Here is a 115,343-nt window from a genome sequence, read left to right as displayed (position 1 = left end):
CTCGAGGCGCGCGACCGGGCCGGCTGCCCGGGCGTGCTCGTGGCCGGGTCGATGTCGACCATGCCGGCGAACAACATCCAGGGCGGCTACCCGCCGGCCGCCGAGCAGATGGCGGCCTACCGGGAGCAGTGCGGGCTCCTGGCCGAGGCCGGCGTCGACGTGATCGCACTCGAGATGATGCAGTTCCACGAGCGAGCCCTGGTCGCGTTCCAGGCGGCCAAGGAGACCGGGTTGCCCGTGTGGCTCGGGGTCAGCGCCCGGAAGGACCCGGAAACCGGTGCGATCACGCCCTTCAACTGGCCCGACGAGTCCTTCGAGGAGTTGCTCGACACCCTCATTCCGCTGGGACCCTCGATCGTGCATGTGATGCACAGCGAGATCGCGGCGGTCCCGGAGGCGGTGGCGATGGTGCAGGAGCGCTGGGACGGACCGGTCGGCGTGTACCCGGAGTCCGGCTACTTCACGATGCCGAACTGGAACTTCGTCGACGTGATCGAGCCGGCCGACCTGCTGGAGGAGGCGCGCGGCTGGGTGGCCGCGGGCGTTCAGATCGTCGGCGGCTGCTGCGGTCTGGGACCCGAGCACATCCGGGCCCTGGGAGCGCTTCGCGGATCCGGCTGAGGAGGCCGGAACGATCGTGGCAGCGGGCGGCGAACCGGACCGGGCCCAGACGGCCTTCGAGCCGCCGTTGCTGGTGCTGGTCTCCCTGGTCCTCGGCTTCCTCCTGTCCTGGCTGCTGCCGCTCCGGATTTGGCCGGTCGGGACCAATCGGGCCCTGGTGATTGCCGGGATCGCGATCGTGGTTGCCAGCTTCGCCTGGCTGACCTGGTCGGCCCTGACGATGGTTCGCGGCGGCTCCTCCCTGCCGGTGCATCATCCGACCGCGAACCTGGTGATCAGAGGTCCCTACCGGCGGTCCCGTAATCCCATCTATGCGGGCATGGTTCTGGCGTTCCTCGGCCTCGGACTCGCTCGGAGCAGTTGGTGGTTCGTCGCCCTCGCCGTGGCGGTGGCCCTGCTGCTGCGCTGGGGCGTGATTCTGCGGGAGGAGGCCTACCTGGAGCGGAAGTTCGGCGACGAGTACCGGGACTATGCGAAACGCGTCCGGCGCTGGTTGTAGCGCGGCCCGCCGGGTCCTTGTGCCGGCCTCGATGCTGGCGCTGGCCCTTTCCGCCTGCGGACCCGAGCCGGAGGACGCCGCGCCACCGTCGGTCCGGGCGGACGTGGAGCACCTGCTCAGTGGGGCATCGAGCGGGCAGCCCCCGGTCATCCTGATCACGATCGACACGCTGCGGGCCGACCGGCTGTCGAGCTACGGCTCGGACCGGGTCGCGACGCCGCACCTCGACCGTCTGGCGGAGGAGGGCATCCGCTTCGCCAACGCGTCGTCGACGGTGCCGTTCACGTTGCCTGCGCACAGCTCGATCATGACGGGGCTCTACCCGCCGTCCCATGGGGTGCGCGAGAATGTCGGCTACGTTCTGGCGCCCGAGCTGGTGACCATCGCCGAGCGGTTCCAGGACCGCGGCTACCGGACCGGCGGTTTCGTCAGCGCCTTCGTGCTCGATGCGCGCTGGGGGATCGCCCGCGGCTTCGACACCTACGTCGACGACTTCGACCTGGACGCGATGGCGGGCGCCAACCTGGGGTCGGTCCAGCGGGCTGGTCCGGAGACGATCGCGCACGCGCTGGAGTGGCTCGACGGCGTGGGCGGGGAGGAGCCCTTCTTCCTGTGGCTCCACCTGTTCGATCCCCACGATCCGTACGACCCGCCGGAACCGTTTCGGTCGGAGTACCAGGGACGGCCCTACGACGGCGAGGTCGCCTACACCGATTCCCTGATCGGCGAGTTCCGCACCGCCCTCGAGGAGCGCGGTCTTTTCGATGAGTCCGTTCTCGTGCTGACGTCGGACCACGGCGAAGGACTGGGCGATCACGGCGAGAGCTACCACGGCTTCTTCGTCTACGACTCCACGGTCCACGTTCCGCTCATCGTCCGGCTGCCCGGCGGCACGGAGCGCGGTCGGGTGGTCGGCGACGCGGTGAGCCACGTCGACATCGCGCCGACCCTGATCGAGCTTCTGGACCTCGACGGGGCTGGCGCAGGCCAGGGCCGGAGTCTGCTCCCGGACATGCAGGGACTGCCGAATCCTCTTGCCGAACGGAGCGTGTACGCCGAGTCCTTCTACGCGCTCGACCACTACGGCTGGGCGCCGCTTCGCTCGCTGCGCACGGCGGAGCACAAGTACATCGAAGCGCCGGAACCCGAGCTCTACGCCCTGCTCGAAGACCCGGGCGAGCTCGCGAACGTCCTACTCGAAGAGCGCGACCTGTCGCGCCGGCTGCGGGCGGAGGCTCTCGAACTCTCGGCGGAACTCGATCGGGCGGCCCCGAGTTCCAGCGCGGAACCGGATCTCGACGAGGACACGCTGGCGCAGTTGCGAGCGCTCGGTTACCTCGCCGGCCGCGGTGCCGCAGGCCGCGGGGATTCGGAAAGCCCGCGCGCCGACCCGAAGAACAAGGCGCACCTGCATCGCGCCATCATGCGGGCGCAGAGCGCTTTCGGCGCCGGCGACGAGGATGCGGCCGCGGCCGAGCTGCGGGCGGCGCTGTCCGAAGACGAGGGGCTGCTCGACGCGCACCAGCTTCTGGGCACGATCACGCTTCTCGCGGGCGATCCCGAGCCGGCGGTCGGCCACTTCCAGAGCGCGCTCGCCCTCGATCCCGAGCACCGCCAGTCTCTGCTTGGTCTCGCCAATGCCTACCACGAGCTGGGACGCGTCGACGAGGCGGTCGTCGGCTACCGCCGGCTGCTCGAAGTCGCGGGTCAGGACGCGAAGGCGACGATGGCGCTGGCGCGGATCCACGTCGACCGCGGCGAGTTGAGCGAAGCGGAGCAGGTGCTGGCGGCCGCCGCCGAAGGACGCGAACCGCCCGCGGTCGTCGCGAACAAGCTGGGCGAGGTGATGGCGCTTCTGGGTCGCAGCGGCGACGCGGAGGCGAAGTTCCGGCAGGCCATCTCATCGAACCCGGAACTCGGCGAGGCCTACTTCAACCTGGCCGTTCTGCTGGATGAGTCGGGGAGGATGGGGGACGCGGTCACTGCCTATCGGCAGGCGGAGGAACTGCGCCCGCGCGACCATCGGCCCCGGTTCAATCTCGGCCGCCTCTACGGCCGGCAGGGTCGCGCGGACCTCCAGATCGAGGCTTACCGCGGCGCGGTCGAGGCGTCGCCGGACTTCACCGTTGGGTACTTCCACCTGGCCAAGGCCTTGATGGACCACGGGCGGGACCTAAAGGAAGCGGAGACGTTCGCACGCCGCGGTCTGGAGGGCGAGCCGACCGGTCGGGACGGTGCGCTCGGCTACTTCGTGCTCGCCGACATCCTGAACCGGCTGGGGCGGCCGGCCGAGGAGCGTCTGGCGCTGGCCCGCGGACAGGAACTCCTAGGCGGCGAGCGCTGAGGCCACAAGGACCGCCATCTGCTCCGGATCTTCCAGCGGGCCGAGGTGGCCGAGGCCCTCGACCTGTAGAAAGAGCACGTTCGGCAACTCGCACACGATCGCCTCGGCCCAGTATGCGGGCCCCGGTATGAGCACGGATCCCCGCATCAGGGTAACCGGGCACTCCACCTGGCGGAGCCCGTGCCAGGCGCGGTGGTGGGGTCCCATGAGGTAAAGCTGCGCCTCGACGTCGGGGTGACACTTGATCTCGACCGCGCCGTCCGCCGACGGTGCGAAGCCATGCCGGACGTACACGTCGAGCGCTTCCGGGTCGATCAGGGAGTAGGGCACCTTCTCCGCGTAGTTGGCGACGGCGGCTTCGTACGATGCGAAGCGTCTGCGCCGACGCCGGGTCCGTTCGACCCAGACGCCGAGGCGGGCGTCGTCGTCCGTGACGCCCGGCGGATAGATGACCGGCTCGTAGCAGACGAGGCCGGCGAACAGGCCCGGCCGCTTGGGCGCGATCATCAACAGCGCGGCGGCGCCCATCGAGTGGCCGAAGCCGAACAGCGGTCGTTCGGTGCCGAGTTCCAGCGCGTCGATCACCGCGGCCAGATCCTCCGCACAGCTCTCCCAACTGTAGTCGAGGCCGTCCGGCGCGGTCGCGTCGCCGTGCCCCCGCACGTCGACGCTGATCCGGCGAAAGCCGTCGAGGTGCTCGAGCATCGGGTCGTAGACCCGCCCGTGGAAGCCGGTGGCGTGACCGGCGATCAGGTCGGGGCCATCGCCGCCGAAGTCGTAGACGGCGAGTTCGACGCCGTCGGTGGACTGGACGCGGTGGACGGAAACCGGTTCGAGCACGGGTCGGGTAGTTTGCGGCATGGGCCGGGGAAACTAGCAGCATCCGGCTCAGGCCCTCGTAGCAGAATAGGGCGATGCCCAAGCATGTGACCCGGTTCAGCCGGGGAAGCCGCCGCTCGGCGGAGAGCATCCGGGTGTGGCGGCTGCAGATCGGCTTCCTGCTGCTGCTCGCCATCACGGCTGTGCAGGTCGTCTGGTGGCTGGTCGACCAGTCCAGGCTCGCGGACCGCATCGCCTCCGACCGCGTCGCCGGGGTCGAACTGGACCGGGAGGCGGCCGAGGCGTCGCTGCGAGCCGGTCAGTCGAGTGAGGAACTGCGCGCTCTCTACCCGCACCTGGAGATCGAAGCCGGGGAGGCGAGGATACGGCCGGCGGCCCGCGCGGCGATCGAACGGGATCGACGCAGCCACCTGAACCAGTATCGCTGGGAGGGGGGTTTCTTTCTCGCGGTGATTGCGGGCGGGGTACTGCTTCTGTGGGGCGTGCTGCGCCGGGAGGCGGATCTCCTGTCCCGGCAGCAGAACTTCCTCGCCGCGGTGTCCCACGAGTTACGGAGTCCGCTGGCGAGCCTGCGGCTGACGACGGAGACGTTGCTGCTCCGTGATCTGGCGGCGGCGGATCGTCGCGAGCTGCTTGATCGCAACCTGGAGGATCTGAGACGTCTGGAGCGGATGATTGGCAATCTCCTGGAGACGAACCGCCTGGAGCATGCGAAGGTCGAGCCGCGCCGCGAACCGGTCGACCTGGCGGAGGCGGTGTCCCTCGCCTTCGCCGAGCTCGGGCACCGGCGCGACGGCGGCGAGGGCATCGAGATCGAGGTCAGGGTCGAGGACGGCCTCGATCTCCAGGCGGACCCTGTGGGCCTGGGCACGGTGCTGCGGAACCTGATCGGCAACGCGATCGAGTCCGCCCAGGCGGCCGGAACGAGAGTGGAAGTCGTGGCCAGACGGCTGGACTCGACCGTCGAACTCGAAGTGCTCGACGACGGCGTCGGCTTCGACCCCGCGGACGGCCGTCGTCTGTTCGAGAAGTTCTACCGACCCGGCAGCGAGTTGCGGCGCGACAAGAAGGGCAGCGGTCTGGGGCTCTACCTGGTGCGGAGCTTCGTGACGCTCGAGGGAGGTGAAGTGGAGGCGAGCAGCGAGGGCCCGGGCCGCGGCGCAGTGTTCCGGGTCACATGGCCGATCAGGCGGCAGGCCGCGGGAGCGGCGTCGTGAGACCCGTAGTCGAAGACCAGGTGCGGGTCCTGCTGATCGAGGACGAGGAGAACCTCGCCGCCGGCATCCGCTTCAACCTGGAGGCCGAGGGCCTCGACGTCGACTGGGTTCGCGACGGTGGGCAGGCGCTCGAGCGGGTTCGGGATCCGCGCTACCAGCTCGTGATTCTCGACGTGATGTTGCCGGGCGTGGACGGGTTCACGCTGTGCGAGGAGGCGCGTAGAGCTGGCGTCGATACGCCGGTCCTCTTCCTGACCGCCAAGGCGGAGGTATCCGACCGGATTCGCGGCCTCGAGGCCGGAGGCGACGACTATCTCGCGAAGCCCTTTCACCTGACGGAGCTCTTGCTGCGGGTGCAGGCGATCCTCCGGCGGCGGTCGTGGCGTCCCGGCGACGCACCGGACGCCGTGCGCTTCGGCGGCAACCACTTCGACTTCGCGGCCTTCACCGGCGCTTCCTGGGACGGTCAGGCGCAGCAGTTGACACAGAAGGAGGCGATGATCCTCAAGACCCTGGCGGAGCGGGAGGGCGAAGTCGTCTCGCGCGAGGACATCCTGGACCGCGTCTGGGGTTACGAAGCCTTCCCGTCGTCCCGGACGGTCGACAACTTCATCCTCCGGCTGCGCAAACGCTTCGAACCAGACCCCGAGCGGCCGCGCCACTTCCACACCGTTCGCGGCGTCGGCTACCGGTTCACCGCCGACGCGGACTGAGCCGCGGGCGCTACTCGACTTCGAGGAGCTCGAGTTCGAAGGTGAGGGCGGCAGCGGGCGGGATGGCTGGCGGCGAGCCGTTCGCGCCGTAGGCGAGTTCGGCGGGAATGAAGAGTTCCCACCTGGCGCCCGGCTTCATCAACTGCAACGCTTCTGACCAGCCGGGAATGAAGCCGCTGACGGGGTAGGTGGTCGGCTGGTCGCGGTCGTATGTGCTGTCGAACACGGTGCCGTCGATCAGGGCGCCGCGATAGTGGACGGTGACCGTCTGGTTCGCCGTGGGGCTGTCGCCGCTGCCCGCGCGGAGTTCCCGGTAGAGGAGACCGGAGTCCGTCTTGACGATGCCCTCTTCCCTGGCCTTCTCGGCGAGGAAAGCGGCGCTCTTGGCGGTGTTCTCCATCATGGCCGCTTGCCGGGCGCGGTCCGCGTGTTCCTGCATCTTCTGGTTGAGTTCTCCCAGAACCGCGTCGATCTCGGCCTCCTCGAGCGCCGCCGTGCCTTCCAGGGAGTCCAGGAATCCGCGGAGCAGCAGGTCCTTGTCGAGGTTCAGATCCCCGGCATCCAGGTTGCTGCCGATGTTCAGGCCGATCGCGTAGGAGGCCTTCTCGTCCCATGTCTCGGGGGCCGCCGGCGGATCGTCGGCTGCGGCGGTGGCGGTTTCCTGCGCGCAGGCGGGCGCGGCGAGGATGAGGGCGAGGAGTGGGGCGATGAACTGCCGGGGGCGGCGTGGTGTCGTCATGGCGCGCATGGTATCCGCAAGACGGGCGGGCCTGGTCCCTTCGCTATCCTCGCCGCGTGCAGCCGCTGCAGTTGATCCTCGTGGCACTCGTGCAGGGGCTGACCGAGTACCTGCCGATCAGCTCGACCGCGCACCTCATCCTGCTGCCGCGGCTGTTCGGCTGGCCGGACCAGGGTCTGGCGGTGGACGTGGCGGCGAACACCGGCACACTGGTGGCCGTCGTCGCGTACTTCCGAAAGGACCTCGCGGTCTACGTGCGGGCGCTGTTCCAGGGCGCCGAGGCCGGCGAACCCGCTGCGAGGCGGATGATCCCGTTGCTGGCGCTGGCCTCGCTGCCCGTTCTCGTCGTCGGCATCGTGGCGGGCGAGTGGATCGCCGGCGACGCCCGCAGTCCGGGCGTGATCGCCTGGGCGACGATCGGCTTCGGCCTCGTGCTCGGCGCCGCGGATCGCTGGGGGGCGCAGGAGCGCCGGCTGGAGCAGGTGAACTGGCGGAATGCTCTGGTGTTCGGGCTGGCGCAGGCAGCGGCGCTCGTTCCCGGCGCTTCCCGGGCCGGTGTCGTCATCAGCGCCGGCCGGCTGCTCGGCTTCGACCGTGAGTCGTCGGCTCGCTTCGCCCTCCTGCTGGCGCTGCCGGTCGGCGTCTTCGTCGCCGGCAAGGACAGTCTGGACCTGATGAGCGGCGCGCTGCCGCTGTCCCAACTGCCCTCGCTGCTCCTGGTCGCCGCGCTGTCGGCGGTGGTGGGCTACCTGGTGATCGGCGGTCTGCTCGGATGGCTCAGGCGCCGCAGCCTGCAGGTCTTCGTCGGCTACCGGCTGGCGCTGGGCACCGTGCTGCTCGTGGTCTTCTAGCCGGCTCGTCCACGACCGCGAAAGGCAGCGCAGCGCGCCGCCGCGCCACTACTTGTGTGTGATCGCGAAATCATCGCGAAAGGATCGGAGAAGTTCGCCCAAATGCCACTTTAGGCCGCTAGCCTTCGTGAGAATTCTGGTTCTTGCGGAGGTAACGGGATATGGCGAGTGCGGTTCGTGCCTTGATACCTCCAGGACGAGAGGCCGCAGCCTCGTGAACTCACTCGTTCCCTTCGATCGAATCCTCGCGTTGCTGCATCGGGCCGCCTTCGACGACGTGCACTGGCCCGCCGCCACGGCCCTGATCGAACATGCCTGTGGCGCCACGGGAAACGTGCTGACAGTCTGCCAAAGCACCGGCAACGGGGTGCACGTCCACTTCGCCCGGTTGCTCTACGGCGGCGAGCCTCGACAGGACCTGGTGGACGAGTATTTCGACGTGTACCACGCCCACGACGAAGGGCCGCCCCGCCTCTCGGAGCGGCCCGTCGGCCAACTGGTCAATGTTCCCGACCTGTACACCCAAAGGGAGTTGAGGACGTCGGCGGCGTACAACGAGGGATGGGGCCGCGGCCACGGCCAGAACGGCTTGATTACGCGCCTCGACTGGGTGGACGGCCTGAGTGTGGTCTGGGCTATCGGCAACCCGATCGCAAGCGGCGGCTGGCAGTCGGATCAGCTCCGGTTGATCGAGTCGCTGCTGCCGCATATCCGCCAGTTCGTTCGCGTCCGTCAGGCGCTGGTTGGCGCCGATGCACTGAGCGCCGGTCTGGCCGGCCTGCTGGACAGCAGCCGGATCGGCGTCCTGCACCTGGACCGCAGTGGCCGCGTGCTGGCGGCGAACGCCCCGGCCCAGGGCATTCTGCGCCGCGGCCAAGGCTTGTTCGACCGCGACGGCGCCCTGCACGCTTCGCTGCCGGCGGATGACGGCCGTCTGCAGCGGCTGCTGAGAGGCGCGCTGCCGGTATTCGGGAACGAGACGCCGTCGAGGGGCGGCTCGATCAGGATCCAGCGGCCCTTGCTTCGGTCGCGGCTGGAGCTTCACGTACACGCCATCGACGCCGGGCAGGCGGACTTCGGGGGCCGCCGGGTGGCGGCCCTGGTGCTCGTGGTCGACCCGGAGAGCCGTCCGCGCATCGACCCGGTCCGGCTGTCGGTGTTGCTCGGCCTGTCGCCGTCGGAGGCCCGCGTGTCGGCGTTGTTGGCCGAGGGCCGTCCGGTGCGCGAGATCGCAGCGACCACGGGTTACAAGGAAAGCTACGTCCGCTGGCTTCTGAAACAGGTCTACAAGAGCCAGGGCGTATCCGGGCAGGTTGCCCTGGTGCAGCGAGTTCTGACGGCATACGCCTTCCCGAGGCGCTGACGATCGCGATGGGGGAGGCGCGCCTGGGACTGGTTCTGGCACTCGCGGCACTGGCGCTGCCGCAAGCCGCGGCTCAGGAACCCGGCCGCGGGGACGACCACGGGCCGGGCCGCACCTTCCGCGACGCTCTCGCCTCCGGCGGCGCCGGTCCCGAGATGGTCGTGATTCCGGCGGGCGCCTTCCGGATGGGTTGCGCATCGGGCGTGGACTGCTATCCCGGCCGGGAGGAGCCGGTCCGCGAGGTGACGATTCCGCGCCCGTTAGCGGTGGGCAGGCACGAGGTGACCTTCGCCGACTGGGACGCCTGCGTCGCCGCCGGCGGCTGCGGACACCGTCCGGACGACCGGGGCTGGGGCCGCGGCCGGCGCCCGGTGATCAACGTGTCGTGGCGGGACGCCCGGGAGTACGTGGCCTGGCTGTCGGAAGAGACGGGCGTCGCGTACCGCCTGCCGAGCGAGTCGGAGTGGGAGTACGCGGCCCGCGCCGGTTCGGGCGCGGCCTACAGTTGGGGCGACGAGGTCGCTTCGGGCCGCGCCAATTGCGGCGGTTGCGGCGACGAATGGTCCGGTCACACGGCGCCGGCGGGCTCGTTCCCGCCGAACTCCTGGGGTCTGCACGACCTGCACGGAAACGTGTGGGAGTGGGTGGAGGACTGCTGGCACGAGAGCCACGAGGGCGCGGCGGCCGACGGCGCCACGCGGCGGTCGGACGATTGTTCCCGCCACGCGCTGCGCGGCGGCGCCTGGGACGTCGGGCCGGAACTCGTCCGCTCCGCCTCCCGCTTCGGGCACGGTTCGGACATCCGCACCGGCTACCTCGGTTTTCGCGTCGCCCGGACGCTCGCTCCGTGAAGCCTCGCCTCGCGTCCACGTAGAACGGTCAGGTTCGCTTGACCGACTGCGTGGCTGACGTATACTTCCGCGCATGATGTACGTCACTCTTGGTCATGCACACCAAACTCACGCTGCGGCTTGACGACCGGCTGATCGCGCAGGCGAAGGACTATGCCCGGGATGCCGGCAAGTCACTCTCCCAGATCGTGGCCGAGTACTTCTCCGCGATCACTTCGCGGAACCAGCCGGACCACACCCAGACGCCGGCGGTGGCCGGGCTGCGCGGAGTGCTGAGGGGCGCCGGTCTGGAGGGCTTGAGCGACTACCACGCGCACCTTGAAGACAAGCACCTCTGAGAAGGCGAAGCGCATGAGGGTGCTCTTCGACACCAACGTGCTGATCGACTTCCTGCTCGACCGGGCGCCCTTCGCGGATGCTGCCGCCGATCTTCTCTCGCGGGCCGACCGCGGCCAGATTCAGGGGCTGGCTTGCGCCGACTCGTTCACGACGATCTTCTACCTGATGCAGAAGGCGCTCGGCCGGGAGGCGGCCAGGCAGCACATCTCGTCCCTTCTGTCCGTGCTCGACGTGACACCGGTGAACAGGGCGACTCTGGAGCACGCGGCCGAGAGCCGTCTGCGCGACTTCGAAGACGCGGTCGTCGTCGAGTCCGGAAGTCAAGCCGACGTGGACTGCATCGTCACGCGGAACGAACGGGACTTCGCCGGTTCGACCGTCACCGTGCATTCCCCGCGGGCGCTGTTGGCTCTGCTGGCCGAGTAGGCCAGGGCGGCCGGCCGGCGATCCGCCTCAGAACAGCAGCTCCACCAGCTCGCCGTCGATCGTCCGGATCGTCGCCCGGTCCGACGGCCACGCCGGTTCGGCGAGCGACGCTTCCCAGCGGTCGAGACGGCCGCGAAGGCGCGCCACCCGCCTGGGGAAGCGGCCGGCGAGATTCGCGCTCTCGGCCGGATCGTCCTCGAGGTCGTAGAGCAGCGTGACCTGTCCGTGGGGCGAGCGGACGGAGCCCGCGGCCGGCGCGACCAGGGCGCCGCCCGCGTCCGCGGCCGCCGGGCCGGCCCGGTTGATCTCCAGCAGCTTGAAGCGGCCCATGCGGACCGCCCGGTTGGGGCCCGCCCGCCAGAACAGGGCCTCGTGGGGGCGCCCGCGGGCGCGGCCGGTCAGATGCGGCACGAGGTCGACGCCGTCGAGCGCCATCGCACCGTGCCCCGCAGGCGGGACGCCGGCAAGCGCCGCGAAGGTCGCGAAGAAGTCCAGGCTGATCACCGGCTCGCGGTAGACGGCGCCGCCCGCGAGGCCGTTCGGCCAGCGCATGATGAGCGGCACCCGGATGCCGCCCTCCAGGAAGAAGCGCTTGAAGCCGCTGAACGGCGCGTTGCTGCAGCCCGTGTCGAGGTAGCCGACGCAGCCGTTGTCGCTGGTGAAGACGACCAGCGTGTCGCCGTCGACGCCCTCGCCGGCGAGCCGGTCGAGCACCGCGCCGACGCCGCGGTCCACCGACGACACCATGGCGGCGTAGGTTCGGCGGGCACCGGCCTCGACGTGGGCGACGGTCTCCAGGTCCTCTGTCGTCGCCTGCAGGGGCGTGTGCGGAGCGGTGTAGGAGAGGACGAGGAAGAACGGCCGGCCGGCGGCCGCGTGCCGGCCGATGAAGCCGGCCGCCTCGCGGGTGAAGGCGTCGGTCAGGTAGCCCTCGGCGGCGGCCGCTTCGCGCCCGCGCTGCACCGTGGCCCCGAAGTAGCCGCTGTCGCCGCCGAGCACGCCCATGAACTCGTCGAAGCCGCGCGACAGGGGATGCCGGTCCGGACTCCGGCCGAGATGCCACTTGCCGACGTAGCCGGTCGCGTAGCCCGCGCCGCGCATCAGGTCGCCGAGCGTCCGCTCCTCCGCCGCCAGCCCGAACCCGGCGTCGCGGCCGACCAGGTTGAACTCGTAGCCGTGCCGGTGCGGGTAACGCCCGGTGATCAGGCCGGCCCGCGACGGGCTGCACACCGCGGCCGCCGCGTAGGCGTCGGTGAAGCGAACGCCCCCGGCGGCAAGACGGTCGAGCCGCGGCGTGCGGTTGGCCTGGCTGCCGTAGCTGCCGAGGTCGCCGTAGCCGAGGTCGTCGGCGACGATCAGGACGACGTTCGGCCGCTCCGGCCGCTCGGTCCCGCCGGGGCCCGGCGCCCCGGGCGGCTCGGCCGGCGGGTTGGCGGCGCAGGCGGCGGCCAGGGCGCAGGCGAGGGCGGCGCCCGCCGGCTGCCTGCTAGCAGGCATAGCCGCCCAGCCGGTAGTCCTCCGCGTAGCGCCGGCGGAGCAGGTCCGTGCAGGCGGCGTCCGCCGCCTCGCCGGTCAGCGGTTCCGGCCGGGGGTTGAGCCGGGGCAAAGCCCGGTGCGGCATGCCCGTTCGCTCGCACACCGCCCGCCAGTCCGCGTCGATGCTCTCGAAGCGGCCGAGGAAGTCCGGCAGGCGTCCGCCGTCGTCGCGGATCTGCCGGTGCTGCGACAGCCAGTGCCGGTCGGCGAAGGCGTCCGCGCCGAACGGCGTCGTCAGCCAGCGGCAGAACTCCTCGAAGCTCATGCCGATGCGGAGTCCGTGGTACGGACGGATGAACCAGCGGTAGGCGTCGCGCTCGCTGCGCGCCAGCGTGTGCTTGTCGGCCCAGGCGGACAGGGCGCGGGTGGCCGGGTCGCGCAGGAACGCGAAGCGGAAGTAGCCGCGCGCCTCGGGGCGGCGCGCCAGCACCTCGCCGAGCGTGCGGCGCCGGAACAGCTCGGCGGCCGGGTCCGCCGCCCGCAGCGCCGCGGCCAGGCTCCGCGAGGCCGCCTTCGGGTTGCAGATCCAGAGAAAGCGGTAGCGCCTGGAGACGATCTTCTCGGCCCGCGTGTCCGGCCGGCGCCCGGCCGTCGTCACCAGCGCGCGGGCGGATTCGTGGTCTCCCTCGCGCGCCGCCGCCCGCAGCGCCTTCGCCACCTCGTGGTGTTCCGGCGTGTCCGAGGCCGACAGCGCCGCCGCCAGGCGGCCGTACCAGCGGTCCAGGGCCCGGCCGCCGAGGCCGGCCCCCGCGCATGGCGCCAGCGCCTCGAGCACCCGGCCGCCGCGCCGCGCGACCTCATGCGGATCTCCTCCGGTCACAGGGCGCCGGAGTCTAGCGCGGGCGCTCGCCGGTTTTTCTTGGGTTGCTTTCGCCCCCCCCCCCCCTAAATGGGAGGTCGAACGGTCTCTGAGATAGCAAGAAAAGGAAAGTGATTCGTGTCCGTAGTCCCACCCTGGTGTTGGGAAATGAACCTACAAAATGGGATATGACAAGCGCCTGATCCTTTCTGAAAGATACCGGAGCGATGCGGGCGAACCGGTTGCTCCCCCTGACATCTCGAACACGTCTTGTCGCGTTCCTCTGCGCGCTGATCTGCCTGTCGCTGACGGCGCAGGCGGCGGCGCAAACGGAACTCCACATCGTACGCTCCACCTCCGAGTCGGGAACCTCGAAGGTGGAGGGTTCGAACCTGGTCTTCGACGTGGGCGTGGCTGGTTCCAGTAGCCCTTCCTCGGACCTGACGGTCAACCTCACGGTGGCGGAGGGAACCGGCGAGGATTTCGTGGCGGCCGGGAACGAGGGCCAGAAGACGCTGACTTTCTCCATGGGCACATCCACCACGACCTTCACCGTCGCGACGGTGAACGACTCGACGGTCGAGTCGGACGGAACCGTGACGGTGACGCTGAACTCGGGCACCGGCTACACCGTGGACAGCAACTTCGCCTCGGCCTCCTGGACCGTGACGGACAACGACGTCGGTTTGAGCAGCGTCGCCTTCCACGGAACGCCGGCGGCGGGCCAGGACGACAAGTACAAGATCGGCGACACGGTGACGGCGCGGGCGACCTTCTCCGGTGCGGTCGACGTGACGGGCAGTCCGACCCTGGAATTGCTGCTCGCGACGGGCACGACGAGGACCATGACGGCGAGCGCCGCGACCAACACGACGACCGTCGACTTCACCTACACGGTGGCCGCGGGGGACGTTTCCGCCGGGCTCAGCATCGGGGCGAACAAGTTGAGCGTCCCGACGGGGTCGACGATCGTCCTGACGGGAACCACGAGCAATGCCGTGGTCACCCACTCCGCGGTGGCGGTGGACACGGACCGCAAGATCGACGGCGTCAAGCCGACGTTCACGAGCGCGACGGTGGACGGCACGACGCTGAAGGTGACCTTCAGCGAAGCGCTGCGTTCGGCGTCGAGCAGTTGGTTCACGGTGAGCTGGACGGCGACTTCCACCAAGACGAGCGTTGGGCAGTCGGCGGACGCGTCGATCAGCGACAAGGTGGCGACGGTGACTTTGCAGAAAGAGGTTCCCGCCGGCGTGTCAACGCAGTTGGCCCACGGAAGCCCTGGCACCGGCAACGCCGCCAGGGACAAGGCTGGTAATGCCGCCGACGACTTCAGCGGCAAACCGGTGACCAACCTGCAGGGGTTCACCGCGCCGGCCTTCGACGACGGCGACGACGTGACGTTCGAGATCGCGGAGAACAACGCCGACGCGGCGTCCGTCGGCACGGTGTCGGCGACGGACGGCGACGGCGACACGCCGACGTTCTCGCTGGCGAACAGCGGCGACCACGCCTCGTTCACGATCAACTCCTCCAGCGGCGAGATCAAGGTGGCCTCCGGGACGACGCTCAACTTCGAGGCGAAGGACGAGTACACGATCACGGCGCAGGTGACCGACGGCGAGGACGCCAACGGCAACGCGGAGACGACGGCGACGATCGACGACACGATCACGGTGACGATCGAGGTCACGAACGTGCTGGAGCCGCCGGCCCGGATGGCCGCGCCGACGGTGACTTCGGCATCGCCGACGGCGCTCACCGTGACCTGGACGCCGCCGTCGGAGACGGGGGCCAAGGCGATCACGAGCTACCGCGTGCGCTACTTCCAGGGGGCCGCGGACCCGGACAACAACAGCGAATGGACCAACGCCGGCACGACGTTCACGGCGTCGACGAGGACCACGGACATCGGCGGCCTGACGCCGGGCAAGCTGTACCGCGTCCAGACCCGCGCGCGGGCCGACGGCGGGAGCCCCTGGTCGCCCTCCGGCCTCTTTACGACACCGCTGGGGAGGGTGAGAGCGATCCTGGTGTCGTCAAAGGCGCCGGGAGGGCAGAACTTCGCCTACAAGATCGGCGACACGGTGACTGTAGCGTTGGCGTTCGATTCCTTCGTGACGCTGACGGGCGACCTGGTCGCGAAGCTGCTGCTGGCGTCGGGCGTCGAGAGGAACGCCACGTTCACCGACACCTCCGGCACTGCGCGGAAAACGATGCTGCTCAGCTATACGGTGCAGGCGGGAGACACCTCGTCGGGGCTCGGTTTCGCGGCGAACAAGGTGTCCCTGAGGACGGCGACGTCGACGATCGTCACCACGGGAACCTCGGTGGCGCCGAGCTTGGCCCACCCGGCGGTCGGCGCGAGCACGAGCCAGAAGGTGGACGGCGTGCTGCCGACGGTCCAGAGCGCGACGGTCGAGCAGGACGAGCTCAGGGTGACCTTCGCCGAGGCGATGAAGACGTCGGGCACCAAGCCGGCGAGCAGCATCTTCACGGTCTCGGCGACCAAGGACGGGGCCACCACGACGATCAACGGCGCGTCGTCGGCGGTGACGATCAGCGGTTCGACCGTGACGGCGGCGCTCTCTTCCTCGGTGGACCACCTCGCGACGCTGACGGTTGCCTATGCCGTGCCGACGGCGAACGCGCTGGCGGACGCGGCGGGCAACGAGGCGGCGGCGTTTTCGAACCAGTCCGCGACGAACGACGTCGGGAACACGTCGCCGTCCTTCGACGACGGCGCCACCGCGGCCTTCTCGATCGCGGAGAACAACGCCGACCAGGCGGTCGTGGGCACGGTGTCGGCGACGGACAACGACGGCGACACGCCGACGTACTCGCTGGCGAGCGGCGGCGACAACGACTCGTTCACGATCGACTCCGGCACCGGCCAGATCAAGGTGGCGTCCGGGACGACGCTGGACTTCGAGACGCAGGACGAGTTCACGATCACGGCGCGGGTGACCGACCGCGAGGACGACGACGGCAACACGCAGACGACGCCGACGCAGGACGACACGATCACGGTGACGGTCACCGTGACCAACGTGGAGGAGCCGCCGGGGGTGCCGACGGGCCTGTCGGTGACCGCCGCTTCCACGACGGCCCTGAATGTGACATGGGTCGCGCCGACTTCGACGGGCGCCAGGGCGATCAACGACTACGACGTGCGCTACTTCGCGGGGAGCGCCGATCCCACCGATCCGAACGACTGGATCGAGGAGGGGGAGACCGGCGGCTTCAACCACACGGGCACCGCGGTCAGTGCGGTCGTTGGGAGCCTGACGCCCGACACGACGTACCGGGTGCAGGTACGGGCCGGGGGCGACGGCGAGGGCGCCTGGTCGGCGTCCGGCTCCGCGAAGACGAAGCTGCCGAAGATCACCGGCGTCGCCTTCGTGGGAAGTCCGGCAACGCATCAGGGCAACTGGTACGGGATCGGCAACACGGTGCGGGCGCGGGCGACCTTCGACTACGCGGTGGACGTGACCGGAGATCCGATACTGGAGTTGTGGCTGTTCAGGGACCACCAGAACAGGGACGTCACGAAGAACATGACGTTCGACACGCACGGGGACAGGACGAGCACGACGACGGTGGACTTCATCTACACGGTAGCGGCCCTGGACGTCTCGGGCGGACTCCGCATCGATGCGAACAAGCTGAGCCTCCCGGCGTCGGTGAAGATCACGGCGGCCGGCTTCGCGACGAAGAATGCCGTCATCACCCACGGTGCGGTCGCCGTGGACACGAGCCGCAGGATCGACGGCACCGGGCCGCGACACAACAGCGCGGTCGTCAGGGACAACAAGTTGCAGGTGACCTTCAACGAGGACATCAACGAGAACGTGACGGCGCCGGCGAGCAGCGTGTTCACGGTGAAGGGAACGAACAATGGCACCGCGTTCACGATCAACGGCGGCACCGCGGCGGTGACCGTCAACGGAAGCCTGGTGACGGCGACGCTTGCTTCCTCGGTGGCCGCGACCGCGACCGGGCTGACGGTGGAGTATGCCGTGCCGGCGAGCAACGAGCTGGTGGACAAGGCGGGCAACGCGGCGGCCGCCTTCACGGGCCTGTCAGCGACGAACAACACGCATACCTCGCCAAGCTTCACCGCCGGCGCATCGACCGAGTTCATGATCGCGGAAAACAACGCGGCCCAGGCTGTCGTGGGCTCGGTGTCGGCGTCGGACCTGGACGGGGACACGATGACCTGGTCGCTCGCGAGCGGCAGCGACAGCGCCTCGTTCACGATCAACTCCGCCAACGGCGAGATCAAGGTGGCGTCCGGAACGACGTTCGACTACGAGACGAAGGACGAGTACACGTTCACGGCCCAGGTGACCGACGGCGAGGACTCGAACGGTACGGCGGAGGGGACGCCGACGATCGACGACACGATCGCGGTGACGGTCACGGTGACGAACGTCGAGGAAGTGCCTGGCGCGCCGCACGGGCTGAGGGCGACTCCCACCGCGACGAGCGTCGAGGTGAGCTGGGTCGCGCCCACGACCACGGGGGGCGGGTCGGTGACCGACTACGACCTGCGTTACTCGACGGGGGCCGGGCCGCCGCAGAACGACGACGACTGGATCGAGGAAGGGGAGGCCGGCGGCCACACGCACACGGGCCCGGCGCTCCAGTCGACGGTCGAGAACCTGACGCCGGGCACGAGGTACCACTTCTCGGTGCGGGCGGAGGGCGACGGCGAGGGTCCATGGTCGTCGGCGGTCACCGCGACGACGACGCTGCCGACGGTGAGCAGCGTCGAGTTGACGAGTACGCCGGAGGAGAACCGCAGCTACGACACGGGCGAGTTCGTGCGCGCGCGGGTGACGTTCGACGACGCGGTGGACGTGACGGTCGGTCCGGTGTTGACGCTGCAGCTCGGCGCCGGCGAGACGAGGGAGATGACGTTCGACCCGGCGGGAGGAACGACCGGCACGACGACCGTCGACTTCACCTACTCGGTCGTGGAGGGAGACGTCTCGAGGGCGGGAATCGCCTTCCCCGAGAACGCGCTGGGCGCGGGTACGGGGGCGATCCAGGTGGCCGGATCGACGACGTCCGCCGACCTGACGCACCCGGCGGTGGCCGCGAACTCGGACCACCGGGTGAACTGGACGGCGCCGCCGCCGGCCCCGCCGGGAGGGGGAGGCGGTCCTCCGCCGCCGCTTGCCGAGCCGCCGCTGGCGGAGGACGATCCGCCGCAGGCGAACGGCCCGGAGGTGACCCTGACCTTCGACCGGCCCCTGGACCCGGCATCCGTGCCCGATCCATCGGACTTCACGGTCACGGTGACGCTCGCGGCGTCCTCGGCCGCCTCGGCGGCGACGGACCCCGAGACGGTCGCGGCCGCGCAGGAAGGGGAGTACCGGGTGACCGAAGTGTCGATCAGCGGTTCGACGGTTCGGCTCACGATCTCGCCGCCGATCCCGGCGGGCGCCAGCGTCAGCGTGCAGTACACGAAGGGCGCCAACCCGCTGCGGGTCTCGGACGGACAGCCGACGCCGACCTACCGGGAGGTGCCGGACTTCGAGGAGGAAGTGACCAACGAGACGCCGTCCGGCGGCGGCGAACCCGAGCCCACGAACAGTCCGCCGGTCGCCGACGCCGGTGAGGATCTGGAGGTCGCTCCGGGGGCCCGCGTCGAGCTGGACGGCACGGGGAGTTCGGACCCGGACGGCGACGAACTGACGTTCCTGTGGACGCAGACGGGCGGCGAGGAAGTCACGCTCGAGGGCGCGGACAGGGCGCGTCCTTCGTTTGCCGCGCCGCAGGCAGCCGGCACGCTGACGTTCGCCCTGGTCGTCAACGACGGAAGCGCCGACAGTGAACCGGACACCGTGACGGTATCGGTGAGCAGATCGATGCCGGTCGCCGACGCCGGGGAGGACCTGGAGGTCGATCCGGGCGCGCTCGTCGAGCTGGACGGCACGGGGAGTTCGGACCCGGACGGCGACGAGCTGACGTTCCGGTGGACGCAGACGGGCGGCGACGACGTGACGCTCGAGGGCGCGGACACGGCGCGGCCTTCGTTCACGGTGCCTCAGGCCGCGGTCGCGCTGACGTTCTCGCTCGTCGTGAACGACGGAACGGCCGACAGCGAACCGGACGAGGTGACGGTGTTGGTGCGGGACCTGATGCCGAGCTTCGGCGACGCCGAGATCGGCACCAAGCGGTTCCTTGCGAATCAGCCGGCCAGGCCGCGGGTTCTGCCGGCGGCGAGCGGCGGCAACGGCGCGCTGACCTACACGCTCGAGCCGCTGCCCGCCGGGCTGGAGTTCGACGATTCCTCGCGGCGCCTTCACGGCACGCCGACAGCCGCGGGCCGCTTCACGGTGACCTACAGCGCGACGGACATCGACGGCGATGTCGCGAGTCTCGAGTTCCTGATCCGCGTCTTCGACAACCGGCCACCCACGGCCGACGCCGGCGAGGACCTGGAGACCGACCCGGGCGAGCGCGTCGAGCTGGACGGCACGGGGAGTTCGGACCCTGACGGCGACGAGCTGAGCTACGCCTGGCTTCAGACCGAGGGCGAGACGGTCACGCTCGAGCAGCCGTTGTCGGCGCGGCCGGCGTTCACGGCGCCGGTGCAGCCGGGGATGTTGACCTTCTCGCTCACGGTCAAGGACGGCATGGCGACCAGTGAGCCGGACGAGGTCGCCGTACGCGTTCGCGACCTGGCGCCGACCTTCGGCGGCGCCACGGTTCAGGCGTTGACGCTGGTCCAGGGTCGTGCGATCGACCCGGTCGAGTTGCCGGAGGCGACCGGAGGCAACGGCGCGCTGACCTACAGCCTGACGTCGTCGCCGATGGGCCTTGCCGGTCTCGACTTCGACCTTCCGACCCGGACGTTGTCGGGCACGCCAACGGCGACGGGCGCCTGGACGTTCACGTACCGGGTCGAGGACGCCGACAATCACCGCGGCGACAGCGACGCGGCGCTGATGATCTTCCGGGTCACCTCGGCGCCGCCGACGGCGGAGCGCAGGGCGGTGCTGGAACAGACGCTGGCTTCCGTCGGCAGGACGGCGCTGAACAGCGCCGTCGACGCGATCGGCGCCCGCTTCTCGTCCACCGGGACACCGCGGTCGAACGTGACGATCGCCGGCCGGCAGTTGACCGGCGGCGGTCCGGGCATCGCCGGACGCCAGGGCGGCGGCCTGGGCGGCTACGGCGGCCCGGGCGGACCCCGGGGCTTCGGCCTCGGCTTCGGGCAAGGTCCGGGCCGTGGCTTCGGCCAGGGTTCCGGCCAGGGCTTCGGCGGCCCGGGTGCGCTGCGAACCGACGCCGACAGCCTGCTGCTCGGCAGTTCGTTCGAGTGGTCGTTCGGCGGCGGCGCCGAAGAGGCGGGCGAGGGCGACGAAGAGGCCGGACCGCGGCTCTGGTCGGTCTGGGGCCGCGGCGACCTGAACTCGTTCAACGGCCGTCCCGAGCAGGACTCCCGTTTCGAGGGCGATCTCCGCACCGGCTACGTCGGCGTCGACGTCCAGTCCGGCAGGTGGCTGGCGGGCGTCGCCGTGTCCAGGGGCTCCAGCGAGAGCGACTACAGCTTCGGCGGCGGCGACGCCGACTTCGAGCGCGGCGGCCTCGACACCTCGCTCACCACGGTCCATCCCTACGGTCGCTGGAAGCTCTCCGACACGGACGAGCTCTGGACCGTGCTGGGCCTCGGCTGGGGCGACGCGACGCACGTCACTGGAGACGCCGCGGACCGGCCCGAGAGCAGCGATCTCTCGATGTACATGGCCGCCGGCGGCCTGCGCAAGGCACTGGCCGCATTCCGCGGCGTCGATCTGGCGCTGCGGGCCGACGCCGGCCTCGCCCGGCTGGAGACGGACGGCGGTTCCCGGGCGGTTGACGGCCTGAGCGCCGGGAGCTGGCGCATGCGCGCGGGGGTCGAGGCGTCGCGGAGCTGGATGGTGACGGGGGGCGGCGTGGTGACTCCCTTCGTCGAACTCGCCGGCCGCTATGACGGCGGCGACGGCGCGACGGGACTGGGCGTCGAGGTGGCCGGCGGCGCGCGCTACGGCAATGCCCGCTTCCAGGTCGAGGCCCGCGGCCGCATGCTGGCCCTGCACAACGAGAGCGGCTACGAGGAAAGCGGCGTGAGCGTCAGCGCCCGGATGGCGCCGAAGGCGAACGGCGAGGGCCTGTCGATGGAGCTCGGGCCGCGCTGGGGCGCTCCGGTCGGCGGCGCCGAAACCCTCTGGCAGGAGCAGTTGCCGCGGCACCAGGGCGGCGCCTTCGGCTCCGCCGGCGGACGTGGCGGCCACGGGGTCGACGCGGCTCTCGGCTACGGCTTCCTCTTGCCGGCGTTCCAGGGCGTACTGACGCCCTTCGCCGAGGCCGCCTTCGCGGGCCAGGGAAGACGGTACCGCCTTGGCACCCGCTTCATCGTCGCGCCCATCGAACTCCAACTCGAACTCGCCGGCGAGCAGGTGGAGGCGGCCGGGAACGTGCCGGGTCAACGCCGGTTCGCGTTCAACCTGCGCTTCCGCTTCTGAGGGCGCGAACGCGCGGCGGGACGGCCCGATGATCAAGCTGCCGCCGGTCTCGGTGATCGTTCCCGCGCGCGACGCCGAGGCGACTCTCCCGGCGGCGCTCGAGTCCATCCTCGCCCAGGACTACGAATCGGGCTTCGAGGTCATCGTCGCCGACGGTTCGGAGAGCGACGGCACGCGCCAGTTCGTCGGCGGCGACTTCCCGGGCGTGCGCGTGGTCGCCAACCCCGACGGCTCGATCCCGTCCGGTCTCAACCGGGCCCTCGCGGCGGCGCGCCATCCGGTGATCGCCCGCTGCGACGCGCGAGCGGCCTTGCCGCCGGGCTACCTGACCCGGGCGGTCGCCGCCCTGTTCCGCACCGGCGCCGCCAACGTCGGCGGCCGGGTCCGGCCGACCGGCTCGACGTTCTTCGAGAGGGCCGTGGCGCTGGCCACGAGCGCGCCGATCGGCGCCGGCGACGCCCGCTACCGGGTAGGCGGACCGGAGGGTCCGGTCGACACGGTGTTTCCCGGCGTGTTCCGGCGGTCGGCGCTCGAAGCCGCGGGCGGCTGGGACGAGTCGCTGCTGCGCAACGAGGACTACGAGCTGAACTGGCGGCTGCGCGAGTGCGGCGGCATCGTGTGGTTCGATCCGGGCCTTGCCGTCGCGTACCGGCCGCGCGGCAGCCTGGCGGCGCTGGCGCGGCAGTACTTCGACTACGGGCGCTGGAAGCGTGCCGTTCTCGCGCGCCACCCGCGTTCCTGGCGGTTGCGGCAACTGGCGCCGCCGCTGTTGCTCGTGGCGCTGGCGGCTTCGGCAGCGCTGGCCGCGGCGGCGGGTGTGATCATGGCATTCGCGTCGACGGAGTCGGGGACCGGCACGGCGCTACTCTACGCGGCGGCGGCGTGCCCGCTTGGCTACGCCCTGCTGCTGCTCCTGGGCGCGGCGGCCGTCGGCCTGCGCCGAAGACGTCCGGAGGCGGGTCTCGTGCCGCTCGCGGCGGCGACGGTCCACCTTGCCTGGGCGGCCGGGTTCTTCGCCGGGCCGCCCAGGCGCGCGACAGGCGGATGAAGCAGGGGGTCGGTCTCCAGGCGCTGGAGCGCCCGTTGCGCCTTGCCGTGTTCGCCGGTATCGCGCTGCTGCTCCTGACGCCCTTCGTGGTCACCACGAGCACCATCTTTCCCTTCATCGTCGGCAAGGCGCTGTGGTCCCGCTCGATCATCGAGGTGGTGTTCGCGCTCTGGGCGGTGCTGGCGATCGTGGACTCCCGCTACCGGCCGCCGAGGTCCTGGCTGCTGGGCCTGCTCGGGGCGGGCTTCGCCGTCTCGCTGGTTTCGGCGGCCTTCGGCGTGAGCCCGCTGCGCAGCGTGTGGTCGACCTACGAGCGCATGCAGGGGCTGGTCGACGCGGCGCACTGGCTGGCGCTCGCGGTGGTTCTGGTTTCCGTGCTGCGGACGCGCGCGGCGTGGCGGGCGCTGCTTGCCGGCGTCGCGGGAACGGGCGCAGCGATGGCCCTGGTTGTCGTCGGTCTCGGGCTCGACGTGCATGTTCCTCTCTACGGTGGACTGCCGGAGCTCGATCCCCCGCGCATCGGCGGCCCCCTGGGCAATCCGACCTTTCTCAGCGGCTACCTGGTCGTGAGCCTCATGGTGGCGCTCGGCCTCGCGGTCCACGCCTGGCTCGCCGTCCGGGCCGCCGCGGCCGCTGCCGGCGCCTCGCCGCCCGGCGCCGGGGCGGCGAACCCGGCCACGCCGCGGCATGCGAGCGCGAGGGAGCGGAAAGCGTGGCAGCGCCGCGCGCGCGCCGCCCAGCGCCATGCCCCCGCGGAGCGGCCCGCGTCCTCCGGCTCACCGAGGGCCGCCTTCGCACTTTGGGCGCCGGCGGCGGCCCTGATGCTCTGGGCGATGACGCTCGCGGGCTCGGTCGGCGGGTTCGCCGGCCTGTTCGCGGCCCTGGCTTTCCTGGCCGTCGCCGGCGCGTTCCGGGCGCGCGGGCGCTTGCGGATGTTTGCCGCCGGCGCGCTCGTCGTCCTGCTGGGCGTCGCGGCGGCGGCCGGACTGCGGGCCACGGCCGGGGACCGGAGCGCGGGGTACCTGCCCGACCATCCGGTGGCGCGCTACGTGCTATCGACACACGTCACCCGCCCCGGCGTCCAGAGCCGTCTCGCCGCCTGGAAGGCGGGACTCGGGGGCTTCGCGGAGCGTCCGGCGCTTGGCTATGGTCCGGAGAACTTCATCGACGTCTTCGGCCGGCACGTTTCGGGCTACGGCGCCTTCGCCGAGCCGCACGACCGGGCCCACGGCAAGCTGGTCGAGGTGGCCGCGACGACGGGCGTGGCCGGCGTTGCCGCCTGGCTGGCGATGTGGGGGCTCGCGCTGCTGGCGGTCTGGCGCGCCGCCTGGCGGCTGGAGGCGCCTGAGCGGGCGCTCGTGCTGTTCGCGGGCGCGGGGTTGGTGGGTTACCTGGCACAGGCGCAGTTTCTGTTCGACACGCCAACCGGGTCGCTGCAGGCCGCGCTGCTGCTCGCCTTCGCGGCGGGACTGGAAGGTGTCGCGTTCGGAGATGCCCGGCGGTTCCGGCTTCCCGGGTGGCTGCGGGACCGCTGGCGGGCGCTGCGCGGGCTCAAGGCGGCGCGCGTCGCCCTTGCGGCGGCGGCGCTCGCCGCTACGGTCGCCGGGCTCACGGTCCACCGGTCTGTTCTTGCCGCGGCCGGCGTCGAGCACGTGCCCGACGAGTCCCGCCCGCTCGAGGTTCTGGCGGACGCCATCGACGGCTTCCCGCCGCTGGCGGACGTGCACCGGCGGTTGCTGCTCGAGGGCCTCGCGCTGGAGTGGTCGCGGATTCGCGCGGAGGACGGCGCCCGCGCCCGCCGTCTCCTGGAGCTGGCGGCGCGGGAGGCCGCGGAGGCCGAACGCGCGAGGACGGCGGAGTGGCGGATCCACCACGGCGCGGCGCGGGTGTTCGCTACCGCCGCTTCGACCGATCCTGAGCATCAGGGAGAGGCGGAGCGGTTCCTGGCCAGTTCGCGGGTTCTTGCGCCGAACCGCCCGTTGTTCGTCGCGCCGCTGCGTCCGCCCGATTCGCTCACCGGGGCGCGTCGGGCGGACGGTCGCTACGAACTGCGCTGGCGCTGGCCCGAGTCGGCCGGCTACGTCGCGATCGAGGAGTTCGGCGGCGGCGCTCCCCGGCGGTTCGTTCTCCACGCCTACGATTCCGCGCGGACCTCGTTCGTCCTGCCCAACGGTCGCGAGCCGGGCGTGCGGCGCTACCGCATCAAGGCTTGCTGGTTTCCCGGCCAGTGCAGCGCCACCGCCGAGTGGCCCGCCGCCGGGCAAGGGAGCGACGGATGAGCGGGCGCGAGGCCTGGAAGCGGCCCTTCGATCTCGCCTTCCTGACACTCGCGTCTCTGCTGCTGTTTCCGCTCTGGCTCCTGCTCGGCCTCGCGATCGCCGCCGCCATCCGCCTCGACGACGGCGGGCCGGTGCTGTTCCGCCAGGCGCGGCTGGGCCGCGGCGGCCGGGTCTTCGAGATCCTCAAGTTCCGGACGATGGCCGTCGACGCCGAGGAGCGGTTCGGACCGCAGTGGGCGGCCTGGAACGACCGCCGGGCGACCCGCGTGGGCCGGGTGCTGCGCCGCTTTCATCTCGACGAGCTGCCGCAGGCGGTCAACGTGCTGAGGGGCGAGATGAGCCTGGTCGGTCCGCGTCCCGAGCGTCCCGGCAGGGCCGCGCGGATCACCCGCTCGGTGCCGGGATTCCCGGAGCGTCTGACCGTGCGTCCGGGTATCGCCGGGCTCGCCCAGGCCCGGGGCGGGCACGACATCGAGCCGCGCGACAAGCTGCGCTACGACCGGCTCTACATCGAGGCGATGAGTCCCGGCCTCGACCTGAAGCTCTGCATGACCTGCCTGGCGCGGGCGCTGCGGGCCTCCCCGGCACGAGCCCGTCGCGGCTGGGCTGCCCGCCCGGCGCGGCCCGCCGTACCTTCCGACCACGATTCCGCCGGTGTCCACGGTTCGCGGACCGGGGGCTGAGGCGGCGGTGGGGGGCGCACCGCTGTCCGCCGCCGTGCGCGGCAACGACTGGCGCGCGGTCGAGCTACCGGAGTTGGAGGCGTTCGTCCCGGCGCTGCCGCTGAGCGTCGTCGTCCCCTGTTTCGAAGCTCCCGAGGCGCTGGAATTGACGCTCGCGGGCCTCGAAGCGCAGAGCTACCCGAGGGACCTGTTCGAGGTGATCGTCGTGGACGACGGTTCGTCGCCGCCGCTCGCGGTTCGCGGCCCGGAATCGCTCGAGGTGAGGCTCCTGCGCCGGGAAGAACGCGGCTTCGGGCTCGCGGCCGCGCGCAACGCCGGGGCGCGGGCGGCGGCGCACGGTGTCCTCGTGTTCCTGGACGGCGATGTCATCCCCGAAGCTGGTCTGCTCGCCGCCCACGCCCGGTGGCATCACTGCGTGGTGGACGCGTTGACCCAGGGCTTTTGCGGCTACGTGTCGGCGGCCGGGCTCGACGCGGCCGCGATCCGCGGGCGGACCGGCTCGCTCGCGGGACTGCTGGCCGGCCGGCCCTGGGACCCGCCCTGGTTCGAGCGCCACATGGCCCGGACGGACGACCTGACGTCGGACCACGAGGACCTGTTCCGGGCCGTGACCGGCAACAACTTCGGGATCCGCAAGGCGTTCTTCGAGGAAACGGGCGGCTTCGACGAGTCCTTCGACCGCTACGGCGGCGAGGACACCGAGTTCGGCTACCGGGTCTGGTGCCGGGGCGGCCTGCTGGTTCCGGTTCGCGAGGCGTTCGGCTGGCACCAGGGCCGTTGGGGAGAGGGCCGCGGACGCAAGGAGCGCGACCAGGATCTCCAGGCCGCGAAGCTCGCGGAGTTGATCCCGGATCCGGGCTTTCGCCGGCACGGCCGCGGGCCGGGCTTCGCGGTGCCGCGTCACGTTGCCGTCATCGACGCCGGAGACTCGCCGGCGAAGTGCCTGCGCGAGGTCGCGGAGCGTCTGCTGGCGAACCCCGGGGACGACCTCGCGGTGCGGATCGAGGCGCCCGCCGGCCGCGACGATGGCGACCGCCTTTGGCGGGTTCTGAGCGCGGATCCGCGGATCACCGGCGGGCCGGTGGGGACGGCCCTGGAGCGCTACCCGCACTCGCCGTTCCACATCGCGATCCCGGCCGGCGTCATGCCGCCCCGTGGCCTGACGGGGAAGCTGCGCGCGGCGCTGGGTCGCGGAGCCAGGGCCGAGGTCTTCCTGCCGGACGGCGCGCGGATCGTCATCACCCGAACCTGGGCGCTCCACCGCGCGCGTCGCGCCGGCGGACGCGCCGAGGACTATGGGGAGTCGGCCACCGTTCGCGCCTCCCGCTTCCGTTTTCTCGCAGGCCGTTCCGCCGCCCGGCGCGTTCCCCGCGCGCGCCGGCGGCGGGGCGGTCGGGCCGCGGCCGCGCGAATCCGGGACGAGGTCCGGCAGGTGCGCGGAAGGGCGGGGCTGCGCCGGTTTGTCGCCTGGCTCGCTTCGGCTCTGCGCTGGCGGCTGCGTGAACTGCGCGATCGCGCCGCGAGCGGCGCGGTGGCCGGCCGGAGATCGGGGCGCTGATCTCCCACCGGCACCGGTGTATCTACGTCAAGGTCCCGAAGTGCGCCAGCACGGCGATCCTGGAGTGGTTCGCCGTCCACGGCGGCGGCTGGCACAGCTACCGCCCCGACTGGTACGGAGGCCTGCTGGCTCAGCGCGGCCGGGATCTGGCCCGGCTGATCAACCTCTACCCCGACTATTCCACCTTCTCCTTCGTCCGCAATCCCTACGCCCGCTTCGTGTCCATCTGGCGGCACGCGAGGCGAGTGGCGGCCTCGCGGAAGCGCCTCTCTCCGGATTGGCCCGGTCCGGAGCGCTACGGCAGCCTGGGGGAGTTCGCCGAACTCTGCCGGGAGCTGCGCGCGGACTTCCGGAACCGGTGGGGCCGCGACGCCCGCGCCTTCTTTCGCGGCAACGCCGCGCGGAGGTACGGTCCCGCGGGAATCGAGCTGCGCCACCTGCGCTTCGTCGTCATCCACATGGCGCCGCAGACCGACTTCCTGCCGGACTGCAACCCCGAGAACCTGTTCGGGGTGCGCCGCGTCAACGCCGATCCGCTTTCGTTCATCGGCGCGGTGGAGACGATGGAGGTGGACTTCGCGCGGCTTGCAGCGACGCTGGGGCTGCCGGGCGACCGGCTGCCGGTGCGCAACGCCTCGGGAACGGACGGCGGCGGGTGCTACGCGGAGCAGTACGACGGCGCGGCGCGCCGCCTGGTCGAGGAGATCTACGCGGAAGATCTCGCGTTCACCGGCTGCGCGTTCGACGGAGCGCGTTCCGCGCCGGCCCGGTTGTTGGAGCGTGCCGGCGAGCGCCCTGTCCGGCGCCGTAGCCCGCGCACCCTGCCGGCGCGCGCGTGGCGAAGGCTGGCGGCGCTTGAGATCAAGGCCGAGGAACGCCTCGTCCGCTGGCCGCCCGCGGTACGCCTGTTTCGCCCCTTCAGGGTTCTGCGGGGTTTCGCCCGGTGAGCAGTCCGTGCCGACATCTGCGAGCCGCACGGCGAGACGGCCTGCCTCCAGGACTCTCGCGGACGCTGCTTGCGGCTCCGTCCCTGGTGTTCTGGGCGGCCACGGCATCTGCGCAGCCCGTCATCGAGGCGCCGGCGGTTCCGGGTCTGGCGCCGCTGAGCGACGTGCCCGTGCTGGCAACGCTGCCCATCGACGCCGCGGTGGCGGTCGCCGCGTCCAGCGTGGAGAGTCCGGCGGGGAGCCCGGTCCGGTTCGCCGAGCCCTTCGCGGTGGAGGCGGGAACTGCCAGCCACGGGCGCTGGGAGACCGGCAGCGATGGACGGTACGCGGTTTGGCGGTTGCGGGTGGTTTCGGAAGGGGCGGTGTCGCTCAACCTGGGCTTCGGTCTCTACCGGATGCCGCCGGGCGGCCGACTGCGGATACACACGCCGGACGGCCGCGGGGTCGTCGGTCCGTTCACCGAGGCGGACAACGAGGCGCACGGCGAGCTTTGGACGCCCGTCCTGCCGGGCGACGAGGCGGTGATCGAGGTCGTGGCGCCAGTCGACCGGATCGGGGATCTGGTCCTGCGGCTGGACACGGTCAACCGGGGTTTCCGCGACCTGACGGACGTCTCATTCCCAATCCACGGCTCCTGCCACATCGACGTGACGTGCAGCGAGGGGGACTCCTGGCGCGACCAGATCCGCAGCGTGGGGCACTTCACGACGAGCGGCGTCTATGCCTGCTCGGGGGCGCTGGTGAACAACACGGCGGAGGACGGCAGGATGTTCTTCCTGACGGCGGCCCACTGCTTCACGGACCCGAGCGCGCAGGCGGCGAGCGTGGTCGTGTACTGGAACTACCAGCGGCCGGCCTGCGGGACCGGAACGGCCGACCGCAACGACAGCCAGAGCGGGGCGGCGCTTCGCGTCTTGCGTCGCGATTCCGACATCGCGCTGCTGGAGCTGGACGACGAGCGGGACCCGACGCACGATCTCCATCTGGCGGGCTGGGAGACGCGTTCCTCCGCGCCGGCTTCGGCTGTGACCATTCACCATCCGAACATCCACTTCAAGTCGATCAGCATCGAGAACGATCCTCTGACGCGCACGCGTGAGAACGAGCATTCTCCCACCGGAAACGGCAGGTTCTGGCGAGTGGCGGACTGGGACTCGGGCTCGGTCGCGAACGGGTCGTCGGGCTCGCCGTTGTTCAACGGAAACGGCCGCGTGGTCGGGGCGCTCGCGTCAGGGAGAGCGCGCTGCGGCAACAGCGAGGCGACCTGGGCCGGAGCGCTGTCGGCGGCGTGGACCTCCGCCGACGGTAGCTCCGCGAAGCAGCTCTCGGACTGGCTCGATCCCGGCGGTACGAAGGCGAGTTCGCTCGGCGGCCTGGACGCGAACGCGCCGCGCCGCCTCCGCGCCCTCGATGACAAGGCGCTGAAGACGCCGGCCGTGGGCGAGGCGGGCGAGCCGTTGACCGTCGATCTTGCCCCGTTCTTTCGGAGCTACGGCGCCCTGACCTACCGGGCGTCGTCGTCGGACGAATCGGCGGTGACGGCGTCGGTATCGGGCTCCTCGGTGAGCCTGACGCCGGTGTCCGCGGGCAGTTCGACGATCACGGTGACCGTCGCGAACGCCGACGGCTCGAGCGACGCGGTGACGCGGACGTTCCAGGTCGCCGTCGGGGCGAACCGCTCGCCCGAGACGGCGGGCACGCTCGCGGCGCCGTCGCTGAACGAGGGCGGCACGGCGCAGGTCGCACTGGCGAGCGCGTTCGCCGACGGCGACGGCGACTCGCTCACGTACGCGGCTTCGTCGACGGACACCTCAGCGGCGACGGTGGCCCTGTCGGGTTCGACGGTGACGGTGACCGCGGTGGACGGCCCGGCCAAGGCGACGATCGACGTGACGGCGACGGACGCCTCCGGTTCGAACACGAGGGCGCGACATCGATTCGAAGTGACGGTGCTCAACGAGCCGCCCCGGGCGGTGGGTTCGCTTGCGGACGTCGCGCTCCAGGTCGGCGACGGCAACGAGACAGTGGACGTGGCGGCGGCGTTCAGCGATCCGGAGGGGGAGACCCTGACCTACGACACGAGTTCCTCGGCGCCGGAGGTGGCCCGGGCGGCGATCTCGGGCACGCGGGTCACGCTGACTCCGGTTGCCCGCGGCAACGCGACGATCACGGTGACGGCGACGGACGCCGACGGCTCGGGGGAGTCGGCGGCGCAGACGATCGCCGCGCGGGTGAAAGGCGCGCGGGGCGTGACCGTGTCGACCGACTCGCTGGCCGTGTGGGAGGGGGCGACGGCCACCTACACGGTGGCGCTCGACTCCGAGCCGACGGGAGAGGTGACGATCACGCCGTCGGTCGCGTCGGGCAGCGACATCACGGTGTCTCCGTCGTCGCTGACGTTCGACGCGTCGAACTGGGAGACCGCGGGGACGGTGACGGTCCGGGCGGCGGAGGACGACGACCTGGCGGCGGAGTCGGCGACGGTCCGCCACGCCGTCAGCGGCGCCGACTACGGCTCGGTGAGCGCCTCGTCGCTGAACGTGACGGTCCTGGACGACGAGGCGCCGGTGCTGTCGGTCGCCGCGGCGTCGGCCGGGGAGAGCGCCGGGTCGATGACCTTCGAGGTCACGCTGGACTCCGAAAGCAGCGAGCAGGCGACCGTGGACTGGGCGACGTCCGACGGCAGCGGCGTCGCTGGCGCTCAGGCCGGGGCGGACTACACGGCGGCGAGCGGGACGCTGACGTTTGCGGCGCGAACGACGTCGGGGCGGATCGTGGTCGCGGTCAGGGACGACGGTCACGACGAGGAAGAGGAGGAGACGTTCCTGCTGACGCTGCGGAACGCGCGGAACCTGACGCTGGAGGGCGGCGTCCTGACGCTGGAGGCCGTGGGGACGATCGAGGACGACGACATCCCGGCGGTCGTGGCCTACTGGTCGGGCGCGCGGAACACATCGAACTCCGTCTACGAGAGCGGCATCCTCTCCATCTACGAGGAAGTCCTGCTCGACAGGAAGCCCGAGCGTGACGTGAGGATCCGCTGGAGGCTGGCGGGGCGCGGCGGCGCCGAGCCGGCCGACTACGACGTCGATCCGGCGCCGCCCGCGGTGCTGGCGTATGGCCCGGACGATCAGGATCGATTCGCCTTTGACATGCAGGCGCGGGACGATGAACTCGACGACGACTGCGAGTGGGTCGAGTTCAGCCTGGAGTCGTTGACGCCCGGCGTGACCGTGGGCGGGCCGCTGAGGGTCTGGATCGTCGACGACGACGGCGCGACGGTCGATTGCAGCAACAGGGTCGATCCCCCTGGCGGCGGCGGCCCCTCTCCGCCGCCGGAGCCCGAACCCGAGCCCGAACCCGAGCCGGAGCCCGAGCCTGAGCCCGAGCCTGAGCCCGATGTGCCTCCGACCGCGGCATTCTCCGTGGAGGGCGCGGACTGCGACCAGGAGCTCTGCCGCGCGCTGACCGGCGAGGCACTGCGTTTCACGGACACGAGTTCGGGGACCGTGCGGTTGCGCCGCTGGGATTTCGGCCACGGGACCACCTCGCGGTCCGCTTCGCCGGTCCACGCCTGGTCCTCGCCGGGCTTCCACGAGGTGACTCTGGAGGTGAGCGACGGCACCTCGCCCTCGAAGGCCCGGCGGATGTTCCTGGTCGAGGCCGCCGAGCCGAAGGGAACGTGCGTGGCGGACGCGGAGACACTCTGCCTGGCTGACTCCCGGTACGCGGTGGAAGCGGAGTGGTGGACGGGTGAGGGCCGGTCCGGCGCCGCGAAGGTGGTGCACGCGGGGACGAACGACTCGGGGATGTTTCGGTTCTTCGACCGGGACAACTGGGAGGTGCTGATCAAGGTGCTGGACGGTTGTTCCGTGAACGGCCATGTGTGGGTGTTCGGCGGTTCGACGACGGACCTGGGCCACGTGGTCCGGGTGACCGACACGGCGACCAGAGCGGTGAGGGAGTACCGGAACGAGCCGGGCACGCCGGCTGCCGCGATCACGGACGCCAGGGCATTTCCGGGGGGTTGTCGGCGGTAGCTGAAACCTTCAAAGCGAGAGATCCGCGAGCCCTCATTCCTCGGTAAGCAGGGACTTCGGCGAGGGGGAGTCCGGCGGTAGCGGATACCTCCAAAACGAGAGATGCGCGAGGCCTCATTCTTCGGTAAGTAGGCGGGTGTGCGCTGGTCGTTGCCTGTTGTTTCGGCCGTAATCGCCTTGGGCTTCTGCGCGGCCGCCGCAACGGCGCAGCCCGGCGCCGAGGTGCCGAGCCCGATCCCCGGCCTCGGGCCGCTGAGCGATGTGCTCGTGCTGGGGACGCCGCCGATGGATGCTGCCGTCTCCACTGCCGCCGCCAGCTTCGAGCACCGGATGGTCGGCGGCCCCGTCCGGTTCGCGGAACCGTTCGCGGTGGAGGCGGGGCCGTCGAGTCACGGCCGCTGGGAGATCATGGACGGCGGACAGACCGCGGTGTGGCGGCTGCGGGTGATCTCGACCGGGGCGGTGTCGCTCAACCTGGGGTTCGACCGGTACCGGATGCCGCCGGGCGGCCGTCTGCTGATCCACACGCCGGACGGTGACGAGGTCGTCGGACCGTTCACGAACTCCGACAACGAGGCGCACGGTGAGTTGTGGACGCCCGTCCTGCCGGGCGACGAAGCGGTCATCGAAGTGGCCGTGCCGGCGGACCGGATCGGCGAACTCGACCTGCGACTGGATTCGGTCAACCGCGGCTTCCGCGACCTGACGGGCGTTCCGTCTGCGGCCCATGACTCCTGCAACATCGACGTGGCTTGCAGCGAAGGGGACGACTACCGCGACCAGGTCCGCAGCGTCGGGCAGTACTCCGTGGGCGGCAGCCTGGCGTGCAGCGGAGCGCTCGTGAACAACACGGGTGCGGGCAACAGGATGTTCTTCCTGACCGCGCGGCACTGCTTCGACGACAACCCGCGCAACGAGGCGGCGAGCGTGGTGGTGTACTGGAACTACCAGCGGCCGGCCTGCGGCTCCGGGTCGGCGTACAGGCGCCACAGCCAAAGCGGGGCGGTGCTTCGTGTGCGGCGCGACGACATCGACATCGTGCTGCTGGAGCTCGACGACGAGCCGAATCCCGCGCACAATCTGTATTTTGCGGGCTGGAACGCGGGCGCCTCAGCCCCGACGCCGGCCGTGGGCATTCACCACCCCCAGGGCCACTACAAATCGATCAGCGTCGAGAACGACTCCTTGACGCGGACCCTAAGGAACTGGAGGGTCAACGACTGGGACTCGGGCACGACCGAAGGCGGGTCGTCCGGCTCACCCCTGTTCGACGGCAACAAGCGCATCGTCGGAGCGCTCCACGGAGGCCTGGCCAGCTGCGACCTCGACCTGTGGGATCACTATGGGGCGCTGGCGTCGGCGTGGACCTCCAGCGACGGCAGCTCGGAGAGGCAACTGCAGGACTGGCTCGATCCCGGCGACACGCGCGCGAATCTCGACGGGACGAATGTGAACCTGCCGCCCAGGGTCCTCCTGGCCCTCGACGACAAGGCGGTCAAGACGCCCGCGCCCGGCGCGTCGCCCGAGGCCTTGTCGGTCGACGTTGCGCCGTTCTTCGAGGATCCGAACGGCGATACCATCACCTGGACGGCAACGTCGTCCGACGAGTCGAGGGTGACCGTATCGGTCTCGGGTTCGTCGGTCAGCCTGACGCCGGTGGCGGCGGGCAGCGCGACGATCACGGTAGCCGCCACGGACGCCGGCGGTTCGAAGAAGCAGGTGTCGCAGACGTTCCGGGTCACGGTGGGCGGCAACCGCTCGCCCGAGCCGGTGGGAACGCTCGCCGCGCATTCCCTGAACGAGGGCGGAACGGCGCAGGTGGCGCTCGCCAGCGCGTTCACCGACGGCGACGGCGACACCCTCACCCTGGCCGCGTCGTCGACGAACACCTCCGCGGCGACGGTCGCGCTCTCCGGCTCGACGGTGACGGTGACCGCGGTGGACGGTCCGGCCACGGCGACGATCGACGTGACGGCGACGGACGCCTCCGGTTCGAACACGAAGGCGCGGCACCGCATCGCCGTGACCGTGCTCAACCGTCCTCCGCAGGCGGTCGGTTCGCTCACCGGCGTCGTGATCAACGTCGGCGACAGCAACGAGGTCGTCGACGTGGCATCGGCGTTCAGCGACGCGGATGGCGAGACGTTGACCTACGGCGCCCGGTCCTCGGCGCCGGAGGTGGCCCGGTCCACGATCTCGGGTTCAAGAGTCTCGTTGATTCCTGTTGCCCGCGGCGACGCGACGGTCACGGTGTCGGCGTCGGACCTGACGGGCTCCAGGATGTCCGCGACCCAGACGATCGCCATGCGGGTGAAGGGACGGCGCGGAGTGGCCCTGTCGGCGGACGAGCTGACGGTCGTCGAGGGAGCTGCGGCGAGCTACACCGTGGCGCTCACGTCCGAGCCGACCGGCGAGGTGACGGTGACGCCCTCCGTCGCGTCGAACAACGACGTCACGGTCTCCCCGTCGTCGCTGACGTTCGACGCGACGGACTGGGAGACGGCGCAGACGGTGACGGCGTCGGCGGCGCACGATGTGGATCTGGATTCCGAGTCGGCGACCATCCGGCACGCCGTGACCGGCGCGGACTACGGTTCGGTCACTGCCGCATCGATGAAGGTGAAGGTGCTCGACGACGAGAGGCCGCCGCCGCTGTCGGTGGCGCAGGCGTCGCGCGACGAAGAGGGAGGCTCACTGAGCTTCGACGTGACGCTGGCCTACGCCATCGGCGTGGCGGCGACCGTGGACTGGGCGACGTCGGACGGTTCCGGCGCGGACGGCGCCCGGGCGGGCTCGGACTACACGGCGGCGAGCGGGACGCTGACGTTTCCGGCGGCGTCGACGGTCCGGCAGATCGTGGTCGACGTCACCGACGACAGCGATCACGAGAACCCGGAGACCTTCTGGCTGACGCTGCGGAACTCCACGAACGTGAGCCTGGACGGTGGCGCCTCGACCATGCGGGTTTCGGGGACGATCGAGGACGACGAGGGTCCGGTCGTTCGGGCGTCGTGGAGCCGGACGAACGTCACCATTCCGGAACACGGGAGCGTGAGACCGTTTCCGGAGCTTCGGCTCGACAAGAGACCGGAGCGCGGGGTGAGGATCGACGTGAAGCTGACGCACCACGGCGGCGCCGGCGCCGACGACTACTACATCCTGACTTCAGATCCAGGTCGCTTCTGGTCCCTCACGCCGAAGGACCCTCCCAGGTTCGAGTTCTTGCCGGATGATCAGAAACTCCTCGCCATCATCGAGTCGATCGACGACGACCTGGACGACGACTGCGAGTCGGTGACGTTCAGCCTCGTGCCGCAGTCGACAGGCGTGACCGTCGGCGGCCCGCTGACCGTCTCGATCGTCGACAACGACGGCGGCAAGGTCAATTGCGGCGCCAGGGACGGTAGCCCGCCTCCGGGGGGCGGTGGCCCGCCTCCGGGGGGCGGTGGCCCGCCATCACCGCCGGAGCCGGAGCCGGAGCCGGAGCCAGAACCGGAGCCAGAACCGGAGCCAGAACCGGAACCCGCTCAGCCGCCGACAGCGGCCTTCCGAGTGGACGGAACGACCTGCGACGCGGAACTTTGCCACGCGGTCACCGGCGAGACATACCGCTTCGCGGACACGAGTATGGGGACCGTGCGCACCTGGTCCTGGGACTTCGGTGACGGCAAGATGTCGCCGTCCAGCAGGCCGGAGCATTCCTGGTCCTCGCCGGGTTTCTACGAGGTCACCCTGACGGTGAGCGGCGCGGGCGAGGAGTCTTCGGCGTCCCGAACGTTCCTGGTCGCGGCCGCCGATCCGAAGGGAACGTGTGTCGCGGATGCTGAGACGCTGTGCCTTCAGGACTCACGTTTCGCGGTGACCGTGGAGTGGCGGAACAACACCGACCGCGGCGCCGGCCGCGTCGTTCACCGGGGCTCGAACGATTCGGGGCTGTTCACGTTCTTCGACCGTGCGAACTGGGAGATACTGATCAAGGTGCTCGACGGCTGCAATCACAACGGCCATGTGTGGGTGTTCGGGGCGTCGACGACGAATCTCGGCTACGTCATCCGGGTCACGGACACGGTGACCGACACGGTGAAGGCGTACCGGAACGAGCAGGGCACGGCGGCCCCCGCAATCACGGATACCGAGGCGTTCGCGGACGACTGCCGACGGTAGTTGAGGCCAGGGGCGCCCTCAGCCGGCGCCGACCCTGGCGACGATGGCCTGGCCCATCCCGGTCGTCGATACGGCGGCTTGGCCGGCGGACGCCAGGTCGGCGGTGCGGAGCCCGTCGTCCAGCACCGCGGCGACCGCCGCTTCGACCTGGGCCGCCTCCGTCTCCAGGTCGAGGCTGTGGCGGAGCAGCATCGCAGCGCTCAGGATCGCGCCGATGGGGTTGGCGATGCCGCGGCCCGCGATGTCGGGCGCCGACCCGTGGACCGGTTCGTACAGGCCTTGCCTACCGGCGCCGAGGGACGCCGAGGGCAGCATGCCGAGGGAGCCGGCGAGGATCGCCGCCTCGTCGCTGAGAATGTCGCCGAACATGTTGCCGGCGAGGATCACGTCGTAGTCCGCGGGCGAGCGCATCAACTGCATCGCGAAGGCGTCCACGAGGTGGTGGCTGACCTCGACGTCGGGATACGCGCTCGCGACTTCGGTCACCGAACGCCGCCACAGCCGCATCGAGGCGAGCACGTTGGCCTTGTCGATCGACGCGACCTTGCCCCGGCGTCCCCGCGCCGCCCGCAGCGCGACCCGGGCGACCCGCTCCACTTCGGCGGTGGAGTAGACGAGGGTGTCGTGGGCCACGTCGCCGTCGCCCTGTTCCTGGCGGGGGCCGAAGTAGATGCCGCCGGTCAGCTCCCGTACGAAGAGCAGGTCGACTCCGCGCAGCAGTTCGGGTTTGAGCGGCGCGAACGGCGCGAGCGATTCGAACACGGGCACTGGCCGCAGATTGGCGAACAGGCCCATCTCCGCGCGCAGGTCGAGCAGCCCCTGCTCGGGCCGGAGCTCGGCGGTCGGATCGGACCACTTCGGCCCGCCGACGGCGCCCAGAAGGACCGCGTCGGCCGCCTTGCACGCGGCTAGGGTCGTGGGCGGCAGCGGGTCGTTGAAGTCGTCGATGGCGTTGCCGCCCATCGGGTGGGAGTCGAGCTGGAAGCCGTGCCCGCCGAGTTCGGCGACCGCGTTCAGGACGCGGGTCGCTTCCGCGGTGACTTCCGGCCCGACGCCGTCGCCGGGGAGGAGGACGATGTGCGCCTGCATGGGGAGTCGTTCAGCCCGAACGGGTGTCGAGCCGCGCCGGGTGGGCGGCTTCGAAGGCCTGGATCGAGCGCGCCTGGTTCAGCAGGTAGCCGAGCTGATCCGTGCCGTCGAGCAGGCAGCGGCGGGCGAACGGGTCGACGTCGAAGCTCGTCTCGCCGCCGCCCGGCAGGCTGAGGGTCCGCGCCTCGAGGTCGATCGTGACCTCGGCGGCCGGGTCGGCGCCGACGGCGTCGAAAAGCGAAGCCGAGACGTCCTCGGCCACCGGCACGACGAGCAGGCCGTTCTTCAGCGCGTTGCTGCGGAAGATGTCGGCGAAGGACGTGCTGATCACCGCGCGGAAGCCGTAGCCGACGAGCGCCCAGGGCGCGTGCTCACGGGAACTGCCGCAGCCGAAGTTGTCGCCGGCGAGCAGGATTCTGGCCTCGCCGTGCTCGGCGCGGTTCAGCACGAAGTCGGAGATGGGCTCGCCTTCGGGATCGCCGTCCCGGTAGCGCCAGCGGGAGAACAGGCCGGAGGCGAGGCCGCTGCGGTCGGTGACCTTCAGGTAGGACGCCGGGATGATCTGGTCGGTGTCGACGTTCTGGATCGGCAGCGGCGCCATCGTGCCCGTATAGCGGGTGAAGCTCTTGCTCACGACAGGACCTCGCGGACGTCGGTCACCCGCCCGGTAATCGCCGATGCCGCCGCGGTCAGGGGGCTGGCGAGGAAGGTACGGCCGCCGGCGCCCTGGCGGCCCTCGAAGTTGCGGTTCGACGTGCTGACGGCGTACTGGCCGGGTGCGAGCTGGTCGCCGTTCATCGCCAGGCACATGGAGCAACCGGCCTCGCGCCACTCGGCGCCGGCGTCGACGAAGACCTGGGCGAGACCGTCCCGTTCGGCCTGCCGCTTGACGGCGTCCGAACCGGGCACGATGAGCACCCGCAAGCCGTCGGCCACCTTGCGTCCGCGCAGCACGTTCGCCGCGGCCACCAGGTCGCTGTAGCGCGAGTTCGTGCAGCTTCCGACGAAGACGACGTCGATCGGCTTGCCCTGAAGCTGCTGGCCGGGTTCGAGCGCCATGTAGTCGAGCGCCTTGCGGAAGGAGGCCCGCTTCTCGGGTTCGATGGCGTCGTCTTCCGGCACCGCTCCCGCGATCGGGATCGCCATGCCGGGGTTCGTGCCGTACGTGACCATCGGTTCGAGCGCGGAGCCGTCGAGAGTCGTGGTCTTGTCGTAGGCCGCCCCGTCGTCGGTGGGCAGCGACCGCCAGTCGTCGACGGCCGCCTCCCAGGCGTCGCCGGCGGGCGCCATCGGGCGGCCTTCCAGATACGCGAAGGTGACGTCGTCGGGGGCGATCAGGCCGGCGCGGGCGCCGGCCTCGATCGACATGTTGCAGACCGTCATCCGGCCCTCCATGTCGAGGGCGCGGATGGCTTCGCCGGTGTACTCGAAGACGTGCCCCGTGCCGCCGCCGATGCCGAGCCTGGCGATCACCGCCAGGATGATGTCCTTGGCGACCACGCCCTCTTGCAGGCGGCCGTCGACGCGGACCTCGTAGGTCTTCGGCCGGTGTTGCAGCAGGCACTGGGTGGCGAGCACATGGCCGACCTCGCTGGTGCCGATGCCGAAGGCGAGCGCCCCGACGGCGCCGTGGGTGCTGGTGTGGCTGTCGCCGCAGACGACGGTCATTCCGGGCTGGGTGGCGCCCAGTTCCGGGCCGATCACATGAACGATGCCGCGCCGCTCGTCGCCCATCGCGTAGAGCGGGATGCCGTGCTGTTCGCAGTTCGCCTGCAACCGGTCGAGTTGGGCGGAACCCTCCGGGTCAAGCACCCGGAGTCGCGCGTCGTCGATCGAAGGGTCGGTCGGCGTCGAGTGGTCCATCGTCGCCAGCGTCAGGTCGGGCCGCCGGACGGGGAGCCCCCGCTCGACCAGCTCGGTGAACGCCTGAGGCGAGGTCACTTCGTGCACCAGGTGCAGGTCGACGTAGAGGGTCGCGGGCAGACCCTCCTTTTCCGCGGTGACGCCTTCCGGGGGGACGACGTGGCGCCGCCAGATCTTCTCGAACAGGGTTCCAGGCCGACTCATGCGTCCACCGGCTGCGGTCTCGAGACGCGAAGGGTGGCGGGGCCTCCCTCGCCGGCCGTGTACTTCGTGCCGATCGCGGTGAGCATCCGGTTGAGAGCCGCCAGGTACGCCTTGGCGGAGGCAACGATGACGTCCGTGTCGGCGCCGTAGCCGCCGAAGACGCGTCCCTTGCCGCGGCCGGAGGCGGGACTTTTGATCCGCACCGTGACCTCGCCCATCGCGTCGATGCCCTCGGTGACGCTGTGGACGTTGTACTCGAGCAGGGTGTTCCTGGCTTCGACCACGGCGTCGATGGCACGGAAGGTCGCGTCGACGGGTCCGGTGCCGACGCCGGGCGAGATGTACTCGTGACCGTTCGGCCCGCACAGCCGGGCGGTCGCGGTCGGCATGCCGGGCCGCCCGCAGGAGATCTGCAGCTCGGTCAGCGTGAAGATCTCCGTCGGCGCCAGGATCTCCTGGTTCGCCAGCGCCTGCAGGTCGGCGTCGGTGATGTCCTTCTTCTGGTCGGCCAGCTGCTTGAAGCGGCGGAATGCCTCGCCCAGCTCCTCCCGGTTCAGTTCGAAGCCGAGTTCCTCCATGCGCATCCGGAGCGCGTGCTTGCCGGAGTGCTTGCCGAGCACGAGCCTGCTCTGGGTCAGGCCGACCGTCTGAGGGGTCATGATCTCGTAGGTGCGCTGATCCTGGAGCATGCCGTGCTGGTGGATGCCCGCCTCGTGGGCGAAGGCGTTCTCGCCCACGATCGCCTTGTTCCGGGGTACCGCGATACCGGTGTAGTGGGCGACCAGGCGGCTGGTCCGCACGAGTTCGGTCGTGTTCAGCCGGGTGCCGACGCCGTAGACCTTGGGCCGGGTATGGAGCGCCATGACGACTTCCTCGAGCGAGGTGTTACCGGCGCGCTCGCCGATGCCGTTGATCGTCACCTCGACCTGCCGCGCGCCCGCTTCGATCGCCGCGAGCGTGTTGGCGGTGGCGCAGCCGAGATCGTCGTGGCAGTGCGCGGACCAGATGACGTCTTCGGCGCCTTCGGTGTGCTCCATCAGGTAGCGGAAGAGGTCGCCGTACTCGACCGGCATGTCGTAGCCGACAGTGTCCGGGATGTTCAGCGTCGTGGCGCCTTCCTTGACGGCGAGCGAGAGCACTTCGACCAGGAAGTCCTTGTCGGAGCGGCTCCCGTCCTCGGGACTGAACTCGACGTCGTCGCAGAGGGAACGCGCGTGCGCCACCATGTGGCCGACCTGGCTCAGGACCTGCTCCCGGGTCATGCCCAGCTTGCGCTCCATGTGCAGGTCAGAGGTCGCGATGAAGGCGTGGATGCGCGGCTTCGTGGCGTCCCGGACGCCCTCCCATGCCTTGTCGATGTCCTCGCGCCAGCAGCGGGCGAGCCCCGCGACCACGGGGCCGTTCGCCTTGCCGACCTCGCGCGCGATCCGTCGCACGCCTTCGAGATCGTCGGGACTGGCGGCCGGGAAGCCCGCCTCGATGATGTCGACGCCGAGGACGGCGAGCTGGCGGGCCACCTCGAGCTTCTCGGCGCTGGTCATCGTCGCGCCCGGCGACTGCTCGCCGTCACGCAGCGTGGTGTCGAAGATCCGGACCCAGTCTCCGCTCTTGGCCTGTCCTGTCATCGTTACACCTCCTTGGCGTCCAGGAACGGCATCATCCGACGCAGTTCCCGGCCAACCTCCTCGATCGGGTGGCTCCGCTCCCGCTGCCTCCGGGGGTCGAAGCGCGGCCGGCCGTTCCTGTTCTCGGCGATCCAGTCGCGGGCGTACGTTCCGTCCTGGATGTCGCTCAGGATCTTGTCCATCACCGCCCGCACGTCCTCCGTGATCATCTGATCGCCGGCGTGGTAGCCGCCGTGCTCGGCGGTGTCGGAGACGCTGTACCACATGTAGCCGAGCCCGCCCTCGTACATCAGGTCGACGATCAGCTTCAGCTCGTGCAGGCATTCGAAGTACGCGACCTCCGGCTGGTAGCCGGCGGCGACCAGCTTTTCGAAGCCGGCGCGGACCAGGGCGGAGGCGCCGCCGCAGAGCACGATCTGCTCGCCGAAGAGGTCGGTCTCCGTCTCCTCGGCGAACGTGGTCTCGATCACTCCGGCGCGCGTGCAGCCGATTCCCTTCGCGTAGGCCAGGGCATCGGCCAGGGCGTCGCCGGTGGAGTCGTTCTCCACCGCGACCAGGCCCGGCGTGCCGGCGCCCTCGGTGAAAACCTCCCGCACCCTGTGCCCCGGCGCCTTCGGCGCGACCAGGGACACGTCGACCTCCTTCGGCGCGTCGATTTCGCCGTAGCGGACGTTGAACCCGTGCGCGAACATCAGCGTGTTCCCCGGCTCGAGGTTCGGGGCGATGTCCTGCTCGTAGAGTTCGGCCTGTACGGTGTCGGGCGCCAGGATCATGATCATCTGCGCCCGCGCCGCCGCGGCCGCGTTGCCGAGCACCTCGAGCCCGTCGGCCTCCGCCTTGGCCGCGCTGCCGCTGCCTTCACGCAGACCGACGACGACGTCGATGCCGCTGTCGCGCAGGTTCAGGGCGTGGGCGTGCCCCTGGCTGCCGTAACCGATGACGGCGACGGTGCGGCCGTCGAGCCTCGAGAGGTCCGCGTCGTCGTCGTAGTAGAGCTTGGCCATCTGGATGGGTTCCTCGTCTGGTGTGTTCAGAGCACGTTGCGGCGCGCCGCCGCTCGGCTGCGGTTGGGCTTGAAGCCCTCGTCCTTCAGGGTGTGGCCGCCGCGGCCCAGGGCGATCATGCCGGTGCGCACCATTTCGACGATGCCGAAGGGACGCACGAGTTCGGTGAAGTTCTCGAGTTTCTCCTCCTCGCCGGTGATCTCGACCACCAGGCTTTCGGCGGAGACGTCGATGATCCGGGCCCGGAAGATGTCGCAGAGCTGGATCACCTCCCGCCGGTTGTCGGAGGTCGCTCGGACCTTGACCAGAGCCATCTCCCTCACCACCGAGGGCTGACTGTGGAGGTGGTCGACGTGGACGACGTCGACCAGCTTGTACAGGTTCTTGACCAGGCGGTCCGCTTCCGCGCTGTCCGACTCCATGACGATCGTCATCCGGGACATTTCGTCACGCTGGGTGCGGCCGACGGACAGGCTGTCGATGTTGAAGCTGCGCCGCCGGAACAGGTTCGCCACGCGGGCAAGAACCCCGGGGCGGTTCTCGACTAGCGCGGCCAGGACGTGCTTTGCCATCGCAGGAGTTCCTCGAGAAACCGGTCGACCTCAGACGCCGAACCGGGAACCCAGGGCGCCCGCCGCCGCGGGCGCCTCGGATGCCGGCGGCGTGGACTCCGGCGGCGTGGACTCTGGAGTTTGGGGCTCTCGGACTTTCGCGGCCACTGTCCGCTCCCGGCGCTGTTGTTCGAACTCTTCGGGAGTCGGCCGGCGGATCATGTCGTCGAGGTCGGCGCCCGCCGGCACCATGGGAAAGACGATCTCCTCCTTCTCGACCACGAAGTCGATCAGTGTCGGTCCGGCTGTCTGCGAGCGCGAGGCGTTGACCGCCTCTTCGATCTGGTCGCGCTCAGTGACGCGGACGGTCGGGATGCCGTAGGCCTCCGCGAGTTTGCAGAAGTCCGGGTTGACCATGGGCGTCTGGTTGTAGCGCTCCTCGTAGAAGAACTCCTGCCACTGGCGGACCATGCCGAGGAAGCCATTGTTGATGATCGCGATGTGGACGTTGACCTGCTCCTGGACCGCGGTGGCGAGTTCCATCATCGTCATCTGGAATCCGCCATCGCCGACGATGGCCCACACTTCCTGGTCGCGCCGGGACATCTTGGCGCCGATCGCCGCCGGCAGCCCGAAACCCATCGTCCCGAGGCCGCCGCTGGTGATCAGGCTGTGCGGCCGTTCGTGCTGGTAGTACTGGGCCTCCCACATCTGGTGCTGGCCGACATCGGTCACGGTGATGGCTCTGCCCGCGGTGAACTCGAAGAGGTCGCGGATGACCTGGGCGCCGAGCAGCTTGCCTTCGGGCACCGCCGGGTGCTGGGGCGCGTCGGCCGGCCGGACGATCTCCCGCAACTCCGAGTCGGCGCGCCACTCGGCGATTCGGTCGAACCAGGCCTCGTTCGGTCGTCGCTCGACCCGCTCGAGCAACTGGCTCAGGACCTCGCCGAGATCGCCGACGATGCCGACGTCGACGGTCACGTTCTTGTTGATTTCGGAGGGGTCGATGTCGACGTGGATCTTGCGCGAGTCCCGCGCGTAGGTCGCCAGGTTGCCGGTCACCCGGTCGTCGAAGCGCATGCCCAGAGCGATCAGGAGGTCGGCCTGCTGGATCGCATGGTTCACCTCCGCGCCGCCGTGCATTCCCATCATCCCCAGGCAGAGCGGGTGGTGCTCGGAGATCGCGCCCTTGCCGAGCAGGGTCAGGGCGATCGGAATCTGCGCCTTCTCCGCCAGCTGTGCGAGTTCACGGTTGGCCCCGGCCATCGAGATGCCGTGGCCGGCGAGGATGATCGGCCGCTTCGACTTCCGGATCAGTTCCAGGGCAGCGTCGATCTGGCGCGCCCGGGCCGCCCGCGGCGGGCTGTAGCCGGGGAGTTCGATCGGTTCCGTCGGGTAGACGAACTCCGCCTCCTGGATCTGGACGTCCTTCGGGATGTCCACCAGCACGGGCCCAGGCCGCCCGGTGCGGGCGATGTGGAACGCCTCGCGCATCACCTCGGGCAGTTCCTCGATGCTCGTCACCAGGTAGTTGTGCTTCGTGATCGGGAGGGTGATCCCGGTGACGTCCGTTTCCTGGAAGGCGTCGCTGCCGATGGCGCCGGTCGGCACCTGTCCCGTGATGCAGACGATCGGGGACGAATCCATCATCGCGGTGGCGATACCGGTGACGAGGTTCGTCGCGCCGGGACCGCTGGTCGCCATGGCCACGCCGACCTTGCCGGTGGCTCGGGCGTATCCGTCGGCCATGTGCGACGCGCCCTGCTCGTGGCGGGTCAGCACGTGGTGCAGTTGGGGGTACTTCGTCAGGGCGTCGTACGTCGGCAGGATGGCCCCGCCCGGATAGCCGAAGACGATGTCGACCCCCTCGCGCAGCAGGCACTCGCACACGATCTCGGCGCCGGTCAGCACGACGGCGTCCGTGCTCGTGCCCGCCTCCTCGTTCGCCCGGTCCGTTGCGGTCGTTTCGTCACTCATCTCGGCCTCCTCGCGTCAGCCTGCCAGCGGTGGCGCAGCCTCCTGCAGCCGGGGTACCTGGGTGAGCCAGTCGTGGCGGTCGGGGAGCCGGCCCTCGACCAGCCCGAAGAACTCTTCCTGGAGGTGGTGCGTGATCTCGCCACGCGTGCCACTGCCGATCGGGATCCGGTCGACGGAGCGCACGGGACTCACCTCGGCCGCCGTGCCGGTCATGAACAGCTCGTCGGCGAGATAGAGCTCTTCCCGGGCAATCGGCTGGAAGCGGACGTCGTACTTCAGGTCGCGGGCGATCGTGATGACCGAGTCCCTGGTGATACCGCCCAGGATCGAGTTGTAGAGCGGCGGCGTGTGGATCACTCCGTCCTTGATCAGGAAGAGATTCTCGCCGGCGCCCTCGCAGACCAGCCCGCGGTCGTCGAGCATGATGCCCTCGGCGTAGCCGTGCTCGCGTGCCTCGATGGACACGAACTGGTTCGTCACGTACTGCCCGCTGATCTTGCCCAGCGGCACGGCCGTGTTCGAGTTGAAGCGGCGCCAGGAACTGATCGCGGCGTCGACGCCCTGTTCGATCGCCTCCTCGCCGAGGTAGCGCCCCCAGCGCACGGCGTAGATCGCCAGCCTGGAACTGCAGGAGGTCGGGTTGAGGCCCATCTCCTCGTTGCCACGGTAGATCAGCGGCCGGATGTAGCACGACTCCAGACGGTTGCGAGCCACCGCCTCGATGCACAGCTCCTCGACCTGGTCCTGGGTGTAGCCGGGTTCCATGCGCATGATCCTGCAACTGTCGAACAGGCGCCGGACGTGCGGGCCGAGGCGGAAGATCGCCGTCGTCTCGCCCGTGTCGTAGGCGCGAATGCCCTCGAACACCGACGAGCCATAGTGCAGGCCGTGGGTCGTGAGGTGGACGGTCGCCTCGTCCCAGGGTTTCCACTGGTCGTCGATCCAGATCCACTCCGATCGTTCTATGGGCATGCGATTACTCCACTGGCGCCGAACCAAAAAAGCCCCCAGGCGTTGCTGGGGGCTTGAAGTCGCTCAGTTTCCTGTTGGTGCGCCTAGTTAGCCCCCTGGGTCACAAGGATCAGGACCAGAACCAGCAAGACGAGGACGGCGGGGGGAGTCATGGGGTAAGAGATTCCGTTGATCTACCGGGCGGTAGGTCGTGCGAGGGAGCGTAGGAGAGGACGGGAGCGGCTGTCAAGGGGCCTGTTCGAGCAGCAACCGGCGGATGCTGCCGCTCACGTCTTCGTGAGCCGCGTCGTTCACGAACAGGCAGTACAGCAGGTCGTCGCGATCGGGGAAGAAGTTCAGGTCGGCGAAGAAGAAGCCGTTGCCGCCGTTGTGTCCGATCATCCGCTCGCCGTTCGGGAGGCGGAAAGTGACCCATCCGTAGCCGTAGAAGGAGTCGCCGTAGCCCTCGTCCACGTGTTCGCCGAACAGGGCGTCGAGCGACTCGGCCGACAACAGTTCGCCTTTGCCTAGAGCCTTGACCCAGCGCGCCATGTCGTCGACGGTGGAGTGAATGCCGCCGTTGCCCACGAGGTGCCAGGAGAAGCCGTCGTCGTGTGTCTGCATCTCGATGACGCGGCCGAAGCGTCGGCCGTCCCGGTAGCCGGCGGCGACGTGTGCTTCTGACCAGTCGGCCAGCTGGTAGCCGGTGTGATGCATGCCCAGCGGATCGAAGAACTCCCGCCGGAGGAACTCCTCGTAGCCCGTGCCGGAGACGCCCTCGACGATCGCGGCGAGCAGCGAGTAACCCGTGTTGGAGTACTCGTGGCGTTCGCCCGGCGGGTGGCGCGACTCGGTGCGCCAGACCTCTTCCAGGTAGCGGTCGCGGTCGATGTACTCCTCGTCCGAACCCAGCGCTGGCGGCAGGCCGGCCGTGTGGGTGAGGAGCTGGTGGATCGTGATCTCCCGCTTGTCGGCCGGCGCTTCAGGGAAGAACCGGCCGACCGGATCGGCGACGTTCAGGCGGCCCTGTTCCTGAAGCTTGAGGATCGCCGCGCCGGTGAACTGCTTGGTGATCGAGCCGATCGTCGACACGGTCTCCGGCCCGAAGGGGACGCCGGCCTCCCGGTCCGCCAGGCCGTAGCCGGCCAGGTGAATCACCTCGTCGCCGCGGGCCACGAGCACGCTGCCGGCGAAACCCTCCGCGGCTTCCTCCTGCAGGAGGTCGTCGAGTTCGTCCAGGCGTGACCGGGACCCGCCGGGCGCGTCGTCGAGGCCGGTCGTGACGGCCGCCGGCGGGGGGGCACACGCAGCGGTAAACCCGATTGCCGTAACCAGCAGAGCTCGACGTCTCGTCATCAACTTCAGGATCATGGCCGCGCGATCTGGTCGATGCCTCGAAAGCCTAGCGCCAGAAGCGACACAACGCTCTGATTCGGCGGTATCATCGAGCGTTTACGCGCGCGTTTCGTGACTTTCCGTGAAGCTGTTTCCACGCCTCGAGTTCCATCGCACCGGGATCGGCCTCCTCCCCGATCCCCACGACCCGGAGCCCGGTTCGGCCGTTCATCTGTCCAGGGTGGCCGGGTCGAAGCGGCCGCTCACGTTCTGCAGTTGCTCCACGGGCCGTCGCAGCGGATGCCGTCACCTCAAGCAGCTCGAGGGTCAGATCAGGGAGCTTCACCAGGTCACCGGATGTAGCTGGTTCGACCTCTTCGCTCGCAGCGGGTGGTTCCGGCTGGCCCAGACTCTGTTCGAGGAGCGTCTCCCGGCGGCTTCGGCCTGCCTGGTGCTGCAGGAAACGCCCGACGATCCGATTCGCCTGTTCGGTCCAGATGGAGTGGAGGTCCTTCGCTACCTCGAACAGGCGCCGGCAACGGTTCGTTTTCTTGAACGGATCGGGAAGCTCTCGGGCGGCGTGTCCACCGCGGATCGGTCGGGTCTGCTGGAGCGGCTGTCGACGTTCATGCGGACGCCCGAGGAACAGCATCTGAACAAGGCCGGAATGCAGACGAACCGGCAGTTCTTCGAGGGCAGTCTCTGGTTCCGCGTCGCCTATCACACCCTGAGGGAGTACGGCGATATCTCCGGCGGCAGAGCCGAAACGCCTGGAGCCACGGTGAGACTCGAGCCGTCAATCGAGCTCTCCAACGGCACTTTCTTCCTGGCGGTCCGCACGGGTTCGGGTGGGCCGGAGCTGCTTCAGATCGCCGTTCCGCGTGGCCGGGTGGACGCGGCGCTGGCTTTCCTCACGGAAACGGGGCAGACCTCGGCGGTTCCCCTGTCGGCCGCGGATCTTCTCTACGTGGGATCTGACACCAGGATCGAGAAGGAACACAGGCTCGAGATACTGCGCCTGGCCGCGGAGGGGGAGGACGTCCTCGACGAGAAGCGGCGCGAGCGCTACCAGTATGGCGACCTGGTCTTCATCGAGGAGCTGGAAGCGCTCGTCCGGCGCTCGGATCGCAACGAGAGCGGCTGGCGCGAGCCCGCCGCCATCGATCTCGTGCCGGCGCGGGTGCCGACCTTCCGGACCGTACCGCCGATTGACGAACCCGAGCCGGTTCTGACCGAGAATCCGCTCGCGGCCGTCGGGATCCTGACGGAGTTCGACTACATCGAGATCGAACCGGACGGAGACGAGTCGCTCTCGATCCGCTATGGCTTCGGCGACAGTGACGTGAGTCTCGGGGAACTGCTGGCAGCGAGGCGTGCCGGCCTGCCGTACCTCGAGACGGCGTCGGGCTGGATCGATCTCAACGCGCCGGCGCTCAGGAACCTCGGATCGCTGCCCGCTCAGGCGAGAGCGCGTGCCGAAGGCACGGGCGGCAACGGCAGGTCCGGCAGTCTCCGTCTCTCATCGGCGGAGTTGCTGCGGCTGCAGGCCTCGAGTGCGGCACCGATCCGTGTCGAGGGCGAAGGAAGCCGGCATGACTTCCTGCGTCGCTTCCTGGCCCTCCGGCCGGCCGATCCGATGGTGAGTCCTTCGGGGCTCACGAGCGTCCTGCGTCCTTACCAGAAGCTTGGTGTCGAGTGGCTGAAGTTCCTGTACGAGAACGATCTCGCGGGTCTTCTGTGCGACGACATGGGCCTGGGGAAGACGCACCAGGCGATGGCCCTGATGGTCATCCTGCGGGAGCAGTTGGGGATCGACGAGCCATTTCTCGTTGTCTGCCCCCGCACCGTCATCAGCCACTGGCGCAACAAGCTCCGGGAGTACGCGCCGGGATTGAGCCCGGCGTACTACCACGGACCGCAACGCGATCTTGGGGAGTCGCTCGCGCATGGCGACGTGATCCTCACGTCCTATGGGGTGATGCGGAATGACGTCGAGCGTTTCGGCGAACGGCGCTGGGGCCTCATCGTGTTCGACGAGGTGCAGCAGATCAAGAACCGGAGCACCCAGGGCTACCGTGCCGCCGTGGCGCTTGGGGCCCGGATGAAACTGGGGTTGACCGGCACGCCGATCGAGAACTCGCTCACCGAGTTGAAGGGCCTTTTCGATCTCGTGCTGCCAGGCTACCTGGGCGGCGACGACACCTATCTCGATGTCCTCGGGACGACCGAACTCGATGCCGACTCCTGGTACGCGGTGAACCTGCGGCGGTTGACCGCTCCCTTCGTGCTTCGCCGCGTGAAGACCGCCGTGCTGGACGAGTTGCCGGAGAAGATCGAGGACGTGCGCACTTGCCGCCTGAGCCCCGAGCAGTTCGACATGTACCGCCGGACGATCGAAACGAAGGGCGTGACGCTGATGAACGCCTTGCGGAGCGAGCGGGGCGCCCTTCCCTACATCCACATCTTCGCGCTGCTGAACATGCTGAAGCAGATCTGCGATCATCCCGCGCTGGCGGTCGGCGACCTCGACCGCTACGAGAGTTACGAATCGGGAAAATGGGACCTGTGCAAGGAGCTCCTCGAAGAGAGCTTCGACAGTGGCCAGAAGGTCGTCGTCTTCAGCCAGTACCTGGGCATGATCGGCATCCTGGAGCGCCACCTGACGAAGCTCGGCATCGAGTTCGTCACGCTGACGGGCTCGACCCGCGAGCGCGGCAAGGTCGTCGACCGCTTCAACAACGACGACGACTGCCGCGTCTTTCTGGGCAGCCTGAAGGCGGGCGGCACGGGCATCGACCTGGTCGGCGGCTCGGTCGTCATCCACTACGACCGCTGGTGGAACGCGGCTCGCGAGGACCAGGCGACGGACCGGTTGTACCGGATCGGCCAGAAGCGGGCGGTCCACGTCTTCAAGCTAATCACCGAGGAGACGCTCGAGGAGCGCATCGCCGCGATCATCGACCGCAAGCGCCGTCTCATGGAGAGCGTGGTGCAGGAGGACGACCCCCAGCTCAAGAAGATCTTCTCGCGAGAGGAGTTGATCGAACTGCTGCAGGGGCCGGGCCTCGACGAGCCGGCCTGAGGCCGGACCAATAGGGTAGTGGGCCGATGACGACCAGGATCGAGCTGTACGACACGACGCTTCGCGACGGGACCCAGCGAGAGAACATCTCCCTGTCGCTGGCGGACAAGCTGGCGATCGCCAGGCGGCTGGACGCCTTTGGAATCCCCTACATCGAGTGCGGCTGGCCCGGCTCGAATCCGAAGGACGCGGACTTCTTCGAGGCCATCCGCGAGGTCGAACTCGAACAGGCGAGAGTTTGTGCCTTCGGCGCCACGCGGCGCAAGCACAGCACATGCAGCCGCGACGGCAACGTCCAGGCGCTGGTCGCCGCGGAGACGCCCACCGTCACGCTGGTCGGCAAGAGCTGGGACCTGCACGTCGAGAAGGTGCTCGAAACCGATGCGCGAGAGAACGAGGCGATGATCGGCGACACGGTCGGCTATCTCAAGGAGCTGGGCCGCGAGGTGATCTACGACGCGGAGCACTTCTTCGACGGTCTGGCCGGGAACCCCGAGTGCGCGCTCGGCACGTTGCGCGCGGCGGCCGCGGCGGGCGCCGATTACGTCGTTCTCTGCGATACGAACGGCGGCACGCTGCCGTGGCAGATCGAAGCGGGGATCGACGCGGCGCGGGCTGAGCTCGGTCCGGATGTCCGGATCGGCATCCATACGCACGACGACGCCGGATGCGGCGTCGCCAACACCCTGGCCGCGGTGCGGGCAGGCGCGGTCATGGTTCAGGGCACGATCAACGGCTACGGCGAACGGGTGGCGAACGCGAACCTGGTGACCATCGTGCCGGACCTGCAGTGCAAGATGGGGTTCTCCTGCGTCCCCGACGAGAGCCTGCGCGAGTTGACCTCTCTGTCGCGATACGTCGCCGAGGTGGCGAACATCGCCCACGACGACCACCTGCCCTACGTCGGGCGCAGCGCCTTCGCCCACAAGGGCGGCATCCATGTCGCGGCGATGCTCAAGGAACCGACCAGCTACCAGCACGTCGAGCCGGAGGTGGTCGGCAACGAGATGCGGACCGTGGTCTCCGAACTCTCGGGCCGCGGCAACATCGCTCATCTCGCGGCGGGCGCCGGGATCGCCGAAACACCGCACGCGCGCGAGGTGCTGTACAAGGTCAAGGAACTCGAAAACCGCGGCTACAGCTTCGAGGCCGCCGAGGCGTCCGTCGAACTCATGCTGCGCCGGGCGGCGCCCGGATACGAAGCGCCGTTCCGGCTGATCGACTTCCTGACGGTGGTCGAGCATCGTGACGGTCGTGGTCTGGTCGCGGAGGCCACCGTCAAGGTCGAGGTGCCAGGCGGCGCCATTGCTCACACGGCGGCGGAGGGTAATGGACCGGTGAATGCCCTGGCCCACGCCCTGCGCAAGGCCCTGGAGCCGCACTACCCGCAACTGGCCGAGATGCGCCTGGCCGACTACAAGGTCCGCATTCTGGACAGCGCCCACGGCACGGCGGCCACGACCCGCGTGCTCGTGGACTTCGTCGCCGGCGGCGAGCGCTGGACCACCGTCGGTGCGGGGACCAACATAATTGAGGCAAGTTGGGAAGCCCTCGCCGACGCCATCGAGTTCGGCTTGACGGGAGAGTGATCGAGGCGAGCTGGGAAGCGCTCTCGGACGCGATCGAGTTCGGGCTGACGGCCTGATCCCGGCCGCGGTCCTCAGCGAGCGAAAGCGCCCCTTGCGCCGATTGCCTCGAACGGCTCCATGCCGATGCAGGTGCAGATCAGGTGGCGGTCGCCGTGGGCGTTGTCGACGCGGCCGACCGGAGGCCAGTACTTGTGTTCGTCGTTCCACGGTGCGGGGAATGCCGCCTGCCGGCGGGAGTAGGCGCGGTCCCAGTCGTCGGCGCTGATCGCGGCCGCGGTGTGCGGTGCTCCGCGCAGGGGGCTGTCGGCAATCTCCACGTCGCCGCGCTCCACCGCCGCGATCTCGGCGCGGATCGCGATCATCGCGTCGCAGAAGCGGTCGAGCTCGGCCTTCGACTCGCTCTCGGTCGGCTCGACCATCAGCGTCCCGGCCACCGGGAAGGACATGGTCGGCGCGTGGAAGCCGTAGTCGATGAGTCGCTTGGCGACATCGTCGACTTCGACGCCGGAGGCCTTGAAGCCGCGCAGATCGAGGATGCACTCGTGAGCCACCAGCCCGCTGGCGCCCCGGTACAGGACGGGGTAGTGGGTTTCGAGCCGGTTGGCAATGTAGTTCGCGTTCAGGATCGCGGCTTCCGTGGCGCGGCGCAGTCCGGCAGCCCCCATCATGCGAATGTAGGCCCAGGAGATGGGCAGGATCGAGCCGCTGCCGACGGCCGTCGCGCTCACCGCGCCAACCGCCTCGCTTCCCAGGCTGCCGGCACCGGCTGACTGCCCGATGGACGCGAGGGGGTGCCGCGGCAGGAAGGGCGCGAGATGGGAGGCGACCGCGATCGGCCCCATGCCCGGACCGCCGCCGCCGTGGGGGATGCAGAACGTCTTGTGGAGGTTCAGGTGGCAGACATCGGCGCCGTAGTCGCCGGGCCGGCAGACGCCGACCTGGGCGTTCATGTTCGCTCCGTCGAGGTAGATCTGCCCGCCGTGGTCGTGGACGATGCCGCAAATGTCGCGGATCGCCTCTTCGAACACGCCGTGGGTGGACGGGTAGGTGACCATCAGCGCCGCGAGGTCTTCGCTGTGGGCCTCGGCGCAGGCGCGCAGATCGTCGAGATCGATGTTGCCTTCCTCGTCGCAGGCGACGGCCGCGACCTTCAGCCCGGCCAGCACGGCGCTGGCGGGGTTCGTTCCGTGAGCGGAGGTGGGGATGAGGCAGACGTTGCGGGCCCCTTCGCCGCGGCTCGCGTGGTAGCTCCGGATTGCGAGAAGACCGGCGTACTCTCCCTGGGAACCGGCGTTGGGCTGCAGCGAAACGGCGGAGAACCCCGTGATGCTCGCCAGCCAGTTCTCCAGGTCGCCGCAGAGCCTCCGGTAACCCGCCGTCTGATCCTCGGGGGCGTAGGGATGCATGTGAGCGAACCCCCGCCAGGTGATCGGCATCATCTCCGCCGTTCCGTTCAGCTTCATCGTGCACGAGCCGAGCGGGATCATGGAGGTGGTCAGGGACAGGTCGCGCGCCTCCAGGCGGTGCAGGTAGCGGAGCAGCTCGGTCTCGGAGCGGTAGCTGCTGAACACCGGATGGTCGAGACAGGGCGTCGTCCGCCGCAGCGCGGCCGGCAGGTGTTCCGTCGCTTCGGTCGAAGACGGGGCCTGAGCCCCGGCGGCGCCGACTTCTGCGAAGGCCGCGAGCACCGACTCGATGTCGTAGTCGGTCGTCGTCTCATCGCAGGCGACCGAGATGGCGCCCGAGCCCCACTCCCGCAGGTTCAGCTTGCGGCGTCGGGCGGCGGCGATCACCCGGCGCTCCTCCTCGACATTGCCGACTTCGGCGGTCACCGTGTCGAAGAACGTGTCGGAGCGGAGCGTGAAGCCCAGGGCGCGCAGGCGTTCGGCGAGACGGGCGGCGCGGCGGTGAACCGCCTTGGCGATGGACTCGAGACCTTCCGGCCCGTGGTAGACGGCGTAGAAGCTGGCGATCACCGCCGGCAGCACCTGGGCGGTGCAGATGTTGCTGGTGGCCCGGTCGCGCCGGATGTGCTGCTCCCGCGTCTGGAGCGCCAGACGCAGGGCCGGGTGGTGACGGTCGTCGTGGGTGACACCGACCAGGCGTCCCGGCAGCCGCCGCTTCAGCCGGTCGCGGACGGCGATGTAGGCAGCGTGCGGTCCGCCGAATCCCATCGGTAGCCCGAAGCGCTGGGTGCTGCCGACCGCGACATCGGCGCCCCAGGTGCCGGGAGCCTCGAGCAGGCAGAGGGCGAGCGGATCGGCGGCGGCGATCGTCATGCCGCCGGTCTCCCGCAGCCGTTCCGCCAGATCGCCGTAGTCGTGAACGGCGCCGTCGGTGGCCGGTTGCTGGACCAGGGCGGCGAACACGCCCTCCGGGTCGAACTCCTCGTGGTCGCCGACCTCGACCTCGATGCCGAGCGGCTCGGCGCGGGTGCGGACGACTTCGATCGTCTGCGGGTGGCAGTTCCCCGACACGAAGAAGCGGCCGTGGCGCCGCTTCTCGGCCCAGCACAGCGTCATCGCCTCGGCGGCGGCGGTGGGTTCATCGAGCAGAGAGGCGTTGGCGACCTCGAGTCCGGTGAGGCTGGCGATCATCGTCTGGAAGTTGAGCAGCGCTTCCAGCCGGCCCTGGGAGATCTCCGGCTGATACGGCGTGTAGGCGGTGTACCAGCCGGGGTCTTCCAGGGCGTTGCGCTGGATGACCGGCGGCGTGACGCAGCCGTGGTAGCCCATGCCGATGAAACTGCGCAGCACCTGGTTGCTGCCGGCGATCTCGTCGAGTTCGACCAGCGCCGCGGCTTCGGAAGCCGGGGGCGGCAGTTCGAGGCCGCCGTCGTGTCCCTCGCTGCGGATCGTGGCCGGCACGGCGTCGTCGATCAGGCTCGCGAGCGAGGACTGGCCGAGCGCCTCCAGCATCTGCTCGATCTCGGCGGCCCGGGGTCCGATGTGCCGGTCGGCGAAGGGCAGGGCGCCGCTTGCGGTGGATTCGGACCGTGTCATGGTTCGTTGTGTCATAGCTTGCTGAAGAGCCAGGCCACGTAGCCCCCATAGGCTGCCACGAGCAGCGCACCCCAGGTCCGTCCGATGCTGCGTCCGTGTCGCAGCAGGTAGACGGCGAGGAACATGAGGAGACTGAAGGAGAGCATGACCGAGGCGTCCAGACCCTCGGCGAGGAAGGTGGTTTCGATGGGGCGTATGAGAGTCGCGGCCGGCAGGACCAGCAGGATGTTGAACACGTTCGAGCCGATGATGTTCCCCAGCACGATGCCGTGGTGATTCCGGTACGCGGCCACCAGGCAGGCGGCGAGTTCAGGCACACTGGTGCCAAAGGCCACGACCGTGAGTCCGACCACCCGCTCGCTGACGCCGAGGGCCAGCGCCAGATCCTTCGCCGCCGGCACCAGGATCTCGGCGGCGCCGACGGCGAGCAGGGCGAGTCCCACCAGGGTGCCGAGAACGGATTTGAGTCCGCTGACGCCCTGGGCATCGGATTCTTCGGCGTCGCCGGCGCGGACCAGCACGATGAGGAAGTACGCCATCAGTGCGAGAAGCACCAGGCCCTCGAACCGGCCCAGGCGGCCGAAGGCGGTGAAGGTCAGGACGAGCAGGGACGTACCCAGCATGAAGGGCAGCTCGCGTCGGACCAGGCGGATGGCCTGGCGCTCGGCGCCGTCGTGGTGGTTGTGGAGAGGCACCACGAGCGCCGAGATGCCGAGGATCAGACCGACGTTGGCGATGTTCGAACCGACGACGTTGCCGTAGACCAGACCGGGCGAGTCCCGTAGCGCCGCGGCCACCGCCGCCGCGAGTTCCGGCGCCGAGGTGCCGAACGCCACGACGGTCAGACCGATCACCGTCGGACTGACGCGCAGAACTGCGGCCAGGCCGGTCACGGAGCGCACGAGGATCTCGCCGCCGGCCCAGAGCACGGCGATGCCGAGAATGATCAGCAGCAGCGAGATCAAGAGGCAGTCTTCGGTCTTGTCGGGACGAGCGGTCGGGGAGCTACGGGAAGATACCCGCGGTGCTGTAGGAGGCGGCGACCTTATCGATTGCCAGCACCATCGCGGCCGTGCGCAGATCGACGTCGGGGCCCAGCTTCTTCCGGTACCGGCGGATGTGGTGGTAGGCGGTGGCCATCGTCTCCTCCAGTCCCGAGTTCACGAGGTCGATCTCGTCCGCTCCCCGGGCCAGAATCCGGACCTCGGCCTGGCTGAAGCTGGCGCCGGTCGCCGAGCTCATCGCGTTCAGCAGATCCCGGCGCACGCTCTCCTCGAACCGCTTCTGCATCCGTCCGAAGCGGACATGGGAGAGGTTCTTGAGCCACTCGAAGTAGGAGACCGTGACGCCGCCGGCGTTCAGATACACGTCCGGAATCACCAGGATGCCGCGCCTGGCCGCCGCGGCGCTGGCCGCCGAGGTGGTCGGCCCGTTCGCCGCCTCGGCCAGGATGCGGCAGGAGATGCGGCCGACGTTCTCGCTCGTGATCTGGTTCTCGAGGGCGGCCGGAACCAGGATGTCGCAATCCAGCTCGAGGGCCCGGAGGCTGGGCTCGACGTTGGACGCGCCCGGAAAGTCGAGGATCGATCCGGTCGTCTTGCGGTGTTCGACCACGTCATCGATGTCGAGTCCGCCCGGATCCGCGATCGCACCCTCGAACTCGGCCAGGCCGACCAGCTTCGCGCCGGCGTTCTGGAGGTACTTCGCCGCGTGATAGCCGACGTTGCCCAGCCCCTGGATGACGACTCGTTTACTGGCGACTCCCGGTTCGAGCCCGAGCTTCGCCATGTCGTCCTCGAACGAACAGGCTTCGCGGATGCCGAAGAAGACGCCCAGTCCGGTCGCCTCGGTGCGGCCCTGAATGCCGCCGTGCTCGACCGGCTTGCCCGTCACGCAGGCGGCGACGTTGACCTCGCCGTGCTCGATCTGGGCGTAGGTGTCGGCGATCCAGGCCATCTCCTGCTCGCTTGTGCCGTAGTCGGGCGCCGGCACGTCCTTGCCCGGACCGATGAAGGACTTGCGCTGGAGTTCGGCGGTGTAGCGCCGGGTCAGGCGTTCCAGCTCCCCCTTGGAGTAGTTTCGGCGATCGATGCAGACCCCGCCCTTGGCGCCGCCGAAGGGAACGTCGACGAGGGCGCACTTGTAGGTCATGAGCGCCGCCAGGGCCATGACCTCGTCCTCGTTCACGTTCGGCGCGTAGCGGATGCCGCCCTTGGTCGGCAGCCGGTGGTGGCTGTGTTCGGCGCGCCAGGCGTGGATGACTTCGATCGTGCCGTCATCCCGACGCAGCGGGAAACTCATCCGGTAGACCGAGTTCACCCACTTCACCTGCTCCAGCAGGGTGGGATCGTGGTCAGTGTGCTTCGCCGCCTGGTCGAAGGCGACGTTCACCTGATCGAAGAACGTCAGGTGTTGTGCGGCCTGCCCTGCTTCTGTTTCGACCGCGGCGACCGTCACTTCGGAATCCTCGTCATCGTCGTGTCCCTCCCTGGAGGTCAACGCTCTCCAGGGGCAACCTAATCCCAGCTAAGGCACTCGTCAATCGGGACCGCCCAGTCTCCTCGCTTCGACTGCTGCTTCGGGATAGAAGTTGCTTCGGTCGGCGGCGACGAAGGCGTAGACACGGATGCCGGCCAGGTGGGCGATATCCAGCGCCAGGCTCGACGGCGCGCCGACCGCGGCTATCACGGGGACGCCGGCCACCGCCGCCTTCTGGACGATCTCGAAACCGAGACGGCCGCTGACGGCGAGGATCGTGTCGTGCAGGGGCAGCCGGTTCGCCCGGAGTGCCTTGCCTATGACCTTGTCGACCGCGTTGTGGCGTCCGATGTCCTCGCGAAGCCACAGGAGTCCGGGCCTTCCTTCGGCGACCTCGAAGAGGGCCGCGGCATGGACGCCGCCGGTGTCGCCGAAGAGGCGCTGGCCTTCCTGCATCGCCGCGGGCAGCGACTGGACCAGGAGACGCTCGCGGTCCGGCTCCAGGTCGAGCGGACGGATCGCCGGCAGCCGCACCCACAGGTCTTCGAGCGAGGGCTTGCCGCAGACCCCGCAGGCGCTGGTGACGCGGAAGGCTCGCTCCCGCTCCCTGGTCCTGGCCCGGCGGTTCGTTGCCCGTCGCCCGCCTGCCGAGAGCCGGACATCGACGATCGACCCGGGAACGGCCGGTTCGCCGCCTGGCGGCGGCGCCTCGTCCAGCCGCGGCGCTCCGTCCACGGTCACGGCGTCGACGTCGGCAGCCTCCTCGATCATCCCTTCGGCGTGGAGGTAGCCGAGCGCGAGGTCACGCTCCTCGCCGGGGCTGCGCATCGTCACGACGACGGCCTCGCCGTCGACCCGGATCTCCAGCGGTTCCTCGACCGCCACCACGTCGGGTCCGACGTCGCCCGAACGTTCGACCAGTGCGCTCCGCTCCGCTGCCGTATCGGGTCCGAACGCCTTCACGCGTCGGCTTCCGTTCGTTCGACCCGTACGCGGACGCCGTACTCCGGCTCGCCGGAGTCGGGGTCCAGGGACCAGGGCAGCAGCTCCATGCATTCGGGCCAGTGCGCTTCGACGTTGCCGGCCTTGATCGGCCCAAAACGCGCGACGAACTCGATCCGCGACACCGGCGACGAGACGACGACCCGTTGGCCGGCGCCGATGCCGCGCGCCCGTCCATCGTCCGCGTTCATCAGGAGGTCGGAGCGCTCGAGGCCGGTCAGGGGGTCCCGTCCGGCGTGGACCATCGAGTTGAACTGCCGCCCGCGGCGGGTTGAGAGGAAGAGTTCGCCGTCGAGCGGCTCCCGATCCGCCGGCGGTTCGACTGCGTGGAACCTCGCTCGGCCCGACGGTGTGGCGAAGCGCCCGTCCTCGAACAGTTGGGTACCGCCCCACTGGAACTGGTCGCCCTTCTGTTCTAGATTTTCGATCCCGGCGTAGCGCGGCACGGTAGCCGCGATCTCGGTCCGAATGGCCCCGGTGCTGCCAAAGCCGAGGACGCCGGGAGGATCGGGACGCGCCCGGGAGACGACCTCGCACAGCACCTCCCACTCGGGCCGGCACTCGCCGAGCGTTCGGCTTTCGGCACCGTCGTGGCGAATCGAGGGCGAGAACACGATTCGCCGCTCGGTCGTCGTCTCGGTCACACCGCCGGGGATCTCGTAGCGCGTCGTGGCCGGCAGCAGCAGCACGGTGTCGCTCGGTTCGACCAGCATCGCGGTGTTCAGCACGACATCCTGGTGAATGCGAAGCGCGGGTCGGTGCAAGGCGTTCTTCTGCCGTTCCGGCTCCGGCGCCGTCTCGAGGAAGTTGCCGCCGACGATCCACCAGGCGTCGATCGCCGCGGCCGCCGCCGCCTCGATCTGCCCGGTGGCGGCCAGGCCGGGGCCGCGTGGCGGCTCGAAGCCCCAGGCGTCCGCCCAGCGGTCGAGGGTCTCCGAGTCCGACTCCGGGGCGCAGCCGACCTCTGCGCCTCCCTGCACTCCGGAGTGGCCTCGAATCGGCACCAGGCCGGCCCCGGCCTTGCCCGGAAGCCCGCGCATCAGGCCCAGGTTGGTGAGCGCCAGCACGGTGTCGACGCCGTGGCGGTGCTGGGTCAGCCCCATCGACCAGACCAGGATCGTCTTCGGCCTGGAGCAGAGAAGCCTGGCGAAGCGCTCCATCTCGGCGCGCGGGACGCCGCTCGATTGCTCGATCGCTTCCCAGGACGTGTCGCGGAGCGCCGCCTCGACCTCCGCAAAGCCCTCGGTGGAGCGCTCGACGAACTCGCGAGCGACGCCGCCCGGAAGGTCGAGCAGCGCCTTCATCGTGCCGTTCAGGAAGGCGAGGTCGCCGCCGGTGTCAACCGCGTACCAGTGTTCGGCGAGGTCGGTGCCGAACAGGGCGCTCGATGCCACCGACGGCACCCAGTAGCGATCGAGGCCGGGTTCCCGGTACGGATTGACGACTGCGATCTCGGCGCCCCGGCGCCGCGCGAAGTGGAGGTACTTGATGGTGACCGGCTGGTTGTTCGGAACGTTGGAGCCGAAGAACACGATCAGGTCGGCGTCCAGCCAGTCGCGGTACGAATTCGTGGCGGCGCCGACTCCCAGCGCGCGCCTGAGCGCGATGGTCGATGCGGCATGGCAAAGGCGCGCGGCGGTGTCGACGTGGGGGGTGCCGAGGAAGCGGGCGGCCTTCTGCGCGACGTAATAGGTCTCGTTCGGAACACCGCGCGACGTCAGGAAGAAGGCTGCTCGGGTGGGGTCGCGTTCACGAATCTCGGCGAGGCGGGAAGCGGCCAGGTCGACGGCTTCGGGCCACCCGATGCGACGGAACCCGGGCTCGCCAGCGCGCCGGACCATCGGGTGTGCGAGCCGCCCGAGGGCTCGCAGTTCCGTCGAACCTCTGTCTGTCAGAGCGCCGGCGTCGGCGAGGACGGCCGGGTCGAGGGCCGGCATCGTGTTCAACCGCAGTAGATCGAGCCGGACCATGCAGAGGTGCACTCCGTCCAGGGTCCAGTCGCGGAGCCCTGTCGTTCCCAGCGCGCAACCATCGCAGACGCCGTCCCGCAGGATGCGCCACGCGTAGCCGGCTTCGTCCCGGTTCCGCCAGGCCACCCTGGCCATTTCCATGTAGTGGCGCGGCTTGGTTTGCCCCAGGCCGAAGGGGGTCCGCAGGCTGGGGCTCACCGGCCGATGATAGAGGAGCAGGAACGTTAGAGTGTCGGTGGTGCGAATCTCCCGAGTTGTCATCGTCCTGACACTGGCGGTCGTGCCGGCCGCGGCGTTGGCGCAGAGCGGGCAGGCCGAAGTCACACCTGCCTTCGAGTCCGAGGACTTTGCTGCCGCAGTCGATCCGCGGGCCGACGGATGGGATACCGAGGCGCTCAGCGAACGGGCCGAGGCCCAGCTCAAGCGCGTTGCCGCGTGGCTGGTGGGGCTCGCCGCGAACGGCGGCGATGCTGCACCGTCCGGCGAGGTCGGGTCGGTTGTCGATCAGACGTTCGAGTCGCCGGGATTCGTGCCCGAGAGCCTGGCCGCGCGCTACCGGGGGCCAGCCTTCAACGTCGAGAGCGGGAGCGCGAGTGGCGCGGATGTCGGCTACCGCGGCGCCGAGGGCTTCAGGCGGGCCCTCGGCGCTCTCGCCGGGCGGCTGGCCGGCGACCGGCTGCCGCGGGCGGACTTCAAGCTCTACTCGGTCGACGCCGGGTCCGCCGGGTTCACGACCCTGGCGTACTTCGAGGCGTCGGTCGCTGGACCCGCCGGCAGCCGGCAGTTGAACTCAGTCTGGTCGGCCGTCTGGCGGTTGGCCGCGGACGGGGCCGGCGAACCGTTGCTGCTGCGGGTCGAGGTGGCCGACTACGAGGAGACGTCGACTCCCCGCCGTCCTCTCTTCGTCGACGTCACGGAGGCCGCGGTCGGCCACAACCCGAGCTATCGGGAACAACTGCTCCAGCCGCCGGACGCGTGGCTCAACCGGATCACCAAGGCCTCGGGTTACAACAAGACGGGTTGGCAGGGCGTCTCGGTCGCCGACGTGAACGGTGACGGCCTGGACGACCTCTTCCTGCCCGAGCAGGGCGGCCTGCCGAACCGGCTCTACGTGCAGAACCGGGAAGGTACGTTCGACGACCGCTCGGCTGAAGCGGCGGTCGACTTCCTGGAGCGGGCCCTGGCCGGGCTGTTCGTCGACCTCGACAACGACGGTGACCCGGACCTCGTCCTGTCCAGCCGGCCCGCTGTCCTGGTGCTCGAGAACGACGGCAGCGGCGGCTTCGCCCGCGTTCGCCACATCGCCGGCGAGATCCCCGACAGCAACTCGCTCTCGGCGGCCGACTACGACAACGACGGCGACCTCGACCTCTACGTCTGCGCCTACCGTCGGGCCTACGACGAGCGCGGCGTTGCGAGCCCGGTGCCGTACCACGACGCGAACAACGGCGGCCGCAACGCTCTGCTGCGCAACGACGGCGGCTTCCGCTTCGTCGATGCGACCGTCGAGACGGGGCTCGACGTGAACAACCGCCGTTTCAGCCTGGCCGCGTCCTGGGAGGATGTCGACGGCGACGGCGACCCGGACCTCTATGTGGCCAACGACTACGGCCGCAACAACCTCTACCGCAACGACGGCGGCCGATTCGTCGACGTGGCCGGAGAGGCCGGGGTCGAGGACATCTCGTCCGGCATGTCCGTGAGCTGGGCCGACTACAACCGGGACGGGCGGATGGATGTCTACGTCGGCAACATGTTCTCCGCCGCCGGCAACCGGATCACGTATCAGCGGAAGTTCGAGCGCGACCGGCAGCGCGCCGGCCCGCTGGCGGACGTCCAGCGGATGGCGCGCGGCAACTCCCTGTTCGCGGGGGCTGAGGGTGGCGGCTTCCACGATCGCAGCGTTGACGCCAACGTCACGATGGGTCGCTGGTCCTGGTCGTCCGTTTTCGCCGATATCAACAACGACGGCTGGGAGGACCTGGTCGTTGCCAACGGCAACCTGACCCAGACTCTCCCGGACGACCTGTGAAGCTTCTTCTGGCGGCAGGTCGTGCCGCGCGCGCCGAGTTCCCCGGATGACCGCTCGCTGGAGCCGTATCTCGAATCCCTGCGGGCGCTCCACGAGCGGCTCGACGAGGGGCTTTCCTTCAGCGGCAACGAGCGCAACTGCGTCTTTCTGAACCTGGGAAACAGCCTGAACCCCGGCGAAGCTGGCGTTTCCTTCGCCAACGCGTCGGCGGTGAGCGGTCTCGATTTCCCGGACGACGGTCGCGGCGTCGGCTTCCTCGACCTGGAGGGCGACGGCGATCTCGATGTGGCGATCAGCAACCGGACCGCGCCGCGGTTGCGGCTGATGCGGAACGAGTTGCCGGCGGGGCGGCGCTTCGTCGCCCTGCGTCTGGAGGGAGACGGCGCGGGCACGAACCGGGACGCGGTCGGAGCGCGGGTGGAAGTCCCAACCTCGTCCGGCATCCTCCGCCGATCCGTCCGCGCCGGCGAGGGTTTCCTCTCGCAGTCGAGCCGCTGGCTCCACTTCGGTCTCGGTGACAGCGAGGTTTCGGGTCCGGTGAGCGTCCGCTGGCCCGGGGGAGGCAGCGAGACGTTCTCCGGCGTCGAGGCCGGGGGCCGCTACCGGATCGTCCAGGGCAGCGGCGGCGCAGAGGCCGTGCCGGGACCGCCGAGGCAGACACCGTTGATGCCGCGTGCCCAGGAGCCGCCGGCGGCGACCACTGGCGCACGTGTCGTGCTGGCGCCGCGTCCGCCGGCTCCTTCGTTGACGTTGCGCCCCTTCGGCGCCTCGGAGCCGTTGGCGGTAGAGGCGGGCCAGGGGCGGCCGGTGCTGGTCAACATCTGGGCGAGCTGGTGCGTTCCCTGCCGTTTCGAGTTGCAGGACCTGGCGAACGAGGAGGATGCGCTCCGTGCCGCGGGTCTCGAGATCGCCGCGCTGTCGACGGATGGCATGGGTGACCTGGCGACCACGACCGAAGCGGCGGCGCGGAGCTTCATGGACGAGATCGGCTTTCCGTTCCTGAACGGAGTGGCGACCGAGGAGACGCTGGACAAGGTCGAGATCGTCAAGAGGTCGCTATTCGACCGCCGATTCCCGCTGTCGCTTCCGTTCTCCATGCTTCTCGACGGCGAGGGCCAGGTCGCCGTGCTCTACCGGGGAGGCGTAACCGCGGGTGACCTGATCGCGGACCTCGAACTGCTGGATGCGCGGGACTCCGACCTGCGGGTGGCGTCTGCTGCGCTATCCGGCCGCTGGTACACGGAGCCCCCGGACGAAGTGTCGCTCGCCAGCTACGCGCGCTGGTACGAGGAGCCGTTTCCGGAGGAGTCCGTGGCGTTGCTGCGGCGTTCAGTCGACGTCGAGCAGGCGCGCCTCGACGATGGCGGTGGAGCGTCGTTCGAGCGGCAGGGAGCGCGGGACCGCCTGTTCAAGTCGCTCCAGCGCCTGACGGTGCTCGAAGGCCGGCGTGGGGACAACGAAGCCGCGGCCCGGTACGCCCGTGCCGCCCTGGATCTCGAACCCGACGATCCGGCGGCGCGGGCCGCCTGGCAGAACGCTCTCCTCGACGCTGGCGACACCGGCTCGGTGCGGGCCCAGGCAGAGGCTACGCTCGCTGCCGATCCGGGAGACGTGGCGGCCCGGGTTCGCGTGGCCGAACTGCTCGACCGGGAGGGACGCACGGACGAAGCGGTGCGGGAACTCGGCCGCGCGGTCGAGGAGAGCCCGCGGGATGTGGAGCTGCGGTATCTCTATGGCCAGTTGCTCGCCAAGGCGGAGCGCCTGCGGGAGGCGATGGAGCAGTTCGCGGCGGTTGTCACTCTCGATCCGCGCTACGTCGAAGCGCACCGGATTCTGGCCGAAGCCGCCGTTCGCAGCGACGAACTCGGCGCTGCCTGGGGACACTACCGGGCGATCCTCGAAGTCGAACCGCGGGACACGGAGGCTCTCTACGGAGCGGCCCGGATCGCGGCCGCCGCGGGCCGCCTGGAAGAAGCGATCGAGAACTACCGGGCGCTGCTCTCGCACGACCCCGATCACGCCGCGGGCCGCCACGAACTCGGACTGTCCCTGATCCGCAGTGGTCCGTCCGGCGCCGCCGAGGGCGCGGAACACCTCCGTCGCGCCTACGTTGAAGACCGGAACCTCCTGGCGCGGGGCAACGACATCGCCTGGACGCTGGCGACCCATCCGGATGCCGGCCGGCGCGACGGTCGCCTCGCTCTCCTGATCGCTCTCGAACTGAACGCGGTCGCCGGCGGCGCCGAGCCCGCCCTGCTCGAGACCCTGGCGGCTGCCCAGGCCGAGACCGGCGACTTCGAAACAGCGGCGCGGACGGTGGCGTCGGCGCTTGAGATCGTCGGCGACCCGCGGAACACCTCGCCCGACCGGGAGCAGTTGCTCGAGCTGCTGAACCGCAGGCTAGAGCAGTACCGGCAGGGGATTCCCGTCCGGGGCCGGTAGAGCCGGGTCAGGCGTCGCGGAACGGATCGCGTACGGTGACCGTTCCGTACATGCGGCCATGTTGAAAGTCCTCGGACAGGATCTCGGAAAGGCCGTGGACTTCGGCGTAGGCCCACAGGTGTGCATCGAACCAGGACAGGCCGTAGGCCGCCGCCCCGCGCAGAGCCATGCGCAGCACCGCATCGTCGGGGTAGATCACGTCGAACTGGGACATGATCTCCTCGGCCTCGCGTCGAGCGACGGCCGGATCGAGCAGTCGTTGGCCGGGTCGTCCCCGCGTTGTCGCCGCGACGAACTCGACCACGGCCTGGTGGGGGACCCGCGCGACTCCGTTTCGGAGGCACTCTCGTAGAACTGTGGACGCAGTCGACTGCTTCTTCGGGAAGCGGTGGTCGTAGCGGTAGACGAGGACGTTGGTGTCAATCAGGACGCGAGCGACCACGCTCGTAGAGTTCCTCTCGTGTCCAACCTCGGCTGTCCTGGTCCCGCGCTCGCCGCCCTGCCTGGCGCTCCTCCTGGCGAGCCGTTGCCGCGTCGAAGAGGCGCAGTCGCGCCTCTACATCCAGGTCGGCAGGAGCGTGGTCCGCGCCTTCGGGGACCATGCGGATCACCTCACCGGCTCCCTCGAAGCGTACGTCGTGCCCGGGCCGTATGCCGTACTGCACTGCGAGCGCCTTCGGCAGGGTCAACTGGAGCTTGCTCGTGACCTTGCTCATTTCCTTACCGTAGCAAGGATCAGTTCCTTGTCAAGCTGCTTCGCTCCTTCCTATCGGAAGTCGTGGCTCGGGATCCGCTCCAGGCGGTCGATGGGCCAGAACCTGTCCGCCTTGACGGATAGTGAGCCGTCCTTCTTCTGCAGCACGCCCTCGACGATCAGGCCGGAGGAGGAGACGATCGTGCGGCGGTGCTTCTTGAGCTGGTCCGGCATGACGACCGCCTGGCTCATTCCCGTCTCGTCTTCCAGGGTCAGGAACAGGAGGCCGCGGGCGGTGCCGGGACGCTGGCGGACGATGACGGAGCCGGCGGTGCGCACGCGTCGGCCGGCGGGCTTGTCCGGGAGCGCCGCGGCAGTCACGACGCGGCGGCGGTCGAGCGCGCGACGGTAGTACTCCATCGGGTGAGGGCCGGTGGTGATCGAGGCGACGGCGAAGTCAGCGGCGGTTTCTTCCATCGGTGTCATTTCGTCGAGCGGCGAAGGCGTGGTCGTCGTGAGTTTGGCGAACAGCGGGCCCTTCGGCTTCTCGACCTGGGCCGCCTGCCACAGGGCCGCGCGCCGGCCGCGCTCAGGCAACGCGCCAATCGACGCCAGTGCCGTGAGTTCGTTCCGGCGCAGGCGGCAGCGCTCGGCGAGATCCTCGATGCTCGCAAAGCGCCTCGCCGCCTGCTCGGCCTCGATCCGTTCCGCCGCTTCGCGCCGCATTCCCTTGACGTAGCGCAGTCCGAGACGGATCGCGCCCGCCGGGGGCGGTTCGCCGGGCGGCTCCGGCTCGCCGGCGTCCGCCGGCCGGTCCTGCCAGCGGCACATCACTCCCGACTCGTTCACGTCGATCGGCAGCACCGCGCTCCCAGCGCGCTGCGCCTCGCGGACCAGGGTCGCCGGGTGGTAGAAGCCCATCGGCCAGGCGTTCAGGAGCGACAGGAAAAAGGCGGTCGGGTGATGGCGCTTGAGGTAGGCGCTGGCGTAGGCGATCAGGGCGAAGCTGGCGGAGTGCGACTCGGGGAAGCCGTAGAGCGCGAACGAGGTGATCGCCTTGACGATCTGTTCCTGGGCGTCGCCCGTGATGCCGCGTTCGTTCATCCCCGAGCGCAGCCGCTGCTCGATCTCGTGCATGCGCTCGACGGAGCGCTTGAAGCCCATCGCCCGCCGCAGGTCCTCCGCCTCGCCGCCGGAGAAACCGGCCGCGACCATGGCGACCTTCAGGATCTGCTCCTGGAAGATCGGCACGCCGAGGGTGCGCCGCAGGATCGGTTCGAGCAGCGGGTGGGGGTAGGAGACCTCCTCGCGGCCGACCCGGCGCTCGAAGAAGGGATGCGCGATGCCGCCGACGATCGGCCCGGGACGGATGATCGCGATCTGGATCACGAGGTCGTAGAACTTGTACGGCTTGTGGCGCGGCAGGGACGCCATCTGCGCCCGGCTCTCGATCTGGAAGACCCCGACCGTGTCGGCGCGGCAGATCATCTCGTAGGTTGCCGGGTCGTCGGGCGGCAGGTGGGCGAGGTCGACTTCCCTGCCCTCGTGGCGGCGGATCAGGGGCACCGCCTCCTCGAGCGCGTTCAGCATGCCGAGACCGAGCAGGTCGACCTTGATCAGCCCCAGGTCAGCGCAGTCGTCCTTGTCCCACTGGACGATGACCCGGTTCTCCATCGCCGCCGGTTCGAGCGGCACGATCTCGTCGAGCCGTCCGGCGCAGAGCACCATGCCGCCCGAGTGCTGGCCCAGGTGGCGGGGATGGTTCTGGAGCTGCCGCCACAGGCGAACGAAGATCCGGATGCGCCGGTCGCGGGGATCGAACCCGAGTTCGGTGAGCTCCTCGTCCATCTCCTTGCTGTCGCCGCGGGAGAGGTCGTAGTGCCAGTGGCCGAGGCCCTTGGCCAGGCGGTCGACCTGGGACCTGGAGCACCCCAGCGCCTTGGCCGCCTCGCGCGCGGCCATGCGGTCGCGGTAGGTGATCACGTTCGCGGTCATCGCCGCGCCGTGCCGGCCGTAGCGCCCGTAGACGTACTGGATCACCTTCTCGCGCTGGTCGCCGGACGGCAGGTCGATGTCGATGTCCGGCCACTCTCCGCGTTCCTCGGACAGGAAGCGCTCGAAGAGCAGGTCCATCTTCACCGGGTCGACCGCGGTGATGGAGAGCGCGTAGCAGACGGCCGAGTTGGCGGCCGAGCCGCGGCCCTGGGCGAGGATCCGCTGCTCCTTGCAGAAGCGGACGACGTCCCAGACGATCAGGAAGTAGCCGGCGAGGTCGAGCTTCTCGATCAGCGCGAGCTCCTTCTCGAGCTGCGCTCCGGACCTGGCGGTCAGCGGCCGGAAGCGCTCCCGCGCTCCCTGCCAGGTCAGTTCGCGGAGATGGGAGATCGGCGTCTCGCCCTCGGGCACCGGGTAGTCCGGGAAGCGATAGCCGAGGTCGGCGAGGGTGAAGTCGAGTTCCCCGGTCAGTTCGTGCGCGGCGTGGACGGCGCGGGGGAGATCGGCGAACAGCCGGTGCATCTCCTCAGGAGCCCTCAGGCGGCGCTGGCGTTCGCGGGCGAGGCGGGCGCCGGCGTCGTCGACCGTCACGTGGTGCCGGATCGCGGTCATCAGGTCGTGGAGGGGCTTGTCGCGGGCCGCGGCGTAGCGCACGCCGCCGGTGGCGACGACCGGCACGCGCAGCCTGTCCGCCAGCCGGACCAGGGCCTGGTTGCGGTGCTCTTCGGCGCGGATGCCGTGGCGCGAGAGCTCCACGTGCAGGCGGCCGGGGAAGACGGCGTGCAGACGTTCGAGCTGGCGTCCGGCTGCTTCCAGCCCTTCCCGCGCCAGCGCCCGCCCGACCGGATCGGTTTCGGCGCCGGCCAGGCAGTGGAGACCTTCCGCGTGTTCTTCCAGCAGCGTCCAGTCGATCCGGGCCTCGCCCTTGGGGTGGTTGAGGGCGCCGGCGGTCAGCAGGCGGCAGAGGTTGCGGTAGCCCTGCCGGCTCCGTACGAGCAGGTTGACGCGGGTCTCCTGGTCGTCCAGGGCCGGCCGCTCCTCGCGCTGGCGTGAAACCGCCGACGCCTGCGGCCGGTCGATGACCGCCTCGGCGCCGACCAGGGCCCGGATCCCCGCTTCCCGCGCCGCCTTGTAGAAGCGCGGCGCGCCGGAGACGCCGTTCCGGTCGAGCAGCGCGACTGCCGGCAGCCCCAGTGCCGCGGCCCGCGCCACCAGATCCTCGGGCTGGGACGAAGCGCGCAGGAAGGAGAACGATGACGCGGCGTGGAGTTCGGCGTAGGGCGGGGGCCGAAGCCGGCGTTTCGGCGGAGTCCGGAACCGGCGCCGTCGCAGTTGCTCCTTGACCGCGCCCGGCGCGGCGTAGCCGGGATTCGGTTCGCCCCGGGCGTCGAGCAGGTCGTTGCCGCCGCGATCTTCGTAGCCGCTGCCCTTGCGCACGGAACCGGAGAGTCCCATGTTGCGGGCCGGCACGTTGACTTCGGGTTTGGGGACCTTGGGTTTGGGGGAACTGTCCCGGGCCATCCGGGAAGCGTAAATCAGGCGGTAACAGAAGGCAAGATCGGGGAGGCAGGCACGTTTCGTCCCCGTGTGGCAACATGCAAACCGAACCCGGCACGGCGCTAAACCGATTGACGCCGTCGAGTAACAGGAGAAGTGGAAGTGGCGAAGTACCTGATCGAGGCGAACTACACTCACACCGGCGTCCAGGGCCTGATCCAGGAAGGCGGCAGCAGTCGGCGGAAGGCGCTCAGCGAAACCGTGGAGGGCGCAGGCGGCACGGTGGAGGCCATCTACTACGCGTTCGGTGGCGCCGACCTGCTGATGATCGTCGACCTTCCGGACAACGAGACTGCGGTCGCGGTCTCAATGACCCTGAACGCCGGCGGCGGCATCAAGGTGACGATGCGCGTCCTGATGACGCCGGAGGAGATCGACGGCGCGGTGGCGAAGAGCGTGCCCTACCGCGCGCCCGGCGCCTGAACCCGAGCCGGAGCTGGGTGCGCGGGTCGTCTGACCCGCTGCCGCCGAAGGCGGCCAGAAAGATGCGCCGGCCGTCAGGCCGGCTCCGCTGGGCCGTCAGGGCGCCCGTAGCGGTTGGTGGGCCTGGTAGAGCGCGAGGCGGTCGAGCCGCTGCGGCGAATTGCCGCCGGCAACCTGGCGCTCCGCTTCCAGCGCTCGCTGCTGCCAGGTGACCGCGTCGTCGAACCGACCGGCCTCGGCCAAGGCCATGGCCAGGGTTTCCAGGTGGTCGAGCGCCGGCTGCTCGTCGACGACGCTCTGAGCAAGGTCCACCGCCCGCGCGCCGTCCCGGACCGCGTCATCGGGGCTGACCGCGAGCAGGCGCGCCAGCAGGTGACGCGTGGCGACGTCGCCGGGGAAGCGTCCGAGGGTGTCGTCGAGAGTTCGGCGCGCGTCCGCGTAGCGGCCGGTCTCGAACAGCATGAGTCCGAGGTTGAAGCGCGCCTGCAGATCGTCCGGCGTTAGCGCGACCAGGGCCTGCAACTGGACGGCGGCTTCTTCGGTCCTGCCAGCGCCGACCAGCACGGCGGAGAGCATCCGTCGCGCCTCGACCATGCCGGGATCCTGGGCGACGATCCGCTCGAGTTCCTCGACGGCGCCGGCGGTGTTGCCGGAGGAGGCCCGTGCTTGCGCCCGCTGCAGGCGCCAGGAGAGGTTCTCCGGCGCCAGGTCCACCGCCCGCTCCAGGTGTTGGGCGCCTTCGGTGCGGCGGCCCTCCCGAGCGAGCAGCATCGCCAGGGCGAAGTGCGCCCCGGGGTGTTCAGGGCTGAGGTCGATTGCCCGGCGCAGATGGCCTTCGCCGCGTCCGGCATCGCCGAGAGCGAGCAGTGAACCGGCCAGCCGGAAGTGAGCCTCGTCGTCTGCCTCGTTCGTTGCGAGGATCTCCTCGTACAGCGTGACGGCCCGTTCGTGGTCGCCCTCTGCGGCGGCGGCGACGGCTCGGTCGAGCGGCAGCGTGACGTCCTCCTCGAGCGGCCGCAGCCGTTCGAGGAGCGGGTCGTACATCGGGATCAGGACGTCCTGGTTCAGCCGCCACGCCTCGGCGGCCCGGTCCGCGTCGCCCAGGGCGCGGTAGGCGAGGCCGACGTGGTGATTCGCTTCGCTGCCCTCGGGCTGCGACGCGGCGACTTCCTGAAAGATCTGGAGCGCCTTCGCCGGGTCGTCCCGCTCCAGGGCGATGTAGCCCAGCCCGACGCGGGCCGTGGCGCTCTCCGGGTAGGCCTCCATGGCCGCCTCGTAGGCGGCTTCGGCAGCGTCGATGTCGCCGGCAGCCACCTGGAGTTCGCCGAGGCGGATGAGCGTCGACGGATCGTCCGGCCGGATGGCCAGCGCCTCCTCAGCGGCTGCTACCGCCCCTTCGAGGTCTCCGGAAGCGATTTGCAACAGCAGTTTGAAGTAGGCCCACTGGAAATCCGCGGGCGCCAGCTCCCTGAGCTGGTCCAGGCAGACCGCTGCCGCGTCGTGCAGCTCGTAGTGCAGGTAGCGCGCGCAGAGATCGCCGAAGGTGTTCGCCGCCAGCTGCGCCTGCATCGGCTCGGCGGCATGTTGCAGGGCGCCGGCCGTGAGCGTCCGATAGTCCCGAAGCCGTTGGGCGTCGATCGCGGCCACCTGGGACAGATCCGGCTCCGGCACCTGGTTCAGGTCGAGCGTCTCCTTGACGCGACGGATCTCCAGAAGCTCGGCGAAGTCCTGGGCGACGGCGGGCAGCGGGGCGATCAGCAGCAGCGCGACGATGGCCGCGGGACCGCTGGGGGGACGAGTCATTTGGCTAGCTGCTCAGCGGCTGATGGAAGTAGTAACAGAGCCCATCCGGCGCCACGACGAAGAAGACGCGGAACTTCTTGCCGTCGCGCTTGTCGATGCGCCAGTTCTTGACCTTGACGCCGTTGCTCTTCAGTTCGGCCCGAGCCGCCTTGATGTCGGTGACCAGGATCGCCGCGCCGTCCATGCTGGCGTCGCCGCCGTTGATCGCGAAGCCGATCCGTACGCCGTCGCGCTCGAGGATGACCGTCGGCATGGGCTCTTCGCGGCGCTCGACCTCGTGCAGCCCGAAGGCGTCCGCGTACCACTTCGCAGTTGTATCCAGGTCCTCGACCGGGAGAGCGAGCACGTCGTCCTGAAACGGGTAGGCGGCTTCGTAGAGCTTCATTGGGCGGAGTCTAGCCACCGGGATCATGGAATCATCAGCCGCCATGGACCCTGAAGCCCTCGAACGCGCCCGGCGCAAGGCGGAGGCGATCGGCATCGCCAGCGTGCAGCGGCACATCTTCCTGTGCTGCGACCAGACGAAGCCGAAGTGCTGCGACCGGGAGTTGTCGCTCGAGTCCTGGGACTACCTCAAGCGCCGGCTGCTCGAACTGGGCCTCACCGAGTCCGGCACGGTGATGCGGACGAAGGCGAACTGCCTCCGCATCTGCGACGCCGGTCCGATCGCGGTCGTCTATCCGGAGGGTGTCTGGTACTGGGGCTGCACGCCCGAGGTTCTGGAACGGGTGATCCAGGAGCACCTGATCGGCGGCCGTGTGGTGGCGGAGCAGGTGATTGCGGGCTCCAACGCACCCGGCGAGTAGCCGGCTGCTCTGCGAGTGCGATCAGAGCGGCGACGTCAGCCTCCGTAGCTCGGTCGAAATCTCCATGCGCAGCTGGTGCTCCGTTGGGCGCAATGGCGTCGACACCGCGAACCTGTATTCGCGTTGCGGTTCGAAGGAGGTCTTCTTGGTGAACAGGGCCTTTGGGCTGCCGTGCGGGTCGATCCAGTCGGCTTGCGTGCGTAGTTCGCCGGAGCGGTCGGCGTAAACGACTGGGCCGTGGTAGACGTGGACGAAGGTGTCGATGTTTCCGGCGCCTTCCCAGAACTCTGTTTCGTAGCGACTCGCGGCGTACCCGATGATTCCGAAGGCGTCCAGCTTCCCGATCGACTCCTTGTCGAACGTCAGCGCGAAGTCAATGCCGAGCCATGCGGCGAACGCTTCGGGGTCGAGGACTTGCGTTGCGGCGCGGTAGTCGTAGCTCTGCGAGAAGTGGTCCTGCAGACTGCGAAGCTCGGAGAGGTGCCGGTAGTGGGACGCGCAGAAAACCCAGTTCGCCTCTGATGCGGTGAAGGTGATCTTGGCTTTCGCGGAGGCGCCTAGGGGCAGAGTGTTCTTGGCCCACTCGGAAGCGTCCTTGGTGATCGTGCCGTCGTAGCGGTCGCCGATTCCAGGGTTGGAGGCCTCGAGCTCGCGGTAGTAGCTGGGTGTACCGAGTTGAAGCTCTGACGCGCGGTGCGGTGCGAACTCTGGTTTCGAGAACTTGACTACCCTGCCGATCGTAGGCGCGTGACGCGGTCTGTGGTCGGCAGCGTGGACAAGAACGAGATGGCAGGATCGCGACTTCAGATCGTGGACGGTGAAGCCTGTCGAGACCAGCGTCGGCGGAGTGGCGTGCGGGTTGAACCGCTTGGAGGAACGGAACGCGTCCGCGAGTGCCTGGTTGATGGTTCGGACCCCATCGACGTCGTACTCGGTGACGACCAAGTCGCCGTTGCGGTGACTGCCGGAGATGGCGCGATCGAGTTTCACGAGGCTCTCGTCCGACGCCGGTGACGTCCGTGTGGTGGGCGCATGGAGCGGCGACTTATAGCAGTTTGCTGGACTTTTATCCATACTCGATAAAAGCCGGGCAGATCCCTATAATCAGCCGATGGACCCAACCCGCAATCCCTACAGTCCGGGTGCCGGAAGCCCTCCGCCCGCACTCGTCGGTCGGGACGCCGAACTCGAGACGATCCGGATCGCCATCGAGCGCCTGCGCCTTGGCCGTTTCGCCAAGAGCGTGATCCTGACCGGGCTCCGCGGCGTGGGGAAGACGGTGCTCCTGCAGGAGTTTCGCCGTCTTGGCCAAAGCCGGAACTGGGTCTGCCAACCGCTTGAAGCCAGCGAGGGAATGCGGTTCCCGCAGGCGATGGCCGAACTCGTTCGGAAGGTGCTCCTTCGCCTCTCCCCGGCACAGAACTTGGCCGATCGGGCAAAACGGGCCTTTGGTGTGCTCAAGTCGTTCCAGGTGCGGTGGAACCTGCCAGACGGCGGTGATCTCACAGTAGGCCTCGATCCCGTGCCCGGCCGAGCGGATTCGGGGTTGCTGGACGAGGACCTGGCTGGCCTGTTTTCCGAGGTCGGAGAGGCCGCTCGCGAGCGGGGAAAGGGCGTTCTGGTCACGGTCGACGAGGTGCAGTACCTGAAGCGGAAGGACCTGGCCGCCCTGATCGTGGGCCTCCACCAAGTGAATCAGGAACAACTTCCCTTCCTGGTAGTGGGTGCCGGTTTGCCTTCGGTGCCGGCCCTTGCCGGCGAGGCGAAGTCCTACGCGGAGCGGTTGTTCAACTTCCGATCGATCGACAGCCTGGACGGGGACGACGCCAGAGCAGCTTTGGTCAAACCCGCTGACGAGGAAGGGGTCGTTTGGCAGCCGGACGCACTTGACCGAATCGTCGACGAGACTCAGGGCTATCCCTACTTCCTTCAGGAGTTCGGCAAGCAGGTATGGGACTTGGCGGATGGTCCTGTCGAAATCACTGCTACGGACGTAGATAGTGCGGTCACGACTGCGGTTGATGAACTGGACACCGGCTTCTTCCGAGTCCGGATCGACCGCACGACCGATTCAGAGCGCGAGTACCTGGTCGCTATGGCGTCACTTGGCGAGGGTCCGTACGCCTCAGGTCGCGTCGCGGCGACCATGGGCAGGGATACACCGGGTGTGGGGCCGGTGCGTGACAAGCTGATCAAGAAGGGACTCTGCTACTCGCCGCGTTGGGGCGAGATCGACTTCACCGTCCCTCTGTTCGATGACTTCGTGCGACGTCGATTGTGTGCTCCGGGTGATGTGCGTTCGTCCTAGGCCCCCTCAGTCGTACACGCCGTCCGCGAACCAGCGTTCCGACGTCCGGTCCCGGTAGATCCGGCACACCGCGCCGGTCTGCAGCTCGACGTCCCAGTAGTCCCGCATTGCCGGGGCTTCTCGCCACCAGCCTTCCTCGATCTCCCAAGGGCCGGCGGCGGTTCGGACGGCGCCTTCGATGCGGATGTGGCGTTCGTCCGTCGGCAGGGGGTTGATCTGTAGCGGTGCGGGACAGGGCACGACGCGGTCTGTCTCTTCGCTCTCCGCGGTCAGCACCTCGACCTCGACCGGCGGCCGCAGGGTGCGCACCGCCAGCATGCCGCGGCCGGGCCGGGGTTCGAGCCGGATCCGGGGCGGCGGGGGCGGGTCGTAGTCGGCCAGGCGGAAACGTTCGGGCAGGTGGCCGTTCCGGGTGCGCGGCGAGCCGACGCGGTTCGGGCCGAGCAGGGCGAGCAGCCGCGCGGTGACGGCGGCCAGGCGGTCGGGCGACAGGGCGGCCGGTCCGAGCAGGCTGAGCTGCGCCTGGCGCGGAACGTCGGGATGGGCGAGCAGTTGCATCGACGTGATCGGCGACCGGGGCGGCTCGTCCTCCAGGTGGAGACGGATCAGTGACAGCAGCGTCCGCGCCTCGCGGGTGGGCGCCGGCAGTTCGATGGCCAGTTCGTGGAGGCCCTCGGGCTCGACCTTGAGCGACAGCTCGAGCCGCTTGCAGCCCATGCCCCGGGCGTCGAGCCGGTCCGCCAGCCGGGAGACGGCGCCGCGGGCGACGAACAGGAACGGCTCCAGGTTGTCGATCGGCCACTCGAAGGTCTGCGACTCGCGGAAGGTGGGCGGCGGCGGACGGGGAGTCAACGGCTTCGGGTCGAAGCCCCGGGCGGCGGAATGGAGCGCCGTGCCGCGCTCGCCGAGGCGGCTGTGGACCTCGGCTGCCGGCAAGCCGGCGAGGTCGCCGACCGTGCGCAGTCCCCAGAGCTTCAGCGTGTGGAGAACTCCAAAGTCGTCGCCGTCCTGCGCCGAGTCGGGGTCGCGGCTACCGTCCTCGAACAGGGACTTGAGCGGCAACGGCGCCAGGAACCGGGCCTCGCCGCGCGGCGCCACGACGTTCGGCGACCGCGGGAGGGCGGCCGCCGCTCGCGCCGCCAGCTTGCTGCCGGCGATGCCGACCCGGCCGGGGAGGCCGGCGGCGTCCATGTCCCGCATGATCGACTGGCCGAGGCTGTGCTCGTCGCCGCCGACGCTCAGGGGCAGCAACGGGTTGACGGCGGTCTTGTCCCGCTCCTTGGCGCTGTTCCCGGCGGAGGCCGGACTGATGCCGGCCAAGTCGAGGTAGACCATGCCCTCGCCGCCGTCCTCGACCCGGGGCGAGAAGGCGTCCCCGATCTCGAGCAGTACCTCCTGCGCGGTGTGCTCGCGTTCGGGGTCGCGGGTGCGAGAGACGAGGCCGGACTCGATGTTCCGGGCCTGGGTCACGGTCAGCCCCGGCCGCACCCCGGCTCGCCGTGCCAGCCGGGAAGCGGCGACGATCCGCGCCGACGGACCTTCGTGGACCACGACCGCCTCGCGGGCGAGTTCGGGCGCTCCTCGCAAGTAGGCGGCAAGAGGAAACAACGCTGCTCGCAGGCAGGCGATGCGGGTCTTCCGCTTACCCGGCACGGCGCAGGACCTCGACCGGCGTACCGGCGGCGTTGCGGTTCTCCGCCCGACGGGGCGGCACGTCTGGCAGGGGGCGCCGCAGGCTGCGGGTAAGCACGCGCAACTCGACTTCGGCCGCGGCGCCCGGCCGTTTGCCGCGCGACTTGGTGAGCTCGAGCCGGGTTCTGAGTCCGTTGAGCAAGCGCGGGCTTCTCGGTGCGGCCTGCGCCCAGAGGGCACGGACCGGCGATGTTCGCGACCCGAGATCGAGAACCTTCTGCGGCGCCGTGCCGCCGGCGCGGTACGGGGCCGCGATCAGCAGCGCCGCCTGGTGGTCCTCCGCTGCCCGCCGCAACCGCAGCCACGCCGACTCCTTGCCGCGGCCACCGGGGATCGGAGGCAGACCGAGGTCGAGCACGACCAGGGGAAATCCGCCGCCGATCAGCACCTCGGCGCTGCCCAGCGCCTGCTTCAATCGCTCGGGCCGCGCCCAGAGCAACCGTTCGAGGTCGACCCCGGCGCGCGCCGCCGCCTGCGGATCGAAGTGATCCCCCAGATCGATCAGCGCCGCCGACTCACCACTCTCGGTGGCGCCGGCCAGCAGTTCCAGCACCAGGGAGAAGCGGCCGCTGCTTCGGGGGCCGACCAGCTCGATCGTCTGCCCGCGGCGGATGCCGCCGTCCAGCAGGCGGTCGACGCCCGCAAGCCGCGTGGCGAACACGTCGGCTTCTACTTCCTGGATTCCGGCCGAGGAACCGTCGCTAACCAGATCTCGCCCGCGCCGGATCTGGCGCACGAGCGAGCGCGGCCACTGCGGGTCGGTGAGAGCTGCGGGCAGGGAAGTCACGGCACCGTGGAGCGGAATGGGAAATGCGAAAGTGGGAAGAGAGCATCATAGCGAAACTAAGGCGTAAATGGGAAGTCCACCTGTTGTGGCGTCGCGGCCGCAGGTAGCGAGCCAGAACGGTCGCTCGACGCCCCTTGCTAAGACTTCAGGGCGAACCTTGAATAGGGAGAACCCTTATTCAAAGTTCCTGCACAAGCGCGTCAGCGCAGCCGCTGGAGGAACCACCAGTGGTGGCCTTCGGGATCCCGGGCGCCGTAGCTCCGGTCGACCCAGTAGCCCTCGCCGTAGTCCTGAGTCGCCGGCTCGATCGTGATCTCGGCGCCGGCCGCCCGTGCCCGCTCGCAGTGAGCATCGGCGTCGTCCACGTAGATGACCAGCGACTGCGTGTTCGCGCCGCCGACAGTCCGCGGAGACTTCTGGTACGCGCGGTCCGGCTGCAGGCCGGTCTGACCGATCATGATGAGCCCGCCGTCCAGGACGAGCTGCGAATGGACGATGCGCCCCTGGTCGTCCTCGACCCTCTCCTGCACCTCGAAGCCGAAGGCGCGGACCAGCCAGTCGATCGCGGCCGCCGCGTCGTCGTAGAAGACGGATGATGAGATTCTCGGCCAGCCTTCAGGTGGTTTCTTCATGGGGGTTCTCCCGGGTTCCCGCGACGTTCGCCTTACGGAACCACGTCCCCCCAGTTCGGTGCTGCCGCGGCTTCGCCTTCCCCGGCCGCCCATTCGATCGTGTCGCCGACCCAGGCCTGGAACATCTCGTGGTCCCAGACGTCCTCGCGGTGGCCCATCGCGTTGTAGAGAACGCGGCCGGCGCCGAGTTCGTGGCACCAGGCGATGGGGTAGGGGTCGATGTCGTAGACCTCCTGCTTGGCCCGCTCTTCGCCGGGGTCCATCAACGCCAGGACGTGGAGCTTGTCTTCGGCGAGGTTCTTGAACAGGTACCACTCGTCCATGATCTTCCAGCCGTCTTCGACGGACTTCATCGTGGGGTGGCGGGAATCGGCAACACGGACGATGCCGGGAAACTGCCTGCCGTGATGGGTGAACTCGCCGCCGATCAGGCCGATGTAGGGGGTCACTTCGTCGCCCTCGCCGTGGAAGGTGTCGGTCGCGGGGTGGAAGCCGACGAAACCGCCGCCGGCTTCGGTCCAGGCGATCAGGTCGGAGACGCCGTCGCCGCTCATCGGGGGATTGCCGTCGCCGCGGAAGATGCCCTCGCCGCTGCCGCCGCGCTGGGTCAAGTCGCCGGTCGTGTAGAAGATGACGACGTCGAAGTTGGCGAGTTGCGCCGTGTTGATCAGGCCGGCGTCCTTGGTGGAGGTGATCTCGAAGCCGCGGTCGGCCGCGACCTCGGCCAGCACGGTGTCGACGTGGCTGGGATGGCCGTCGGTGCGCTTGATGGCGGAGTGCTGGAAGCCGGAGGACTTGCTGACGAAGAGGACGCGGATGGGGTCGTCGGCTTCGTCTTCGGAGGCGAGGTTGGGGGTGGCCGCGACGAACAGCAGCGCGAGTGCGGTGAGCAGGGGGCGAGTGAGGCTGGCAGCTTGGATCATGCGGGGGAAGTTACCACCGCGCAAGTCAAGCGAACTTCGCGATGACCTCTTCGCCGAACTGGGCGAGCTTGTCCGGCGGCATCGGCGGGACGATGACGCGGGAGACGCCGAGTTCGGCCATTCGGGCGACGTGATCCGGCGGTCCGCCGTTGGCGGTGATCTCGATCGCGTCCGGGTCGCGGCCCGCCGCCTCGGCGCTGGCGCGCATGACGCCGAGCAGGTGCTTCAGCTGGTCGACGTCGCCGAGGGCGGGGAAGAAGCCGTCGCCCAGCTCGCCGGCGCGGCGGGCGGCGCGGTCGGAGTGGCCGCCGACGACGATGGGCACGGAGCCCTGCGTCGGTTGCGGCCGGCTGTAGCAGTCGGAGAAGGAGACGAACTCACCGTCATGGCTGGGGCAGTCCTCGGTCCACAGCGCCCGGAAGGCGCGCAGATAGTCGTCGAGGCGGCGGCCACGGCCGGCGAAGGGCACGCCGAGGGCATTGAACTCCTCTTCGAGCCAGCCGACGCCGACGCCCAGGACGGCCCGGCCGCCGGAGAGCTTGTCGAGCGTGGCAACGGCCTTGGCCGTGACCAGGGGATTGCGCTGCGGGACGATCAGGATGCCGGTGGCGAGCTTGATGCTCGTGGTCGCCGCGGCCACGTAGGATAGCCAGACGAGCGGGTCGGGGATGTCGAAGTCCTCGCGTCCGCCGGGCATCTTGCCGCTTTCGTCATAGGGATAGGGGGAGGCGTAGCCGCGCGGGACGACGACGTGCTCCACGGTCCATAGCGAGTCGAAGCCGGCGGCTTCGGCCGCCTGAGCGAGACCCGCGGCGGGTGGGCCGTCGACGAACGGGCCGGTGTTGGCGAACATGATGCCGAACTTCATCTCTTCTCCTCGTTCTGGGGGCCCCATCTCCGGGGCCACTGGAGCGCGGGACTGTAGCAGCCGTCCATGAGCATGAGAGGAGCACTCGACGCGGTTGCGCGCTGGACGATCCGCTCCCCGCGGAGCGCGATCGCGTGTGCCGTTGTGCCGGCTCTCGCCCTGGCCGCGTTGCTGCCGGCGACAACGGTCGATCTCACGTTCACGGGCGTCATGAACCGCGGCAACGAGCACGTCGGCCGCTACTTCGAGATGTCCGAGCAGTACGAGCTCGGCGGTCTGCTCCTGGTGCTGCTCGAGGGCGAGGAGGAGCGACTCGATCAGGCCGTAGACCGCACGATCGAGGCCGCGTCGGCGCTGCCGTCAGTCGCCGCCGCCCGACGCCCGCTGCCGCTCGAGTGGCTCGCGGAGCAGGCGCCGTGGCTTGTCGAGCGGCCTCTGTTCGACCGTTGGCTCGGCCTCGTCGAGCGGCCGGACGACGTTGCGAATCTGGCGGAGTTCGCCGCCTCTGCCGTGGCGCTTCGCGGCGCGGTGGCCAGCGTGCCCGGCGCCCGGCTGGTCGAGATCAAGATGGCGAGGGACCCGCTCGCGGAAGAGGTGGGCGAGAGCCCGTTCTTCGAGATCGAGGCCGCCATCGAGAGCGCCTTGGCCGGTTCGGGGGTGACGGCGGGCTTCTCGGGTCTGCCGGCGCTGTCGGCGGGCGACCAGGAGCAGACGTTGGGTGCGATCAAGCGCCTGACGCCGATCAGCCTCGTGCTCGTCCTGCTTCTCTTCCGGATCGTCGAGAAACGACCGGGCGGCATGCTGTCGGTGGCCGCGGTTCTGATCCTCGCGATTGGCGCCGCCCTGGGCGCCGTCGGCGTCCTGACCGGGAAGCTGACCGTGATGGAGACATTCTTCGGCGTCACGGTCTTCGGCCTCGGCATCGACTTCGCCGTCCACTTGTTCGTGCGCCAGCGAGAGGAACTGGCTCGTGGTCGCTCGTTCGAGCAGGCGTTGCGGCGTACCCTGTCCGGCGCCGGCCGCGGCGTCGTCGCCGGGGGCATCACGACGGCGGGAGCGTTCCTCATCGCGGCGACCGCGCCGGACCCTGTGGCGCTCCATCTCGGCCTCTCGGGCGGTCTGGGTCTCCTGTTCTGCCTGCCGCTGACGCTGCTCGTCCTGCCGTCCGTGTGGGTGCTGCGCCAGCGGCGGCACCGCCGGCGCGTAGAGACGGCGACGGAGGCTCCGGCTGGGCGCGCGACGCCGGTCCGTGTTCCCGGCCTCCCGTCCGTGGTGCGGTGGGCGACGGAGCGACCGGTTCGCTGCTTGCTGGTAAGTGCCGGCTTGCTGGTGGTAGCGCTCGCGGGATTGCCGCGGCTACAGGTGGAGACGCGGCTGGAGCGGATCATGAATCGCGGTGTGCCGGCCATCGCGATGGTCGACCGGATTCAGGAAGTACTCGGCACGAACGGCGCGCCATGGATCCTGGCGGCTGACAGTCTCGACCAGGCGAGGGAGTTCGCGGGCCGGCTGGACGGTCATCCGCTGTTCAGCGAGACGATCAGCCTCGGCACGATCCTGCCTGCCGATCTGCCGGAGCGGGCCTCGGCACTGCACCGGGTTTTCGGCTCCGAGGGCCGGTCGGCCGCAGCCGCCCCCATGGGCGATCCCCGGGCCCTGGCGGTGGGTGCGCTCCGTCGAGCGGCGGCGGTCGGCCCACCCGACATCGACTCGCTGCCGCCCGGCCTGCGCGAGAAGTTCATCGCGCCCACCGGCGAGTTCCTGGTCTACGCCTACGCCGCGGATTCGAAGGCGGACGGCGCCCTGGCACGGCGCCAGCGCGAGGTGGTGCAGGCGATTGACCCGGCCGCCAGCGGGCTGCTGGCGGTGGTCGAGGGGATGATGATCGGCGACCGGCCGTGGATCCCGTGGATCGCGCTTTCGATCCTGGGATTCGTGCTGCTCGTCCTCTGCGTCGACTTCCGGCGGCCCGCCTCCGTCCTGCTGGCGGTGCTGCCGGTGCTGGCCGCGGTGCCGTTCACCCTGGGCGTGCTGTGCTGGGTCGGCATTCCCTTCAACGTGATGACCTGGCTCGTGTTGCCGCTGATCTTCGGGCTCGGGATCGACGACGGCATCCACGTCGTCCACCGAATCCTCGACGATCCGGCCCAGCCGATTCGCGGGGCGGCCCTGTCGGTCGGCCGGGCGATCGCGATGACGACGCTGACCACGACGGCCAGTTTCTCGATCCTGCTGTTCACCGACCACCCGGGCCTGGAGACGATGGCGGCCGTCATGTTGATCGGCCTGCCGGCGTGCCTGCTGGCGTCGGTGACGGTGCTGCCGGCTGCGGGCGTCCTCCTGCTCGGAAGGCGGTAGGCTGCCGGGCTCGCTCATGCCGGAGCCCATCGCACTCTGCTTCAGCGGCGGCAAGGACAGTTGCCTGGCGCTTCAGGAACTGCGCCGTGCGGACCGGTTCGAGGTCGTGGAGCTGATCACGACGGTGACGGACGCGTTCGATCGCGTCAGCATGCACGGCGTGCGGCGGTCACTGCTTCGGGAGCAGGCGGAGTCGATCGGTCTGCCGCTTGTCGAGGTCGTCGTGCCGCCGGAGCCGTCGAACGTAGTCTACGAACGGGAGATGGGGAAGGCGTTCCGGCGGCTGCGCGAGACCGGCATCCGGCGCGTCGGCTTCGGTGATCTGTTCCTCGAGGATCTCCGGGAGTACCGCGTGCGCCAGCTTGCGGAGGCAGGTCTGGAGTGCGAGTTTCCGATCTGGCACTCGCCCACGGACGAACTGGCCCGGGCCTTCATCCGCGACGGTTTCCGGGCGCTGACCGTGTGCGTCAACCCGGCCGTGCTGCCGGTCTCCTTCGTTGGGCGAACGTTCGACGACGCCTTTCTTGCGGAGTTGCCCGCTGAGGTCGATCCCTGCGGCGAGAACGGAGAGTTCCACACGTTCGTGTTCGACGGGCCTGTCTTCGACCGGGCGATCGGAATCGAGATCGGGGAGGTCACGGAGCGGGACGGCTTCGCCTTCTGCGATCTCTTGCCCGCGGCCGGCCGTGCCGTGGCGGCGGGAGGCACGTCATGACCGAACACCGGGTCATTTCCCTGATCGCCAGTGCGACGGAGATCGTCTGCGCCCTCGGCTTCGAGGAGTCCATGGTCGGCAGATCGCACGAGTGTGACTACCCGCAGTCGGTGGAGAAGCTCCCGGTGTGCTCGTCCTCGAAGGTGGACGTCGACGGCTCCAGTCGTGCCATCGACGACCAGGTGCGTGCGATCGTCGCGGACGCGTTGTCCGTCTATCGGGTCGATGCGCGCCTTCTGGACGAAGTCGCACCGACCGTGATCGTGACCCAGACCCAGTGCGAGGTGTGCGCGGTCAGTCTGAAGGATGTGGAGCAGGCCGTGTGCGAGCTCGTGGCTTCGGAGCCGAAGATCGTGTCGCTCGAGCCGATGGACCTCGGCGACGTGTTCGAGGACATCCGCACGGTTGCCGGGGCGCTCGGCCGTCCCGAGCGGGCGGAGCGGCTGAACGCCGGGTTGACGGACCGCCTCGACGCCATCCGCGAGCGCAGCCGCCGGCTCGCGAAGCGGCCCGTGGTCGCCTGCATCGAGTGGATCGACCCGTTGATGCACGCCGAGAACTGGGTGCCTGAGCTGGTCGAGATCGCCGGCGGCAGGGTCATGCTCGGCGAGGCGGGCAGACACTCCGGCTACTTCGAGTTCGAGCGGATGGTCGAGGCCGACCCCGACGTCATCGCGGTCATGCCCTGCGGCTTCGACATTCCTCGCACCGCGGCCGAGATGCCGCCGCTGGCCGCCCAGCCCGGTTGGGCCGAGCTCTCGGCGGTCCGAAACGGCCGCGTGTTCCTGACTGACGGCAACCAGTACTTCAATCGGCCTGGTCCCCGGATCGTCGAGTCGGCGGAGATCCTGGCCGAGCTGCTGCACCCGGAGGCCTTCGGCTTCGGTCACCGCGGGTCCGGCTGGACGGAGTGGGTTGGCTGATCCTGGGTTTGAGCGGCCCTCGCGGCGGTCGCTCTGGTACACGGATGCGGCCGGTCTCTGGTGCGTTCTCGGGTACGCGGCTCTGGCGGTGCTGGCGCGGCAGACCGGTGAGCCCGACCTGCGGGCGTTCTTCCTCCTCGTCGCCTGGACCGGACTCCCGGTCTTCGGCCTGTTCCTCCACTTTCGGAAGACGGGGGAGCCCTTCCCGGTCGGTCGACTGCTGTTCTGGGCGGTCGGCTTCCGCCTGTGCGGATTGATCGGCGGCCCGTTCTACGAGGACGACTTCTACCGCTATCTGTGGGATGGATACCGGTTCGCTATCGCGGGCACGCCGTACAGTGCCGCGCCGGAGGAGTTCTTTGTTGATCCGGCGGTGCCGACGTTGTTCCAGGGCGTTCTGGACGGCGTCAACTACCCGGAGCTGCAGACGATCTACTCTCCGGTCACGCAGTTCGTCTTCCTCGTCGCGTACTGGATCAAGCCGGCGAGCGTTGCCGTGCTGCAGGCGATTCTGATCGCGGTCGATCTGGCCGCCGTGGCCCTCCTGCTCCGCCTGGCGCCCGCGCGGAACGTCCTGCTCTACGCGTGGTGCCCGCTGGTGGTCAAGGAGATCGCCTTCACCGCGCATCCCGACGGCGTCGGCGTCTGCCTGCTGCTGGTCGCCATCGTGGTGGCTCGGCGGCGGCGCTGGTGGATTGCCGCCGCGCTGCTCGGGCTGGCCGTGGCCGCGAAGACTCTCGCCCTGGTGCTGGCGCCGCTGATCCTGCTGCGCGCCCGGCTCCGTCACTGGCTTCTCTTCCTGGCCACGGCGGCAGCGGCCTACCTGCCGTTCGTCGTCATGGGAGGCACCGATCTGGTGTCGCTCAGGGTCTTTGCGCGGGACTGGGAGTTCAACTCGGCCGTATTCGCGTTGCTCAAGACGGTGGTTGCGCCGCCCGAGGCGCGCGTTGTTGTCGGTGTGCTGTTCGCCGCCTTCTGGTGCTGGTACTGCCTTCGCCATGCCCGCGGTACGGAAGGGGGAATCCCCCGCGGCGACTGGCTGTTCGGAGTTCTGCTGCTGCTGTCGCCGGTGATCAACCCGTGGTACCTGCTCTGGTTGCTGCCCTTCGCGGTAGTGTTTCCGAGCGTCTGGGCGTGGACGGCTTCGGCTGCGGTCCTTCTCAGTTACGTCACGGGACTGAACATCCCCGACTACACGTTGCAACCCTACGAACAGCCGGTGTGGGCCAGAGGGCTGGAGTTCGGACTGATCGGTCTGGCGCTCACTGTCGACGCCGGTGCGCGGCGATGGAGAGAGCTTCGAAAGGACATGGCATGACGACTCGCAAGTGGATGGGCCTTGCTGGAGCTGTCGTTCTGGCGGTGGCGTGCGGCGCCCCGGAATCGAAAGACATCGGCGGTTGGGACATGAGCGACGAGACGAGCGCCGCGACGATCGAGCACGGTTCCTGGCAGGAGATCCTGGACGCTTACGTCCGCGCCGACGACTCGGGCGTCAACCTCTTCGACTACGCGGGGATTTCGGCCAACGCCGGCGACGCGGCGAAGCTGAGCGCCTACATCGACTACCTGCAGGACCACGATCCGTTGACCTACTCGCGCGCCGAGCAGATGGCCTTCTGGATCAACCTCTACAACGCTGTCACGGTCCAGGTCGTCCTGTCGGCGTACCCAGTCGATTCGATCAAGGAGATCCACGAGGGCGTCATCCCGAACACCGGCCCGTGGCAGGACCCGCACGCGAAGGTGAACGGACGGGATCTCAGCCTGGACGATATCGAGCACGGCATCCTGCGGCCGCTGTGGCGTGACCAGCGGATCCACTACGCGGTGAACTGCGCCGCCTACGGCTGCCCCCATCTGCTGGCGACCGCCTTCACCGCCGCCAACACCGAGGAGTTGCTGGAGCAGGGCGCCCGCGACTACGTGAACAACCCGCGCGGCGTCGACTTCGTCGACGAGGACTTCATCGTCATCTCGAGCATCTACGACTGGTACACGGAGGACTTCGGCAACACGGAGGAGTCAGTTGTCGCCCACCTCGTCGAGTACGCGGACGAGGAACTCGCCGCGCGTCTCGACGGGTTCGCGGGTTCGATCGACTACGAGTACGACTGGAGCCTGAACGCGCCCTAGGTGACGGGCGCCGGAGTCAGAACCCGCCGCCGCCGAAGGTGAAGCCGACGCTGAGGCCGATGACCTCGGAATTCGGTGTGTTGCGGCCATCGATGACGTCGCCATAGGTCAACGCGAGGCTCGCGCTGCCCGTGAGGCCGATGTTCACCGTGCCGTAGAGGAGGTTGATGTCTTCCTGAAGCTCCGGAAAGCGGGCCGGGGAGAATGGCGGAACGCCGATGTCCAGGCCCGAACCGCCGTCGGTCATCCGGTAGCCGACGCTCAGGCCGACTCGTTCTCCGACCAGGACGCCGGCCGAGAGATTCAGGATGATGTCCTCTGGAATGTCGTCGGTGCGGTAGCGGTAGCCGACTTCGGCGGACAGGACGCCCCGTTCACCGACGTACCTGCCGATGAGCAGAGAGACTTCGGCGCCGTTGCCGCCGTCGCCCAGGGAGTTGATGTAGCCGGTGTCGTAGTCGCCCGCGAGGATCGCACCGAACCGTAGCGCCATGCTCGGGCCCGAACTTACAACCTCGTCCCGGAACCGCCAGGTCAGGCCGGCTCTCGCGTCCTGGAGCCCGCTCAGGTCGTCCTTGGTCGGGTGCTTGGGGCCGCCCCCGGGGTACTGGCTGTCCGACGTGCCGATCTGGAAGTCGAGCGCGAGGGCGTCGGAGATGCCGTACGTCCCGTTGATCCAGACGGTGTCGAGGCCGAGCGTTCCGGCGAGCTGGATGGTCGTCGAGTCGGCGCCGGCCATGCTCCGCCACCGCTCGGATCGCTCGTAATCGGTCGCCTCCTGGGAGATGTAGGAGAAGGTAATCGTGCCTGATCCGGGCGCGGGCAGCCAGGGGGAGTCCTGTGCGAGTACCGGCGGCGCGGTGAAGACGAGGACGGCAGCCGCCCTCAGGAGAAGCGGACGCAGGGAACGTCTGTTCATCGTCATCTCCGGGCTACAGCTTGTAGCGCCGCGTCAGATAGAAGTGAACGAGTTCCTGCTCGTCCGGCTTGCCTTCGCACTGGGCGTCGCCGGCGCCGGGGCAGAGCACGTTGATGTGCTCGTCGTCCTCGGTGCCGGGCTTGACGGCTTCGTCCCGAGCTTCGAGGCTGTTCTTCAGGCTGAGGGCGCGATCCCGATCGAGGTCTCGCTTCTCGAGGGGGCAGGAGGGGCAGACGAGCTTCTGGAAGGTGAGCGCCTTGCCCATCGTGTAGGCGTCCCTGGGGTTGATCCCCTTGCCCGCGGAGATCGAGCCGGATGCGTACAGGGCCGCCTGTGCAAGGCAGGCAACCAGGATGCAGACCGACAGGCCGACGATGAACCGTTTCATCCTTTATGTGTCTCCCGTCGCAGAGGTAGAGGGGCTCTGCGAAGTGCGTGTTGAAGGTGGGCACAACGTAACACAGCGCTGTGCCAGAATCACCGCCCCCAGGGCGCACAGACGAGCAGAACGAGCAAGCAGGAAGGGAGCGGCAGGCATGATCCAGACGGGCGAGTTCAGGGGTTTCGAGGTGTCGATGGAGGATCCGGGGATCCTGGTCATCACGTTCAACCGGCCGGACCGGCTAAACGGCATGGACGCGCCGATGAAGCGGGACCTGCTGGAGACACTGACCCAGGCCGCGATGGAGGACTCGGTTCGAGTGCTGCTCTTTACGGGCAGCGGCAGGGCGTTCTCGGCCGGCGACGACATCAGCGGCCAGGACAAGGGCCGACGCGGCGAAGCGCTGGTGCCCGACATCCACCGAGGCCACGACAACGTGCTCGGCACGATCAACGGCCTGCGCAAGATCTCCCAGCCCATCAACACGGCGATCCGCGGCATGGACAAGCTGACGGTCGCGGCGATGAACGGCGTGGCGGTGCAGACCGGCTTCTCGCTGGCGCTGAGTTGCGACTTCCGGATCGCCTCGACGGCGGCCCGCATGGGCAGCGGCACGCTGCGCTTCGGGTTGCTTCCGGACGAGGGCGGCCACTACCTGCTGTTGCAGATGATGGGCCTGCCGAAGACGATGGACTTCCTCATGCGGAGCAGGCTCGTTGAAGCCGCGGAGGCGCTCGAGCTCGGGCTCGTCCACGAAGTGGTGGAGCCCGACGAACTGATGCCCCGCGCCATGGACCTGGCGCGCGAGCTGGCGAACGGGCCGCAGGTGGCGATGCGGCTGCTGAAGCGCAGCCTCTACAACGCCGCGGACCAGACCTGGGAGCAGTCGCTCGAGGACATCGCGGCCCGGACGCCGATGGCCGACCATCACCCGGACTCCCGCGAGGGCGTCGCCGCCTTCCGCGAGAAGCGGAAGCCGCGCTTCAACGCCTGGCTGGAGTAGTAGCCGACCGACCGGACGGTAGGTGATATTCTCCCGTGCCCAACAGGTCCCGAATACACAGCAACCATCCAAGCCAGGGAGCCTCTCCATGACTGACGCCGTCATCGTTTCCACCGCGCGCACGCCGATCGGCAAGGCCTATCGCGGCGCCTTCAACAACCTCGAATCCCCGACCATGGGCGCGGCGGCGATCGCGGCCGCGGTCGAACGCGCCGGCGTCGAGCCTGGCGAGGTCGACGACGTCGTCATGGGCTGCGCCATGCAGCAGGGCACCCAGGGCGGCAACGTCGCCCGGCAGTGCGCGATTCGTGCCGGCATGCCGGTCGAGGTGGCGGGGATGACGATGGACCGGCAGTGTTCGTCGGGCCTGATGGCGATCGCCACCGCCGCCAAGCAGGTGGTGATCGACGGGGCGCCGGTCGTGGTGGCCGGCGGCATCGACTCGATCAGTTTGGTGCAGAACGACAAGATGAACCACTTCCGTGTTCCCGATCCCTGGATCAAGGAGAACAAGCCGGATCTCCACCTGCCCATGATCGACACCGCGGAAGTCGTGGCGAAGCGCTACGACGTCTCCCGCGAGCAACAGGACGAGTACGGTCTGCAGAGCCAGCAGCGGACCGCCGCCGGCCAGGAATCGGGCGCCTTCGACGACGAGATCATCGCGATGAAGGCGACGAAGATGATCCTCGACAAGGCGACCGGCGACATCAGCTTCGGCGAGGTCGAGTTGAGTCAGGACGAGGGCAACCGGCCCACCACGACGATCGAAGGTCTGGCCGGGTTGAAGCCGGTGCGCGAGAACGGCACGATCACCGCCGGCAACGCCAGCCAGCTCTCCGACGGCGCGTCGGCCTGCGTCGTCATGGACTCGAAGCTGGCCGAGCAGCGGGGCCTCGAGCCGCTCGGCATCTACAAGGGCATGGCGGTCGCCGGCTGCGAGCCGGATGAGATGGGCATCGGCCCCGTCTTTGCCGTGCCGAAGTTGCTCGAGCGCCACGGCCTGACGGTCGACGACATCGACCTCTGGGAGCTCAACGAGGCCTTCGCCGTCCAGGTCATCTACTGCCGCGACCGGCTGGGCATCCCGAACGAGAAGCTGAACGTGAACGGCGGCGCGATCTCGATCGGCCATCCGTACGGCATGAGCGGGGCGCGCCTGGTCGGCCACGCGTTGATCGAGGGCAGGCGCCGCGGCGCGAAGAACGTCGTCGTCACGATGTGTATCGGCGGCGGCATGGGCGCCGCGGGGCTGTTCGAGGTGGCGTGAGGCTCGGTCGCGGCGAACGGAGCGAGTCCGGGCGGCGCCGTTTCGCCGTCGCCGCCCTGGCCACCCTTGTCGGGGCCTCCGCTCCCGCCGCCGCGCAGACCGAGTTCCACTTCCAGTTCGGCGAACTGCTGAACCCGTTCTCGGCTCAGGAGGAGGAGAGCTTCGTCCTGACGCTGCAGCAGGCGACGCAGTGGAAGTTCGGGGACAGCTTCTTCTTCGTCGACTACCTCGACGATCGGGGCCGGGACGGATTCAACGAGCGGGACTTCTACGCCGAGTGGTACCCGACCGTGAGTCTCGGCAAGATGACCGGGAAGACGGTCGGTGGCGGCGCGCTCGCCGATGTCGGCTTCATCGCCGGGCTGAACGCGGCGGGTGACGCGAAGGTCGTCAAGTACCTGCCGGGACTGCGCCTCGCCTGGAAGGCGCCCGGGTTCATCTTCCTGAACACCGACCTCATGTTGTACCTCGACGGCAGCAGCGGGGTCGGCGCCGGAGGCGCTCCGAAGACGGACGACAGCTATGCCTTCGACGTGAACGGGCTCTTCCTGTTCTCCATTGGCGAACAGAGCTTCCAGATCACGGGCCACCTGGAGTACATCTGGGGCACGACGAACGAGTTCGGCGTCAAGTCCGGGGGTTCGATCCTCGCCCAGCCGCAGTTCCGCTGGGACGCGGGCAAGGCGTTCGGCGGCGACGCCGGCAAGCTGTTCGCGGGCATCGAGTACCAGTACTGGAGCAACAAGCTCGGCACGGACGAAGACGAGAGCGCCGTGCAGTTGCTGCTGGCCTGGCAGTTGTAGGCGTCGCCTACGTCGGATCCCAGGTAAAGACGTCCGTCGTCCGGTCGAGGTCGAAGAACGAGCCGGCCAGGGCCGGCATGCCGTGCTCGGCGATCGCCTCCGGGGTCCAGCCGTCGCCGTTGTGGACCGAGCGGACCGGCCGGGGCTGGCTCATCAGGAAGATCTCGTTCTTGCGCACCGCGAAGACCTGGCCGCTGACGTCCTTCGCCGCCTCGCTCAGCAAGTAGACGGCGAGCGGCGCGACCAGGGCCGGCGTCATCTCCTTCATCTTCGCGACCCGCGCGGCCTGGGCCGGGTCGGCGGTCGGGATCGTGCCGATCAGCCGGGACCAGGCGAACGGGGCGATGCAGTTCGAGCGCACCTCGAAGCGCTGCATGTCGAGCGCCAGGGACTTCGACAGGCCGACGATGCCGAGCTTGGCGGCGGCGTAGTTCGCCTGGCCGAAGTTGCCGATCAGCCCCGAGGTCGAGGTCATGTGGACGAAGGCCCCGCCGATCTGCTTGCGGTAGTGGGGAGCGGCGGCTCGCGCCATGTTGAAGCTGCCCTTGAGATGCACGGCGATCACCGCGTCCCAGTCGCTCTCGGTCATCTTGTGGAAGATGCCGTCCCGCAGGATGCCTGCGTTGTTCACGACGCCGTCGATCTGGCCGAACTCGTCCAGCGCCTGTTCGACGATCCGCCCGGCGCCGTCGTGGTCGGCGACGCTCTCGTAGTTCGCGGCGGCGCGTCCGCCGGCAGCCTGGATCTCGGAGGCGACGGCCTGGGCCGGTGTCTGGTCGCCGCCGTCGCCGCGCTCGGAACCGCCGAGGTCGTTGACGACGACGGAAGCGCCGTGGGAAGCGGCGAGTAGCGCGATGTCACGGCCGATGCCGCGGCCTGCGCCGGTGACGACGATCACCTTCTCGTGCAACATGCGAGTGTTCATTTCAGGTGCCTCCAGTCTCAGGCCGCGGCGATGGCGGCGATGGTTCGACAGCCGTCGACGTACTCCTGCACGTCGACGTACTCGTCCACGGTGTGGGGATTGTGCTGGCCGGCGCCCAGGGTCACCGTGGGCAGGCCCTTGGCGTTCAGGTAGTTCGCATCGAGGCCGCCGTTGGCGACGAGGTACTCGGCTTCGACGCCGAGAACCGCGCGGACCCGCTCCGCGGCGAGCTGCACGGGCGGTGAGCCCTTCGTCATCTCGAACGCCTCGTAGTCGGTTTCGGCCCGGAAGTCGACGCGGCCGCACTGGCCGTCGGAACTCGTGACGCTTCTTGCCGCCTGCTCGAAGGCGTCGCGCCAGGCGGCCGTGATCTGCGCCAGGAACGCCTTGTCGTGGCTGCGCGATTCGCCGGAGACGAAGACGTGGTCCGTGACCTGGTTGCTCGCCTCGCCGCCGGCCATCCGGCCGATGTTCGAAGTGCCGCTGCCGGCCGGAAGCTCGATCTTGCCGAAGAAGCCCGTGGCGGCCACGTCGGCCACGGCGCGGGAGGCGATCAGCGCCGCGGAGATGCCGTGCTCGGGATGGACCCCCGCGTGCGAGGACTTGCCGTGGACGTCGACCTGCCAGCGGTCGGCGCCGGTGGCGCCGACGATCAGTACATGCGGAGCACCGGAGTCGATGTTGAAGCCCATCTCCGGGTTCCCGAGGCGGTCGAGTTCCACGGTCCGTGCGCCCCACAGGCCGACCTCTTCGCCGACCGTCATCAGCACCGTGGTCGGCGGTCGGGGAACGTCCTGAGCGAGCAGAGTCTCGACCATCGTCACGAGAGCGCCGATCGAGGTCCGGTTGTCGCCGCCGAGCGCCGTGTCGCCCTCGGCCTCGATCCGCCCGTTTCGTCGCACCGGCACCGCGCCCCGGCAGAGCGGCACGGTGTCCATGTGCCCCATGAACAGCCGCCGCGGCCCGGACCTCGTGGCCGGCAGGTCGACGATCAGGTTGCCGACTTCGTAGTCGCCGGGAATCCGCTCGTTCGCGTCGTCGTGGCCGATCCAGGACGGTTCGCAACCCGCTCGGAGGAGCTTCTCCCGCACGGCCGCCGCGACCTTGCCCTCGCGGCCGCTCAGGCCCTCGATGGCGAGCAGGTCCATCAGATGGTCGAGGGCGCGGGCTTCGTCGATTCTGGGTTGGGGCATGGGCGGTCTCGGGTTGGTCGGTTTGGCGGAAGTTGGCGATCCTACTGTCTCCACTTGAGCCCCCTGTCGGTGCGCCGGCTCTTTGGCCGGCATTCGGCGCCGCCGCCAGGCGGCGAACCTGAACCAGCGTTGTCACCTACACTCGCCGCATGCCAAGAACAGCCCGCCTCGCTCTCCTGCTGGCCGCGGTCCTCGCTGCATGTGCTCAGGGATCTCCGGAATCGTCGTCTCCGGACCGCCCCCCGAACTTCGTCATCGTCTTCGCCGACGACCTGGGTTGGGGCGACCTCGGCAGCTACGGTGCGCCCGTGATCCGCACGCCGCACCTCGACCGGATGGCGGCCGAAGGCCAACGGTGGACGAACTTCTACGTCACCGCCTCGGTCTGCTCGCCGAGCCGGGCGGGCCTGCTGACCGGGCGGTTGCCGGTGCGCAACGGGCTCTACGGCGACCAGGTGCGGGTGCTGTTCCCTGACTTCGTGGGCGGGATTCAGGATGAGGAGATCACGCTCGCCGAGGCGCTTCGCGATCTCGGTTACGCGACCGGCATGTTCGGCAAGTGGCACCTGGGCGACCGGCCGCGTTACCTGCCGACCCGGCACGGCTTCGACTACTGGTTCGGCATTCCCTACTCGAACGACATGATGTCGACGCTCCCGCGCGAGGAGCGTCGCGCCGCTTTCCTCGATCCGAAGATCGAGTACTGGGACGTGCCCCTGATCCGCTCGGAGCGCGACGAGGCCGGCGGGATCGTCACGGAGACCCTGGAGCAGCCGGCGGATCAGACGACGATCACGAAGCGTTACGCCGAAGAGGCGGTGGACTTCATCCGCGCGCACCGGGACGAGCCCTTCTTCGTCTACGTGCCGCACAGCATGCCCCACGTGCCGCTGTTCCGGGCCCCCGAGTTCGAGGGCCACAGCGACGCCGGGCTCTACGGCGACGTGATCGAGGAGATCGACTGGAGCGTGGGCCGGATTCTCGACACGCTCGAGGAGGAGGGGATCGCCGAGAACACGCTCGTCTTCTTCAGCAGCGACAACGGCCCGTGGACGGCGTTTCGCACGCAGGGCGGCCTGGCCGGCCCGCTTCGCGAAGGCAAGGGGATGACCTGGGAGGGCGGCATGCGCGTGCCGGGGCTGTTCTGGTGGCCCGGAACGATCGCTCCGTCCGTGATCACGGACGAAATCGGGTCGACCAGCGATCTGCTTGCGACCTTCCTCTCGCTTTCTGACGGCGCTATTCCGGACGACCGGCCGATGGACAGTCTGGATCTCGCCCCGGTGCTTCGCGGCGACGGGGACGGGCCACGCGACGAGATGCCGTTCTACCGCGGCAGCGAGCTCTACGCTTACCGTGTCGGCAACTTCAAGGCGCACTTCATCACCCGAGGCGAGTACGGTCTGGCTGGTGGGCGGGCGGAACACGACCCGCCGCTGCTCTACGACCTGGCGCTCGATCCCGGCGAGCAGTGGGATATCGCGGCCGACCGGCCGGACAGTCTGGCGGAAGTCACGTCGCGGGCCTTGCAGCACCGGGCCGGCGTCGCCGTGGCGCCGTCGCAGTTCGACCGCCGCACGGGCGACTGATACTCAGGAGCCGTCCGGACTTCTTCCTTCGTCTTCCGTCGTCTGCTTCAGCCCTGTCGCGAGTCTCCGCAGCCGTTCGACGCGTTGCTGCCAGAGCAGGGCTTCACGAGCAACTTCCCTGGCCGCCCGCATGCCGCGGAGCCACCAGCCGAAGATTGCGCCGACCAGCCCCGCGGCGATCACCCAGATCCAGATCTCGAACAGGACGTACAGCATGCGGATTCTGCTTCAGGGGCGGTGGAACACGCGGAACTCGACTCCTCGACTTCCGGTCCCGCCGTCTTCGTCCTCCGGGCTGTCGCTGCCGTAGCCGAAGGCCAGCAGGCGGTCGGGATGAACGCTCGCGGAAAGGACTTCACGGATGGACTCGGCCTGCGCGATGCTGAGCCGCCGGTCATCCTCCGGATCGCTCCCGGCATCCGTGTAGACGAGGATCTCGATCCGCGTATCCGAGAACGCGTCCAGCAGTTCGCCGATGCCGGCAATGGCGGTCCGGGCGTCGTCGGTGAGCGCATCCGTACGACCCTGGAACGCGATCGGCTGCTCCCGCAGCAGGCGGCGGATCCGGTTCTGGGCGACCCTGTTCACTCCGACGGGCGCGACCGCGATTTCGTTGGCGATCGTCCAGCCGGTTTGGGCCGTTGCGGCAATCGCGCGCACGTCGAACTCCAGGCGGTCGCGCATGCCTTCGCTCGATGTGTGGCCGGTCAGGGTCAACGTCCCGTCCTCAAGCTTCAGGCCGGCTCCCCCGTGCACCTGCCGCAGGAGCTGAATCAGCCTCGGGAGGGTCGGGATCCAGGGCGGTTCGGTCACGGCGTCATCGACTTCCGTTTCGTCGATCACGTTGCCCTGACCCATCACCGCGGCCGCCGCGTCGAACAGCTCCTGCCGGCTCTCGGGGGTTGGCAGGCGTCCGGCCAGCAGCCAGATGTCGCCGTCAAGGCCGAACTCGAAGCTCGGCTCGCCCGCCATCACGAGGCGGTTGTCAACGCTTCGCACTCCCGGCTCGCCCGCCGCGCGTCGCGCCGCCTCGAGCCCGATCTCCGCGAAGGCGATCGTGCCGTGGAGCGTGATGGCGCGGCCGTCTGCTTCAATGCGGAGACCGCGCACGCCGACGTCCGCGAGCGTCGCGGTCGCTCGCGTCTCGATCGCCGCCTCGATGCGGGGGAGTTCGAGCGCGAAGCAGACGGCCCCCAGCAGCAGTAGCAGGGCCACGCCCATCAGGATGACGCTCGGTTCTCTCATCGTCTCATCGTCGTCTGCGCCGCGGCCGGCCGCGGCTGGCTGCCTAACTGGAAGTGTGATCGGCGACGATCAGCCACCGTTCACCGTGCCGCTCCACGCGCAACGTGAACAGACCGGTCGGATCGTCGGATTCCCGCGTCAGCCGAAATCGGCCGAAGACCTCCGCGACGTGCTCGGAGAGCACCCGGACTTCCAGTTCCTCGAACGCCAGCGTACCCATCGCGGAGCGGTCGGGGTAGGTCTGGCGGTAGCGCTCCAGGGTGCGCTGCCAGCCCCGGCGAACCTCGTTGCCCGAGGTGAAACGCAGCTCCTCGCTTCGGAGGTAGCCCGCCATGAAGCCCTCGATGTCGCCCTCGTTCCAGGCCTCCACCTGCGCGTCGAGCACATCGAGGACCGCCGCTGCGACCGTCTGCGGGTCGAACACGGGTGGTGGTTCTTCGAGTTGGGGCGGTTCGCAGGAAACCAGAAACACGCCGGCCGCGAGCCCGGCGAGAGGTGAGGCTGCGACTCCGCTCCTCACGAGTCCGACCTTCATTGGGCGAGGTTCTCCACATCGACGTCGCGGAGCTCGATCTGCGAGACGAGAGGAAGTTCCTCCTCGACATACGCCGGCGTGATGTCGTCGACGGTCAGTCCTCCGTCCGGAGTGTTCAGGCCGTAGTTGTCCGCGTCGTAGAACAGCAGGCCGCCGATGCGGCGGTAGTTCCGGAGGGTGCGGAAACGGAGTCCGGTGCCGGCGCTGTAGTCGTAGGCGAACTGCTCGAGCCGGGCGGTCTCCGGGTCGAACCAGTAGACGTAGGCGCTGTCTGCGCCAGCGCTCGAACCGGGCTCGAAGGTCACGCGGACCCGGTTCAACTGCCGTCCGTTCCATTCCTCGAGACCCTGGTCTTCCTTGAAGGTGCCCGGATCGTTCAGCTTGTAGGGCAGGAAGAGGAAGTACATGCGCTGGTTGACGTAGCTCTCCGCGCGCACCTGTTCTCTCTCGTTCATGTCCATCGGTTCGCCGCCCTCGGTCACCGCGAGGGCTCTGTTGTCGCGGCGGTACTCCCGCTCGTCGTCGCCGGCGGACGCCCGGATGACGTACTCGAAGCGGTCACGCTCGATCGTCGAGTCGACGTCGAAGCTGCCAGAACGGGAAGCCACCGTCAGCCTGACCCGGGAACTCTCGAACAGATCGCCCCCGTGGTGCTCGATCGCGCGGTCGACGATCTCCAGCCGGTCCGACGTGCCCAACGGAGCAGTGGGCGGCGCGACCGGCCGGGGCTCGGACACCGGCTCCGCGCCGGCGCATGCGAGGAGGAAAGCCGCGGCGGCGAGAGCGAGCATCGCGCCGGTGGTTCGTGTTCCTCGCGGTGTTCGGGGTCGCAGCACGGGTTCCATGTTAGCGCCGCGTTCTGCGGCGCACGCTGCTAGTCTCGGCCGCTCACCGTCAACAGCGGCTGGAGGCCAAGCGAATGACCGAGTACGAACTCATCAAGTACGACGTGGACGATCCGATCGCCACGATCACCCTGAACCGCCCGGAGCAGTTGAACGCGATCACCGGCAGCATGATGGCCGAGATGAAGCACGCGATGGCAGCCGCGGAGACCGACGAGCGCGTCGTCGGCATCGTTCTGACCGGCGCCGGCCGCGGGTTCTGCGCCGGCGCGGACATGCAGGGCCTCCAGGCCACCAGTCGCGGCGAGCGCGGCAGCGGCGGCGGAAACGACTTCGAGGACGCGCAGGCCGGTGCGATCGAGGAGATGGGCGAAGACAACTTCGGCGTCACCTTCAACTACCTGATGGCGGTGCGCAAGCCGATCGTCGCCGCGATCAACGGCCCCTGCGCGGGTCTCGGCTTCGCCATCGCGATGCTCTGCGACATCCGTCTCGCATCGGACCGGGCGGTCTTCACGTCCGCGTTCGTGAACCGCGGCCTGATCGCCGAGCACGGCCTGAGCTGGATCCTGCCCCGCGTGGCGGGCCCGGCCAACGCGCTCGACATTCTCTGGACGGGCCGCAAGTTCTACGGTCCGGAGGCGGCCCAGATGGGCGTCGTCAACCGCTCCGTGCCGCACGACCGGGTCGTGCCCGAGGCCGAGAACTACGTCCGGGCGCTCGCCGAGCGCTCCGCGCCGATGTCGCTCAAGGTGATCAAGCAGCAGGTCTACCGTCACCTGATGATGGACACCGGCGACGCGCTCCGCGAATCGAACGAGTTGATGGCCGAGAGCCTGCAGCGGGGTGACTTCAAGGAAGGCGTCGCCTCCTTCGTCGAACGCCGCCCGCCGAAGTTCCAGCGCATCACGAGCTAGGCGCGACGCCGCGAAGCGGCGTCGGACGCACCCGCCCGTCTTGGGGCCGGAGGGGTCGGCTCCCAGGTGACGCGCGCGCTTCAGAGGAGATGGGAGGGGTTGCGCTTGCTCCGCTTCACTCGCTCCGGTCGGGCGTCGGTTGCTGGGAGGTGCCGGCCGTCGCTCGTTCAGAGGCACCGGGGAGCCGACCCCTCCGGCCCCGACTGGGCTGGACGTCGGTTCCGAGAGGGCAGAGCACCGAACTCGCTTGGCTCAGCGTCGCTCGGGCCGCCTTGTAGACCTCGGCGTTGGACGGCTGCGGGTCGCCTCGGAGTACCCGGGTCGCTGCCTCGAGGGCCCACTCGTGGACGGCGTTGGCCGGCTCAGGGGGGAGTTCGATCATGACCAGAGGTCGCTCCCGAGTTGATCGGACTGTGACCAGGTCGATCGGCAGGTCGGCTGAGTTGAGTAGCCGTCGCGCCTGAACCAACCAGGCTGCCGCCACGTCTTCGGCGGAGTGGTCGCCAGAGGGCGGGATCCTCCGCTGACTAGCGCCCCGAAACTCCTCGCGGGCTCGGTGTTTCGGCCCATCCCGTCCTCGCCCAGGAGCTTTCGCCGAAGACTTGCCGCGCTGCGTTCTACGGCGCAAGCTCCCGGGCAATGCGATCCCGCCTTTCCTTGAGCTCACGGAAGGTCGTCAGCACCAGACCCTCGTCCTCGATCGCCTGCTGCACGCGTGGGTCGAGCATCGCCAGCATGTCGCCTTTGCGAGTGGGGCCGGAAGTCGAGATGTACTTGAAGTTCTCGCTCGGGTCGGTCGAGTGCAGGATGACCATCGTGACGCCGGGGCGCAGGTCGCGCAGGGTCTGGACGTAGCGCTCGACCTTGTAGTCCGTCAACTCCTCGTCGGTGGCGTCGGCGCCGCTCTCCGGGACCCATCCGTAGCTATCGGTGTGGAGGTCGTCGAGGACGGGCAGGCCGGCGTCCCAGATTCGCTCGCCGAGTTCGGTCGCGCGGCCGAGTCCCGGCGGCGTGTCGCGTCCCTCGGCCTGGTACTCGGCCTCGAGGATCTCGTTGTGGCCGCCGGGGAACATGAGCGGGATGCCTTCCTCGATGCCGACCTCGATGTAGCGCTCGAGGAAGTCCATCGTGGCGAACAGGGTGCCCATGTGCGAGTCGAGGTGGGTCGGCTCGAAGCCCATCGTCCGGGCGCGGCGGATCTGCTCGCGGATCTCCGCTTCCACCTCGTCGGGGGAGGCGTGGGCGACGACGTCGGCGACGCTCGACCAGAGCGCGCCCTCCGGGTCGACCAGGCCCGGCGCCGCTTCGCGGCCCACCAGCGGTCCCCAGCGGTAGTCGTCCCACTCGGCGGTCAGGGTCAGGTGGAGGCCGGCGTCGATGCCCGGGTTCTCCTCCAGGCTTCGCACGAGTTGCGGCACCCAGGGGCAGGGCATCATCACGCTCATCGAGTTCGCAACGCCCTCCAGGATCGAGCGAAGGGCGCCGACGTTCGAGTCGTGCGACATGCCGGCGTCGTCGACGTGCAGGATGACGGCGCGGGTACCGGCGGGGAAGCCGAGCTTCTCAGCATAGGTCTGCGCTTCGGCCTGGCGGCCCGCGACGAGGACCGAGGCCAGGCAGAGCGTGACGACGACGGCGGCGGCGTTTCGGAATGCGTTGCGCATGTTGGTCTTCCTCCCCGGGCTTAGAGATCGGTCAGCCGGTCCGTGCCGTCGAAGCCCTCGAAGCCGGCGATGCTCGTGACGTCGACACCGAGGAGCGGGGCCAGGCTGGGCGCCAGGTCGATCGTGTTCGCTCTCGCTTCGACCACCTGGCCCGCGCCGTCCTGGCGACGGATGATCATCGGCACGTGAGTGTCGTAGGCGTACGGCGAGCCGTGGCTGGCCACGATGACGGACGCCGGCACGGGCAGGACGTTCGGCTCCGGCACCAGGACCAGGTCTCCGCTGCGCCCGGGGTAGTAGTTATTGAGGTACAGCTCGTGGATCGGATTCGCCGGGTCGAGTTCCGCCGGCCGGACGACCTCGGCGATCAGCGGGCAGTCGCTCATCGCCTCGATGATCTCGTCCTCGATCGCGGCCCGGTTGGCCTTTTCGGCCGTGATCGTCTCGCTGTCGAGATAGAAGGTGTCGAGCAGGAACTCCCCGCCGCCGAAGCGGCCCTTCAGACGCGACTGGAGGCGCTGCAGGCAAAGGGTCTGGTCGGTGTCGAAGCGGCCGCCGTCGCCGCCGTCGCGCACCACGAGTTCGGGGACCTCGCCGACGCCGTGGTCGGAGGAAAACGCGACGACCATGTTCTCCAGCCCGATGCGCTGGTCGACGAAGTCGAGCAGCTCGCCGATCGTGCGGTCTAGCCGGAGGATGGTGTCCAGCGTTTCGGGGGCGTCCGGGCCGTAACCGTGACCCACCGTGTCGAGGGCGGAGAAGCTGACCGCCAGGAGATCGGGGATCTCGTCGGCGCCCAGGTTCTCCGCCTCGATCAGGACCTCGGCGAAGTCCTTCAGGTAACCGTCGACGAAGGGCGACGTGTAAACGTCGCGGTAGAACGATTCGCGCTCGACGGTGAAGCCGCCCACCGCGTGGGGGAAGGTGTCGATGAAGGGGCCGCGGTCGAGCGGTTCGATGTCGTAGGCCGACGTGTGGTCGAGGTGGAGGAGCGGCTTCCAGGCGTTGGCGAAGTGGACGGCCAGCCGGTCCTCGTCGTTGAAGGCGTCGACCCAGGCGGGTTGGGACTCCTCGTCGCCGTAGTAGGTCGAGGTGACGAAGCTGCCGGTGGAGCGGCCGTACCACCAGGCGCCGTCCGCGTCGTGTCCGCCCATGAGGATCGCCGCACGGTCCTTGGCGCTGGCGGCGTACACCTTGGCTTGGGGATACGCGGCTTTCAGTAGATCGCCCAGAGCCGGCGCCAGCATGTTGCGTGGTGAGACGCCGTGGTCCGGATCGCCGCAGCAGTAGACGTCCTGGCCGCGCTCACGGTCGAACCAGCCGTTGCTGATGACTCCGTGGCGCTTCGGGAACACGCCCGTGGCGAGCGTGGCGTGGCCGGGGGCGGTCTCGGTGTTCGAGTGGAAGTGGTGGGTGTCGGTGAAGACGATGCCCTCGCGGAGGAGCTGCGCCAAGCCGTGGTTCAGAAGGGGGGCGAAGCGCTCCAGGTAGTCGCCGCGCATCTGGTCGACCACGATGACGAGAACGAGCCGGGGCGTGCCTTCGGGGACGGCGGTGCCCGTGGTTTCTCCGCCGCTTGCTTCGGCTTCCGGAGCGTCGGCCGGGGTTCCGCAGGCCAGGGCGAGCGGTACTGCGACCAGCGCCAGCAACAGTGCGAGCTTCTTCATGTCTGGAGTGCCTTCAATGGGTGGCGGCCGTCGACGTGTCCCATGAACGGGGGATGAATGCCGTAGCCGATGAGTTCCTGGATGGTCTCGGACAGGCGCGGCACTTCGTCGGCCGGCACGCCGAGAATGAAGTTCTCCTGCTGGCGGGCCCAGGCCGGGCAGTACTGGATGGTCAGGCCGAGCCGGGACCCCGCGGAGCAGTTCTCGCCGCCGCCGTGGTAGAGCGTGCCGAGGAAGATGAGCAGGGAGCCGGCGGGCATGATGACGGGCCGGGCTTCCGCGTCGTCGGGCCGGTCGCCGTTCCAGCGGTGGCTTCCGGGCACGACGCGGGTGGCGCCGTTGTCCTCGGTGAAGTCGTCGAGCGCCCAGATCGTGCTCACGCCGAGCGCCTTTCTGGGCCTCGGCAGCGGATAGAACGAGTCGTCGTGGTGGAGGCTCTGCGCCACTTCGCCCGGGTGGATCAGGATCGCGTGAGCCACCGAAAGCAGGAAGCCGGGTCCGAGCGTCGCCTCGCAGGCCGCCATGACGGCGGGCTGCGCGACCAGGGCATCGAACAGCCGCGACTTCGCAAGCAGGCCGTAGACCCGTTGCGTGTTGTGGCCTTCGAAGGGGTTGCGGCCGAACAGGTGGCGCTCGAAGTGGGGTTGGAGCACGCCACGCAGCGCCGTCTGCTGCTCGCGGTCGAGCACCCCTTCCAGGATGACGTAGCCGTTCTCTTCGAGGTGCTTGAGGTGGTCCACGGACGATGAGACTATCCTCCGCTAGCTGCATGAAGATCTTTGACGCTGCCTGGACGGCCGAACTGCTGCCCTGGGGCGCGGTGGTGGATGCACTCCAGGCGGGCTTCCGTGACGGCTGCGAGATGCCGGTACGCCATCACCACGGCGTCGCGGCGCCGGCAGGCGATCCCGAGGCGACGCTGCTCCTGATGCCCGCATGGACCGTCGGCGGCTACCTCGGAGTCAAGGTGGCGTCCGTGTTCCCCGGCAATTCTTCCCGCGGGCTGGGCGCCGTGCAGGCCAGCTACATCCTGGCCTCCGGAGAGACCGGCGAGCCGCTGGCCCTGATTGACGGCCTGGAACTGACGCTGCGGCGCACCGCGGCGGCGTCGGCTCTGGCTGCGCGATTCCTGGCGCGGCCGGATTCCCACCGGCTGCTCGTCGTCGGCACGGGCAACCTGGCGCCCCACCTGGCCGGGGCTCACGCGGCCGTGAACCCGGACCTCGAGATCGAGTTCTGGGGGCGGCGGCCTGAGCGGGCTCTCGCGGCGTCCCGTTCGCCATTGCTCGAGGGGCTCGTGACGGGGACGGCGACCGACCTGGAGGCGGCGGTCCGCGGCGCCGACATCGTGAGCACCGCGACACTCGCCACGGAACCCCTGCTCTTCGGCGACTGGCTCCGGCCGGGCGTGCATGTCGACCTGGTCGGCGGCTTCACGCCGGGGATGCGTGAGTCGGACGACGAGGCGGTGCGCCGCTCCACCGTGTTCGTCGACACCCGGGACGGCGCTCTGGTCGAGGCCGGTGATCTCACGCAGCCGATCGAGTCCGGCGCACTGAGGGCCGAAGACATCGTGGCCGACTTCTACGACCTTTGCCGCGGCGGGCACGGGGGCCGCCGGGGCGCTTCCGAGATCACGCTGTTCAAGTCGGTCGGCGCCGCGCTGGAGGACCTGTTCGCGGCCATCCTGTTGTGGGAGCGGAGTGGTGGCTGATCTGCGGGCTAGACTCCGGTGCCTATGCCAAAGGTACCTGCCGCCCTTCTCGTGGCCGCTCTCGCGGTGACCTCCTGCAACGCCCCCGCGGCCGGTCCCGGCGATCCGCCGCTGGCCGAGGCTCGTCCCCACGAACTCGAGACCCACGGTGACGTGCGGATCGACGAGTACTACTGGTTGCGTGAGCGCGAGAACCCGGAGGTGATCTCCCATCTCGAGGCCGAGAACGCCTACGTCGACGCCGCACTGGGGCACACCGAGGCGCTCCAGGAGCGCGTGTTCTCGGAGATTCGGAGCCGGGTCGTCGAGGACGATTCGTCGGTTCCCTACCGCGACGGCGACTACTGGTACTACACCCGCTACGAGCAGGGGAAGCAGTACCCGATCCACTGCCGCCGGCCCGCGGACGGCGACACGTTCGGCGGCGACCAGGATCCCGAGGCGGAGGAGGTGCTGGTCGACGTCAACGAGGTCGCCGAGGGCAAGGAGTACACCGCGGTCCGGCCCGCGGTCAGTCCGGACCACCGGATCCTCGCCTACGGCGTCGACGACGTGGGGCGCCGCTTCTACACTGTTCGCTTCAGGAACCTGGAAACCGGCGAGACTCTCCCGGACGAGATCCCCGACGTGACCGCGAATCTGGTCTGGGCCGCCGACAGCGCGACCCTGTTCTACGTCCGGCAGGATCCCGACACGCTCCGCGCCTACCAGGTCTACCGGCACCGGCTCGGGTCCGACGCGGCCGACGAACTGGTCTACGAGGAGCCGGACGAGACCTTCAGCGTCTTCCTCGGGCGGAGCCAGTCGCGCGAGTACCTGATGGCGACGTCGAGCCATACGTTGCGCACCGAGGTGCGTGTCCTGCGGGCGGACGATCCAGGCGGCGACTTCGCCGTCTTCGAGCCGCGTGGCGAACGCCACGAGTACAGCGTCGATCACCTGGGGGACCGGTTCTGGGTGCGCACGAACGATCGCGCGCCGAACTTCCGGCTCATGTCGACCGCCGAGAACGACACCGGCCGCGCCGCCTGGAAGGAGGAGTTGCCGAACCGCGACGACGTGCTCTTCGAGGGCTTCGAGCTGTTCGACCGCTTCCTCGTGCTGGCCGAGCGGCGCGACGGCCTGGAGCAGCTCCGGATCGAGCCGATGGGGGGCGACGGACCGGACGGGCACGACCTGGACTTCGGCGAGCCGACCTATTCGTCCGGCCTCGGCGTCAACCCGGATCCGTCCTCCGGTACGCTTCGCTACGTCTACCAGTCGCTGACCACGCCGCGGTCCGTGTTCGATTACGACCCGGCGACGCGTGAGAAGACCCTGCGCAAGCAGGACCAGGTGCTCGGCGGCTTCGATTCCGCCAACTACCGGAGCGAACGGCTGTGGGCGACCGCCGGGGACGGCACCCGGGTGCCGGTGTCCCTCGTCTACCGGCCCGACCTGCGTCCCGAGGAGGGCGGCAGTCCGCTGTTGCTCTACGGCTACGGTTCCTACGGCGCCAGCATGGACGCGTCGTTCAGTTCGCCGCTCCTGAGCCTGATCGACCGCGGCTTCGTCTACGCGATCGCCCACATCCGCGGCGGCGAGGAGATGGGCCGCTCCTGGTACGAGAACGGCAAGCTCCTCCACAAGAAGAACACGTTCACCGACTTCATCGCCGCCGCCGAGCACCTCGCGGCCGAGGGATATGCCGACCCGGACCGGATCTACGCGATGGGCGGCAGCGCCGGCGGTCTGCTCGTGGGTGCGGTGTTCACGATGCGGCCCGACCTCTGGGACGGCGTCGTGGCCCGCGTGCCCTTCGTCGACGTCGTGACCACGATGCTCGACGCGAGCATCCCGCTCACGACCTTCGAGTGGGACGAGTGGGGCGATCCCAGGGTTCGCGAGTACTACGACTACATGCTCTCCTACTCGCCCTACGACAACGTGGAGGCGCGCGACTATCCCCACCTGCTCGTGACCACCGGCCTGCACGACTCGCAGGTCCAGTACTGGGAGCCGGCGAAGTGGGTGGCGCGGCTGCGCGCCAGCAAGACGGACGACAACCTCCTGCTGCTCGAGACGAACATGGGCGCCGGCCACGGCGGCGCGTCCGGCCGCTATGACCGCTACCGCGAGACGGCCCTGGTCTACGCGTTTCTGCTCGACCTGGCCGGTCTCGGCGATTCCTGAGTCGAGACGGGGCGGGAGGCGAACGTCGACGCATTGAGAGCGCAGGCGGCGGAGAACTGAGGGTAACGGGAAGATGGCGATCGACTTCAGCGACCGGCGGGAGAAGCTCAGGCGGCAGCAGGCCGGGAGCCTGCGCTTCGTGCGCGTCGTGGTGCGCCTGGCCCTCCTGTTCGCGATCGGGGCGCTGGCCGTGCTGCAGGGCTTCTCGCCGACTTCGTGGCTGCTCCTGGGCCTGCTGCTGGTCTGGGGCGCCTCCATGCCGTTCCTGTTGCGCGGCATCCTGCGGCGGGTACGGGCTCTCGACCATCTCGCAAGGTGGCAGCAGTTGACCCTGATCTGGACCGCGGCGCTGATCCTGATCGGGGGTTTCGCCGTGCTGGCGCGGTACGTCCTGTTGCCATCCGCGCCCGGTTGATGGACTTCACGCTCACCGGACAGCAGCGGGCGCTGTGCGAGGGAATCGCGCGCACCTGCGCCGGCTTCGACGACGAGTACTGGCTCGAGGTCGACAACGATGTGCGGTTCCCGAACGAATTCCACTCCGCCATGGCGGAGTGCGGCGCACTCGGTATCGCCATGCCGGAGGCGTACGGCGGTTCCGGCCTGGGCGTCACGGAAGCGGCTCTCGTGATGCACGAAGTAGCCCGTGCCGGCGGCGGCATGAGCGCGGCGTCGGCGATCCACATCAACATCTTCGGTCCGCATCCGATCGTCGTCTTCGGAACGGAGGAGCAGCGGCGGCGGTTCCTGCCGGAACTGATCGAGGGCCGGGCGAAGACCTGCTTCGCGGTCACCGAGCCCGACGCGGGTCTGGAAACCACGGCGATCACGACCCGCGCCGAACGGCAGCCGGACGGCGGCTACGTCGTCCATGGCCGCAAGATCTGGACCACGACCGCCCAGGAGGCCGACCGGATCATGCTCCTGGCGCGCACGACGCCCAGGGCCGAGACCGGGAAGGCGACCAAGGGACTGTCGCTGTTCTACACGACCCTCGACCGGTCGAAGGTCGAGGTTCGGCGGATCCCGAAGATGGGTCGGGCCGCCGTGGACTCGAACGAACTGTTCATCGACGGTCTCGAGGTGCCGGCCGAAGATCGGATCGGCGAAGAGGGGCGGGGCTTCGAGTACATCCTGCACAGCCTGAACCCGGAGCGGATCCTGATCGGCATCGAGGCGGTCGGTGTGGGCCGCAACGCGCTGGAGCGGGCGGCGGACTACGCCCGCGAGCGCAGGGTCTTCGGTCGGCCGATCGGCCAGAACCAGTCGATCCAGCATCCGCTGGCGGAGTGCTGGATGGAGCTGGAGGCCGCGTTTCTCATGGCGATGCAGGCCGCGTCGCTCTATGACCGCGACGAACCCTGCGGCCACTACGCGAATGCCGCGAAGTACCTCGGCGCGGAGGCCGGCTTCAAGGCCTGCACGCAGGCCGTCATGACGCACGGTGGCATGGGCTACGCGAAGGAGTTTCACGTCGAGCGGCTGATGCGGGAAGTGATGATCCCGCGACTCGCGCCGGTGAGTCCGCAACTCATCCTCTGCCACATCGCGGAGAAGGTACTCGGCCTGCCGAAGAGCTACTAGCCGGGCAGCTCCGCCAGCAGTTCGGTCGCCGTCTTCCGCAGGCCCGGATGCCAGGCGTTTGGAGCGATCTCGACCAGGGGTTCCAGCACGAAGCGTCGCCGGTGCATCCGGGGATGCGGCACGGCCAGGCCCGGCTCCTCGATGACGGCGGCGCCGAACAGCAGCAGGTCGAGATCGATCGTTCGTGGGCCGGCCGCGCCGGCGGTCCGGTCGCGACCCAGCGCGGCCTCGATCTCCAGCAGGGCTGCGAGCAACCCGTCGGCGTCGAGCCCGGTCTCGAGCGTGGCGGCGGCGTTGCGAAACTCCGGGTCGGTGGTCGCGACGCCGCGCTCGGCTACGGCTTCGGTGCGAAGGAAGCGCGACACCGCGGTCACGTCCCCGACGTCGCGCAGGCGATCGAGGGCCGCGCGCAGGTTCGCGCTCCGGGGTCGCAGGTTGGATCCCAGGGCGATGAAGGCTCGCGTACGCGTCACGGCCGCCAGTCGATCTCCGCGCCGACTTCGGCGACGCCGAGTTCGCGGGCCGCGCCAGGCTTCGAGACGCGCACGCGGAGCGACTCGATCCGTCCCGGAGCCGCCGTGCCGCCGGCGTTCGATCCGGCATCGGCGGCGATCGCGACCCCGATGCGTTCGGCCAGCGTCTCCACGAGACGGTACTCGTCCCTCGCCGCGACCGCCTGGGCGTGTGCGGCGAGTTCCGCGTAGTCCACCGTCGCGTCCAGGTCGTCGCGTGCGCCCAGGCCGGCCGGCGTCAGGGACACCTCGACGTCCACCAGCAGGTCCTGCGGATCGGCGCGCTCCTTCGCCGTCACGCCGACGCGGCAGCGGCAGGGGATGCCGCGGGCGAGAACCCGCCGCCGCGGCGCCGCCGCACGGCGATGCCGGCGCAGGGCGGCGATGCCCTCGGCCAGTTGCCGGTGCTCCCGCACGTCGTGGACACGCAGCACGTCGGCGGCGTCGAGGGCGGCGGCCCAGGCGTTGACCGTAAGAGTCCCGGTCAGCCGCTCCTCGACCGGAAGGCCGCCGAGCAGCCGGTCGAGGAAGGACTTGCGAGATACGCCCAGCACCACCGGCACGGCGAGATCCCGCAGCGCGCGGAGGTTTGCCAGCAGCTCGAGATTGTGCTCCAGTGTCTTGCCGAAGCCGATCCCGGGGTCCACGAGCACGTGGACGCCGAGCCTGCGGCCGGCGGTCACGCGGGCAGAGAGGTAGTCGCGGATCTCGATTACCACGTCGTCGTACCGCGGCGCGTGCTGCATCGTCCGGGGCTCGCCCCGCATGTGCATCGCGATGACCGGCGCGCCGTGGCGGGCCGCCACTTCCAGCATCGCCTCGCCGGCGCCGGAGACATCGTTGATCATCGAGGCGCCGGCGGCGAGCGCACGGTCCGCCGCTTCCGGCTTCGCCGTGTCGACGCTCAGGGCCACGCCGAGGTCGAGTGAGGCGATCCCTTCGACCACTGGCAGCAGGCGTGCGAGCTCATTCTCGAGACCGACGGGCGCCGCGCCCGGGCGGGTGCTCTCCGCGCCGACGTCGATCAGGTCGGCGCCCTCCGCCGCCATCCGCCGCGCGTGATCGAGGGCACGGTCCGGCGTGTCGTACAGGCCACCGTCCGAGAAGCTGTCCGGCGTCACGTTCAGGACGCCCATGACCAGGGGGCGATCACCGAACGTCAGGAGGTGATCGCCCATCACAGGGGGCGATCACCGAACGTCAGGAGGTGATCGCCCAGCACCAGGGGGCGCTCGTCGAACTTCAGAGTGCGCGTGCCGCAGGCCAGTTCCATCGCTGGAGTCTAAGGTGCCTGCCGGGTGCTACCGTCGCCGGATGGGTTGGCGAGGCGGTGTCTGGCGGTTGGCCGTCGTCCTTGCCGCCGTCCAGTCGCTCGCCTTCCGTCCCTGGCTGGCCGCTGTCCCGGAGGACTGCGGATTCAGCTTCTCCGAAGTGGCCGCCGAAACGGGACTTCGCTTCGTCCACGACGCGGGCGTAGCGGGCGGGCTGCACCTGCCCGAGACGATGGGTGCCGGAGTCGCCTGGATCGACTTCGACGGCGACGGCTGGCTCGATCTCTACCTGGTGCAGTCAGGGCCGTTTCCGCCGGAAGGCGGCGAGGTTTCGGCGGACCGCCTGTTTCGGAACCTCGGGCCGGACGGCTCCGGGGAGCTCCGCTTCGTCCCGGCCGGCGCCGGCGAGCTCGCACGGGGCTACGGCCAGGGCGTCGTCGCCGCCGACGTCGACGGGGATCGCGACGTCGACCTGCTCGTCTCCCGTTACGGCCCCACGGTCCTCCTGCGGAACGACGGCGCCGGTCGCTTCGCCGCGGCTGAGCGGCTGGCCCCGGGAGAAGCGGCGGACGAGTTCCCCTGGGGCTCCTCGATGGCGCTGGCCGATGCGGACGGGGACGGCGATCTCGACCTCCATGTCAGCCGCTATCTCGACTACGACCCGGACCATGGCCTGAACTGTCGCCGGGAGGGTCCCGAATCGCCGCCCGAGGTGTGCGATCCGTCACTGTTCGTGGGCCAGCATGACCGGTTCTACACGAACGATGGCGGCGGAGGCTTCGAGGACGGGACGGCCGCCGCCGGCCTTGCCGGCGCCGACGGCAAGGGCCTGGGCGTCCTGTTCACTGACCTCGACGCGGACGGCCGGCCGGATCTCTACGTCGCGAACGACCTGACGCTGAACCTCCTGTTCAGGAACCGGGGCGACGGCGCGTTCGAGGATTTGTCCCTGCTCTCGGGCGCCGCCGTCAACCGCAACGGCCGGCCGGAAGCGGGCATGGGACTGGCCGTGGCCGACTTCGACCTCGACGGCGACCCCGATCTGGCCGTGACCAACTTCGACGTGGAGACGAACACGTTGTACCGGAACGCCGGGCCGGGGCCGGGCCTGCTGTTCGACGACGTCTCGGCCACTACCGGTTTCGGACAGCCGTCCTTCAACCTGCTGGGCTTCGGGATCGTTGCCGAGGACTTCGACCGCGACGGCGCGCTCGACGTGTACGTCGCGAACGGCCACATCTTCGCGTCGCCCCGGCGCGACAACACGGGGCACCGGCAGCGGAACCTGCTGCTGCGCGGCCGCCCGGGCGACGCGGCGGGGAGTTTCTCCGCGGTGCGCTGCGTCTGGACCGACGAGGATCCCCTGGTGAGCCGCGGGGCCGCCGTGGCGGACTACGACAACGACGGCGACGCCGACCTCGCGGTCACCGCCAACGACGGTCCGGCCCGCCTGTGGCGGAACGACACGGCCGGGCCGGCTGACGCGACGTGGCTGGGCCTCGAACTGCGCGGCCGGTCGCCGAACACGCAGGCGGTGGGCGCCGTGGCGACCCTGTTCGGCGAAACCAGCACGCCGCCGGCACGACGCTGGACGATCCGCGGCGACAGCTACCAGTCGTCGAGCGGCCACCGCCTGCGCTGGGCCGTGCCGGCGGCGGACGGCCGGCGGCAACTCGACCTCCGCTGGCCCTCGGGCGCCCGCACCCGGATCGTCGATCCCCCGGCCGGCGCCTACCTCGTCGTCGAGGAACGCCCGTGAAACCCGTCGGTGCGCCGGCGCTCCTGCTCGTCGCCGCAACGGCGGCCGCTGCCGCGCCGCCCCTCGAACCCGCCCACTTCGCCCTCGACAACGGGATGACCTTCCTGGTCGTCGAACGCCCGGGCCGGCCGCTCGTGGCCGCCGTCTGGGCGGTGCGCGTCGGCTCCGCGTCGGACCCGCCCGGCCGCCGCGGCCTCGCCCACGTCGTCGAACATCTCCTCTACGCTGGCAGTCGGACCATCGGTACCCGTGACTGGGAGGAGGAAGCGCCTCTGCTCCGGCGCTGGGAGCGGCTGTACGAACAGTCGGTCCGGCAGGGGGCGATCGCGCGCGGTCTGGACCGCGTGGAGCAGCGCCTGGCGGCTCTTCAGCGGCCGGGCGCCTATTCCGGCGTTTACACCCGGGCGGGTGCGCTCGGGATCGACGCGGTCACCCGCCACGACTCGACCACGTTCCAGACGCTGGTGCCGAAGGAGAAGGTCGAGCTCTGGTTCTGGATGGAGTCGGACCGCCTGCTCGAGCCCGTGTTCCGGGGCTTTCGGCGGGAACTGGCGGTGGTCGAGCAGGAACGCCGCCAGCGGATCGATTCGACTCCCGCCGGGACCTGGTTCGAGCTGTTCGACGCCGCCTACTGGGGCGCCGGACACCCCTACGCCCATTCGCCGGGCGGCGAGCGCCTCGAGGTCGCGCGGCTCCTGCCGGCGGACGCGCGTTCCCACTTCGAGGCTCACTACCGGCCCGACCGTCTCGTCGCGGTGCTGGTGGGGGACCTCTCGCCGGAGCGCGCCCGCGCCCTGGCGGAACGCTACTTCGGCCGGCTCGGCCGCGGCGAGCGCGCACGTGGGGGAGAGGACGCCGGCGCGGAGGGTATGGACAAGGTCGGGGAGGCGGCGCTCGAATCCCTGGAGGGCTTCTGCACCTGCCGCAGCCAGGTCGAGATTCGCTATCCCACGGTGCCCTTCGAGGCCGGCAGCGACGCGGTCGCCCTGGACGTCCTGGCCGGTCTCCTGAACAGTCGCTCCGGCCGGCTCTACCGGGACCTGGTCGTGGGCGAAGGCCGGGTCGCCTTCGCGGCGTCGGCGGAGCACGTGTCGCGCAGACTCGGCGGCTACTTCGCGGTGCGGATCGAGGTTGGCGAGGTGGTCGGTCCCGAAGAGTTGATCCCGGCCTGGGACCGGCTCCTCGGCCGGTTGCGCACGGCCCGGGCCGATGATGCCGAACTCGAGCGGGTGCGCCGGCAGCTCCTGACGGATTCCTGGCGCCAGCTCGAGCAGGACGCCGGCCTGGCGCAACGTTTGGCGGCGGCCGAGGTGCTCGGGGGCTGGCGGCAGTCGACGGAGTGGCTCGACGCCGCGGCCGTGGTTTCGGCCGAAGACCTGGAGCGGGTGATCGACCGCTATCTCCGGCCGGCCGACCGGGCCGTTCTCTCGCTGACCCGAACGGGGGGTTCCGGACCGTGAGCCGGCTGCTCGCGCTCGCCATTCTCGCGGCGGCGCCGCCTCCGTTCGCCGAGACCCTTCCAGCGCAGGCGATTCCGGAACGGCCGGAGGAACTGCGCTTCGCTCGGTCCACGTTCGAGGTGCCGCCGGTCGACGGGCTGCGCTTCGAGCTTCGGAACGGCCTGCCGGTCTACGTCGTGCCCGACCGCAGCCTGCCGCTCGTGGATGTCGTGGTGGCGCTCCCGGTCGGTGACCGGAACGAGGGCCCGGGCGAGGACGGATTGGCCTCGATGACCGCGGCGATGGCACGGCGGGGCGGCGCCGGCGAGTTCGGCCCGGAGGAACTGGACGACGAGATCGAAGCTCTGGGCGCCCGCATCCAGGCGAGCAGTTCCTGGGGCCGTACCGTCCTGGTGCTCGACACCGGGTCGGAGGCGCTCCATCGCGGCCTGGAGCTGCTGGCGGCGATTCTGTTCGAGCCGCGGTTCGACGAAGAACGACTGGAACAGGCGAAAGAGAACCTCCGCGTCAGCCTGCTGGCGGAAGCCGACGACCCGCGGGCGGTGCTGGACCGGGAGTGGCTACGTCTCGTGCATGGCCCGGACTCGAAGCGCAGCCGCCGGCTGACCGAGGCGTCCGTGACGGCCTTCGAGCGGGGCGTCCTCGCTCGGTTCCACCGGCGGCACTGGCGGCCCGAAGGGGCGGTGATCGCCGTCTCGGGCGACGTGGATGCCGAGTCCCTGCTGGCGCGCCTCGACGGACTGTTCGGCGGCTGGGAGGCCGCCGTTTCCGAAGCCGCCGGGCAGGAGGCAGGCCGGACGCGCGGCGCCTCCCCGGGCGGCGAGCAGGGCGAAGCGTCCTCGAACGTCGCCGCCGCGTCTCCGGGCTGGAGAAGGATCGACCGCAAGGGACCGCAGGCGGCGATCGCGATCGGCCACCGCGGCGGGGTCTTCGCCACCTGGGACGACCCCGATCGCTGGGCCCTCATGCTGCTGACCGAGATCCTCGACGGCCCCGGCGCGGTGTCCCGGCTGCGTTCCCGGCTGCAGCTCGAAGAGGGACTCACCTACCGGGTGCTCACGTGGTTCGACCTGGACGTTGTTCCGGCCGCTTCGGTTTCAGCTGGGAGCCAGGGGGCGGGCGAGTTCCGCGTCTTCCTGGAAACGGCTCCCGAGTCGTCCGCCACGGCCGCCGCCGCGGTACTCGACGAACTCCGCCGGCTGCGGCGTGAGGAGGTGCCGGAGAACGAGATCGCCACCGCCAGGCAGTCGCTGCTCGCCCGCCTGCCGCTGCTGTTCGACCGCGCCGAGACCATCGCCGGCCGCTACGCGGAGGACGAGCTGCTCGGCCGCCCCCACGAGTACTGGGCGACGTACCGCGAGCGGCTCCTTGCCGTGACCGCCGCGGACATCCGGCATGCGGCGCGACGCTTCATCGACCCCGCGGCCATGGTGGTGGTCGTCGTGGGCGACTCGGCCGCTCCTCAGTAGATCCCGGTGTCCGGGTAGAACGCGTACCAGCCGAACCAGAACGCGACGTGGCCGGGGACTCGCGGCAGCAGGTCGCCGCCGGCATCGGACGCCAGTCCTTCCTCGGTTAGCCGCCAGACAGTTCCGTCCTCGGCGCGAAGTTGCCGGATTGGCGTCAACCCCGGTACGCGGAACTCGCGGCCGCCGCGCTCGAAGGCGCGCACCGCGCCGCTCGCCCCGTCGAGGAAGAGCACGATCTCGACGCCGCCGACGGTGTCGTGGACGAGGCGTTCGTCCAGGAGCTTGTCGAGCGGGTACGCCTTCGCCTCGCCGTTGATCCGCAGGGCGTAGATCCGCGCGTTCCGCTCCAGGGCGTCGCTCCGCCGCCACACCGCGAACTCGACACCGGCCCGGGCCTCGTCGGCGGCGCCCTCGATGTAGCGGTAGCCGGTGCGTTGGGCCACGGCCGGATCGGGGAGCATGATCGTGGTGTCCGGGTGGCGCTGCCGCCAGGCGTCCCAGCGGGTCAGAGTCATGGGCAGCATCGTGAGCCGCGTGCCCTCGGCTGCTCGCTCGCCGATCACCGCCTCTCCGGTCAGGTTGCTCCACAGGCTGAGCGTGGCGCGGTCGAACATCAGCTTGTTCGAGCGGTAGAGCAACCCCGAGGTGCCGAACAGCATGCGGGTTCCGCCTGCGTCCTCCGCGAGGTAGAGAATCCCGGATCCGCAGAGGGTGCAGAAGGAGAGGGCGATGGGCCGGCCGCCGACGGTGTCGTTCAGCAGTTCGTGCCAGCTCAGGACCTTGACCGGGTAGGCGCGGTGCTCGCCGCCCAGGCTGACGCCGAAGACGGTGTCCGTGTCGCGCATGAAGCGTGCGGCGCCGGCGGGTACTGCTTCCGGATCGTCGATCGTGGGAATCCCGTCCAGGGGAACGCCTCCCCACTGAACTTCGCGCAGTCTGAGACGGACGGTCGCTTCCGGGCTCAGGATGCGCCGGTAGGCCGGGTCGATGCGCGAGAACAGCTCTCCCTTCCAGGCGGTGTACCCGGAGGGTGTTTCGAGGTCTTCGCGGCTTCCCACGTACTCGAACCAGTCGCGGTAGCGGCTGCCGAACTGCTTGCCGGAGAGCTCCTCCAGGGCCTGTCTCAGTTCCGGACGCGCCTCGTTCGGCGAGAAGAAGTAAGCGTCGACCAGGGGGATGAGGACGGACTCGTCGGCCCTGGCGAGTGACCTGGCGGCCCGTTTCCGCGCCTTCGCCCTACCGGACATGAGGCGGCGGACACGGTCGTAGAAGGCCGGCTCGCTCCGTGCCTCGGCCGAGGGCAGGTCCGCGAGGCGGAGCGTCGGGTCGTCCTCCTCGTTGAGTTGCCCGCTGGTCTGCGCGGAGAGCTCGGCGGAGCCCAGGAGGGCCAGGCCGGCCAGGGCAGCCGTCAGGCGAAGCATGAGGTTGAGGGACACGATGGGAGTCTCCCCGGCAGTATTATCCATGGGGTGTCGAACGTGGGGGCTGCCGCCGGGGCTTCCGGCGCCAGAGTTTCGTCACGGCGCCCGTCAGCGGCGTCAGTGGCGGTCATGGCCCTGTCGGTTCTTGGACAGTTGCCGGTCACCTCACCGGCCGGCGCCGACGATGACGCTCCGGAGGTTCTCCTCGCCGGGTTCGAGGTGGCGCCCGCGGCGCCCGGTCCCGAGACCCTGTGCCGGCTGGTCGCGACGGTCGAGAACAACGGCGATCGCGCCGTCTACAGCTTCGGCTTCGACGTCGAGCTGAACGGCCGGGCGCTGCCGGTGTACGAGCAGCAGCTCTTCCTGCAGGTGATCGAACCGGGCGAGTCGGAGGAAGTGGCGCTCTACAACTTCTGGACATCCGAGCAGGGGCGGCCCGCGCCCGCCGACGGCAAGCTGGAAGTCGTCGTTCGACTACGCGCGGCGCGCTGGGTCGAGGTGACCGAGGTCGAGGAGGACGGCGAGACGGTGGAGGTGTGGACTCCGGTCGGCGACGTGGCCGGCCTGCCGCAGGCGGCGAGCCGGACGCTCGAACTGAAGTGAGCCGCGCCGCGGCGATCGCTTTCGCGTGCGGCGGCGCGCTCCTCGGCTGCGCGGCCCCGCCGGCCCCTGACGACGCCCGAGCTGCCGCCGCGGCGCGTCCGGACATCGTCTTGATCTCCATCGACACGCTGCGCTCGGACCGGTTGCCGGCCTACGGCTACGACGGCGTCGAGACGCCGGCGATCGACCGCCTGGCCGCCGACGGCGTACTGTTCGAGCGGGCCTACACCCACGTCAACGTCACCCTGCCGTCGCACGTCAGCGTGTTCACCGGGTTGCTGCCGCCGGAGCACGGCGTGCGGGACAACTCGGGCTACCGGTTGGACGAAGGGATCCCGACGCTGGCCGGGACGCTGCGCGCGGAGGGCTACGCCACCGGCGGTTTCGTTTCCTCCTACGTCCTCCGCGCCGGAACCGGAGTGGAACGCGGCTTCGACGTCTACGACGACGGCGTCCGGTTCGAGACCGGCCGCGACTTCGGCGAGCTGCAACGGCCGGGCCTGGAGACGCTGGACGCGGCCTCGCGCTGGCTCGGCGACCTGGGGGGTTCTCCGTTCTTCCTGTTCCTCCACCTGTACGAACCGCACGCTCCCTACAACCCGCCGCCGCCCTTCGCGGACCGTTACGACGATCCCTACGACGGTGAGATCGCGGCCGCCGACGCTGTGGTCGGTGAACTCGTCCGCCGGCTCAAGGAGCGAGGCCTCTACCGGGACGCCCTGGTCATGCTCCTCTCGGATCACGGCGAGGGCCTGATGGACCACGGCGAGATGGACCACCTGATCCTCGTCTACCGGGAAGTGCTCCAGGTGCCGCTGATCGTCAAGCTGCCGGGCGGCGAGCGGGCCGGCGAGCGGGTCGCCGCCAACGCCCAGCTCGGCGACGTGGCGCCGACGGTCCACTCGCTCCTCGGACTGGAGCAGCCGGCCAGGTTTGCCGGCGCCGATCTGCTTGGCCTCGGCGCCGAGCCGTCGCCGGGCGCCGGGCCACGGCAGATCGTCTCCGAGAGCGTCTATCCCCGCATTCACTTCGGCTGGAGCGACCTCGGCTCGGTTGTCGAAGGGGACCTCCACTTCATCGAGTCGCCCGAGCCGGAGCTGTTCCGCCTGTCCGAAGATCCGGGCGAGCGGAACAACGTGATCCAGGAGGAGCGCGTGGCGGCGCGCCGGATGCGTGCGGCGCTCGAAGCGATCGACCGGTCGCTCGCCTCGCCGTCGGAAGAGGATCCG

Annotated in this window: 87 protein-coding genes (2 of these 87 cut by a window edge); 44 read left to right on the top strand and 43 right to left on the bottom strand. The window is 69.6% G+C overall.

Annotation, left to right across the window (positions count from 1 at the left end):
- The 3 genes in view from OXI49_12540 to OXI49_12530 are tightly spaced (at most 16 nt apart) and all read left to right on the top strand, a layout consistent with a single transcriptional unit that may run on beyond the window.
- Positions 1–621: the 3' portion of a homocysteine S-methyltransferase family protein gene (locus OXI49_12540; GenBank protein MDE2691336.1), read on the top strand. It extends 294 nt beyond the left edge of the window; only the last 621 of its 915 coding nucleotides appear in the window; its start codon lies beyond the left edge, outside the window; it ends in the stop codon at positions 619–621.
- 16 nt (positions 622–637) lie between these two features.
- Entirely contained in the window at positions 638–1,120 is a 483-nt protein-coding gene (locus tag OXI49_12535; GenBank protein ID MDE2691335.1) for an isoprenylcysteine carboxylmethyltransferase family protein, read from the top strand.
- On the top strand, positions 1,092–3,464 hold the full coding sequence (locus OXI49_12530) for a sulfatase-like hydrolase/transferase (protein MDE2691334.1): 2,373 nt from the start codon (positions 1,092–1,094) through the stop codon (positions 3,462–3,464). The genes OXI49_12535 and OXI49_12530 overlap by 29 nt, the downstream gene beginning before the upstream one ends.
- On the opposite strand, the gene OXI49_12525 is transcribed toward OXI49_12530, so the two are convergent.
- The gene (locus OXI49_12525; GenBank protein ID MDE2691333.1) at positions 3,447–4,325 is read right to left on the bottom strand and encodes an alpha/beta hydrolase; all 879 of its coding nucleotides are present in this window, start codon (positions 4,323–4,325) and stop codon (positions 3,447–3,449) included. The two genes, OXI49_12530 and OXI49_12525, sit on opposite strands and share 18 nt — an antisense overlap.
- 53 nt (positions 4,326–4,378) lie before the next feature.
- On the opposite strand from OXI49_12525, the gene OXI49_12520 reads away from it, so the two are divergent.
- Positions 4,379–5,521: a HAMP domain-containing sensor histidine kinase gene (locus OXI49_12520; GenBank protein MDE2691332.1), complete on the top strand. Its 1,143-nt coding sequence runs from the start codon at positions 4,379–4,381 to the stop codon at positions 5,519–5,521.
- Positions 5,518–6,234, top strand: a complete 717-nt coding sequence (locus OXI49_12515) for a response regulator transcription factor (protein MDE2691331.1) — start codon at positions 5,518–5,520, stop codon at positions 6,232–6,234. Before OXI49_12520 ends, OXI49_12515 begins: the two co-directional genes overlap by 4 nt.
- A gap of 10 nt (positions 6,235–6,244) precedes the next feature.
- Here OXI49_12515 and OXI49_12510 read toward each other — a convergent pair whose 3' ends face one another.
- Positions 6,245–6,973: an FKBP-type peptidyl-prolyl cis-trans isomerase gene (locus OXI49_12510; protein MDE2691330.1), complete on the bottom strand. Its 729-nt coding sequence runs from the start codon at positions 6,971–6,973 to the stop codon at positions 6,245–6,247.
- 56 nt (positions 6,974–7,029) lie between these two features.
- On the opposite strand from OXI49_12510, the gene OXI49_12505 reads away from it, so the two are divergent.
- The 5 genes from OXI49_12505 to OXI49_12485 all read left to right on the top strand — a co-directional run bounded on the left by OXI49_12505 (position 7,030) and on the right by OXI49_12485 (position 10,803).
- A complete protein-coding gene (locus tag OXI49_12505) occupies positions 7,030–7,824 on the top strand; it encodes an undecaprenyl-diphosphate phosphatase (GenBank protein ID MDE2691329.1) in 795 nt (264 codons plus the stop codon).
- Between the two features lie 214 nt (positions 7,825–8,038).
- Positions 8,039–9,187 (top strand): hypothetical protein, encoded by a 1,149-nt coding sequence (locus OXI49_12500; protein MDE2691328.1) that lies wholly within the window; start codon positions 8,039–8,041, stop codon positions 9,185–9,187.
- An 8-nt stretch (positions 9,188–9,195) separates the two neighbouring features.
- Entirely contained in the window at positions 9,196–10,038 is an 843-nt protein-coding gene (locus OXI49_12495) for an SUMF1/EgtB/PvdO family nonheme iron enzyme (GenBank protein MDE2691327.1), read from the top strand.
- A gap of 95 nt (positions 10,039–10,133) precedes the next feature.
- A complete protein-coding gene (locus OXI49_12490; protein MDE2691326.1) occupies positions 10,134–10,376 on the top strand; it encodes a DUF6364 family protein in 243 nt (80 codons plus the stop codon).
- Between the two features lie 13 nt (positions 10,377–10,389).
- Positions 10,390–10,803, top strand: a complete 414-nt coding sequence (locus OXI49_12485) for a PIN domain-containing protein (protein ID MDE2691325.1) — start codon at positions 10,390–10,392, stop codon at positions 10,801–10,803.
- 27 nt (positions 10,804–10,830) lie between these two features.
- On the opposite strand, the gene OXI49_12480 is transcribed toward OXI49_12485, so the two are convergent.
- Both OXI49_12480 and OXI49_12475 read right to left on the bottom strand, forming a co-directional pair.
- Entirely contained in the window at positions 10,831–12,300 is a 1,470-nt protein-coding gene (locus tag OXI49_12480) for a sulfatase-like hydrolase/transferase (GenBank protein ID MDE2691324.1), read from the bottom strand.
- The gene (locus OXI49_12475; protein ID MDE2691323.1) at positions 12,290–13,159 is read right to left on the bottom strand and encodes a sulfotransferase family 2 domain-containing protein; all 870 of its coding nucleotides are present in this window, start codon (positions 13,157–13,159) and stop codon (positions 12,290–12,292) included. The genes OXI49_12480 and OXI49_12475 overlap by 11 nt, the downstream gene beginning before the upstream one ends.
- 206 nt (positions 13,160–13,365) lie before the next feature.
- Between OXI49_12475 and OXI49_12470 the strand changes: the two genes are divergently transcribed.
- The 8 genes from OXI49_12470 (at position 13,366) to OXI49_12435 (ending at position 36,376) form a co-directional block, all read left to right on the top strand.
- On the top strand, positions 13,366–21,657 hold the full coding sequence (locus tag OXI49_12470; protein ID MDE2691322.1) for a cadherin domain-containing protein: 8,292 nt from the start codon (positions 13,366–13,368) through the stop codon (positions 21,655–21,657).
- 28 nt (positions 21,658–21,685) lie between these two features.
- Complete coding sequence (locus OXI49_12465) at positions 21,686–22,705, top strand: glycosyltransferase family 2 protein (GenBank protein MDE2691321.1); 1,020 nt, start codon at positions 21,686–21,688, stop codon at positions 22,703–22,705.
- Entirely contained in the window at positions 22,702–24,984 is a 2,283-nt protein-coding gene (locus tag OXI49_12460) for an O-antigen ligase family protein (protein MDE2691320.1), read from the top strand. The genes OXI49_12465 and OXI49_12460 overlap by 4 nt, the downstream gene beginning before the upstream one ends.
- Positions 24,981–25,667: a sugar transferase gene (locus tag OXI49_12455; protein ID MDE2691319.1), complete on the top strand. Its 687-nt coding sequence runs from the start codon at positions 24,981–24,983 to the stop codon at positions 25,665–25,667. The genes OXI49_12460 and OXI49_12455 overlap by 4 nt, the downstream gene beginning before the upstream one ends.
- Positions 25,639–27,225, top strand: coding sequence for a glycosyltransferase (locus tag OXI49_12450; GenBank protein ID MDE2691318.1), 1,587 nt, complete (start codon positions 25,639–25,641; stop codon positions 27,223–27,225). Before OXI49_12455 ends, OXI49_12450 begins: the two co-directional genes overlap by 29 nt.
- A 56-nt stretch (positions 27,226–27,281) precedes the next feature.
- On the top strand, positions 27,282–28,172 hold the full coding sequence (locus OXI49_12445; GenBank protein MDE2691317.1) for a sulfotransferase family 2 domain-containing protein: 891 nt from the start codon (positions 27,282–27,284) through the stop codon (positions 28,170–28,172).
- Positions 28,173–28,258: 86 nt separating this feature from the next.
- Entirely contained in the window at positions 28,259–32,212 is a 3,954-nt protein-coding gene (locus OXI49_12440; GenBank protein MDE2691316.1) for a PKD domain-containing protein, read from the top strand.
- A gap of 177 nt (positions 32,213–32,389) precedes the next feature.
- Positions 32,390–36,376 carry a PKD domain-containing protein gene (locus OXI49_12435; GenBank protein MDE2691315.1) on the top strand — a complete coding sequence of 1,329 codons (3,987 nt, stop codon included), beginning with the start codon at positions 32,390–32,392 and terminating at the stop codon, positions 36,374–36,376.
- An 18-nt stretch (positions 36,377–36,394) separates the two neighbouring features.
- Here OXI49_12435 and leuB read toward each other — a convergent pair whose 3' ends face one another.
- The 9 genes from leuB to OXI49_12390 all read right to left on the bottom strand — a co-directional run bounded on the left by leuB (position 36,395) and on the right by OXI49_12390 (position 46,996).
- On the bottom strand, positions 36,395–37,465 hold the full coding sequence (gene leuB / locus OXI49_12430; protein MDE2691314.1) for a 3-isopropylmalate dehydrogenase: 1,071 nt from the start codon (positions 37,463–37,465) through the stop codon (positions 36,395–36,397).
- Positions 37,466–37,475: 10 nt separating this feature from the next.
- On the bottom strand, positions 37,476–38,099 hold the full coding sequence (gene leuD, locus OXI49_12425; GenBank protein MDE2691313.1) for a 3-isopropylmalate dehydratase small subunit: 624 nt from the start codon (positions 38,097–38,099) through the stop codon (positions 37,476–37,478).
- Positions 38,096–39,532 carry a 3-isopropylmalate dehydratase large subunit gene (gene leuC, locus OXI49_12420; protein ID MDE2691312.1) on the bottom strand — a complete coding sequence of 479 codons (1,437 nt, stop codon included), beginning with the start codon at positions 39,530–39,532 and terminating at the stop codon, positions 38,096–38,098. Before leuC ends, leuD begins: the two co-directional genes overlap by 4 nt.
- Positions 39,529–41,157 (bottom strand): 2-isopropylmalate synthase, encoded by a 1,629-nt coding sequence (locus OXI49_12415; protein ID MDE2691311.1) that lies wholly within the window; start codon positions 41,155–41,157, stop codon positions 39,529–39,531. The genes leuC and OXI49_12415 overlap by 4 nt, the downstream gene beginning before the upstream one ends.
- Before the next feature lie 2 nt (positions 41,158–41,159).
- On the bottom strand, positions 41,160–42,161 hold the full coding sequence (gene ilvC, locus OXI49_12410; protein MDE2691310.1) for a ketol-acid reductoisomerase: 1,002 nt from the start codon (positions 42,159–42,161) through the stop codon (positions 41,160–41,162).
- A gap of 26 nt (positions 42,162–42,187) precedes the next feature.
- Positions 42,188–42,733, bottom strand: a complete 546-nt coding sequence (gene ilvN / locus OXI49_12405; protein MDE2691309.1) for an acetolactate synthase small subunit — start codon at positions 42,731–42,733, stop codon at positions 42,188–42,190.
- A gap of 30 nt (positions 42,734–42,763) precedes the next feature.
- On the bottom strand, positions 42,764–44,689 hold the full coding sequence (ilvB, locus tag OXI49_12400) for a biosynthetic-type acetolactate synthase large subunit (GenBank protein ID MDE2691308.1): 1,926 nt from the start codon (positions 44,687–44,689) through the stop codon (positions 42,764–42,766).
- A gap of 15 nt (positions 44,690–44,704) precedes the next feature.
- Positions 44,705–45,661 (bottom strand): branched-chain amino acid transaminase, encoded by a 957-nt coding sequence (locus OXI49_12395; GenBank protein MDE2691307.1) that lies wholly within the window; start codon positions 45,659–45,661, stop codon positions 44,705–44,707.
- Positions 45,662–45,886: 225 nt separating this feature from the next.
- Positions 45,887–46,996: a serine hydrolase gene (locus tag OXI49_12390; protein ID MDE2691306.1), complete on the bottom strand. Its 1,110-nt coding sequence runs from the start codon at positions 46,994–46,996 to the stop codon at positions 45,887–45,889.
- A 121-nt stretch (positions 46,997–47,117) separates the two neighbouring features.
- Between OXI49_12390 and OXI49_12385 the strand changes: the two genes are divergently transcribed.
- Both OXI49_12385 and cimA read left to right on the top strand, forming a co-directional pair.
- Complete coding sequence (locus OXI49_12385) at positions 47,118–50,057, top strand: DEAD/DEAH box helicase (GenBank protein ID MDE2691305.1); 2,940 nt, start codon at positions 47,118–47,120, stop codon at positions 50,055–50,057.
- Between the two features lie 26 nt (positions 50,058–50,083).
- Positions 50,084–51,646 (top strand): citramalate synthase, encoded by a 1,563-nt coding sequence (gene cimA / locus OXI49_12380; protein MDE2691304.1) that lies wholly within the window; start codon positions 50,084–50,086, stop codon positions 51,644–51,646.
- A 71-nt stretch (positions 51,647–51,717) separates the two neighbouring features.
- Here the strand turns inward: cimA and gcvP are convergent, their stop codons facing one another.
- The 5 genes from gcvP to OXI49_12355 all read right to left on the bottom strand — a co-directional run bounded on the left by gcvP (position 51,718) and on the right by OXI49_12355 (position 60,296).
- Positions 51,718–54,648 (bottom strand): aminomethyl-transferring glycine dehydrogenase, encoded by a 2,931-nt coding sequence (gene gcvP / locus OXI49_12375; GenBank protein ID MDE2691303.1) that lies wholly within the window; start codon positions 54,646–54,648, stop codon positions 51,718–51,720.
- Positions 54,649–54,659: 11 nt separating this feature from the next.
- Entirely contained in the window at positions 54,660–55,613 is a 954-nt protein-coding gene (locus OXI49_12370; GenBank protein MDE2691302.1) for a calcium/sodium antiporter, read from the bottom strand.
- A gap of 40 nt (positions 55,614–55,653) precedes the next feature.
- On the bottom strand, positions 55,654–57,105 hold the full coding sequence (locus OXI49_12365; GenBank protein ID MDE2691301.1) for a Glu/Leu/Phe/Val dehydrogenase: 1,452 nt from the start codon (positions 57,103–57,105) through the stop codon (positions 55,654–55,656).
- Between the two features lie 81 nt (positions 57,106–57,186).
- Positions 57,187–58,089: a formate dehydrogenase accessory sulfurtransferase FdhD gene (locus OXI49_12360; protein ID MDE2691300.1), complete on the bottom strand. Its 903-nt coding sequence runs from the start codon at positions 58,087–58,089 to the stop codon at positions 57,187–57,189.
- Complete coding sequence (locus OXI49_12355) at positions 58,086–60,296, bottom strand: molybdopterin-dependent oxidoreductase (GenBank protein ID MDE2691299.1); 2,211 nt, start codon at positions 60,294–60,296, stop codon at positions 58,086–58,088. Before OXI49_12355 ends, OXI49_12360 begins: the two co-directional genes overlap by 4 nt.
- A 40-nt stretch (positions 60,297–60,336) precedes the next feature.
- Here OXI49_12355 and OXI49_12350 point away from each other — a divergent pair, with 40 nt between their 5' ends.
- Both OXI49_12350 and OXI49_12345 read left to right on the top strand, forming a co-directional pair.
- The gene (locus tag OXI49_12350) at positions 60,337–62,130 is read left to right on the top strand and encodes a VCBS repeat-containing protein (GenBank protein ID MDE2691298.1); all 1,794 of its coding nucleotides are present in this window, start codon (positions 60,337–60,339) and stop codon (positions 62,128–62,130) included.
- Between the two features lie 21 nt (positions 62,131–62,151).
- A complete protein-coding gene (locus OXI49_12345; protein MDE2691297.1) occupies positions 62,152–64,572 on the top strand; it encodes a tetratricopeptide repeat protein in 2,421 nt (806 codons plus the stop codon).
- Between the two features lie 7 nt (positions 64,573–64,579).
- Here OXI49_12345 and OXI49_12340 read toward each other — a convergent pair whose 3' ends face one another.
- Genes OXI49_12340 through OXI49_12330 form a run of 3 tightly spaced genes read right to left on the bottom strand, consistent with a single transcriptional unit; the run spans position 64,580 to position 68,782 of the window.
- A complete protein-coding gene (locus OXI49_12340; protein MDE2691296.1) occupies positions 64,580–65,014 on the bottom strand; it encodes a PIN domain-containing protein in 435 nt (144 codons plus the stop codon).
- Complete coding sequence (locus OXI49_12335; GenBank protein ID MDE2691295.1) at positions 64,992–65,288, bottom strand: AbrB/MazE/SpoVT family DNA-binding domain-containing protein; 297 nt, start codon at positions 65,286–65,288, stop codon at positions 64,992–64,994. Before OXI49_12335 ends, OXI49_12340 begins: the two co-directional genes overlap by 23 nt.
- Positions 65,289–65,338: 50 nt before the next feature.
- Positions 65,339–68,782 carry an error-prone DNA polymerase gene (locus OXI49_12330; protein MDE2691294.1) on the bottom strand — a complete coding sequence of 1,148 codons (3,444 nt, stop codon included), beginning with the start codon at positions 68,780–68,782 and terminating at the stop codon, positions 65,339–65,341.
- Positions 68,783–68,920: 138 nt separating this feature from the next.
- Here OXI49_12330 and OXI49_12325 point away from each other — a divergent pair, with 138 nt between their 5' ends.
- Positions 68,921–69,241 carry a GYD domain-containing protein gene (locus tag OXI49_12325; protein ID MDE2691293.1) on the top strand — a complete coding sequence of 107 codons (321 nt, stop codon included), beginning with the start codon at positions 68,921–68,923 and terminating at the stop codon, positions 69,239–69,241.
- Between the two features lie 96 nt (positions 69,242–69,337).
- Here OXI49_12325 and OXI49_12320 read toward each other — a convergent pair whose 3' ends face one another.
- Both OXI49_12320 and OXI49_12315 read right to left on the bottom strand, forming a co-directional pair.
- Positions 69,338–71,044 carry a tetratricopeptide repeat protein gene (locus tag OXI49_12320; protein MDE2691292.1) on the bottom strand — a complete coding sequence of 569 codons (1,707 nt, stop codon included), beginning with the start codon at positions 71,042–71,044 and terminating at the stop codon, positions 69,338–69,340.
- Between the two features lie 4 nt (positions 71,045–71,048).
- Entirely contained in the window at positions 71,049–71,429 is a 381-nt protein-coding gene (locus OXI49_12315) for a VOC family protein (GenBank protein MDE2691291.1), read from the bottom strand.
- A 43-nt stretch (positions 71,430–71,472) separates the two neighbouring features.
- Between OXI49_12315 and OXI49_12310 the strand changes: the two genes are divergently transcribed.
- A complete protein-coding gene (locus OXI49_12310; GenBank protein MDE2691290.1) occupies positions 71,473–71,850 on the top strand; it encodes a (2Fe-2S) ferredoxin domain-containing protein in 378 nt (125 codons plus the stop codon).
- Positions 71,851–71,871: 21 nt separating this feature from the next.
- On the opposite strand, the gene OXI49_12305 is transcribed toward OXI49_12310, so the two are convergent.
- Entirely contained in the window at positions 71,872–72,840 is a 969-nt protein-coding gene (locus OXI49_12305) for a hypothetical protein (protein ID MDE2691289.1), read from the bottom strand.
- Between the two features lie 121 nt (positions 72,841–72,961).
- On the opposite strand from OXI49_12305, the gene OXI49_12300 reads away from it, so the two are divergent.
- Positions 72,962–74,158, top strand: coding sequence for an ATP-binding protein (locus OXI49_12300; protein ID MDE2691288.1), 1,197 nt, complete (start codon positions 72,962–72,964; stop codon positions 74,156–74,158).
- Between the two features lie 6 nt (positions 74,159–74,164).
- Here the strand turns inward: OXI49_12300 and OXI49_12295 are convergent, their stop codons facing one another.
- The 5 genes from OXI49_12295 to OXI49_12275 form a co-directional block, all read right to left on the bottom strand.
- The gene (locus tag OXI49_12295) at positions 74,165–75,811 is read right to left on the bottom strand and encodes a DNA polymerase Y family protein (GenBank protein ID MDE2691287.1); all 1,647 of its coding nucleotides are present in this window, start codon (positions 75,809–75,811) and stop codon (positions 74,165–74,167) included.
- Positions 75,801–76,637, bottom strand: a complete 837-nt coding sequence (locus tag OXI49_12290) for a hypothetical protein (protein MDE2691286.1) — start codon at positions 76,635–76,637, stop codon at positions 75,801–75,803. The genes OXI49_12295 and OXI49_12290 overlap by 11 nt, the downstream gene beginning before the upstream one ends.
- A gap of 200 nt (positions 76,638–76,837) precedes the next feature.
- Complete coding sequence (locus OXI49_12285; GenBank protein ID MDE2691285.1) at positions 76,838–77,269, bottom strand: VOC family protein; 432 nt, start codon at positions 77,267–77,269, stop codon at positions 76,838–76,840.
- A gap of 32 nt (positions 77,270–77,301) precedes the next feature.
- Positions 77,302–78,192, bottom strand: a complete 891-nt coding sequence (locus OXI49_12280) for a ThuA domain-containing protein (protein ID MDE2691284.1) — start codon at positions 78,190–78,192, stop codon at positions 77,302–77,304.
- 25 nt (positions 78,193–78,217) lie between these two features.
- Positions 78,218–79,060, bottom strand: a complete 843-nt coding sequence (locus tag OXI49_12275; protein MDE2691283.1) for an LLM class F420-dependent oxidoreductase — start codon at positions 79,058–79,060, stop codon at positions 78,218–78,220.
- 66 nt (positions 79,061–79,126) lie between these two features.
- Here OXI49_12275 and OXI49_12270 point away from each other — a divergent pair, with 66 nt between their 5' ends.
- From OXI49_12270 to OXI49_12250, 5 genes are read left to right on the top strand one after another with little or no spacing between them, the layout of a single operon-like run.
- Positions 79,127–81,418 (top strand): MMPL family transporter, encoded by a 2,292-nt coding sequence (locus OXI49_12270; protein ID MDE2691282.1) that lies wholly within the window; start codon positions 79,127–79,129, stop codon positions 81,416–81,418.
- A gap of 16 nt (positions 81,419–81,434) precedes the next feature.
- Positions 81,435–82,133: an adenine nucleotide alpha hydrolase gene (locus OXI49_12265; GenBank protein MDE2691281.1), complete on the top strand. Its 699-nt coding sequence runs from the start codon at positions 81,435–81,437 to the stop codon at positions 82,131–82,133.
- On the top strand, positions 82,130–83,056 hold the full coding sequence (locus tag OXI49_12260; GenBank protein ID MDE2691280.1) for a cobalamin-binding protein: 927 nt from the start codon (positions 82,130–82,132) through the stop codon (positions 83,054–83,056). Before OXI49_12265 ends, OXI49_12260 begins: the two co-directional genes overlap by 4 nt.
- Positions 83,049–84,374: a hypothetical protein gene (locus OXI49_12255; protein ID MDE2691279.1), complete on the top strand. Its 1,326-nt coding sequence runs from the start codon at positions 83,049–83,051 to the stop codon at positions 84,372–84,374. Before OXI49_12260 ends, OXI49_12255 begins: the two co-directional genes overlap by 8 nt.
- Complete coding sequence (locus tag OXI49_12250) at positions 84,371–85,192, top strand: DUF547 domain-containing protein (protein ID MDE2691278.1); 822 nt, start codon at positions 84,371–84,373, stop codon at positions 85,190–85,192. Before OXI49_12255 ends, OXI49_12250 begins: the two co-directional genes overlap by 4 nt.
- A gap of 16 nt (positions 85,193–85,208) precedes the next feature.
- Here the strand turns inward: OXI49_12250 and OXI49_12245 are convergent, their stop codons facing one another.
- Entirely contained in the window at positions 85,209–86,111 is a 903-nt protein-coding gene (locus OXI49_12245; protein ID MDE2691277.1) for a hypothetical protein, read from the bottom strand.
- A 13-nt stretch (positions 86,112–86,124) separates the two neighbouring features.
- The gene (locus OXI49_12240; GenBank protein ID MDE2691276.1) at positions 86,125–86,499 is read right to left on the bottom strand and encodes a hypothetical protein; all 375 of its coding nucleotides are present in this window, start codon (positions 86,497–86,499) and stop codon (positions 86,125–86,127) included.
- 148 nt (positions 86,500–86,647) lie between these two features.
- Between OXI49_12240 and OXI49_12235 the strand changes: the two genes are divergently transcribed.
- From OXI49_12235 to OXI49_12225, 3 genes are all read left to right on the top strand, one after another.
- Positions 86,648–87,496: an enoyl-CoA hydratase/isomerase family protein gene (locus OXI49_12235; GenBank protein ID MDE2691275.1), complete on the top strand. Its 849-nt coding sequence runs from the start codon at positions 86,648–86,650 to the stop codon at positions 87,494–87,496.
- Positions 87,497–87,584: 88 nt separating this feature from the next.
- Positions 87,585–88,766 (top strand): acetyl-CoA C-acyltransferase, encoded by a 1,182-nt coding sequence (locus OXI49_12230; GenBank protein MDE2691274.1) that lies wholly within the window; start codon positions 87,585–87,587, stop codon positions 88,764–88,766.
- Positions 88,763–89,569: a nucleoside-binding protein gene (locus OXI49_12225; GenBank protein ID MDE2691273.1), complete on the top strand. Its 807-nt coding sequence runs from the start codon at positions 88,763–88,765 to the stop codon at positions 89,567–89,569. Before OXI49_12230 ends, OXI49_12225 begins: the two co-directional genes overlap by 4 nt.
- Positions 89,570–89,576: 7 nt before the next feature.
- Here the strand turns inward: OXI49_12225 and OXI49_12220 are convergent, their stop codons facing one another.
- Both OXI49_12220 and OXI49_12215 read right to left on the bottom strand, forming a co-directional pair.
- Positions 89,577–90,494, bottom strand: coding sequence for an SDR family NAD(P)-dependent oxidoreductase (locus OXI49_12220; protein MDE2691272.1), 918 nt, complete (start codon positions 90,492–90,494; stop codon positions 89,577–89,579).
- A gap of 17 nt (positions 90,495–90,511) precedes the next feature.
- The gene (locus OXI49_12215) at positions 90,512–91,687 is read right to left on the bottom strand and encodes a M20/M25/M40 family metallo-hydrolase (protein ID MDE2691271.1); all 1,176 of its coding nucleotides are present in this window, start codon (positions 91,685–91,687) and stop codon (positions 90,512–90,514) included.
- Positions 91,688–91,836: 149 nt separating this feature from the next.
- Here OXI49_12215 and OXI49_12210 point away from each other — a divergent pair, with 149 nt between their 5' ends.
- Positions 91,837–93,276, top strand: coding sequence for a sulfatase (locus OXI49_12210; GenBank protein MDE2691270.1), 1,440 nt, complete (start codon positions 91,837–91,839; stop codon positions 93,274–93,276).
- 3 nt (positions 93,277–93,279) lie between these two features.
- Here OXI49_12210 and OXI49_12205 read toward each other — a convergent pair whose 3' ends face one another.
- From OXI49_12205 to OXI49_12190, 4 genes are read right to left on the bottom strand one after another with little or no spacing between them, the layout of a single operon-like run.
- The gene (locus tag OXI49_12205; GenBank protein ID MDE2691269.1) at positions 93,280–93,492 is read right to left on the bottom strand and encodes a hypothetical protein; all 213 of its coding nucleotides are present in this window, start codon (positions 93,490–93,492) and stop codon (positions 93,280–93,282) included.
- A 12-nt stretch (positions 93,493–93,504) separates the two neighbouring features.
- Positions 93,505–94,521: an OmpA family protein gene (locus OXI49_12200; protein MDE2691268.1), complete on the bottom strand. Its 1,017-nt coding sequence runs from the start codon at positions 94,519–94,521 to the stop codon at positions 93,505–93,507.
- A 43-nt stretch (positions 94,522–94,564) separates the two neighbouring features.
- Positions 94,565–95,056 carry a nuclear transport factor 2 family protein gene (locus tag OXI49_12195; protein MDE2691267.1) on the bottom strand — a complete coding sequence of 164 codons (492 nt, stop codon included), beginning with the start codon at positions 95,054–95,056 and terminating at the stop codon, positions 94,565–94,567.
- Entirely contained in the window at positions 95,053–95,847 is a 795-nt protein-coding gene (locus OXI49_12190) for a hypothetical protein (GenBank protein MDE2691266.1), read from the bottom strand. Before OXI49_12190 ends, OXI49_12195 begins: the two co-directional genes overlap by 4 nt.
- 128 nt (positions 95,848–95,975) lie before the next feature.
- On the opposite strand from OXI49_12190, the gene OXI49_12185 reads away from it, so the two are divergent.
- The gene (locus OXI49_12185) at positions 95,976–96,818 is read left to right on the top strand and encodes an enoyl-CoA hydratase-related protein (GenBank protein ID MDE2691265.1); all 843 of its coding nucleotides are present in this window, start codon (positions 95,976–95,978) and stop codon (positions 96,816–96,818) included.
- 617 nt (positions 96,819–97,435) lie between these two features.
- Here the strand turns inward: OXI49_12185 and OXI49_12180 are convergent.
- The 3 genes from OXI49_12180 to OXI49_12170 are packed head-to-tail and all read right to left on the bottom strand — an operon-like array spanning position 97,436 to position 100,889.
- Entirely contained in the window at positions 97,436–98,482 is a 1,047-nt protein-coding gene (locus OXI49_12180; GenBank protein ID MDE2691264.1) for a polysaccharide deacetylase family protein, read from the bottom strand.
- Between the two features lie 20 nt (positions 98,483–98,502).
- On the bottom strand, positions 98,503–100,149 hold the full coding sequence (locus tag OXI49_12175) for an alkaline phosphatase family protein (GenBank protein ID MDE2691263.1): 1,647 nt from the start codon (positions 100,147–100,149) through the stop codon (positions 98,503–98,505).
- The gene (locus tag OXI49_12170) at positions 100,146–100,889 is read right to left on the bottom strand and encodes a phytanoyl-CoA dioxygenase family protein (protein ID MDE2691262.1); all 744 of its coding nucleotides are present in this window, start codon (positions 100,887–100,889) and stop codon (positions 100,146–100,148) included. The genes OXI49_12175 and OXI49_12170 overlap by 4 nt, the downstream gene beginning before the upstream one ends.
- 29 nt (positions 100,890–100,918) lie before the next feature.
- Here OXI49_12170 and OXI49_12165 point away from each other — a divergent pair, with 29 nt between their 5' ends.
- The 4 genes from OXI49_12165 to OXI49_12150 all read left to right on the top strand — a co-directional run bounded on the left by OXI49_12165 (position 100,919) and on the right by OXI49_12150 (position 105,619).
- Positions 100,919–101,863 (top strand): ornithine cyclodeaminase family protein, encoded by a 945-nt coding sequence (locus OXI49_12165; GenBank protein ID MDE2691261.1) that lies wholly within the window; start codon positions 100,919–100,921, stop codon positions 101,861–101,863.
- Between the two features lie 24 nt (positions 101,864–101,887).
- Positions 101,888–104,035 carry a S9 family peptidase gene (locus OXI49_12160; protein MDE2691260.1) on the top strand — a complete coding sequence of 716 codons (2,148 nt, stop codon included), beginning with the start codon at positions 101,888–101,890 and terminating at the stop codon, positions 104,033–104,035.
- 73 nt (positions 104,036–104,108) lie between these two features.
- Positions 104,109–104,450, top strand: coding sequence for a hypothetical protein (locus OXI49_12155; protein MDE2691259.1), 342 nt, complete (start codon positions 104,109–104,111; stop codon positions 104,448–104,450).
- A complete protein-coding gene (locus tag OXI49_12150; GenBank protein ID MDE2691258.1) occupies positions 104,450–105,619 on the top strand; it encodes an acyl-CoA/acyl-ACP dehydrogenase in 1,170 nt (389 codons plus the stop codon). The genes OXI49_12155 and OXI49_12150 overlap by 1 nt, the downstream gene beginning before the upstream one ends.
- Here OXI49_12150 and folK read toward each other — a convergent pair.
- Positions 105,616–106,092, bottom strand: coding sequence for a 2-amino-4-hydroxy-6-hydroxymethyldihydropteridine diphosphokinase (gene folK, locus OXI49_12145; protein ID MDE2691257.1), 477 nt, complete (start codon positions 106,090–106,092; stop codon positions 105,616–105,618). The genes OXI49_12150 and folK overlap by 4 nt on opposite strands.
- The gene (gene folP / locus OXI49_12140) at positions 106,089–107,309 is read right to left on the bottom strand and encodes a dihydropteroate synthase (protein ID MDE2691256.1); all 1,221 of its coding nucleotides are present in this window, start codon (positions 107,307–107,309) and stop codon (positions 106,089–106,091) included. The genes folK and folP overlap by 4 nt, the downstream gene beginning before the upstream one ends.
- Positions 107,310–107,445: 136 nt before the next feature.
- On the opposite strand from folP, the gene OXI49_12135 reads away from it, so the two are divergent.
- The 3 genes from OXI49_12135 to OXI49_12125 are packed head-to-tail and all read left to right on the top strand — an operon-like array spanning position 107,446 to position 112,090.
- On the top strand, positions 107,446–109,161 hold the full coding sequence (locus tag OXI49_12135) for a CRTAC1 family protein (protein ID MDE2691255.1): 1,716 nt from the start codon (positions 107,446–107,448) through the stop codon (positions 109,159–109,161).
- Entirely contained in the window at positions 109,158–110,621 is a 1,464-nt protein-coding gene (locus OXI49_12130; GenBank protein MDE2691254.1) for a pitrilysin family protein, read from the top strand. Before OXI49_12135 ends, OXI49_12130 begins: the two co-directional genes overlap by 4 nt.
- Positions 110,618–112,090, top strand: a complete 1,473-nt coding sequence (locus tag OXI49_12125) for a pitrilysin family protein (protein MDE2691253.1) — start codon at positions 110,618–110,620, stop codon at positions 112,088–112,090. The genes OXI49_12130 and OXI49_12125 overlap by 4 nt, the downstream gene beginning before the upstream one ends.
- On the opposite strand, the gene OXI49_12120 is transcribed toward OXI49_12125, so the two are convergent.
- On the bottom strand, positions 112,084–113,526 hold the full coding sequence (locus tag OXI49_12120) for a DUF3179 domain-containing protein (protein ID MDE2691252.1): 1,443 nt from the start codon (positions 113,524–113,526) through the stop codon (positions 112,084–112,086). The two genes, OXI49_12125 and OXI49_12120, sit on opposite strands and share 7 nt — an antisense overlap.
- A gap of 105 nt (positions 113,527–113,631) precedes the next feature.
- Here OXI49_12120 and OXI49_12115 point away from each other — a divergent pair, with 105 nt between their 5' ends.
- Together OXI49_12115 and OXI49_12110 are read left to right on the top strand one after the other, a co-directional pair.
- A complete protein-coding gene (locus OXI49_12115; protein ID MDE2691251.1) occupies positions 113,632–114,114 on the top strand; it encodes a hypothetical protein in 483 nt (160 codons plus the stop codon).
- Positions 114,111–115,343 carry the 5' portion of a sulfatase-like hydrolase/transferase gene (locus OXI49_12110; GenBank protein ID MDE2691250.1) on the top strand. Its footprint extends 960 nt past the window's final position, so only the first 1,233 of its 2,193 coding nucleotides appear in the window; its start codon is at positions 114,111–114,113; its stop codon lies beyond the right edge, outside the window. The genes OXI49_12115 and OXI49_12110 overlap by 4 nt, the downstream gene beginning before the upstream one ends.

Source organism: Acidobacteriota bacterium (assembly GCA_028875725.1).
Classification (GTDB): domain Bacteria; phylum Acidobacteriota; class Thermoanaerobaculia; order Multivoradales; family Multivoraceae; genus Multivorans.
Note: the sequence above shows the minus strand (reverse complement) of the source record. Positions and strands in the feature narration are given on the sequence as shown.

What these genes read in the sequence shown, in the direction of transcription:
- OXI49_12330 (MDE2691294.1), bottom strand. Translation starts at nt 68,782, where the DNA reads ATGGCCCGGGACAGTTCCCCCAAACCCAAGGTCCCCAAACCCGAAGTC.
- OXI49_12415 (MDE2691311.1), bottom strand. Translation starts at nt 41,157, where the DNA reads ATGACAGGACAGGCCAAGAGCGGAGACTGGGTCCGGATCTTCGACACC.
- ilvN (MDE2691309.1), bottom strand. Translation starts at nt 42,733, where the DNA reads ATGGCAAAGCACGTCCTGGCCGCGCTAGTCGAGAACCGCCCCGGGGTT.
- OXI49_12390 (MDE2691306.1), bottom strand. Translation starts at nt 46,996, where the DNA reads ATGACGAGACGTCGAGCTCTGCTGGTTACGGCAATCGGGTTTACCGCT.
- OXI49_12185 (MDE2691265.1), top strand. Translation starts at nt 95,976, where the DNA reads ATGACCGAGTACGAACTCATCAAGTACGACGTGGACGATCCGATCGCC.
- OXI49_12280 (MDE2691284.1), bottom strand. Translation starts at nt 78,192, where the DNA reads ATGATCCAAGCTGCCAGCCTCACTCGCCCCCTGCTCACCGCACTCGCG.
- OXI49_12490 (MDE2691326.1), top strand. Translation starts at nt 10,134, where the DNA reads ATGCACACCAAACTCACGCTGCGGCTTGACGACCGGCTGATCGCGCAG.
- OXI49_12215 (MDE2691271.1), bottom strand. Translation starts at nt 91,687, where the DNA reads ATGCCCCAACCCAGAATCGACGAAGCCCGCGCCCTCGACCATCTGATG.
- OXI49_12460 (MDE2691320.1), top strand. Translation starts at nt 22,702, where the DNA reads ATGAAGCAGGGGGTCGGTCTCCAGGCGCTGGAGCGCCCGTTGCGCCTT.
- OXI49_12205 (MDE2691269.1), bottom strand. Translation starts at nt 93,492, where the DNA reads ATGCTGTACGTCCTGTTCGAGATCTGGATCTGGGTGATCGCCGCGGGG.
- folP (MDE2691256.1), bottom strand. Translation starts at nt 107,309, where the DNA reads ATGGGCGATCACCTCCTGACGTTCGGTGATCGCCCCCTGGTCATGGGC.
- OXI49_12195 (MDE2691267.1), bottom strand. Translation starts at nt 95,056, where the DNA reads ATGAAGGTCGGACTCGTGAGGAGCGGAGTCGCAGCCTCACCTCTCGCC.
- OXI49_12155 (MDE2691259.1), top strand. Translation starts at nt 104,109, where the DNA reads ATGGCGATCGACTTCAGCGACCGGCGGGAGAAGCTCAGGCGGCAGCAG.
- OXI49_12250 (MDE2691278.1), top strand. Translation starts at nt 84,371, where the DNA reads ATGACGACTCGCAAGTGGATGGGCCTTGCTGGAGCTGTCGTTCTGGCG.
- OXI49_12270 (MDE2691282.1), top strand. Translation starts at nt 79,127, where the DNA reads ATGAGCATGAGAGGAGCACTCGACGCGGTTGCGCGCTGGACGATCCGC.
- OXI49_12260 (MDE2691280.1), top strand. Translation starts at nt 82,130, where the DNA reads ATGACCGAACACCGGGTCATTTCCCTGATCGCCAGTGCGACGGAGATC.
- OXI49_12455 (MDE2691319.1), top strand. Translation starts at nt 24,981, where the DNA reads ATGAGCGGGCGCGAGGCCTGGAAGCGGCCCTTCGATCTCGCCTTCCTG.
- OXI49_12480 (MDE2691324.1), bottom strand. Translation starts at nt 12,300, where the DNA reads ATGCCTGCTAGCAGGCAGCCGGCGGGCGCCGCCCTCGCCTGCGCCCTG.
- OXI49_12180 (MDE2691264.1), bottom strand. Translation starts at nt 98,482, where the DNA reads ATGCGCAACGCATTCCGAAACGCCGCCGCCGTCGTCGTCACGCTCTGC.
- OXI49_12190 (MDE2691266.1), bottom strand. Translation starts at nt 95,847, where the DNA reads ATGCTCGCTCTCGCCGCCGCGGCTTTCCTCCTCGCATGCGCCGGCGCG.
- OXI49_12150 (MDE2691258.1), top strand. Translation starts at nt 104,450, where the DNA reads ATGGACTTCACGCTCACCGGACAGCAGCGGGCGCTGTGCGAGGGAATC.
- OXI49_12275 (MDE2691283.1), bottom strand. Translation starts at nt 79,060, where the DNA reads ATGAAGTTCGGCATCATGTTCGCCAACACCGGCCCGTTCGTCGACGGC.
- OXI49_12530 (MDE2691334.1), top strand. Translation starts at nt 1,092, where the DNA reads ATGCGAAACGCGTCCGGCGCTGGTTGTAGCGCGGCCCGCCGGGTCCTT.
- OXI49_12160 (MDE2691260.1), top strand. Translation starts at nt 101,888, where the DNA reads ATGCCAAAGGTACCTGCCGCCCTTCTCGTGGCCGCTCTCGCGGTGACC.
- OXI49_12210 (MDE2691270.1), top strand. Translation starts at nt 91,837, where the DNA reads ATGCCAAGAACAGCCCGCCTCGCTCTCCTGCTGGCCGCGGTCCTCGCT.
- OXI49_12175 (MDE2691263.1), bottom strand. Translation starts at nt 100,149, where the DNA reads ATGAAGAAGCTCGCACTGTTGCTGGCGCTGGTCGCAGTACCGCTCGCC.
- OXI49_12470 (MDE2691322.1), top strand. Translation starts at nt 13,366, where the DNA reads ATGCGGGCGAACCGGTTGCTCCCCCTGACATCTCGAACACGTCTTGTC.
- OXI49_12520 (MDE2691332.1), top strand. Translation starts at nt 4,379, where the DNA reads ATGCCCAAGCATGTGACCCGGTTCAGCCGGGGAAGCCGCCGCTCGGCG.
- OXI49_12525 (MDE2691333.1), bottom strand. Translation starts at nt 4,325, where the DNA reads ATGCCGCAAACTACCCGACCCGTGCTCGAACCGGTTTCCGTCCACCGC.
- OXI49_12465 (MDE2691321.1), top strand. Translation starts at nt 21,686, where the DNA reads ATGATCAAGCTGCCGCCGGTCTCGGTGATCGTTCCCGCGCGCGACGCC.
- OXI49_12320 (MDE2691292.1), bottom strand. Translation starts at nt 71,044, where the DNA reads ATGACTCGTCCCCCCAGCGGTCCCGCGGCCATCGTCGCGCTGCTGCTG.
- OXI49_12240 (MDE2691276.1), bottom strand. Translation starts at nt 86,499, where the DNA reads ATGAAACGGTTCATCGTCGGCCTGTCGGTCTGCATCCTGGTTGCCTGC.
- OXI49_12200 (MDE2691268.1), bottom strand. Translation starts at nt 94,521, where the DNA reads ATGAGAGAACCGAGCGTCATCCTGATGGGCGTGGCCCTGCTACTGCTG.
- OXI49_12335 (MDE2691295.1), bottom strand. Translation starts at nt 65,288, where the DNA reads ATGAGCAAGGTCACGAGCAAGCTCCAGTTGACCCTGCCGAAGGCGCTC.
- OXI49_12510 (MDE2691330.1), bottom strand. Translation starts at nt 6,973, where the DNA reads ATGACGACACCACGCCGCCCCCGGCAGTTCATCGCCCCACTCCTCGCC.
- ilvB (MDE2691308.1), bottom strand. Translation starts at nt 44,689, where the DNA reads ATGAGTGACGAAACGACCGCAACGGACCGGGCGAACGAGGAGGCGGGC.
- OXI49_12310 (MDE2691290.1), top strand. Translation starts at nt 71,473, where the DNA reads ATGGACCCTGAAGCCCTCGAACGCGCCCGGCGCAAGGCGGAGGCGATC.
- OXI49_12235 (MDE2691275.1), top strand. Translation starts at nt 86,648, where the DNA reads ATGATCCAGACGGGCGAGTTCAGGGGTTTCGAGGTGTCGATGGAGGAT.
- OXI49_12285 (MDE2691285.1), bottom strand. Translation starts at nt 77,269, where the DNA reads ATGAAGAAACCACCTGAAGGCTGGCCGAGAATCTCATCATCCGTCTTC.
- OXI49_12165 (MDE2691261.1), top strand. Translation starts at nt 100,919, where the DNA reads ATGAAGATCTTTGACGCTGCCTGGACGGCCGAACTGCTGCCCTGGGGC.
- OXI49_12265 (MDE2691281.1), top strand. Translation starts at nt 81,435, where the DNA reads ATGCCGGAGCCCATCGCACTCTGCTTCAGCGGCGGCAAGGACAGTTGC.
- OXI49_12495 (MDE2691327.1), top strand. Translation starts at nt 9,196, where the DNA reads ATGGGGGAGGCGCGCCTGGGACTGGTTCTGGCACTCGCGGCACTGGCG.
- OXI49_12395 (MDE2691307.1), bottom strand. Translation starts at nt 45,661, where the DNA reads ATGCCCATAGAACGATCGGAGTGGATCTGGATCGACGACCAGTGGAAA.
- leuC (MDE2691312.1), bottom strand. Translation starts at nt 39,532, where the DNA reads ATGAGTCGGCCTGGAACCCTGTTCGAGAAGATCTGGCGGCGCCACGTC.
- ilvC (MDE2691310.1), bottom strand. Translation starts at nt 42,161, where the DNA reads ATGGCCAAGCTCTACTACGACGACGACGCGGACCTCTCGAGGCTCGAC.
- OXI49_12300 (MDE2691288.1), top strand. Translation starts at nt 72,962, where the DNA reads ATGGACCCAACCCGCAATCCCTACAGTCCGGGTGCCGGAAGCCCTCCG.
- OXI49_12220 (MDE2691272.1), bottom strand. Translation starts at nt 90,494, where the DNA reads ATGAACACTCGCATGTTGCACGAGAAGGTGATCGTCGTCACCGGCGCA.
- OXI49_12230 (MDE2691274.1), top strand. Translation starts at nt 87,585, where the DNA reads ATGACTGACGCCGTCATCGTTTCCACCGCGCGCACGCCGATCGGCAAG.
- OXI49_12485 (MDE2691325.1), top strand. Translation starts at nt 10,390, where the DNA reads ATGAGGGTGCTCTTCGACACCAACGTGCTGATCGACTTCCTGCTCGAC.
- cimA (MDE2691304.1), top strand. Translation starts at nt 50,084, where the DNA reads ATGACGACCAGGATCGAGCTGTACGACACGACGCTTCGCGACGGGACC.
- leuB (MDE2691314.1), bottom strand. Translation starts at nt 37,465, where the DNA reads ATGCAGGCGCACATCGTCCTCCTCCCCGGCGACGGCGTCGGGCCGGAA.
- OXI49_12315 (MDE2691291.1), bottom strand. Translation starts at nt 71,429, where the DNA reads ATGAAGCTCTACGAAGCCGCCTACCCGTTTCAGGACGACGTGCTCGCT.
- gcvP (MDE2691303.1), bottom strand. Translation starts at nt 54,648, where the DNA reads ATGACACGGTCCGAATCCACCGCAAGCGGCGCCCTGCCCTTCGCCGAC.
- OXI49_12135 (MDE2691255.1), top strand. Translation starts at nt 107,446, where the DNA reads ATGGGTTGGCGAGGCGGTGTCTGGCGGTTGGCCGTCGTCCTTGCCGCC.
- OXI49_12245 (MDE2691277.1), bottom strand. Translation starts at nt 86,111, where the DNA reads ATGAACAGACGTTCCCTGCGTCCGCTTCTCCTGAGGGCGGCTGCCGTC.